General features: G+C 34.5%; 96 protein-coding genes (2 of these 96 cut by a window edge). 40 read left to right on the top strand and 56 right to left on the bottom strand.

All coding sequences use genetic code 11. The features are described 5' to 3' along the window. The 8 genes from IPM51_03645 to IPM51_03680 all read right to left on the bottom strand — a co-directional run. Positions 1 to 1,106, bottom strand: partial view of a protein BatD gene (locus IPM51_03645; protein MBK9283392.1) — the 5' portion only. 691 nt of this gene lie to the left of the window's left edge; 1,106 of the gene's 1,797 nt are visible here — the first part of the coding sequence; it begins with the start codon at positions 1,104 to 1,106; its stop codon lies beyond the left edge, outside the window. Between the two features lie 111 nt (positions 1,107 to 1,217). Continuing rightward, entirely contained in the window at positions 1,218 to 1,931 is a 714-nt protein-coding gene (locus tag IPM51_03650; GenBank protein MBK9283393.1) for a tetratricopeptide repeat protein, read from the bottom strand. Next, positions 1,921 to 2,958 (bottom strand): VWA domain-containing protein, encoded by a 1,038-nt coding sequence (locus tag IPM51_03655; protein MBK9283394.1) that lies wholly within the window; start codon positions 2,956 to 2,958, stop codon positions 1,921 to 1,923. The genes IPM51_03650 and IPM51_03655 overlap by 11 nt, the downstream gene beginning before the upstream one ends. Further along, positions 2,958 to 3,965, bottom strand: coding sequence for a VWA domain-containing protein (locus IPM51_03660; GenBank protein ID MBK9283395.1), 1,008 nt, complete (start codon positions 3,963 to 3,965; stop codon positions 2,958 to 2,960). Before IPM51_03660 ends, IPM51_03655 begins: the two co-directional genes overlap by 1 nt. Next, entirely contained in the window at positions 3,965 to 4,966 is a 1,002-nt protein-coding gene (locus IPM51_03665; GenBank protein ID MBK9283396.1) for a hypothetical protein, read from the bottom strand. The genes IPM51_03660 and IPM51_03665 overlap by 1 nt, the downstream gene beginning before the upstream one ends. Further along, positions 4,967 to 5,833 (bottom strand): DUF58 domain-containing protein, encoded by an 867-nt coding sequence (locus tag IPM51_03670; protein ID MBK9283397.1) that lies wholly within the window; start codon positions 5,831 to 5,833, stop codon positions 4,967 to 4,969. Positions 5,834 to 5,878: 45 nt separating this feature from the next. Beyond that, complete coding sequence (locus IPM51_03675) at positions 5,879 to 6,868, bottom strand: AAA family ATPase (protein MBK9283398.1); 990 nt, start codon at positions 6,866 to 6,868, stop codon at positions 5,879 to 5,881. 131 nt (positions 6,869 to 6,999) lie between these two features. Beyond that, the gene (locus IPM51_03680; protein MBK9283399.1) at positions 7,000 to 8,127 is read right to left on the bottom strand and encodes a cysteine desulfurase; all 1,128 of its coding nucleotides are present in this window, start codon (positions 8,125 to 8,127) and stop codon (positions 7,000 to 7,002) included. A gap of 23 nt (positions 8,128 to 8,150) precedes the next feature. Here IPM51_03680 and IPM51_03685 point away from each other — a divergent pair, with 23 nt between their 5' ends. The 5 genes from IPM51_03685 to IPM51_03705 all read left to right on the top strand — a co-directional run bounded on the left by IPM51_03685 (position 8,151) and on the right by IPM51_03705 (position 13,401). Next, the gene (locus IPM51_03685; protein MBK9283400.1) at positions 8,151 to 9,056 is read left to right on the top strand and encodes a DMT family transporter; all 906 of its coding nucleotides are present in this window, start codon (positions 8,151 to 8,153) and stop codon (positions 9,054 to 9,056) included. Next, positions 9,043 to 10,011, top strand: coding sequence for a glycosyltransferase family 9 protein (locus IPM51_03690; protein ID MBK9283401.1), 969 nt, complete (start codon positions 9,043 to 9,045; stop codon positions 10,009 to 10,011). Before IPM51_03685 ends, IPM51_03690 begins: the two co-directional genes overlap by 14 nt. 9 nt (positions 10,012 to 10,020) lie before the next feature. After that, positions 10,021 to 11,802, top strand: coding sequence for an arginine--tRNA ligase (locus IPM51_03695; protein MBK9283402.1), 1,782 nt, complete (start codon positions 10,021 to 10,023; stop codon positions 11,800 to 11,802). Position 11,803: 1 nt separating this feature from the next. Continuing rightward, positions 11,804 to 12,613 (top strand): EI24 domain-containing protein, encoded by an 810-nt coding sequence (locus IPM51_03700; GenBank protein ID MBK9283403.1) that lies wholly within the window; start codon positions 11,804 to 11,806, stop codon positions 12,611 to 12,613. A 356-nt stretch (positions 12,614 to 12,969) separates the two neighbouring features. After that, positions 12,970 to 13,401 carry a hypothetical protein gene (locus IPM51_03705; protein MBK9283404.1) on the top strand — a complete coding sequence of 144 codons (432 nt, stop codon included), beginning with the start codon at positions 12,970 to 12,972 and terminating at the stop codon, positions 13,399 to 13,401. A gap of 9 nt (positions 13,402 to 13,410) precedes the next feature. Here the strand turns inward: IPM51_03705 and IPM51_03710 are convergent, their stop codons facing one another. Both IPM51_03710 and IPM51_03715 read right to left on the bottom strand, forming a co-directional pair. Further along, entirely contained in the window at positions 13,411 to 14,805 is a 1,395-nt protein-coding gene (locus IPM51_03710; GenBank protein MBK9283405.1) for a hypothetical protein, read from the bottom strand. Between the two features lie 6 nt (positions 14,806 to 14,811). Continuing rightward, positions 14,812 to 15,801 carry an amidohydrolase gene (locus IPM51_03715; protein MBK9283406.1) on the bottom strand — a complete coding sequence of 330 codons (990 nt, stop codon included), beginning with the start codon at positions 15,799 to 15,801 and terminating at the stop codon, positions 14,812 to 14,814. Between the two features lie 228 nt (positions 15,802 to 16,029). Here IPM51_03715 and IPM51_03720 point away from each other — a divergent pair, with 228 nt between their 5' ends. After that, a complete protein-coding gene (locus IPM51_03720; protein ID MBK9283407.1) occupies positions 16,030 to 16,884 on the top strand; it encodes an SPFH/Band 7/PHB domain protein in 855 nt (284 codons plus the stop codon). Positions 16,885 to 17,147: 263 nt separating this feature from the next. On the opposite strand, the gene IPM51_03725 is transcribed toward IPM51_03720, so the two are convergent. The 8 genes from IPM51_03725 to IPM51_03760 all read right to left on the bottom strand — a co-directional run bounded on the left by IPM51_03725 (position 17,148) and on the right by IPM51_03760 (position 25,061). Then, on the bottom strand, positions 17,148 to 19,082 hold the full coding sequence (locus IPM51_03725; protein MBK9283408.1) for a T9SS type A sorting domain-containing protein: 1,935 nt from the start codon (positions 19,080 to 19,082) through the stop codon (positions 17,148 to 17,150). 309 nt (positions 19,083 to 19,391) lie between these two features. After that, positions 19,392 to 20,639, bottom strand: coding sequence for a hypothetical protein (locus tag IPM51_03730; protein ID MBK9283409.1), 1,248 nt, complete (start codon positions 20,637 to 20,639; stop codon positions 19,392 to 19,394). 65 nt (positions 20,640 to 20,704) lie between these two features. Continuing rightward, the gene (locus IPM51_03735) at positions 20,705 to 21,049 is read right to left on the bottom strand and encodes a MerR family transcriptional regulator (protein MBK9283410.1); all 345 of its coding nucleotides are present in this window, start codon (positions 21,047 to 21,049) and stop codon (positions 20,705 to 20,707) included. Positions 21,050 to 21,161: 112 nt separating this feature from the next. Then, a complete protein-coding gene (locus IPM51_03740; protein ID MBK9283411.1) occupies positions 21,162 to 22,070 on the bottom strand; it encodes a DUF2279 domain-containing protein in 909 nt (302 codons plus the stop codon). A gap of 131 nt (positions 22,071 to 22,201) precedes the next feature. Next, positions 22,202 to 23,392, bottom strand: a complete 1,191-nt coding sequence (locus tag IPM51_03745; protein ID MBK9283412.1) for a hypothetical protein — start codon at positions 23,390 to 23,392, stop codon at positions 22,202 to 22,204. Further along, a complete protein-coding gene (locus tag IPM51_03750; GenBank protein ID MBK9283413.1) occupies positions 23,389 to 23,814 on the bottom strand; it encodes a hypothetical protein in 426 nt (141 codons plus the stop codon). The genes IPM51_03745 and IPM51_03750 overlap by 4 nt, the downstream gene beginning before the upstream one ends. Next, positions 23,814 to 24,557 (bottom strand): hypothetical protein, encoded by a 744-nt coding sequence (locus IPM51_03755; protein MBK9283414.1) that lies wholly within the window; start codon positions 24,555 to 24,557, stop codon positions 23,814 to 23,816. The genes IPM51_03750 and IPM51_03755 overlap by 1 nt, the downstream gene beginning before the upstream one ends. A gap of 33 nt (positions 24,558 to 24,590) precedes the next feature. Next, entirely contained in the window at positions 24,591 to 25,061 is a 471-nt protein-coding gene (locus IPM51_03760) for an RNA polymerase sigma factor (protein MBK9283415.1), read from the bottom strand. A 135-nt stretch (positions 25,062 to 25,196) separates the two neighbouring features. On the opposite strand from IPM51_03760, the gene IPM51_03765 reads away from it, so the two are divergent. From IPM51_03765 to IPM51_03780, 4 genes are all read left to right on the top strand, one after another. Continuing rightward, positions 25,197 to 25,547 carry a hypothetical protein gene (locus IPM51_03765; GenBank protein ID MBK9283416.1) on the top strand — a complete coding sequence of 117 codons (351 nt, stop codon included), beginning with the start codon at positions 25,197 to 25,199 and terminating at the stop codon, positions 25,545 to 25,547. 89 nt (positions 25,548 to 25,636) lie between these two features. Further along, on the top strand, positions 25,637 to 29,020 hold the full coding sequence (locus tag IPM51_03770; protein MBK9283417.1) for a methylmalonyl-CoA mutase family protein: 3,384 nt from the start codon (positions 25,637 to 25,639) through the stop codon (positions 29,018 to 29,020). Between the two features lie 45 nt (positions 29,021 to 29,065). Next, on the top strand, positions 29,066 to 31,000 hold the full coding sequence (locus IPM51_03775; protein MBK9283418.1) for a tetratricopeptide repeat protein: 1,935 nt from the start codon (positions 29,066 to 29,068) through the stop codon (positions 30,998 to 31,000). Between the two features lie 51 nt (positions 31,001 to 31,051). Next, the gene (locus tag IPM51_03780; protein MBK9283419.1) at positions 31,052 to 33,313 is read left to right on the top strand and encodes a tetratricopeptide repeat protein; all 2,262 of its coding nucleotides are present in this window, start codon (positions 31,052 to 31,054) and stop codon (positions 33,311 to 33,313) included. 93 nt (positions 33,314 to 33,406) lie between these two features. Here the strand turns inward: IPM51_03780 and IPM51_03785 are convergent, their stop codons facing one another. Then, positions 33,407 to 34,423, bottom strand: coding sequence for a hypothetical protein (locus IPM51_03785; GenBank protein MBK9283420.1), 1,017 nt, complete (start codon positions 34,421 to 34,423; stop codon positions 33,407 to 33,409). A gap of 46 nt (positions 34,424 to 34,469) precedes the next feature. On the opposite strand from IPM51_03785, the gene IPM51_03790 reads away from it, so the two are divergent. The 4 genes from IPM51_03790 (at position 34,470) to IPM51_03805 (ending at position 37,921) form a co-directional block, all read left to right on the top strand. Then, positions 34,470 to 35,366: an outer membrane beta-barrel protein gene (locus IPM51_03790; GenBank protein MBK9283421.1), complete on the top strand. Its 897-nt coding sequence runs from the start codon at positions 34,470 to 34,472 to the stop codon at positions 35,364 to 35,366. Positions 35,367 to 35,549: 183 nt separating this feature from the next. Continuing rightward, entirely contained in the window at positions 35,550 to 36,050 is a 501-nt protein-coding gene (gene accB, locus IPM51_03795) for an acetyl-CoA carboxylase biotin carboxyl carrier protein (GenBank protein MBK9283422.1), read from the top strand. Positions 36,051 to 36,127: 77 nt separating this feature from the next. Then, complete coding sequence (gene accC / locus IPM51_03800) at positions 36,128 to 37,468, top strand: acetyl-CoA carboxylase biotin carboxylase subunit (GenBank protein MBK9283423.1); 1,341 nt, start codon at positions 36,128 to 36,130, stop codon at positions 37,466 to 37,468. 15 nt (positions 37,469 to 37,483) lie between these two features. Continuing rightward, positions 37,484 to 37,921, top strand: a complete 438-nt coding sequence (locus IPM51_03805; GenBank protein ID MBK9283424.1) for a nuclear transport factor 2 family protein — start codon at positions 37,484 to 37,486, stop codon at positions 37,919 to 37,921. Positions 37,922 to 38,003: 82 nt separating this feature from the next. Here the strand turns inward: IPM51_03805 and IPM51_03810 are convergent, their stop codons facing one another. From IPM51_03810 to IPM51_03835, 6 genes are all read right to left on the bottom strand, one after another. Continuing rightward, the gene (locus tag IPM51_03810) at positions 38,004 to 38,939 is read right to left on the bottom strand and encodes a GSCFA domain-containing protein (protein MBK9283425.1); all 936 of its coding nucleotides are present in this window, start codon (positions 38,937 to 38,939) and stop codon (positions 38,004 to 38,006) included. Continuing rightward, on the bottom strand, positions 38,936 to 40,333 hold the full coding sequence (locus IPM51_03815) for an HD domain-containing protein (GenBank protein ID MBK9283426.1): 1,398 nt from the start codon (positions 40,331 to 40,333) through the stop codon (positions 38,936 to 38,938). Before IPM51_03815 ends, IPM51_03810 begins: the two co-directional genes overlap by 4 nt. Positions 40,334 to 40,384: 51 nt before the next feature. Then, positions 40,385 to 41,545, bottom strand: a complete 1,161-nt coding sequence (locus IPM51_03820) for a proline dehydrogenase family protein (GenBank protein ID MBK9283427.1) — start codon at positions 41,543 to 41,545, stop codon at positions 40,385 to 40,387. A gap of 11 nt (positions 41,546 to 41,556) precedes the next feature. Further along, positions 41,557 to 44,505, bottom strand: coding sequence for an insulinase family protein (locus IPM51_03825; protein MBK9283428.1), 2,949 nt, complete (start codon positions 44,503 to 44,505; stop codon positions 41,557 to 41,559). Next, positions 44,506 to 44,799, bottom strand: coding sequence for a hypothetical protein (locus IPM51_03830; GenBank protein ID MBK9283429.1), 294 nt, complete (start codon positions 44,797 to 44,799; stop codon positions 44,506 to 44,508). A 290-nt stretch (positions 44,800 to 45,089) separates the two neighbouring features. Then, a complete protein-coding gene (locus IPM51_03835; GenBank protein ID MBK9283430.1) occupies positions 45,090 to 46,214 on the bottom strand; it encodes a DNA polymerase III subunit gamma/tau in 1,125 nt (374 codons plus the stop codon). Between the two features lie 117 nt (positions 46,215 to 46,331). On the opposite strand from IPM51_03835, the gene IPM51_03840 reads away from it, so the two are divergent. Next, entirely contained in the window at positions 46,332 to 47,027 is a 696-nt protein-coding gene (locus tag IPM51_03840; GenBank protein ID MBK9283431.1) for a carboxypeptidase-like regulatory domain-containing protein, read from the top strand. 1 nt (position 47,028) lies between these two features. Here IPM51_03840 and IPM51_03845 read toward each other — a convergent pair whose 3' ends face one another. Genes IPM51_03845 through IPM51_03870 form a run of 6 tightly spaced genes read right to left on the bottom strand, consistent with a single transcriptional unit; the run spans position 47,029 to position 51,919 of the window. Continuing rightward, positions 47,029 to 47,724: a lycopene cyclase domain-containing protein gene (locus IPM51_03845; protein MBK9283432.1), complete on the bottom strand. Its 696-nt coding sequence runs from the start codon at positions 47,722 to 47,724 to the stop codon at positions 47,029 to 47,031. Between the two features lies 1 nt (position 47,725). After that, positions 47,726 to 48,151 (bottom strand): sterol desaturase family protein, encoded by a 426-nt coding sequence (locus IPM51_03850; protein ID MBK9283433.1) that lies wholly within the window; start codon positions 48,149 to 48,151, stop codon positions 47,726 to 47,728. 29 nt (positions 48,152 to 48,180) lie between these two features. Then, positions 48,181 to 48,690: a hypothetical protein gene (locus tag IPM51_03855; protein ID MBK9283434.1), complete on the bottom strand. Its 510-nt coding sequence runs from the start codon at positions 48,688 to 48,690 to the stop codon at positions 48,181 to 48,183. Further along, on the bottom strand, positions 48,687 to 49,523 hold the full coding sequence (locus IPM51_03860) for a phytoene/squalene synthase family protein (protein ID MBK9283435.1): 837 nt from the start codon (positions 49,521 to 49,523) through the stop codon (positions 48,687 to 48,689). The genes IPM51_03855 and IPM51_03860 overlap by 4 nt, the downstream gene beginning before the upstream one ends. A gap of 13 nt (positions 49,524 to 49,536) precedes the next feature. Next, positions 49,537 to 51,003 (bottom strand): phytoene desaturase, encoded by a 1,467-nt coding sequence (crtI, locus tag IPM51_03865; protein MBK9283436.1) that lies wholly within the window; start codon positions 51,001 to 51,003, stop codon positions 49,537 to 49,539. A gap of 34 nt (positions 51,004 to 51,037) precedes the next feature. Then, positions 51,038 to 51,919 carry a MerR family transcriptional regulator gene (locus IPM51_03870; GenBank protein ID MBK9283437.1) on the bottom strand — a complete coding sequence of 294 codons (882 nt, stop codon included), beginning with the start codon at positions 51,917 to 51,919 and terminating at the stop codon, positions 51,038 to 51,040. A gap of 88 nt (positions 51,920 to 52,007) precedes the next feature. Between IPM51_03870 and IPM51_03875 the strand changes: the two genes are divergently transcribed. After that, positions 52,008 to 52,571 carry a DUF1572 family protein gene (locus IPM51_03875; protein ID MBK9283438.1) on the top strand — a complete coding sequence of 188 codons (564 nt, stop codon included), beginning with the start codon at positions 52,008 to 52,010 and terminating at the stop codon, positions 52,569 to 52,571. Between the two features lie 4 nt (positions 52,572 to 52,575). Here IPM51_03875 and IPM51_03880 read toward each other — a convergent pair whose 3' ends face one another. From IPM51_03880 to IPM51_03890, 3 genes are all read right to left on the bottom strand, one after another. Then, the gene (locus IPM51_03880; GenBank protein ID MBK9283439.1) at positions 52,576 to 53,571 is read right to left on the bottom strand and encodes an NAD-dependent epimerase/dehydratase family protein; all 996 of its coding nucleotides are present in this window, start codon (positions 53,569 to 53,571) and stop codon (positions 52,576 to 52,578) included. Positions 53,572 to 53,705: 134 nt separating this feature from the next. Beyond that, positions 53,706 to 55,733: a T9SS type A sorting domain-containing protein gene (locus IPM51_03885; GenBank protein MBK9283440.1), complete on the bottom strand. Its 2,028-nt coding sequence runs from the start codon at positions 55,731 to 55,733 to the stop codon at positions 53,706 to 53,708. A gap of 23 nt (positions 55,734 to 55,756) precedes the next feature. Beyond that, on the bottom strand, positions 55,757 to 56,392 hold the full coding sequence (locus tag IPM51_03890; GenBank protein MBK9283441.1) for a hypothetical protein: 636 nt from the start codon (positions 56,390 to 56,392) through the stop codon (positions 55,757 to 55,759). Between the two features lie 50 nt (positions 56,393 to 56,442). On the opposite strand from IPM51_03890, the gene IPM51_03895 reads away from it, so the two are divergent. Continuing rightward, positions 56,443 to 58,557 carry a S8 family peptidase gene (locus IPM51_03895; protein ID MBK9283442.1) on the top strand — a complete coding sequence of 705 codons (2,115 nt, stop codon included), beginning with the start codon at positions 56,443 to 56,445 and terminating at the stop codon, positions 58,555 to 58,557. A gap of 4 nt (positions 58,558 to 58,561) precedes the next feature. After that, positions 58,562 to 59,434: a peptide chain release factor N(5)-glutamine methyltransferase gene (gene prmC / locus IPM51_03900; GenBank protein ID MBK9283443.1), complete on the top strand. Its 873-nt coding sequence runs from the start codon at positions 58,562 to 58,564 to the stop codon at positions 59,432 to 59,434. Positions 59,435 to 59,436: 2 nt separating this feature from the next. Here the strand turns inward: prmC and nusB are convergent, their stop codons facing one another. Beyond that, positions 59,437 to 60,375 carry a transcription antitermination factor NusB gene (gene nusB / locus IPM51_03905; protein ID MBK9283444.1) on the bottom strand — a complete coding sequence of 313 codons (939 nt, stop codon included), beginning with the start codon at positions 60,373 to 60,375 and terminating at the stop codon, positions 59,437 to 59,439. A 17-nt stretch (positions 60,376 to 60,392) separates the two neighbouring features. After that, entirely contained in the window at positions 60,393 to 61,496 is a 1,104-nt protein-coding gene (locus IPM51_03910; protein MBK9283445.1) for a Glu/Leu/Phe/Val dehydrogenase, read from the bottom strand. Positions 61,497 to 61,657: 161 nt separating this feature from the next. Here IPM51_03910 and IPM51_03915 point away from each other — a divergent pair, with 161 nt between their 5' ends. Both IPM51_03915 and IPM51_03920 read left to right on the top strand, forming a co-directional pair. Then, positions 61,658 to 62,209, top strand: coding sequence for an acyl-CoA thioesterase (locus tag IPM51_03915; protein MBK9283446.1), 552 nt, complete (start codon positions 61,658 to 61,660; stop codon positions 62,207 to 62,209). Between the two features lie 105 nt (positions 62,210 to 62,314). Beyond that, positions 62,315 to 62,962 carry a ribulose-phosphate 3-epimerase gene (locus tag IPM51_03920; protein ID MBK9283447.1) on the top strand — a complete coding sequence of 216 codons (648 nt, stop codon included), beginning with the start codon at positions 62,315 to 62,317 and terminating at the stop codon, positions 62,960 to 62,962. Between the two features lie 131 nt (positions 62,963 to 63,093). Here IPM51_03920 and IPM51_03925 read toward each other — a convergent pair whose 3' ends face one another. The 8 genes from IPM51_03925 to gyrA all read right to left on the bottom strand — a co-directional run bounded on the left by IPM51_03925 (position 63,094) and on the right by gyrA (position 78,183). Next, entirely contained in the window at positions 63,094 to 64,404 is a 1,311-nt protein-coding gene (locus tag IPM51_03925; GenBank protein ID MBK9283448.1) for a tetratricopeptide repeat protein, read from the bottom strand. Between the two features lie 271 nt (positions 64,405 to 64,675). Further along, positions 64,676 to 66,121 carry a SpoIIE family protein phosphatase gene (locus tag IPM51_03930; GenBank protein MBK9283449.1) on the bottom strand — a complete coding sequence of 482 codons (1,446 nt, stop codon included), beginning with the start codon at positions 66,119 to 66,121 and terminating at the stop codon, positions 64,676 to 64,678. Positions 66,122 to 66,278: 157 nt separating this feature from the next. Further along, the gene (gene htpG / locus IPM51_03935; GenBank protein ID MBK9283450.1) at positions 66,279 to 68,174 is read right to left on the bottom strand and encodes a molecular chaperone HtpG; all 1,896 of its coding nucleotides are present in this window, start codon (positions 68,172 to 68,174) and stop codon (positions 66,279 to 66,281) included. Positions 68,175 to 68,667: 493 nt separating this feature from the next. Continuing rightward, on the bottom strand, positions 68,668 to 70,155 hold the full coding sequence (locus tag IPM51_03940) for a tetratricopeptide repeat protein (protein ID MBK9283451.1): 1,488 nt from the start codon (positions 70,153 to 70,155) through the stop codon (positions 68,668 to 68,670). A 29-nt stretch (positions 70,156 to 70,184) separates the two neighbouring features. Continuing rightward, a complete protein-coding gene (locus IPM51_03945; protein MBK9283452.1) occupies positions 70,185 to 71,543 on the bottom strand; it encodes a hypothetical protein in 1,359 nt (452 codons plus the stop codon). Between the two features lie 5 nt (positions 71,544 to 71,548). Continuing rightward, on the bottom strand, positions 71,549 to 72,697 hold the full coding sequence (locus IPM51_03950) for a tetratricopeptide repeat protein (GenBank protein MBK9283453.1): 1,149 nt from the start codon (positions 72,695 to 72,697) through the stop codon (positions 71,549 to 71,551). Between the two features lie 72 nt (positions 72,698 to 72,769). Next, entirely contained in the window at positions 72,770 to 75,628 is a 2,859-nt protein-coding gene (locus IPM51_03955; protein ID MBK9283454.1) for an insulinase family protein, read from the bottom strand. A gap of 8 nt (positions 75,629 to 75,636) precedes the next feature. Further along, positions 75,637 to 78,183 (bottom strand): DNA gyrase subunit A, encoded by a 2,547-nt coding sequence (gyrA, locus tag IPM51_03960; GenBank protein MBK9283455.1) that lies wholly within the window; start codon positions 78,181 to 78,183, stop codon positions 75,637 to 75,639. Positions 78,184 to 78,453: 270 nt separating this feature from the next. On the opposite strand from gyrA, the gene IPM51_03965 reads away from it, so the two are divergent. Together IPM51_03965 and IPM51_03970 are read left to right on the top strand one after the other, a co-directional pair. Next, the gene (locus IPM51_03965) at positions 78,454 to 81,006 is read left to right on the top strand and encodes an ATP-dependent Clp protease ATP-binding subunit (GenBank protein MBK9283456.1); all 2,553 of its coding nucleotides are present in this window, start codon (positions 78,454 to 78,456) and stop codon (positions 81,004 to 81,006) included. An 86-nt stretch (positions 81,007 to 81,092) separates the two neighbouring features. After that, on the top strand, positions 81,093 to 82,250 hold the full coding sequence (locus tag IPM51_03970; GenBank protein MBK9283457.1) for an acyltransferase: 1,158 nt from the start codon (positions 81,093 to 81,095) through the stop codon (positions 82,248 to 82,250). Positions 82,251 to 82,409: 159 nt separating this feature from the next. On the opposite strand, the gene IPM51_03975 is transcribed toward IPM51_03970, so the two are convergent. Beyond that, complete coding sequence (locus IPM51_03975; GenBank protein MBK9283458.1) at positions 82,410 to 85,607, bottom strand: M1 family metallopeptidase; 3,198 nt, start codon at positions 85,605 to 85,607, stop codon at positions 82,410 to 82,412. Positions 85,608 to 85,762: 155 nt separating this feature from the next. Between IPM51_03975 and IPM51_03980 the strand changes: the two genes are divergently transcribed. The 5 genes from IPM51_03980 to apaG all read left to right on the top strand — a co-directional run bounded on the left by IPM51_03980 (position 85,763) and on the right by apaG (position 88,387). Then, complete coding sequence (locus IPM51_03980) at positions 85,763 to 86,650, top strand: carboxypeptidase regulatory-like domain-containing protein (protein ID MBK9283459.1); 888 nt, start codon at positions 85,763 to 85,765, stop codon at positions 86,648 to 86,650. A 79-nt stretch (positions 86,651 to 86,729) separates the two neighbouring features. Continuing rightward, positions 86,730 to 87,098, top strand: a complete 369-nt coding sequence (locus tag IPM51_03985) for a 30S ribosomal protein S6 (protein MBK9283460.1) — start codon at positions 86,730 to 86,732, stop codon at positions 87,096 to 87,098. A 21-nt stretch (positions 87,099 to 87,119) separates the two neighbouring features. Further along, positions 87,120 to 87,383, top strand: a complete 264-nt coding sequence (locus IPM51_03990) for a 30S ribosomal protein S18 (GenBank protein MBK9283461.1) — start codon at positions 87,120 to 87,122, stop codon at positions 87,381 to 87,383. A 15-nt stretch (positions 87,384 to 87,398) separates the two neighbouring features. Next, the gene (locus IPM51_03995; protein ID MBK9283462.1) at positions 87,399 to 87,845 is read left to right on the top strand and encodes a 50S ribosomal protein L9; all 447 of its coding nucleotides are present in this window, start codon (positions 87,399 to 87,401) and stop codon (positions 87,843 to 87,845) included. A gap of 155 nt (positions 87,846 to 88,000) precedes the next feature. After that, the gene (gene apaG / locus IPM51_04000; GenBank protein MBK9283463.1) at positions 88,001 to 88,387 is read left to right on the top strand and encodes a Co2+/Mg2+ efflux protein ApaG; all 387 of its coding nucleotides are present in this window, start codon (positions 88,001 to 88,003) and stop codon (positions 88,385 to 88,387) included. Here the strand turns inward: apaG and IPM51_04005 are convergent. Next, complete coding sequence (locus IPM51_04005; protein ID MBK9283464.1) at positions 88,384 to 89,541, bottom strand: tetratricopeptide repeat protein; 1,158 nt, start codon at positions 89,539 to 89,541, stop codon at positions 88,384 to 88,386. The genes apaG and IPM51_04005 overlap by 4 nt on opposite strands. A 60-nt stretch (positions 89,542 to 89,601) precedes the next feature. Here IPM51_04005 and IPM51_04010 point away from each other — a divergent pair, with 60 nt between their 5' ends. The 7 genes from IPM51_04010 to IPM51_04040 all read left to right on the top strand — a co-directional run bounded on the left by IPM51_04010 (position 89,602) and on the right by IPM51_04040 (position 97,691). Continuing rightward, on the top strand, positions 89,602 to 90,534 hold the full coding sequence (locus IPM51_04010) for an SPFH domain-containing protein (GenBank protein ID MBK9283465.1): 933 nt from the start codon (positions 89,602 to 89,604) through the stop codon (positions 90,532 to 90,534). Between the two features lie 19 nt (positions 90,535 to 90,553). Continuing rightward, entirely contained in the window at positions 90,554 to 91,405 is an 852-nt protein-coding gene (locus IPM51_04015) for a hypothetical protein (GenBank protein ID MBK9283466.1), read from the top strand. Next, complete coding sequence (locus IPM51_04020; protein MBK9283467.1) at positions 91,335 to 92,696, top strand: T9SS type A sorting domain-containing protein; 1,362 nt, start codon at positions 91,335 to 91,337, stop codon at positions 92,694 to 92,696. The genes IPM51_04015 and IPM51_04020 overlap by 71 nt, the downstream gene beginning before the upstream one ends. Positions 92,697 to 92,754: 58 nt before the next feature. Beyond that, positions 92,755 to 94,788, top strand: a complete 2,034-nt coding sequence (locus tag IPM51_04025) for a ComEC family competence protein (GenBank protein MBK9283468.1) — start codon at positions 92,755 to 92,757, stop codon at positions 94,786 to 94,788. Beyond that, a complete protein-coding gene (locus IPM51_04030; protein ID MBK9283469.1) occupies positions 94,789 to 95,781 on the top strand; it encodes a Smr/MutS family protein in 993 nt (330 codons plus the stop codon). Positions 95,782 to 95,870: 89 nt separating this feature from the next. Beyond that, positions 95,871 to 97,085, top strand: a complete 1,215-nt coding sequence (locus IPM51_04035; GenBank protein ID MBK9283470.1) for a DegT/DnrJ/EryC1/StrS aminotransferase family protein — start codon at positions 95,871 to 95,873, stop codon at positions 97,083 to 97,085. Positions 97,086 to 97,103: 18 nt separating this feature from the next. Next, positions 97,104 to 97,691 carry a sugar transferase gene (locus IPM51_04040; GenBank protein MBK9283471.1) on the top strand — a complete coding sequence of 196 codons (588 nt, stop codon included), beginning with the start codon at positions 97,104 to 97,106 and terminating at the stop codon, positions 97,689 to 97,691. A 2-nt stretch (positions 97,692 to 97,693) separates the two neighbouring features. On the opposite strand, the gene IPM51_04045 is transcribed toward IPM51_04040, so the two are convergent. Then, positions 97,694 to 98,113: a hypothetical protein gene (locus tag IPM51_04045; protein ID MBK9283472.1), complete on the bottom strand. Its 420-nt coding sequence runs from the start codon at positions 98,111 to 98,113 to the stop codon at positions 97,694 to 97,696. 34 nt (positions 98,114 to 98,147) lie between these two features. Then, positions 98,148 to 100,244, bottom strand: coding sequence for an ATP-dependent DNA helicase RecG (gene recG, locus IPM51_04050; protein ID MBK9283473.1), 2,097 nt, complete (start codon positions 100,242 to 100,244; stop codon positions 98,148 to 98,150). Between the two features lie 128 nt (positions 100,245 to 100,372). On the opposite strand from recG, the gene IPM51_04055 reads away from it, so the two are divergent. Next, entirely contained in the window at positions 100,373 to 100,993 is a 621-nt protein-coding gene (locus IPM51_04055) for a hypothetical protein (GenBank protein ID MBK9283474.1), read from the top strand. Here IPM51_04055 and IPM51_04060 read toward each other — a convergent pair whose 3' ends face one another. The 4 genes from IPM51_04060 to IPM51_04075 form a co-directional block, all read right to left on the bottom strand. Next, positions 100,994 to 101,341 carry a hypothetical protein gene (locus IPM51_04060; GenBank protein MBK9283475.1) on the bottom strand — a complete coding sequence of 116 codons (348 nt, stop codon included), beginning with the start codon at positions 101,339 to 101,341 and terminating at the stop codon, positions 100,994 to 100,996. A 114-nt stretch (positions 101,342 to 101,455) separates the two neighbouring features. Beyond that, positions 101,456 to 102,511, bottom strand: coding sequence for a sensor histidine kinase (locus IPM51_04065; GenBank protein ID MBK9283476.1), 1,056 nt, complete (start codon positions 102,509 to 102,511; stop codon positions 101,456 to 101,458). 91 nt (positions 102,512 to 102,602) lie between these two features. After that, complete coding sequence (atpC, locus tag IPM51_04070) at positions 102,603 to 102,839, bottom strand: ATP synthase F1 subunit epsilon (GenBank protein ID MBK9283477.1); 237 nt, start codon at positions 102,837 to 102,839, stop codon at positions 102,603 to 102,605. A gap of 18 nt (positions 102,840 to 102,857) precedes the next feature. Next, positions 102,858 to 104,363 (bottom strand): F0F1 ATP synthase subunit beta, encoded by a 1,506-nt coding sequence (locus IPM51_04075; GenBank protein MBK9283478.1) that lies wholly within the window; start codon positions 104,361 to 104,363, stop codon positions 102,858 to 102,860. A gap of 238 nt (positions 104,364 to 104,601) precedes the next feature. On the opposite strand from IPM51_04075, the gene IPM51_04080 reads away from it, so the two are divergent. The 3 genes from IPM51_04080 (at position 104,602) to IPM51_04090 (ending at position 108,468) form a co-directional block, all read left to right on the top strand. Continuing rightward, complete coding sequence (locus tag IPM51_04080; protein MBK9283479.1) at positions 104,602 to 105,567, top strand: bifunctional riboflavin kinase/FAD synthetase; 966 nt, start codon at positions 104,602 to 104,604, stop codon at positions 105,565 to 105,567. Position 105,568: 1 nt separating this feature from the next. Continuing rightward, a complete protein-coding gene (locus IPM51_04085; protein ID MBK9283480.1) occupies positions 105,569 to 106,171 on the top strand; it encodes a leucine-rich repeat domain-containing protein in 603 nt (200 codons plus the stop codon). A gap of 119 nt (positions 106,172 to 106,290) precedes the next feature. Further along, complete coding sequence (locus IPM51_04090) at positions 106,291 to 108,468, top strand: PD40 domain-containing protein (GenBank protein ID MBK9283481.1); 2,178 nt, start codon at positions 106,291 to 106,293, stop codon at positions 108,466 to 108,468. Between the two features lie 64 nt (positions 108,469 to 108,532). On the opposite strand, the gene frr is transcribed toward IPM51_04090, so the two are convergent. Genes frr through glmM form a run of 3 tightly spaced genes read right to left on the bottom strand, consistent with a single transcriptional unit; the run spans position 108,533 to position 111,675 of the window. Then, positions 108,533 to 109,093, bottom strand: a complete 561-nt coding sequence (gene frr / locus IPM51_04095) for a ribosome recycling factor (protein ID MBK9283482.1) — start codon at positions 109,091 to 109,093, stop codon at positions 108,533 to 108,535. A gap of 44 nt (positions 109,094 to 109,137) precedes the next feature. Next, entirely contained in the window at positions 109,138 to 110,277 is a 1,140-nt protein-coding gene (locus IPM51_04100) for a cysteine desulfurase (GenBank protein MBK9283483.1), read from the bottom strand. Between the two features lie 3 nt (positions 110,278 to 110,280). Next, complete coding sequence (gene glmM, locus IPM51_04105) at positions 110,281 to 111,675, bottom strand: phosphoglucosamine mutase (GenBank protein MBK9283484.1); 1,395 nt, start codon at positions 111,673 to 111,675, stop codon at positions 110,281 to 110,283. 112 nt (positions 111,676 to 111,787) lie between these two features. On the opposite strand from glmM, the gene IPM51_04110 reads away from it, so the two are divergent. Together IPM51_04110 and asnB are read left to right on the top strand one after the other, a co-directional pair. Continuing rightward, positions 111,788 to 112,243 (top strand): NINE protein, encoded by a 456-nt coding sequence (locus IPM51_04110; protein MBK9283485.1) that lies wholly within the window; start codon positions 111,788 to 111,790, stop codon positions 112,241 to 112,243. 6 nt (positions 112,244 to 112,249) lie between these two features. Next, entirely contained in the window at positions 112,250 to 114,160 is a 1,911-nt protein-coding gene (asnB, locus tag IPM51_04115; GenBank protein ID MBK9283486.1) for an asparagine synthase (glutamine-hydrolyzing), read from the top strand. Here the strand turns inward: asnB and IPM51_04120 are convergent. Further along, on the bottom strand, positions 114,157 to 115,343 hold the 3' portion of the coding sequence (locus tag IPM51_04120; protein ID MBK9283487.1) for a PD40 domain-containing protein. The gene runs 793 nt beyond the window's last position; 1,187 of the gene's 1,980 nt are visible here — the last part of the coding sequence; its start codon lies off the right edge, out of view — the gene reads right to left on this strand; its stop codon occupies positions 114,157 to 114,159. The genes asnB and IPM51_04120 overlap by 4 nt on opposite strands.

The following is a 115,343-nucleotide window of genomic DNA, read 5'->3' on the forward strand; positions in this document are numbered from 1 at the left end:
TCATTTCTAGGTATAATCAAATAATCAAATGTTTTTGAATTTCCATTTTCAATCACTTTAGGATCGTAGGTTTCGAATCCTTCGGGTAAGTTTAATTCCGGAGCATCCAACAATTTAATATTACCCTTGCCTGAAACAGTCATTTTTAAATTGAAAGCATCATTGGCTTTCAGCTCTTTTTTACTAGCTTCTACCTTATAGGAGAAGTTACCAACTGCACCATGAAAACTTTCGGGTTTTCCGTTCTGTGGTAAATCCAGAACTTCCACTGTCATTGATCTGCTTTTTACATTTACCGGCACATCTTCATAACCTCCTCCACCAAAAAATTGTTCAAATATATTGCGAGGTTTACTTTGCGATTGTTTTCGAATAACTACATCTCCTTCTATCGCATTTAAATTTATTTTACCTGCCTTATTCGCAATACATACACTTCTGAATAATTCATAAGTATAATAATTAACGCCTTCAATTATTTCCATGGCCTGTTGTCCTTTACTGGAAGATTCTTGTGCCATAGCGTAAAATCCATCATAAGTAGGCTGACTAAATTTTTGAAAGCCTACGAGTTGATGACGCGAATACACTTTTTGAGTGATGGTAATTTGCTCACCTAAATAACATTTATTTTTACTGACTCCGGTTTTTATGTAGAGATCACCGCCGGCTACTTTACTGCTGTATTTCGGATCGTCAGAAGTTTGTCCGGAATTTTGCGCCACAGCACCTTTTACAGCTTCTATAGCAATGGCGTTGGTTTCGTATTTTTGATTGGCTCCGTTTACAATCGCCGGACCTATTGTAAATTTCCCTTCTTTTTTAGCCACCAAGCCCCATGATAATGTCATCTGCTGACTAACCACCCCGTTTATCCATTGTGTACTGCTGCTTTGGCCGGGTCCACTTACAATACTAAAATCTCCAAAATTAGGAGGCTGATAATTATTGGCTTGAACTGTAATTACAATGGCATATTCAAACGGAACGCCAACTTGCACTTTTTTAGAACTCACTTGCGCGTAAACCGGACTTTGAGCGGAAGAAGATATGCTTATAAACAACATCAGTAACATCAGTACTGCTGTATTTATTTTTATGCTCATTTTCATCGTTGACTAATCTACTTACTTCTATTTTTTTCTATTTTATTTTTTAATCTAACCACTAAATATTAACTCAAACAACAAAAAACTTAAATCCACTAACACAAGTAACTACCAATCCTTTTCCACTGTGGTATTGCCTGCATCTTCTTGTTTTTGTTTTCTTTTATCCTGTAATTTCTTTTCTTCCCTCATTAGGGCTTTTAATAATTGTTCTGCCTGATCTTTGCTCATTTCATTTTTGGGAGATGAATTTTTATTCTTGTCGTTTTTATCTTCTTTTTGATTTTGCTTACTTTGTCCACCACCGCCACCCTGATCCTTAGGCATATGTTTTAAGGCATACGCTAAATTATATCGGGTTTCTTCGTCCTTCGAATTAAACTTAAGTGATTTTTTGTAAGCATCTACCGCACTTTTAAAATCCTTTTGTTGTAAGTAGCAGTTACCAATATTATGCCAGGTACGGTGTAAAGTATCCTTATCGCTTACAGAATTGGCTACTTGCGCAAAACTTTGAGCAGCTTCGCCAAAAACTAAATTAGCCAGTGAATCCGGTGTAACTTTTTTCCCGCCCTGAATAAAATTTTCTTTACTTCCCTTTATCATAAAGGCGTTTTTATATAAAGAATTTCCAAGATTAAAATGAGCCTTAGCATTATGTGGATTTTCTTTAAGTGCATTTCGATAAATTTCAGTAGACTCTAACGTTTTACCGCTTACATAATAATCATTTCCCTCATAAATTAATTTAGCATCTTTTTGCGCAAATAAAAAATCGCCTGCTAGGAATAAAAGTATTATGTAAATAAAACTAGTTCGCATTTTGAAATATTTTAAGTTGACGGAACCATTCATTTAAACGATCACTAATCATAAATTCAATAAATAGCAGTATCAAAGTAAGGGCTATGAACCACTGAAACTGATCTTCGTAATCGGTGTACATTTTGCTTTCTAACTGCGCCTTATCTAATTCACCTATTTTATTCAATACTACATTCAAACCTAAGTCGGCTTGACTTGCCTGAACAAAAACACCATTGCTTTTTCCGGCAATGATTTTAAGTAAATCGCTGTTCAATTTGGTAACAATGGTTTGGCCTTGTTTGTCTTTTCTGTAACCCTTTACAACTCCATTTTCGATTAAGGGAATAGGAACACCTTTGTCAGAGCCAATACCAATGGTATTAATCATAATTCCTTTTTTCGCACAATTTTCTGCCGCTTCAATAGCTTCCGACTCATGATTTTCACCGTCGGTGATTAAAATGATAGCTTTGTTTTTTTCTAAATCATTACTAAAGGATTCAGCGGCCTTTTCAATAGCTGCAGCAAGATTCGTTCCTTGAACCGGAACCATGCTGGTGCTGATAGATTCTAGAAATAATTTGGCAGCGCTGTAATCTGTAGTAATGGGTAATTGAACATAGGCTTCACCAGCAAAAATGACCAAACCTAATCGATCACCTTCCAAAGAATTAATCATTTTTTCAAGTGCGTATTTGGCTCGGGTTAATCTGTTCGGACTTAAATCCTGTGCAAGCATACTGTTACTTACGTCGATACAAACGATAATATCCGCACCTTCCCTTTTAACTTCGGTAAGTTTACTTCCGGTTTGCAAATTACATAAAGCAAATATTAAACTTACGAAAGCCAGTAAGAACAACGTTAGTTTCAGAATTTTTTTTCGTTTGGCTGTATGTGGAGTTAATTTTGAAATTAAATGTATTTCACTGAAGCGGCTTAATTTTTTACGACGAAAAATAAAAAATATTATAGCCATCAAAATCATAATCGGAATTAGGATTAAGCCATAAAAAAATATTTCGTTTTCGAATTTAAACATTAAGGTATAGCTCTAAAAACTGTAAAACGTAAAACAAATTCAATAATTAAAATAATAGCGGCAATTAACGCAAATGGCAAAAAGTGTTCGGCTTTATTGGTAAAACTTTTTTCACTGATGATAGTTTTTTCCATTTTATCAATTTCATTGCAAATATTTTTCAAACTTTCTGAATTGGTAGCGCGGAAATATTTGCCGCCGGTCATTTCAGAAATTTCGGTCATTACCTTTTCATCAATCTCCACATCAACATAATCATATTCATATTCGCCCTGCGCATAAATGGCAACAGGTTGAAGTGCTTTTCCTCTTGAGCCTGTTCCTATGCAATAAACCCTTACATCATAAGTTTTAGCTAATTCACCTGCAGTTATTGGAGCAATTTCACCAACATTATTAACTCCGTCGCTAATTAAAATAATGACTTTACTTTTCGCTTTACTTTCTCGGATACGTGCAACTGCATTTGCTAAGCCCAAACCAATGGCTGTTCCCTGATCCAAACTGCCGGCTTTAATTTGAGGGAACATATTTTTTAATACCTTGTGATCGCTGGTTAAAGGACATTGCGTAAAAGCAACGCCTCCGAATGTTACTAATCCGATACGGTCATTTGGACGTGCATCAATAAAATCAAGAATTACATCTTTGGCAACCTCCATTCGGTTGGGTTTAAAATCCTTGGCCAGCATGGATAAAGAAAGGTCCATGCTTATAACAATATCTATCCCTTCTGTTTTGCTATCCTTCCAACTGCTTCTGGATTGAGGACGAGCAAGTGCTGCAATTAAAACAGCAAAAGCCATAACTCTTAATGCAAATAAACTATGTCTGAATTTTGCCCGGGTAGAGGTAGGGATACCTTTGAATAAATTAAACGAAGAATATTGAATTTCACTTTCTTGTTTTTTTAAACGGAAAATATACCAAACTAACATGCATGGAATAACCAGCAATAGCCAAAACCAATGCTTCTCTGCAAATTGTATGTCGTTAAAATCAGGAATCACGTATCTATGTTTGTTTGATTTTTGTTTGAAGTTGTTTGAGTTTCTTCAAGGGTAACAATTTCTTCTCGTTTTGTTCCATTTACAAAGTCAAATGCATTTTGCAAGGTAAATTCATTTTCCGCTTCAATGGGCTTCATTTTGGCGAATTTCACTAAATCGGCTAATTGCAACATTTGCTGTAACTTCAATTTACTTTCTGGATCTACAACCTGGGACCGGAAGGCCAACATAATTTCATCGGTAGTACTTTCAAGAGCAAAAACACCAAAGCGCTCTTCAATGTATAATCGAATGGTATCTGAAATGGAGGAGTAATATTCTTTATCCTTTCCTTCTTTCCATATTTTAGCAGTAGCAATTTTTTCCAATGAGGCCAAGGCGGTGATGTGCGCCGGTATTTTGGGTTTTTCAGGTTCCAATAATTTTTTCTGATTTTTCTTCGTGTAATAAATGGTTATTAATACAATCGCCAATATAGCCAACAAGATTCCTAATGTCCAGTAAATATGCGGTAAATACCATTTCCAATTAAAAGGCTCATTTAAAATTGTTTTAATGTCTTTTGTTTTGGTAATACTAGTATCCGTTGGCACCGTATGAACTTCTAAAAAAAGTGGAGAGGTGTATTTTACCTGATTGGTATCGTTGTTCAATGTGAATTTAAAACCGGGAATAGCAAAATATCCACTGTCATAAACGCTAATTAATATTTGCTGATGCTGATGTACCAGATTTGGATTATTTTTATCAGGAAGCGTAGTGTCAATAGCGGATACGGAAAGAACTTCTATTTTCCCTGTAATCGTATCTCCGATTTTAGGCCATTCAATATGGGCAGCCGGATTTTTGGAATCATAGGTTAAATATAAATCCAGTTTAACTTGTTCTCCAATTCTGATTTTGGAAGTATCAATGGTAGCATTTACGTTTACATCCTGAGCCAAAAACGCAAAGGGAATTAAAAGAAATAAAGTAAATATGTTTCTGATGTAAGTCAATTATCTTTTCTTAAATAAATTCATCAAGGGTTTTACGTAATTTTCGTGAGTCATGATTTTTGTGGAATCAATTCCTGCTCTACTGAAAATGTTTTTTAACTCTTCTTCGAATTTCAACTGATTTATGGCAAATTGTTTTTTAAACGCCTTGTTTCCTGTATTAATCCAGGCAATCTTACCGGTTTCATTATCTTTTAATTTAACCAATCCCACATCCGGCAATTCAATTTCATTTTTATCTGCAATGCGCAACGCAACTACATCGTGTTTTTTACCCGCAATTTTTAAGGCGTCTTTGTAATTCGTGTCGGCATAAAAATCACTTAATAAAAAAACAATACTTCTTTTTTTAATTACATTGGTCATATACTTAAGTGCAACCTGTAAGTCTGTTTTTTTATTTTGCGGTTTAAATTCAATTAATTCACGAATTATCCGAAGTACATGCGACTTGCCTTTTTTTGGCGGGATAAACTTTTCAATTTTATCGGTAAAAAATATTACGCCTATTTTATCGTTGTTTTGCGAGGCAGAAAAAGCAACCACGGCACAGAGTTCAGTAATTAAATCTTGTTTAATTTGTGTACGAGTTCCAAAAGCTCCACTGGCACTTACGTCTACCATAAGTACAACACTTAATTCGCGTTCTTCCTCAAATACTTTTACAAAGGGAGTATTAAAACGTGCGGTTACATTCCAGTCTATAGTTCTAACATCATCACCGGGGGTATATTCACGCACTTCAGAAAACGCCATACCTCTTCCTTTGAATGCACTATGGTATTCACCGGAAAACACCTGACTACTTAATCCTCGTGTTTTGATTTCGATTTTGCGTACTTTTTTTAAAAGTTCAGCGGTCTCCATGATTTTTAAAAATCAAAAATTGTTTGGCACGTTTAGCGTTCTTGTTTATGGAACTTCAACGGTATTCAAAATTTCGGCAATGATTTGTTCGGAAGTAATATTTTCGGCTTCAGCTTCGTAAGTTAATCCCACACGATGCCTCATTACATCTGTACAAATAGCACGAACATCTTCCGGAATTACATAACCTCTTCTTTTGATGAATGCATAAGCTTTTGCAGCCAATGCTAAATTGATACTGGCACGTGGAGAACCGCCATAAGAAATTAATCCTTCAAATTTTTGTAATTTATATTCTTTAGGAAATCTACTGGCAAAAACAATGTCTACAATATATCTTTCAATTTTTTCATCCATGTATACATCTTTCACAACAGCTCTGGCTTTAACTACATCTTCGGGTTTAATTACACTGTTGGGTTGAGGCATACCACCCGGATTTAAATTGTAAGCTATAATTTTTCTTTCATCTTCTTTAGTTGGATAACCAATTACCACCTTGAGCATAAAACGATCCATTTGTGCTTCAGGTAATGGATAAGTTCCTTCTTGTTCTACCGGATTTTGGGTAGCTAATACTAAAAACGGATTGGGTAATTTAAATGTTTGTTCGCCTATGGTTACTTGTTTTTCCTGCATGGCTTCCAGCAAGGCTGACTGAACTTTGGCCGGAGCACGGTTAATCTCATCCGCCAAAACAAAGTTGGCAAAAATTGGACCTTTACGTATCGAAAACTGTTCTTGTTTCTGATTATAAATCTGCGTTCCGATAACGTCGGCCGGTAATAAATCAGGAGTAAACTGAATTCGACTGAACTGTCCGTCTACACATTTGGCCAAGGTATTTATGGCTAAGGTTTTCGCTAATCCGGGTACACCTTCTAAAAGAATGTGTCCGTTGCTTAATAATCCAATCAATAATCGTTCAACCATGTTTTTTTGTCCGACAATTACCTTGTCCATTTCAACAGTTAACATGTCAACAAAAGCACTTTCGCGCTGTATACGTTCGTTAATTTCTTTGATATCTACCATAAAATTGGGTTTCTGAGAATAGGATGTAAAGATAACACGCCCATAAGGCAGCCTATTTTATAGCTAGTTAAAATTTGTTAAGTCACTCCCCTAAAAAAACTTAAAATGCTCAATGAAAAATTCGATTATTTTTAGCCGGCAGATTGAATAGCGGCAATTAAAAGTTCTACTTCCTCCAAAGTGTTGTATTTACTGAAACTAAAGCGATATGAATTTTTTATTTCTTCCTTATCAAATCCCATTGCGTTTAACACATGCGAGGGTTCGGTTGAATGGGTAGTACAAGATGAGCCTGAGGAAAAGGCAAACTTTTTCATAAGTTCCTTCACTTTGTAATTTGGCGGAAAACAAAGGTTGCTGGTGTTGTGTAAGCGATTACGGGTTGAGCCGTTGATTCTCAGTCCCGGAATTTCAAGTAATTGGTGTTCAAAATGATTTTTGAGTTTAGAAATATGGGCACTGTTTTCCCAATATTGTTTTTCTGCTATTTCAGCCGTTTTGCCTAATGCAGCTATTAATGCAACATTTAAAGTGCCGGCTCTTTTACCGTTTTGTTGCGCCCCTCCGTGTACTTGAGGTATTAAATTAACTCGGGGATTTTTTCGGCTGACATAGAGTGCGCCAATTCCTTTCGGACCATGAAATTTATGGGCGCTAAAGGCTACTAAATGTGCACCCGACTCCTGTACATCAAAACGTTCCTTACCAATAAATTGAGTGGCATCACTAAAAAATAGTATCTGCATTTCATTGCAAATGGCGCTGATTTTTTCAATGGGGTGAATAACGCCGGTTTCATTATTGGCAGTCATTAAACAAAGCAAAATTGTTTTGTCGGTAATACATGATTTTAATTCGTCCAAATCTATCATTCCCTCCGGGTCAACACCCAGGTAAGTGATTTTTGCCCCTTTTTTTTCAAGATAATGACAACAATCTAATACGGCTTTGTGTTCTGTTTTACAAGTAATAATATGGTTTCCTTTGTCTGCATAGGCCTCATACACTCCTTTCAGTGCTAGGTTTACTGATTCTGTCGCACCAGAAGTAAAAATAAGTTCAGCATCTTCGCAATTAATCAATTTTGCAACTTGTTTTGTGGCCGTTTCAATAGCAACGGAGGCATAAAGTCCGTAATGATGATTTGTAGATCCGGCATTGCCGTAGTTTTGATTGAAAAAGGGAAGCATATATTGCAGCACTTCTTCATCAACACAGGTAGTTGAATTATTATCAAAGTAGGGCAGTTTGGGTATCACAGATTGGTTAAATTTGTTGGTTATTGGACAAAGGTATAAATAAACATTATTTACTCTTACACACTATTGTATTTATATGGGGATTTTCACCCGTATTGGGCCGTTTTATTACAGCCGATGCCTGGCAATTGGTTTGGTATAGAATTTTAATTACGGTAATTGCCATGTTTCTATGGTTGAAGTACAGAAAAATTTCCTTGCAAACGAGTCCAAAAAACATCATGAAGTTAGGTGGTATTGGTCTTATTATTTTAGTACACTGGATTGCATTTTACATGGCTATTAAAGTATCCAACATCAGCGTAACCATGGTGGCTTTCAGTACGGGAACTTTGTTCAGCTCAATCATTGAACCTATACTTTATAAAAGAAAAATAAGGCTGTATGAAATCATCATCGGCTTTATCATAATAGCAGCCATCCTGATGATATTTTCTATTGAAACAGAATATTGGTTTGGTATAGTATTGGGTATTTTTGCAGCACTCACGTCCTCCATATTTGGCGTGTTAAACGGATTAATGATAAAGGATATTCGTTCGGGTGTAATTAGTTTTTATGAATTACTCACGGCATTTTTAGGCTTAAGTATTTTTCTTTTAATAGGCGGAAATCTGGATTATTCTTTTTTGGTACTCGATTCTCAATCGGTAATCGGTATACTTTTATTGAGTTTAGTTTGTACCGTATTTCCGTTTTTGGCTGCGGTTGATTTGGCAAAACACATTAGTCCTTATACCATTGTTTTAACGGTAAATTTGGAGACCGTTTACGGAATTATTTGGGCCATTTTGTTTTTCAGTGAAAATAAAGAAGTAAAACCCTCGTTTTATATAGGTGTGTTTATAATATTAATTGCTATATTTTTAAATTCGTATCTCAAAAAGAAATCTGAAAAAAGGATTCTGAAGTCCATTGAAGAAAAATAAAAAAATATTAATCATTAGATTTAGTTCAATCGGCGACCTGGTTTTAACTACACCGGTTATACGCTGTTTAAAGGAACAAAGCGGAGCTGAAGTACATTTTATTACCAAAAATATTTTTGCCGATGTTTTGCAAAATAATCCCTACTTAGATAAATTAATCACCTTTACCCATGATATTGATGAAGTAGAAGAAGAATTAAAACTGGAAGAATATGATATACTGATTGATTTGCATAATAATTTGCGCAGTTTACGCCTTCGAAAAAAATTAGGAGTTAAAACACAAGTATTTAATAAAATTAATTTCAGAAAACTCCTGGCCGTAAATCTAAAAATGTTGCAGGTACTTCCGCCAACGCATATAGTTGAAAGATATCTGTACACGTTAAAGAACTTGGGTGTGAAAAATGACGGAAAAGGTTTGGATTTTTTCTTAAGCGAAAAAGATACGGTGTCTTTTCCGCAAGGAACTTTTACCTCGCTTGTGGTTGGGGGTTCGTATTTTACCAAAAAAATTCCTTTACCTAAGTTAAATGAGATTTGTGAAATGATTCCGCATCCCATTGTGTTAATTGGTTCGGCTGAAGATGGAGCTGACTTAATGCGATTAACCGAAAAACATCATCATTTAATAAATGCTTGCGGAAAATACAGTATAGGGCAAAGTGCCTTTGTCATAAAACAGGCAGCGCAGGTTATTACTTCTGATACGGGCATGATGCATATCGCTTCTGCTTTTAAGAAAAAAATATTTTCGTTGTGGGGAAATACCATTCCCGAATTCGGTATGTCTCCTTATTTACCGCATCCCGAAAGTAAAATATTGGAGGTTAAAAATTTAAATTGCAGGCCTTGCTCCAAATTAGGATATCAAAAATGTCCAAAATCGCATTTTAAGTGTATGTTGGATATAGATCTGAAAAGTGCAGGCTTCGATTTAACAAACAATTTGTAATTTTAGCAAATGAATATTGCACATCAACTGTTAGGTACTCAAATTCAAAAAGCGCTTCAGGAACTTTATAATATTGCTACTGATCAAATTGTGCTTCAAAAAACCCGTAAAGAATTTAAGGGCGATTTAACATTGGTGGTTTTTCCCTATGTGAAGGATGCGAAACGAACACCCGAATTGTTGGGCAACGAAATCGGACAATTTGTTCAGAAAAACGAGCCGCAATTAAAAAGTTTTAATGTGGTAAAAGGTTTTTTGAATCTGGAACTTAGTGATGCTTTTTGGTTAAAATATTTTTCTACAATAAAAACGAATACTGAAGTTGGTAAGAAGAAAGCAAAAAGCAGCGGTAAACAAATTATGTTGGAATATTCTTCTCCCAATACCAATAAACCATTGCACTTAGGCCATATCCGAAATCATTTATTGGGTTTTTCTGTAGGTGAAATATTAAGAGCCAATGGGGATGAAGTGATTAAAGTAAGCATAGTAAACGACCGCGGTATTCATATTTGTAAAAGTATGCTGGCCTGGCAAAAATTCGGGAATGGAGAAACGCCTCAGAGTAGTGGAATGAAAGGCGATCATTTGGTGGGAAAATATTATGTGGCTTTTGATAAAGCGTATAAAGAAGAAATAAAAAATTTAATTGCTGAAGGACAAAGTAAAGAAGAAGCAGAAAAAAATGCACCATTGATGAAGGAGTGCCAGGAAATGCTCAAGCAATGGGAAGCGGGAAATGCAGAAGTGCTTGAACTTTGGAAAAAGATGAATGGTTGGGTGTATGATGGTTTTCAGGTTACTTACGATACTTTGGGTATCGATTTTGATAAAACTTATTATGAAAGCAATACTTATGTTTTGGGTAAGGAGCATGTGCAGGACGGATTAAACAAAGGTGTTTTTTATAAAAAAGAAAACGGAAATGTAGCCATTGATTTAACACCGGATGGATTAGATGAAAAAGTGGTATTACGCGGAGATGGAACCAGCATTTATATTACACAGGATATCGGGACAGCCATTGAACGATTCAGAGAATTCCCGAAATTAAATCAATTAATTTATACGGTGGGGAATGAACAAGATTATCATTTTAAAGCCTTGTTTAAAATATTAGAAAAATTAGGATATGATTGGGCAAAAGAATTGTATCACTTAAGTTACGGTATGGTGGAATTACCCGAAGGAAAAATGAAGAGTAGGGAAGGAACCGTAGTGGATGCCGATGATATTTTAAAGGAAATGTTTCAAACCGCTGAAGCTACCACTAAAGAATTGGGTAAAGTGGATGATTTTTCAGAAGATGAATTAAAAGAATTATACAAAACTATTGGATTAGGCGCACTTAAATATTTTATGTTGAAGGTTGATCCTAAAAAGAAAATGTTGTTCGATCCTAAAGAGAGCATTGATTTTAACGGGCATACCGGTCCGTTTATTCAATATACCCACGCGCGCATTAAATCTGTGTTGCGCAAAGCAGATATAGCTTACGAAAACAATATTGAAAATATTGCATTAAACGATTTAGAAAGAGAATTAATTCAGTGGATTTACGGTTTTGAAGAAGCGGTTGAAGAAGCCGGTAAACTGCATAACCCATCTGTTGTGGCGAATTATATTTATGAATTGGTAAAATGTTTCAATCGTTTTTTTCATGATCATTCTATTTTAAAAGAAGAAAATAAGGAAGTGAAAATATTCCGATTGCAGCTAGCGAAATCTTGCGGACAAACCATTGCTAATGGCATGAACATGTTAGGTATTCAAGTACCGGAGCGAATGTAAAATGAAATTTTTTAAAGACATATTTAATGGAATAGGTAATTGCTTCAAAGGGTTTCCAATGCTATTTGAAAAAGGTTTATGGCCTTATATGTTTTATCCTTTACTTATTTGGATTTTATTATGGGTTGGAAGTATTTTTGGTTTGTTTTTACTGGCCGAAAATTTAACGGACTCCATTAAAGAATATTTTGCTTTTGATGCTATTCCGGAAGAGGGACATTGGCTTTCCTTTGCCCGGCCGTTTTTGGTGAGTAAGGTGGGAATAATTGTAGGCTGGGTTTTAAAGTTTTTATTTTGGATGATGAGCGGAACGTTTATCAAATATATTTTGTTGATGGTGCTCTCTCCAATATTTTCTTTATTGTCGGAAAAAACGGAAGAAAAGTTAACAGGAAAAAATTTTCCATTCTCCTTTGTTCAGTTATTGAAAGATATTGGCAGAGGAATTGTAATTAGTTTACGAAATATGATTTTAGAATACTTTTTTATTTTCATCGGATTTATACTTTGCCTGTTTGTCCCTCCTTTAATTTTTGTTACCACACCCATTTTATTACTTATGGGATGGTATTTTGTGGGCTTTGCATTATTGGATTACAGTTGTGAAAGACATCGCTTAGGAGTTGGAAAAGGAATACAGTTGATCAAAAAAAATAAAGGTTACGCCATTGGCATTGGTATGGTATATAGTTTTTTTATGGCACTTCCTTTTGTACCCGGACAAATTTTAGGTATGATGTTTGGTCCGGCTGTTGCAGTGATTGGCGCAACATTGAGTTTTTTACAGATTCAGAAAGAAAGGGGACAATAAATTAAACAAGTTTGCTAAACTTTTAAAAAATAGTTGATGCCAAGTTTGCTAAAACATTCTTCTTGGTAAAAAATTTCAAAATATATTTTATGAAAAACAATTACAAGGGGCGATTAAAATTATCTGTTTTAATTTTTGTGACACTTTTTATATTAACAAGTTGTTTAACTCGTAATAAAGTTGACAAAAGAATCGCGAGACATTATACTAATATTTTTAGTAAGATCGAGGAAAATGGTTCAAATATTCTGTATGTATCAACGGCCCTAGCTTATTCAAATGACACTATTTCACGCACAAAGTCAAAATTACATTTTTTCATACCTCTTGTTTTTTATTGGCAGTTGAAAAGAACTATGACTACTACTTTGAATTATCGAATACCAATAAAAATTTTTAAAAATTCAATTGACGGTTATTCAGATAGCGTACTGAAGGCCAAATTAAGCGGTAGAATTATAAAGTTGACAATTGAGAAAATTCCAAATAAAATCAAGTTTACACATAATGCAAGATTTATACACTTAATTTTTATAAACAGTGGGTATAAGTGGAATCACGATTATTCAAAAATACTAGACATGGATATCAAAGCGTCATATAAGGTATTAGATGGTGATATTATAACTAATGAGGGGGTTATATTTATCCCAGATAACAACGATAAGCCTAATAGAGGCTTCAACAACACTTGGAAGCACGGACTAGATGGATGTATTTCGCAATATGATTTATACATAGAAAGAACAAGCAGACTTATTATTGATAAAATAATTAGTGATTTATAAAGTTTTATTCTAATCCCTTTCCCCACGCTTCATCGCTTCTCTGTCCGGATTTTTTAAACTTCTTTCAATTTCTTCTACTTCTTCTTTCGAAAATTCTTCTTTGCCAAATGTGAGCAAATAAGCCTCTTTGGTCATTCCATCACTGGCAATGATTCCGTATTTATACAACCAGCTTTGATCTAAATTTAAATCAATCATAAATACCAATGATACAATTATTATTATTCTGGCAATGTATTTTAATATCTTTTCTTTAAAAATCTCGTTCATAAATTGAAAAAATGCAGCTAATGGAAAAACTAAAAAGGAATAATATTGTATCATAGCCCGGCTACCAAATGAACCTCCATAAGCCCAGTCCCACCACGAACTTAAAATGTAAATGGTAATCAGCAAATAAAAAATTAAAAAATATTTTAAGCCGGTACTTTTTTGTTTGAGCATAAAAATTCCGATTATCGCAAGGAACATTAACGGAGTGTAAATAAACCAGCCTTTTCTAAAGCTGAATAAAAAGTCAAAAATTTTAGGGTTGGAAAAGAAAAAACTTTCGTCCTCCCCATATGAAAAGTAAAACCATTGTCCGGTATAAGTTTTCCAGTAAAGCATTTGTACAAAAAAGGGAAGTAAAAAAAGGATTACTGCAATTAGTAATTTAGCGCGATAAGCAGAAAACAACTGAAATCTTTCTTTTACTTGTTTTAAATTATTTACATGAAGTAATAAGGGAAAAAACAAAAGCAAACACTCATTGGGTCTTATTAAAGTGGCAAAACCTCCGGTAAAGGCTAAGGCCAAAAGGTATTTCAGTTTTTTGTTATCCCACCATTTAAAAGTGAAGTATATGAAAAGTGAAAAAAGAAAAAATAAATAGGCATGTGGCATTTCTCCAAATCCATAGGTATAATAAAAAAGATTCGTACCAAAATACACCGCTATTAATACAATTAGGGTAATGTATTCATTAAAAAACCGCAATAAATTTTTTCGGCAAAACCATAAGCCGAATATGGAAAATAAAATAGAACCTATGTGTAAACTTATTTTATAGGGTAGGGAATAACCGTCGGCCTTGTATTTCGAATTTTTAGCCATTAAATGTCCGCTTATAAAAAACGGACTATACATCAAGGCCATTCCTAAGGTAACTTTTGGAATGTGATTGCCGTTACTTAATTTTTTGGTCCAGTACTGGTGTTCAAAAGAAAAGCTTAAATCATCATGAATAAAAAAAGCGGGCAAATAAGAATAATATTGATCTACATCATCCACTAATGGAAAATTACCTTTATCAAAATTAGCCCAGCGGTTAAATCGGTCAGCCGAAAAAAAGGCAATAAAAATAAACAGGTAAAGCGTTGGTTTTAAAAAAAAACTTTGTATGAATTTCCGTAGTAAATCCATGTTGTATTAAATACCCAACCAGGTTTTTGCATTGCTAGCCATTATTTTTTCCTGAGTCGCTTTATTTAATGGCGAGCTGCGAACTAATTCTCCGGGCACCGCTTCTCCTAAGGGAAAAGGATAATCCGAGCCTTGCACCACTTTATCTTCTCCAATTAAGTCAATAATGTATTGCAGCATTTTATGATCACAAACGTGAGAGTCTACCCAAAATTTACCCAAATAATTTTTAGGATTATGTTCGTTATCAATAGCCACTAAATCCGGTCGGCATTCCCAGCCGTGTTCAATTCGGCTAATGGTTGGTAAAAAAGATCCGCCACCGTGGGCAAAACAAACTTTTAATTTTTTATATTTTTCAAAAATACCGCCAAATATCATACTGCAAATTGCGCGACTAATTTCTGCAGGCATGCCCACTAACCAAGGCAACCAATATTTATTCATATGTTCTTGTCCCATCATTTGCCAAGGGTGAACTAAAACTGCAGCATTTAAACTTTCACAAGCGGCCCAAAATTCATCAAACTGCGTTTCGTTTAAATTTAAATTATTTACGTTGCTGCCAATTTGTATTCCTTTGTAACCGTTTTTCATGCAGCGCTCTAATTCCTGTATAGCCAATTTCGTATCCTGCATGGGCACAGTGCATAATCCCACAAATTTATCCGGATAATTATTTACAGTAGTTGCAATATCATCGTTTAAAAATTTACTCACTTCTAAACCATCTTTGGCCTTAGCCCAGTAAGAAAATAAAACCGGTATGGTACAAATTACCTGCACATCGGCTTTATGTTCCTGCATTTGTTTAATTCTAACTTCCGCATCCCAACAATTCTCTTCAATTTCTCTAAATTGTTTCTCGCCTTGCATCATCCATGCTTTTCCGGGTTTATGATGTTTTAAATGAATAAAGTCGCCATAGCCAAATTTTTTGCTGTAATCCGGCATTTCCTTGGGCATTATATGGGTGTGGGTATCAATTGTGTACATGTAGTAAAGTTAAAAGGAAAATATTAAAAGGCAATAGCCAATTGCAATTTCAATTTTGAAAATAAGCGAAGCTGTGCATGTAATTGAAACTATAAAGTTCGTTAAATAAAGGTAAAGAAGTGCTATTACGACTTAAAACAAGGCTTTGTGAAAATAAATTAATTTCTAATTGAGTATATTTGAGATAATAGTGAAATTTTAATTATAAAATTATAATATATGGGAAATATGGTTTATTTAATAGGTGGTTTTGTTTTGGTTTTGATTTTTTTTAGCGGGGTTAGAATTGTGAGACCAACACACAGAGGTTTAATTGAGCGATTAGGAAAATACAGCAAATTGGCAAATCCCGGATTTCATTGGATAATCCCTGGCGTAGAAAAAATGTTTTTAGTAAATGTTACCGAACAAATGATAGATGCGGAGCCGCAAGAAATTATTACCAATGATAATTTGAATGCGAGTGTTGATGCACAGGTGTATTTTCGGGTGAAAGCCGATGAGGATAGTGTAAAGGCTGCCATGTACACGGTAAATATGTATCAATGGCAAATTGTCAATTTAGCGCGTACCACACTTAGAAATATTATTGGAACGCTTACCTTAAAATCTGCAAACAGTGAGCGTGGAAAAATTAATACTGAATTGCACAACACCTTGCACAAAGAAACAAATACCTGGGGTGTGGAAATTATTCGTACCGAATTAAAGCAAATTGATCCGCCAAAGGATGTGCAGGAAACCATGAACAAGGTTGTAAAAGCGGAAAACGAAAAAATTGCTGCCATAGATTCTGCCACTGCGGCTGAAACTGTTGCCGATGGTGTAAAGCGAGGAAAAATTAAAGAAGCCGAAGGAATTAAGCAAGCCAAAATATTACATGCCGAAGGTGAGGCGGAAGCGATTAAATTAGTAAATGAAGCGGCTGAACAATATTTTGTGGGCAACGCACAAGTTTTAAGAAAGTTGGAAGCCATGGAAAATTCATTGAGTAATAACTCAAAAATCATTGTTCCTTCTGGTTCTGATTTGGTGAATGTAGTAAGCGAAATGGCTGGGATAATTCCATTACCGAAGAAATAAATTTAATTGTGAACTTATTTTCGTAAAGCGAAAATCAAAATATCTTTTTTGCTTTGCCAATGATACCCAAAGTGAAAAGGAATTTTTTCAATGTTGGTATTCTCTTTTTAAAAAGTTTCTTCTCTATTACAATAGTTCGAGTTAATGGACATGCAGGAGTAAACTAACGAATTGATGTTTCTAATGTTGATTTATTATTTCGAACTAATAAAACAGTAAAAGCGCATATTTAACCTACACCAAATCAATAATGTTTTTAGAATTTACTCCTTAACTATTTTCTTTGATGATATCACCTTACCAGAATTAATAATTTGCACAAAATAAATTCCGGCAGAAAATTCAGTTAATTGAATTTGATTGTTTTCATTAATTTCACGAAGCTCCTTTACTGTTTGTCCTAAAGTGTTGCTTATACGTATGAATAGTTTATTTAAATTTTGAGCAGCAATATTTATTTGAATATTGTCTTTAAAAGGGTTGGGGAAAATATTTACATTGGCAGAATTTTCATTTACTTCTTCCATTCCGGCACAGGGATCTACCAGTTGATTTATGGTAACCATATCATGGCAGCCAAATGTGTTTTTACCGGTTACAATATATACTGTATTTGAAATAGGACTAACATAAATTTCAGGACCTGAATCTAAGGAATTCCAAGTGTAGGTATCAGCACCACTTGCTGTTAATGTAACGGTTTCTCCAATGCACATTAATGTATTACTTGTGCTTGCGCTAACTGTTGGTAAAGGTAAAGCTAATACCGTTACATTCGAAATTGCAGGCGTTGCTGAAACACAACCCAATGAATTTGTACCAATTACGGAAAAGCTTGTGCTTATAGTTGGAGTAACAATGGGCGTACCACTTGAAAAACTGTAAGTTTGAGCGCCAAATGGAACCAAAGTGAATGAATTGCCCAAACAAAGTGTACCGCTGTTTACAATTACGTTTGGAAAAATTTGAGAATAACATCCAGTACTGTCCGCCTTTAATAAACGGTTTTTTTGTTGTGATTGATTCGGTGTATGATAAATGGCAGTAACAAACCCTCCATCCTTTGTGTTCAGTAAAGAATAGGGTACAGAATTATCCCCTGAATTAAATTCAGTTAACACAACCCGTTGCAAACTATCTAAATTCGAATTGAACATTGTAAAATCTCCTGTACTCTGATATTGGTTTCCTGGATTACCGGTTACACCACCAGCCCAAATTTTTCCTGATTGTGTTTGACTCAAGGTAAGAAAACTATTTGCGCTTATAGTTGGATTATTATAAATTTGAGATTTTATTTTTAATCCGTTTGATCCGTTAAATTTATATAAGAATCTTCTGGATTTATTGTTGTTACAATCGTTAAATGAAATATGACTACCGCCAATTAAAAAACTATTATCACTTAATTGAATCATATCATGAACATATGTGAAATTTATCCCAGATAAACCTAATTCATATTGTTTGTTACCATTTGTGTCTATACGCATAATGAAACCTTGCGGATTACACACATCAAATAGTTTAGTGCCTGCAACTACAAAATCACTTTCGTTTAATTTTATTATTTTTTGAAACCAGTAATAATGATTTACCCAATTGCTTATATATTTATGCCATTTATAATTACCATCCTTATCAATTTTCATTATAAATGCTTTAGTAAATCCATTCATTCCAACTTGATAATATCTTTCCCCAAAAACAATTATACTACTATCAGCTAAAAATGTACTAGTTAAAAACTTTGTAGTATCACCAGGTTCTGTATAGGTTTTTACCCATGCTGTATCTTTTGTTGATAAATTAAATTTTACCAAGGCACCTCTTCTATGTTCAAATGCTACTTGAATATGACCTGAAAATATCACATAATTTTTCTGCAATTGAACAAAATTATGTACACTGTTACTAAAAAACAAATTGTTATCCGGATGGTAAAATTGTTGTTGTGAAACTTCAATACCGAAAGTATCGGTTACCAATAGACTTAAGCCGTTTTGTTGCCCTGTTAAACTGTTGCTGCATAAACCGAAAACACAATATCGATCTCCATATTTAAATACTGTATTCGAAAATGAATTTGCATTGTTAATGTCGTACTGATAATCGAATTTTAATCCTTGAGAAAAGCACATAGAATTTCCCAATAATAAAAGCAGTACAATATAAATATGTGCTTTTAGTGAATTCACTATTTTATTATTACAATTGTTTTAGTTTCTAAATGTTGGCCTTGGGATATTAAACTGTAATTATTGTATCTAAGATACTTAAATTTTTATAGTTTTTGTTTTGGTTTTAAAAAGCCAAACATTTATCTAATTACATGTATTTCAATTACATAGGAAGATATTAAAGGTTTAATCACTATTTAAAACTGATTTAGCTAATTCGGAGACAGCAAGCGTTTCATTTTTCTTAAAATTCTTGCCGAATTAAAATTTAAAATAAGACGTTTAGTAATTTTGAACTCTTGAAATGATTTGCGGAAATCTTAGTAACTATTTCTTAAGGGCATAAATCAAAATATCCTTTTTACTTTGCCAGTGATATCCCAAGTGAAAAGGAATTTTTTCAATTTTCGCACTGTCTTTATGAAAAGCTTCTTGCAATGGTTTTTGTAAACTCAGCCAAGGGAAATCGGTTACGGGTTTTATATAAACACCATATAATTTAATATCAAATTTATTTTCATCCTGTATGTATTTATAAGGCATACCGGTATCATCTTGAATAATGGCCGTTGAATTTTTTAAAATCAAATCTTTCATGTTGCTCATGAAATGATTGTGCAGTAGGTAAGAAGCGGATTTAATATAAGTTATGCAATTTTGCGTATTGGTATGCAAATATTTTTTAAAAACGCAAGTGTCGTTAAATAATTTATTACTTACATCGTATTTAAAATAATAAAGCGACTTCACTTTTCCGTTTTGTAAAAAATCAATGCGCACGCCAAAGGGTTTTCTTTCTTTTTCGGTATGTCCGTAATCCACTTCAACAATACTATCCTGGTAATAACGCATTAAATATTTCACATCCAAAATTTCATGGCCCGAACGTTTAATAAAAAAGGCAAGTACCGGCAACAAGCCGTTTACTTTTTTGCTTTGAAAATCTTGCAACATTTTGCGGGTAATAAAATAACTCTTGCTAAAAATATCGCCCAATGATTTTCGTAAATCCTGTGAATAACTGCTGTGATCGCCGGGTTTAAATTTTTTTAAATCGGGTAATTTACCAACGGGTTCTAAACCCAACATAATATATTTATCTGCATCGGGAAAAAAAGCATGAGCGGTTAAATAATCCGGGCCACTAAACGGATAAAAAACCAATTTACTTTTATTGTTTGCGTTTTCAAATTCTTTTCTTCCCCAGGTTTGCATGGCTATTAAACGTTTTCTTTCCAGTTTTTTCCAGCTGCTGTCAATAAACTTGGCGTGATTTTTCCAGGCTGAACTATCAAATAAATAATTGAGGTTATTTGCTTTTCCCTTATAACCCGAAATAACCGCGGTAATATTATTGTAAATGTTATTGGTGCTTGTAATAGGGGCGTCGGCAACCTTAGGCTGAATAAGATTTGAATCGGGTGGTGATTTTAAAGAGGCTGTTGAATCTGCAAGAGGCACTTCATTTATCGGTGTTTGAACTTTATTTTCAGTATTGGATTTATCCCCCGTGGTATTGCTACACGAAAGGAGAAATACCAAAATATAGATAAAAAAAGGAGGGGTTTTAAACATGGGGCCAAAAGTAGTTATTTTGCCCGAATACAAATAAAAAAGCGGGCTTAACCCGCTTAATTTTTTTAGAGACTATCTTTAATATCTAAGAGTTTTTCTTTAATGAGTTTTAACTTGGCAATAACCTCGGCGGTATGGGATGGGGAAGCTGTTGCCAGTTCGCCGGCCTTTAATTGCTCACGGGCACCTTGTATGGTAAAGCCCTTTTGTTTAACCAATTCAACAATTTTTGCAATGCTGTCAATGTCTTTTTGGGTAAAAAGTCGATTCCCTTTTTTATTTTTTTGGGGACGAAGAAATTCAAATTCCTTTTCCCAAAAGCGAAGGGTACTTGCATTAAGCTCAAACATATCAGATACCTCGCTGATACTATAAAAGAGCTTTTCGGTAGTTTCTTTATTCTCTGCCATTAAAATTAAAATTAACTTAAAATGACTGGATGTCAATATTTAGTTTTCAACAGGTTAGGCGAGAAATTAACTGTTATGGTGAATATAAAGCAGAGCCTTCAATAATTTTCCTTCACAAATACAATCCATATCCCTTAGCCCCTCTTTTGGTAAACTCTAAAGCCGGAGCCGGAATTTTTAAAATATTGATGGCTGAGAAAACGCCTTTTAAAAACTTGGATTTGGTTTTAATTTTAGTAAAGTCAATATCAAAACTCAGGTAAAATCTACGCTCCCGGTTAAATTGGTAATACACACCATTAGCATCGCGCACGGTAAATCCATTCTCATGTCCGCTCAACATGCCGTAAGCACTATAACCAAATGATAGGCATAACCATTTAGGCAATTTTTTTTGGGAAGGAATAAAACTAAAAGGTGATACGCTCAGCCAATACGTTTGTCCGTTATAATCTTTTAATACCTGCGTATAAATATTTTCACCTAATAAGGATGGATTGTATTCAGCTAACTGACTTTGAGCGAAAGAGAATTTAATCATTAAACGTTGTTCGTTCCATAAAGCTTCCTGTCCAATGGCCATTCCTGTTCCTGCCACATTTGCGCCCATATCGCCCCAAGAAAATCCCCAGCCTTTACTTTTTCCATCTAAACATTCGATAGCTGTCATGTACATTAAACCCATAGTTCCCCCAATAAATAATTTTTTCTTTTTGTTCACCCCTGCCCAGTCAAATGCATTCATCATTAATCGACCTAATTGATAGGTGGTGAAAGCATGTCCGGCTTTATCCATTTGCAGCCACTCGGTATTGTCATTAAAAAAATGAAAATCATCACTGCTGTAATTGGCATACCAGGCGTAATTTAGGTATAAGAGTGAACCCGCACTTATGGCGGAAGTGCTAATGCCTAAAGCCATTTTGCGGTGCTCGTAATTGGGAAGGCTGTCCTTTTGTGAATGCATTAAAATTGGCAACAAGCCAATTAAAATAAACCCGGTTATGCATTTAATTCGCATTTAAACAAAGATAAGTTATTTATCATTATGGGTTATTTAACCACCAAGTGCACTAAGGGGGCACTTTGGTCACTAAGTAATATTCAGGATACTTTTTGATATTACTTTGTGCGCTTTGTGGTTAAATCATATCACAGGTCATTGTAATCAATTAAGTCTTGCAGCGACTTAAATTTCAAATCTTCCGCTTTGCGTTTAGATTCAATAGGAATTTGAAAATTGTTATTACTTACATTATCATCTCCTCCGCCAACGGTATTATTTAAATCAATGGCATCGTAAATATTCCGGTTTTTGTAATACGATTTTGTTTTACCAAATTTAAATATTAATCCAAAATTGAAAAATAAGGTAGCAGCCGGAGCCTTTTCATAAAAATATTTACTGTACGGTAGCTTTGAATTTTTGTTATTGGCGTTATTTGAATAAAAGGTGATTTTATTTTTAGTACTAAAGCCCATAGCAAAATAAAAATCGAGCCAATGCTGAATTCTGCCGTCAACTCTCAGTCCGGTATTTACTTCGTACCGCGTAAAATGTACAGTTGATTCTGCTTTTAAGGTATACAAGGAATCAAAATTACTGAAGTTCCACATGCCGCCTTGTGGTTTGGTGTACAAGCTGAGTTGAACATATTCGTTTATTGGCATATTCAAACTCATGCTTCTAGGAAACTGAATGCTAAAGTGCGTTTTATCCAACTTACCAAATCTGAATCCAACAAAAGGTAAATAAAAACGATTTCCCCACAGAAATGATTTGGTTAATCCTAATCGCCAATTAAATCGTTCGCTTTTGTTATGACTGTAAATAAAAGTATTGGCCATTCTGAAATAAGATTTGGATTTAGGATCGCTGGCATCTCTCGTAACAAAAGGAGAAATATCAAAAAACCAAACGCCTTTTTTACCGGGATTTACAATTATTCTCGCACCTAAACTGGTTTTTAAAAGTTCATGATCATTTATGCCTTCAAATTGAGGTCTTAATGACATGCGATTGAACGTTAACAGTAAATGCGTGTTTTTACTCACCATGCTGTCGCTGGTTCTGTGCTCAAAAGTGGCAAGCGGTGTATTTATATAAAGTATGCCTTGTTTTATGCCATAGGTTTTTAATCTTTCGCCAATGAGTTGGGTGGTATCATTTAAATCTTTGGTGGGCTTAGTGTATCCATCCAATAAAATTACCGTTTGAAAATAGTGTTTGGCTTTTTTAATTTTTAAGCTGTCGTATTTAGTTTGGGCATTCAGGTTTAACCCAAATAAAAAAAGAGTGCATACGGTTGTAAGCACTTGCCGTGTATGTAAGTTCCTGCTCACTCTTTTCCTTTTATGCTATCTAATACTTTTTGTTTAAATTCTTCTTCGGCAGCCCTCAGAATAATTATTTTTTTAGCTCCAATAATCGTTTTTATTTTTTCGCTGTAAACGCTATGTAATTCGGCTTCGGCTTGTTTGGTTTTAATATCCAATTGGTATAATTCTTCAGCTTCCGTTTCACTTAAATTTTCAGGGGCTTTGCGAATATTTTTACGCAAGTTTCTGCGTAACGCCTTAACCTTATCGTTATACTCATTATATACCGGCCAAAATTTTTGCGATTCATTTGCGCTAAGACTTAGTTTTTTATTGATAAAAGAAACGCGCATTTCTTCCACCTTATCTTTATTCCCCTGGGCGTTTAAATTACCCGAGTTAAAATAAATTAGAAATATAAAAAGTATGTGTAAAATTTTACGCATTAAATTTCTTCGGGTAAATCGTCCATGTCAAATTCATCAATACTATCACCGGTACTTTTTGGAGCTGAATTATTTTCACCATTCAAACTTTCTTCCAGTTTTTTGGTGTCCACCACTTCGTATAAGCGCTCAGTTTCAATATTTTCTAAATTTTTATTTTTCATCAATTCACTTTTTTCAATGCAAGCTAATGAGGTGCATTCTTTGTCGCTAAAATTAAAGTATGAGGAAAAGAGCCAAACTCCTAAGCAAATAATGAAAAGTGCGGCAATAGCGGTGTAACGCACCGTGCTGCTGAATAAGGTAATGACTTTAGCTGATAGTAGCTTATCTTGAATTTGTTTTTGATTGGATTCAAAATAATTTTCAGGAGTAACAAAGGGATTTATTTTTTCAATGGCATTTAAGTGTTCAAACGGCTGATCTTGCCCAACGCTTTCGAAGCTAACAGATAATTCATCAAAATAATTTTCAGGCGTGGCAAAAATAACTTCTTTTTTTACGGCATGTAAATTCGGGTAAGCCAATAATTCATTCTTGATCTCCAGCTTTTCAAAATAATTTTCGGGCACCGTAAATCCGTGATTGCCTTTTAAAGATGTTAAGTACGGATAAATTTTATGTTCATCTAACCATTCAATTTTATTCATTACCGAATTTGAAAACGTAGTAAAGTAATCGTCGGGCACATCAAATCCCTTCGAATTTTCTAAATTTTCATTATTTTCAGTATTCTTGCTCATAGCATGGGTTTGACTATGTAAATCGTTTAAGGTTTAACCGTTTATTAAATATTCTTCTATTTTTTTAGCCGCAATGTGATAACTGGCTTTGAGCGCACCTACCGAAGTTTCAAGTATTTCCGACATTTTCTCATAAGGAGTTTCATCGTAATAACGCATATTAAAAACAATACGCTGTTTTTCGGGTAGTGTTAAAATGGCTTGTTGCAGTTTTAATTGTATAGCATCACCCTTAAAATACTGATCACTCTCCAAATTTTTACTCAATTGATATTCAATTGGATGCAATGATGTGGTATTGCTTTTTTGTTTCTGTCTAAGATGGGTTAATGATTCATTGGTGGCTATTCTGTACATCCAGGTATACAATTGACTTTCTTCTCTGAAATTCTCCAAGCCTTTCCAAACTTTAATGAAAGTATTTTGCAATACATCATCGGCATCGTCATGGTCAATCACTATTTTACGGATATGCCAATACAAAGGCTTTTGATATTTGGCCATTAATTGTCCTAATGCAGCATTTCGGGTTTTTTCATCCCGAAAAAGGGTTAATATTGATTTATCATCGGGTTGGGCCACAAATTCTTTCTAATAAGACGTAAAAATAGCGTAAAAGTTTAATTTTGTCCGGGTATAATGAGTCTTTTCGAGAAAATACGACGATTTGAAAGTATGCACATTGTTTTTTGGTTGATAAAAGACAGTTGCTGGATGATGGAATGGAAATTAATGGGCGTGATTATGATTATACCCACACTTTTTTTGGCACTTTATTTAATATTTAAAACTCGTGCTTATAGGGATATTTACCTCAATACAGCAATATTTTTCTGGATAAGCGCAAACTCCTATTGGATGACTATGGAATTTTATTTTAATAGTTTAAATAAAGATTTAGCGGCTATTCCATTTTTACTGGGCTTTGTTTTCATTTTCATTTTTTATCTATCTAAGGGAAAAAAGAAGATGGTTGGTGAACAGGATTAAATACCAAAAGTCGGTTATATTTTTATTAGCTAACATTAGTTGTTTTAAGAGCTACAATTAATTAAATTTAGAGCTCAAATTTCACGTACATGATTGAAACTAAACCATACCAAACAAAAAATAAAGTGCGTATTGTTACTGCAGCAGCTTTATTTGACGGACACGATGCTGCTATTAATATTATGCGCAGAGTTTTACAAAGCACAGGCGCCGAAATTATTCATTTAGGACACGACCGAAGCGTGAAGGAGATTGTGGATTGCGCCATTCAGGAGGATGCAAATGCCATAGCCATTACCAGCTATCAAGGCGGACATAATGAGTATTTTAAATACATGCATGATTTGCTGAAAGAGGCGGGCTGCGGACATATCAAAATTTTTGGTGGCGGAGGCGGAACTATTTTGCCAGAAGAGATAGAAGAGCTGCACAAATACGGAATTACCCGCATTTATCATCCGGATGACGGAAGAGCTATGGGATTGCAAGGCATGATAAATGATGTGTTGATGAAAAGCGATTTTCCAACTGGTGCTAATTTGAATGGGGAAGTAAATCATTTAAAAGAAAAAGATTATAAATCAATTGCCCGTTTAATTTCTGCAGCAGAAAATTTTAATGAAGAAAGCAAAGCGGTATTAGATAAAGTAAGAGAAGATGCTAAAAAATCAAAAACTCCGGTAATCGGTATTACAGGTACAGGCGGTTCAGGAAAATCATCTTTGGTAGATGAATTGGTTCGTCGATTTTTGATGGATTTTCCCGATAAAAAAATTGGCATCATATCGGTTGATCCCAGTAAAAGAAAAACCGGAGGAGCTTTGTTAGGCGATAGAATCCGCATGAACTCCATCAAAAATGAAAGAGTATATATGCGTTCATTAGCCACGCGTCAAAGTAATTTGGCTTTATCCAAACACGTGCAGGATGCGGTTGATATTTTAAAGGTTTCTGAATTCGATTTGATTTTATTGGAAACAGCGGGAATAGGACAAAGCGATACTGAAATTATTGAGCATAGTAATTTAAGTTTGTATGTGATGACTCCGGAGTTTGGTGCTGCCACGCAATTGGAAAAAATCGATATGCTTGAATTTGCAGATCTGGTTGCCATAAATAAATTTGATAAGCGAGGAGCCTTAGATGCTATTCGCGATGTGAAAAAACAATATAAGAGAAATCAGAATTTGTGGGAAGCGAAAGACGAAGATTTACCAATATACGGAACTATTGCTTCGCAGTTTAATGATCCGGGAACAAATCGTTTGTATAAAGCGGTAATGGATAAATTGGTGGCTAAAACCAATTGTGATTTAAAATCTAATTTTGTGATTACGGATGAAATGAGTGAGAAAATTTACATCATTCCTCCTGGCCGCACTCGTTATTTATCTGAAATTTCAGAAAGTTCAAGAAATTACGATAAGTGGGTGGCTGAACAAAGTAAAGCTGCTGAAAATTTGCAAGGCATGCAAATTGCTATGCATTGTTTGAAGAATTCTAAAGTTGCAGATAAAGACCGCTTACTAAAAGCTTTGGAGGAGGAAAAACAAAAAATTATTTTAGAATTAGATCCGAAAAACTTAAAAACGTTAGAAGGTTGGGAGGAGAAAAAGAAATTGTACAGCAATGAGTATTATGTATTCAAAGTTCGTGACAAGGAGTTGAAAATAAAAACGCATTACGAAAGTTTGTCTCACACTCAAGTTCCTAAAGTGGCATCGCCCAAGTATTCGGGTTGGTCAGATATTTTAACTTGGACATTGCGTGAAAACTTTCCGGGCGAATTTCCATACACATCCGGAATTTATCCATTTAAACGAGAAGGTGAAGATCCTACACGTATGTTTGCCGGAGAGGGCGGGCCTGAAAGAACCAATAAACGTTTTCACTATGTGAGTTTGGGTATGCCTGCTCATCGTTTAAGTACCGCTTTTGATTCGGTTACTCTTTATGGGAATGATCCCGATCATCGCCCTGATATTTACGGGAAGATTGGAAATTCAGGAGTGAGTGTTTGTTGTTTAGATGATGCGAAGAAATTGTATAGCGGATTTAATTTGGCCGACCCTAAAACATCCGTTTCAATGACCATTAACGGTCCGGCTGCAACCATTGCTGCATTTTTTATGAATGCTGCTATCGATCAACAATGCGAATTGTATATCAAAGAGAATAAGCTGGAAAAAGAAGTTGAGAAAAAGATCGAAGAAATTTATAAAAAGAAAGGCACTAAACGTCCAACATATAACGCACCTCAGTTACCCGAAGGAAATAATGGTTTGGGATTAATGTTATTGGGTGTTACCGGTGATATGGTACTGCCGGCAGATGTATATCAGAAAATAAAAACCAATACATTAGCACAGGTGCGTGGAACCGTGCAAGCTGATATTTTGAAAGAAGATCAGGCGCAAAACACCTGCATATTCAGTACTGAATTTAGTTTACGGGTAATGGGTGATGTGCAACAGTATTTCATCAATAATAATGTCCGTAATTTTTATTCCGTTTCCATCAGTGGATATCACATTGCCGAGGCCGGTGCTAATCCAATTTCTCAATTGGCATTTACTCTGTCTAATGGCTTTACATTTGTGGAATATTATTTAAGCAGAGGCATGAACATCAATGATTTTGCGCCAAACTTATCTTTCTTTTTCTCCAATGGTATTGATCCCGAATATAGTGTTATTGGAAGAGTAGCGCGTAGAATCTGGGCAAAGGCCATGAAAAATAAATACGGGGCAAACGAAAGAAGTCAAATGTTAAAGTATCACATTCAAACTTCCGGACGTTCATTACATGCGCAAGAAATTGACTTTAATGATATTCGTACCACCTTACAAGCTTTATATGCCATTTATGATAATTGCAATTCATTACACACCAATGCCTACGACGAAGCAATTACTACACCAACAGAAGAGAGTGTTCGAAGAGCTATGGCTATTCAGTTAATTATTAATCGTGAATTAGGATTAGCTAAAAATGAAAACCCATTGCAAGGCGCGTTCATTATTGAAGAACTTACCGATTTAGTAGAAGAAGCCGTATTAACGGAGTTTGATAAGATAACGGAGCGTGGAGGTGTGTTAGGTGCTATGGAAACCATGTATCAGCGAAGCAAAATTCAAGAAGAAAGTTTGTATTATGAAACCTTAAAACACAATGGTGAATATCCTTTAATTGGAGTGAATACTTTTTTAAGTTCAAAAGGTAGTCCTACTGTATTGCCTCGCGAGGTAATTCGTTCTACAACGGAAGAAAAAGAAGCGCAAATTGCTACTCGAAATAATTTATGGGCAGGAAATAAAGATAAGGGGGCTGAGGCATTAAAAAATTTACAGCAATTGGCTATTCACAATAAAAATTTATTTGATGGGTTAATGGAAGCCGTAAAATACTGTTCGCTTGGACAAATTACCAATGCCTTGTTTGAAGTGGGCGGTCAGTACAGAAGGAACATGTAATCATTTGGAAATTAGTATTAATCCCAATTGAAATAAATAAACCACATGAAAAATTATTATTACCTAATTTTGGTAGGTTTATTGTTTAGTCAATTCTCACTAAAATCGCAATTGGATTTAATTCCGGATTCTATAGCCGGCAAATTGGATACTATGTCCAATAAAAGAGCCGACGCTTTAATGATATCCAAAGCCTGGGGTTTTATGAGTATGAACCAGGGTGAAGCTATGAAATATGCCAAGGCGCATTATGAATTAGGACTAAAAAGAAAAGATTCATTATTACTAGCCAATGCTAATGTTACCAAAGGAACGATATATCAAATAGTTGGTGATTATCCAAAATCAATTAATGAGTTAATTTCAGCTGTTAAAATTTACGGTAAATTAAATGATAGTTTGCGTTTAGCTGTTGCTTTAAATAATTTAGGCAATACCTACAGATTTGTAGATGATTTTGAAAAGGCTATCGAATGTCAGAACAAAGCCATGATTATCCGTATAGCTAAAAAAGATTCTGCAAGAATAAGAGGCAGCTATATGAATATTGCTGCCATTGAATTTAATAAGCATAATTTTAGTGCCGCCATTGCACTTATGCAAAAATCATTTCTTTATCCTTCCAAAGATAAATCAGAGAGATTTAGAGCCTACATAAATTATGCCGGCATATTAGGTGAAGCTCATCAGTTTGATACAGCTTTTTATTACTTGACGCTTTCCGAAAAATTAATTGATGATTCCGTTAAATGGGTAACTCATCAAAATACACTAGGTGGTTTACTTTTATTGCGAGGTGATTTCATCAAGGCTGAAAAACACTTGTTGAATGCTTTAAATTATTATGAGCGTTCAGAGGATCTTAATTCTTTAAGTGAATTATATGGTCAACTTTCCAAACTGTATAAGGATTCACGGAATTTCGACAAGGCCTTACGATTTAATGAACTGTATCATGCCACCACAGATTCTCTAAACAATAATCAAAAAAACTTGCAAGTTGCGTTTTTAAATGCAGAGTTTGATTTAGGTCAGAAAGAAGCCGAAATCCATACGCTTCAACAAAAGTCAGTGTTAGATGAAAAGGAAAAATCGAATATTCGCATAGTTCGGAATTCAGTTATTGTTGGTATTATCTTAACCCTTTTGCTTGTGGTTATCAGTTACAGGAAATCCATCGAGAGAAAAAAATTACTAGAAGAGATTGCGCAAAAAAATTCAGAGATTACTGATTCTATCAATTATGCCAAACATATTCAGAAATCCTTTTTGCCTTCGGAAGAAAAAGTGAAAAGTTCCTTTCTTTCTTCATTTATCTTATATCAACCTAAGGATATAGTTGCCGGCGATTTTTATTGGCTGGAGGAGAATGAAAATAATATTTGGTTTGCCTTGGCTGATTGTACCGGACACGGAGTTCCGGGAGCTTTGGTTTCTGTGGTATGTTGCAATGCCTTAAACAGAGCAATTGGGGAATTTGGTTTGGAAAAACCCGGAGAAATATTAGATCAGGCCAGGAAAATTGTAGTGAAAAGATTTTCTTCAAACAATAATGCGGTAAAAGATGGAATGGATATTACTTTAATACGTATAGAAAAAAAATATCGGAATGCTGAGGTTAAAAAAATTCAATATGCGGGCGCCAATAATTCATTATATCTATACACCAACGGAGAAATTCAGAAAATACCCGCCAATAAACAGCCCATTGGTTATGTAGAAAATCCCATTCCGTTTGGTACTAAAGAAATTAAAATAACTAAAAATGACACTTTGTATTTATTTACCGATGGTTACGCAGATCAGTTTGGTGGCCAAAATGGAAAAAAATTTAAATACAAACAATTGCTCAAATTGATTCAGGAAATTGCGGAGAAACCTTTAAACGAACAAAATGATATTTTATTAAAAACATTTAAAAATTGGCAGGGCTCTTTAGAACAAGTTGATGATATTTGTTTAGCCGGTGTAAAAATTTAATTTCATTTTTTTAATTTTCCATTTACCTTTTTTATAATTAAATTCGTAAGGATGAGATTTCCGGAAAATTCCGCACGTTTAGTTCTACTCTATCTTTTCTTTATAGTTAGAGTTTTATTTACACTTAACACTTTGCAGGCTCAAAATTCTAAAATTGATTCGCTATACACTTTGTTGAAGAGCGCCAAGTCAGATTCTTCAAAAGTGGATCTTCATTTTAATATTGCTCGGCAATTTTTACCTCACGATACTGTTGCAGCTACTCGTGAATTAAAAAAAGGAAATTATTTATTAAAGCGAATAAATAATATCGATTTTGTTTTGAATAGATTGGAGTGGTTGGGAAGGATTTATTTTTCGGCCAAAATGAATCATCTCGCCTTTGCAAATTATCAGGAGGCAATTACCTTGGCAAAAAAAAACAATCAACAATCTTGGCAATCCAAATATTATTACAGAATTGCTTATGGATTGCAGGAAGAAGGATTTACCAAACAAGCTTTACCCTGGTTTGATACAGCAATTGTTTTAGCCGGAAACGATAATGATAATAACTTGGCTAAATTATTGATGGATAGAGGAAGAACGCATTATGAAAATGGCGATTATAAAAGTGCGATTGAAGATTATATGAAATCGCAAAAACTATTTGAGAAAAGAAAACAAGAAGGACGAAATTACGGTTACCTTATGCATTATATTGGCTCTGTTTTTAAGCGTCAGAATCAATTCGATAAAGCTCAGGAGTATTATGAAAAAGAATTGGAATATGCGCGCGAAATTAAAGACCGGAGTCTGGAAGCTGATGCTTTGTACCTGTGTGCACAGGCTTATGGCTTAAAAGGTGATGTGCATAAAGACATGGAGTTTGTACAAAAAGCTCTGGTGATTTTTGAAGAGGAAAAGAATCCGTATATGGTGAGTTTAATGTATGCCAATCTAGCCGATGGATATTCTACTTTAAAAAATTATAAAAAAGCAATTGAATGTTTAGAAACCTCTGTTCGAATGGATAAGGAATTGGGACAAAAATTTGGATTTGGCGACACCTATGCTTCATTGGGTGATATGTATTCTCAATTGGGTCAGCATAATAAAGCCATATGGTATTTGAATATGGCCATGGATGAAACCATGAAAATGGAAAGAAAACAATTATTAAATAAAGCGAGTATACTTCATTCTATGGCCTATGCCTATTCAAACAAAGGAGATTATAAAACTGCTTTTTATAAGTTTATCGATTATAAAGAAGCAGAAGATAGTTTAAATAAAGAAAGTAATATTCAGTTTATGCACGAACTGGAAACGAAGTACGGTACAGAGAAAAAAGAAAAGGAAATTGCTTTATTAAGCATGGAAAAAAAGTTGCAGGAAGAAGAAATTGCTTCTAAAAATAAACAACAAAAAACCATTATACTCATTGCTGTTTTAGGCATTGCTGTTGCTCTGGTTTCAGCCTTTGCATTTATACAAAAACAAAAAACAGCAAAAATTTTAAGTAAACAGGTGAATGAAATTAATTACCAAAATGAAGTTATAAAGGAGAAAAATAAAGATATAACAGATAGTATACAATACGCCAAACGTTTACAAGAAGCTGTTTTTCCTCAATCTAATATGCTCAATAATTTTTTCGCTGAATCTTTTGTTCTATTTCAGCCGAAAGATATCGTAAGCGGAGATTTTTATTGGTTTGAACAGGCAGGTGATAAAACTATAGTTGCAGTTGGAGATTGTACCGGTCATGGAGTGCCCGGCGCTTTTATGTCTATACTCGGACATAATCTACTCAATCAAATTGTGATGGAGTATGATGTGAATAATCCTGCTGATATTTTACGTTTATTGGATAAACAAGTAAGTAATGCCTTAAATAAAAAAGGAAACCAACACGAATACAATGATGGCATGGACATAGCCATTTGTGCCATAGATAAAAAAAATAAGAAATTAGAATTTGCAGGTGCCAACAGACCATTAATTATTAAACGGGGAGAAGAGTTAATCGAATTAAAAGCAAATAAGTTTGCCATTGGCGGAATTCAGGATGATACCTGTAAATTATTTACACAGCATACCTTGGATCTTGAGTTAAATGATGTTTTATATTTATTTTCTGATGGGTATTATGATCAGTTTGGAGGTCCTAATGGTAAAAAATTCAAGTACCGTAAATTACTCGATCAATTAAAAACTATGAAATCAGTTTCATTAGTAGAACAAAAAATTACTCTGGAAAATGTTCTTGAAAGCTGGAAGGGAAGCTTGGAGCAGTTAGATGATATATGTGTGATAGGCGTGAAGGTGTAAAAGTTCAGTTTCTATCTTCCAACAATCCTCCAAAATCTGAATTCTAAAATCTACATTCTAAAATCTACATTCTACCTTCTGCCTTCTACATTCCTAAGGTCTATACTTACTTCTGCTTAAAATTTTCTGGGCGTCTTTTTCATTCATCAATTGCTCCAGAGTGGCTTCCTTATTATTTTTCATATAACTTCTTACAATTTGCAATCCCACCCACATGGCAATGCGCGGCGGACATTCTTTGCTGATTGCGCCGGTAAAAGGCCCATCGCCGGTGAGTTCCTGAATAGTTTTTATGTTAGTTTCGTACAATCTGTTTTTTTCGGCAAAGTAACTCCATAAATTTTTCTCGTATTTTTTACAATATTGCATTTGTGCATCGGTATAATTTAGCATAACTGAATCTTGAATGTTAGGCATTAATGCATTTAATGCGTAATATATTCTTCCATAAAAAATAGTATGATAGGCCAGGGTATTGGTGGGCTCTGCATTGTCAAATTCAGTAATGAGCCAACCTCTCAATAAATCCGGCAACAAATAATTTTTATTCATAAATCGGGTTCGGTAAGCGGGTAATTGCAACATTTGGTAATAAACACAAGTGTCGCCCAAATACATATCTAAAGCAGTTACTAAAGTGCTGTCGGTATAAGCAAATGCGTAATTCCAGCCACTGATGCAGGTAACACATTTGTTAGGTACATTTCTTTTCGGAAAATGATATTTAAAGCGTTTCACGCAGTCGTTTAATTCCGGTTCAAACGCTCTAAAAAAATCATCGGTAAAAACTTGTTGTGTTTGTTTATACGAACCGCTTATATCTTTATCTTTTAAAAAGGATTGAAGTGCCTCGGCATACAAACTGTCTTTGGTTCCATTCACCTTCAGTAAATTCATAATGTAATGTTCAAAAAACAATCCGTATTCATTTAATAGTTTATCTGATTCACCTTTAAGATTATCGGTTTGAATATTATTTAAGTTTCTTTCAAGACGATGTACACTTACGGGGTTAATTTTAACATTTGAAATATCTATATCTAATGGATTGGGGGTACATGAAGTTAATATCATGAGTACAATTAAACTCCCTAAAAATCTTGCGGACATACGGTTAATTTTTATATTTGTAAAAGTAACTTTAAATAAAGTGATGATGAAAAAGTATTTATACACTGTATTAACAGTCTTGTTTGTTTCAACCCTTGTTAACGCTCAAGAGGAAGGAAAAGAAAAGAAAGATTTTGATAAAAAATTTCGATTCGGACTACGTGTAGCTGCTCAACCTTGTTGGTTTACCAGTAATGAAAACAATAACAAGCCTTATGGCGCTATGTTCGGAACCGGATTTGGTTTAAATATGGAATTTCGTTTTTCTGATATAGTTGCTCTTTCAACGGGTATCGGTGCAGATTTTGAAGGAGGGAAATTAACCTATCGTCAAGAATCTTCTGATAATTACGCGGTAAGTTATTGGATGGATAATACCAAAAACATGGTTGCTGTTGAAGGAAAAGTAAATCCGCAGGATATAAGCAATACAACCAATACTCGTTTTTATGTAAAGGAAAGATTAGTAAAAACCACACACATTACACTACCTGCACTTTTAAAAATGTCAACCAATGAATATTCCGGCTTCAAGTATTTTGGTATGTTCGGAGCTGAAATAGGGATAAGAATAAAATCTGTGGCAGATGATAAATATACAACCTCTTACACTTTCGATAATTTAGGCTTGGTTACGAATGGAGCGGCCGGTGACAAAAACACGCCCGATAGTAAGAATTTAAACATAAGTAAAGATGCTTCTTTGGTTCCCATGCGCATTGGATTTAATGCAGGCATGGGATTTGAATATCGCCTTGGCGGTTCAACATCCTTCTTTATGAGTGTAAATTATTTCAGAAGTTTTACCAATTTAATGCGTAGCGATTCCAAGTTCTTAGTTTCAGATGTGATTACTGAGCCAAACGGAAATCAATCCTATAAAATGATTGAACAAAACCTGATTCAGAATGCCATTCGCATTAATTTGGGTATTTTGTTTTAAATTCATATTCATTCTTTATAAAACTAGCCGTTTCTAAGAAATGGCTTTTTTTTGCCTATTTTTTCACGATTTTGGCAAAAAACGCTTAAAAATGATTGATTTTTGTTCAAAAACAAGCATTTTTAGAGAATCAAGTAATTAAAATACTCTTATTTTTGCCCCACTAACTAAAACACACACGTAATGAAACTTAACGAGATTCAGGACTTAATAAAGTTCGTTTCAAAAAGTGGCGTAAGCGAGGTTGAACTTGAAACCAAGGAAATCAAAATCGTAATTCGCACACCAAAAGGTAACCAGCCTGTTATTATGCAGGCACCGCAAGTGTTAACCCAAGCTGTACAAACACCGGTAGCTCAAATTCAACAACCGGTTCAACAAAATCCGGTTCAAAATGCAACACCAGAAGTTAAACAGCCGGTTGCTAGCAACGACGATTCAAAATATGTTACCATTAAATCACCAATGATCGGTACTTTCTATCGCTCTGCGGGTCCAGATAAACCGCCGTTTATAAATGTTGGTGACGAAGTAAATACCGGCGCTACCGTTTGTATTATAGAAGCGATGAAACTTTTCAATGAAATTGAAAGTGAAATCAAAGGTAAAATTGTGAAGGTATTGGTTAATGATGCAACTCCTGTGGAGTATGATCAGCCTCTCTTCTTAGTTGATCCATCTTAATTAGAGAATGTGTTAATTAACCAACTTGAAATAACGTTGGTTAAACATTTTACATTCACCATATAAAATTAGAAAACGTGTTTAAAAAAATATTAATAGCCAACAGAGGTGAGATTGCGCTTAGAGTTATTCGTACTTGCCGGGAAATGGGTATAAAAACAGTTGCCGTTTATTCAACTGCCGATAGAGAAAGTTTACATGTGAAATTTGCTGATGAAGCGGTTTGCATTGGTCCGCCTCCGAGTAAAGAAAGTTATTTAAATATGGCTAATATTATAGCCGCAGCTGAAATAACAAATGCTGATGCCATTCATCCGGGATATGGATTTTTAAGTGAAAATGCCAAGTTTTCGGAAATCTGTCGTCAAAACAAAATAAAATTTATTGGTGCCAGTCCCGAAATGATTAACCAAATGGGAGATAAGAGTAATGCCAAAGCTACCATGTTAAAAAACGGCGTGCCTTGTGTTCCGGGATCTGATGGTTTATTGGAAAGTGCAGAGGAGGGGATGAAGTTGGCCAAAAAAATTAAATATCCGGTAATTATTAAAGCTACAGCCGGTGGTGGTGGAAAAGGAATGCGCATTATTTGGAAAGAAGAAGAATTTCAGGCCGCGTGGGATAGCGCTACACATGAAGCAAGCGCCGCTTTTGGAAACGGAGCCATGTATTTGGAAAAATATATTGAAGAACCCCGCCATATAGAAATACAGATTGTTGGAGACTCGCATGGTAAGGCTTGCCATTTAAGTGAGCGTGATTGCAGTATACAACGCCGTCATCAAAAATTAGTAGAAGAAACTCCATCTCCGTTTATGACTCCTGAATTGAGAGAAGCCATGGGCGATGCCGCAGTAAAAGCTGCATTAGCTATTAATTATGAAGGAGTAGGTACCGTGGAGTTTTTGGTGGACAAACACCGGAATTTTTATTTCATGGAAATGAATACCCGTATTCAGGTAGAGCATCCCATAACAGAAGAAGTAATTAACTACGATTTAATTCGCGAGCAAATATTAGTGGCAGCCGGTGTTCCTATTTCCGGTAAAAATTATTATCCGCAATTACATGCCATTGAATGTCGTATTAATGCAGAAGATCCTTTTAAAAACTTTGTTCCTTCGCCGGGAAAGATTACCACCCTGCACACACCGGGTGGACATGGAATACGTGTAGATTCACACGTGTATAGTGGTTATACCATTCCTCCAAACTACGATAGTATGATAGGTAAATTAATTACAGTTGCTCAATCCAGAGAAGAAGCCATAGCCAAAATGCACCGGGCTTTGAGTGAATATGTAATTGAAGGTGTAAAAACTACAATCCCTTTTCATTTAAAATTAATGAAGAATGAAGATTTCATTAAAGGAGTTTACACCACCAAGTTTTTGGAAACTTGGGATTTTAAAAGCTAAATAAAAAGAAAGATTATGAAGAGCAGTAATAAAATATTATTTTTTGTTGCTGCTTTTTTATTTTTATCAAGCGGTTATTTTTTTTCGCAGAACAACGGTTTGCAAATTGTTACGCAGCACATGATGGCCCAGGAAAGAGCCTGGAATGAGGGAAACATTGATGGTTTTATGAAACATTACTGGAAAAGCGACAGTTTAAAATTTATTGGCAAATCGGGCATCACTTATGGTTGGCAAAAAACACTCGATAATTATAAAAAAAATTACCCCAATAAAGCAAAAATGGGAAAGCTTGTTTTTCAAATTTTAAGTTTAGAGCAATTGTCCGATAATTCGGTGTACATCATCGGCTCCTGGAATTTAGAACGAGAAGAACCTGCAGGCGGACATTTTACCTTACTTTGGAAAAAGATTCAGGGCGAATGGGTGATTGTTTGTGATCATACCAGTTGAGGTATTGAATTGGACGGATTAATATAAGGTAGGAGCGAAGTTTTATTCTATTTGAAAGATAATCGTAATTTCTTAATACAGCTTATCCCCCCAGCTCTTTCATTATTTCTTGGTCCAAGTCATTCACAAATTCCTTTAACTTTTCTTCCTCTTCCGGATTATTATGTAATGGACGATGCGCTTTGGCTTTATTTAATTGTTCAATTTTATGATTCAACTTGATGGATTTTTCTGAGAAAAAGGTTTCTGCAAATTTCTCCCAAACATAATTTACAGCCATTTGATTAGGGTGTGCTAAGTCTTCTTTGAAAAAACGATAATCGCGTAAATCATCACTCACCAATTCATAGGCGGGAAAATAATGACAGTCCTTATTCAACTTACAAATATTTTGAGCAGCGAGCAAGAGCGTGGATTTGCTTAAGGCATTATTTTCTAATCCGTCTTTAAGATATTTTACGGGAGAAACCGTAAAAATAAACTGAATAAGCGGATTTATTTTTTTGATTTCAGTTAAAAGGCCCGTGTATTGTTTTACTATGTTTTCAACTGAGCAAAGTTCTTTCGTAAAAAGGGCTCCGCTTTGTTTATGGCAGTTGGCCACTACTCCGTTCAATTCTTTATGTTTATAATAGAAGGCACTGCCAAAGGTGATAATTAAAACTTTAGCTGTTTTTAAAAATTGCAAAGCCGTAGTCTGCGTATTTTTTATCTTTTGCATGAGTTCTTCTTTAGAAGAAGCTTTTACTGAAGAGTGATGTGCAAAACTGTAAAATTCATCACCACGTTTCAATAAATATTTTTCTTCAAAAGCAGGACTTAAAATTTCGGATAAACTATTTTCAATGCTCCGTGGATTAAAAAGTATACCATTTGGATTTTGCAAAACCGGAAAGCGATGTTCGTTTAATATATTTCCTATTTCTACTGCAAAGCAAGAGCCAATTAAAAAAATACCGGATTGGTGATCCAATTGATATGGGGCTTTAATGGGGGTATGATTGAGGTGTAATTTCAAGATTGCAGTTCTTTGAATTTGTTATCGAGAAAAGCTTTGGCCTCATCATAAGTGTTTTGAATTAAGCCGTCTAATACCGCATCTTTTAAAGCGTTTTTTAAAACACCCACGATTCTTCCGGCTTCTAAATTATATAGTTTCATAATTTCTTCTCCTTTTATAATGGGTTGCCAGTTTCTGATTCTATCTTTTTCCTCCAATTCAACCAATTTATTTTTTACGATTTCAAAGTTCTGCATGTAACGTTTTACCTTATTCGGGTTTTTGGTTGTGATATCGCTTTCGCAAAGTATCATTAAATCATCTACATCATCTCCGGCTTCAAATAATAAACGGCGAACCGCGCTGTCGGTAACTTCAGTCTTGGCTAAAACAATTGGACGTAAATGCAATTGCACCAATTTTTGTACGTACTTCATTTTTTCATTGAGCGGAAGTTTTAAGGAAGTAAAAATTTTAGGCACCATCCTTGCGCCTTTATCTTCATGACCGTGAAAAGTAAATCCGTGTCCGGGTTCAAAGCGTTTGGTAGCCGGCTTAGCAATATCGTGCAATACTGCGGCCCATCTCAGCCATAAGGAATCTGTTTTTTTAGATATATTATCTACAACCTCCAGGGTATGATAAAAATTATCTTTGTGTGCCAGGCCATTTACCGATTCCACGCCGTGCAGCTTAACGAATTCCGGAAATATTATTTGCAACAATCCGCTTTCAAAAAGTAAATTAAAACCTATGGATGGTTTGGAAGAAAGAATTATTTTATTGAGTTCATCGCTTATTCTTTCTTTAGATACAATTTTTATCCTTTCTTTATTCTTAGCAATAGAAGAAAACGAATTCTCTTCAATTTTAAAATTTAACTGTGAAGCAAATCGAATGGCACGCATCATGCGGAGTGGATCATCGCTGTAGGTTATTTCGGGATTCAGCGGAGTTCTTAAAATTCCATTCTTTAAATCTTCAATTCCGCCAAATGGATCGAGTAGCTGGCCGAAGTTTTTTTCTGAAACGCCAATGGCTAAAGCATTGATGGTAAAATCTCTTCTGTTTTGATCTTCTTCCAGTGTGCCATTTTCAACTATAGGTTTTCTGGAATTTCTATTATAGCTTTCTTTACGTGCGCCTACAAATTCAATTTCAAGTTCTTGAAATTTAATTTGTGCCGTGCCAAAGTTTTTAAAAGTGCTTAATTGTGCGTCACTGCCTAATTTCTCACATACCTTTTCAGCCAATTCAATGCCTTTTCCAATGGTAACTATATCAATATCTTTGCTATTGCGTTGTAGAATATAATCGCGCACAAAACCTCCAATAGCGTAGGAGTCTTGCTTCAATTCATCGCTGCAAGATTTTATTATTTTAAATATGTCTTGATTTAAAAAATCGTACATAGGGTAAATTTACGATTTTACGGGGTATAATTATCGTATTGGCTACTTAGATTATTTACCGGATCTTCTTTTCTTTTCTTTAATGATCAAGCTTAATTCCCTTCCGGTTTGTCCTTTAACACTGGTATTTTCCTGAGCGCGACGAATGAGGTAGGGCAAAACTTCTTTTACAGGACCATAAGGAACATATTTAGAAACATTGTATCCGCTTAAGGAAAGATTAAAGCTAATGTGATCACTCATGCCTAAAAGTTGAGAAAAATATATTCTTTTATTATTAGGGCTGATTTTATATTGTTTCATTAATTCTACTAAATATAAACTGCTTTTTTCATTGTGCGTTCCGGCACAAAGACCCATCATATTTATATTTTCTACACAAACTTTTAAGGCTTCATCATAATCTTTATCACTGTTTTCTTTGCTTTTCTGAATGGGAGATGGATAATTCATTTCAATGGCACGGGCACGTTCTTTTTCCATATAAGCTCCACGTACCAGTTTGGCCCCAACTTGGTATCCTTTATTTTTTGCAGTTTCAATTGTTTTTTTGAGATAATTCAGTCGATCGTGTCTGTATAATTGAAATGTATTATACACAATAGGTTCATGCGTATTGAATTTTTCCATGTTTTCATTGGCCAATTCATCAATGGCCGGTTGAATCCAACTTTCTTCTGCATCAATAAACAAGGCTTGTTTATTTTTAAATGCAGCTTCACATATTTTTTGTACTCTTTCTTTTACTTTCTGCCACTCTTTATTTTCAGCTTCATTGAGTTGTTTGTTTGCGCTCACTTGTACCAATAAATCAAATCGCGCTAAACCGGTAACTTTAAAAACGCAAAAGGGAATATTTTGATCGCCCTTGGCTTTTTGAATAGTGGCTAATGTTTCCTCCAAACATTGATCAAAATCTTGTTCACTTTCTTTGCCTTCTACGCTGTAATCTAGAATAGTACCAATGTTGTATTTAGCTAAATGCGCAATCGTATTAGCGCAATCGTGAATATTTTCTCCACCAACAAATTGTTTAAAGATTGTATTTTTAATTAATCCTTTAAATCCAAGATTAAGTGCGGAAGGAGCAAAGGTTGCGCCAAATTTCACCATAAATGGGTTGCCAATGAGTTTGAATAAAAAGTAAGAGCGATTTAATTCACTGTTTGACTTTGATTTGAAAGCGTTTTCTGTATTATCGAATGAAATCATGGTGTTTAGTATTAGTATCCGAATATTTCTGTTAAAGATAAAAATTTGACCGGGCCATATTGTTCAAGAATTTTAATGTCCATTTTTTCTTTTTTACCCAAAATCAATAATGAATTGGGTTTATTTTTAATATTTTCACCGTGAAATTTATCAACGTCGGTCAAAGAGTAATTTTTTACTTTCTCAAATATTTCTTTTCGGATGTCGGTTGTGTGGCCTAAATCTACTGCTGTTAAGTAATTAAATATTTTTTCACTTTTAGTTATTCTTCTTGTTCTAATGTCCTGAAGTAACATTTCTTTTGATGCTAAAAAGCTGTTATTGGATTTTGGCATTTCATTTAATAGACTTTGCATTCCTTGTATTGCTTCATTTAATTTATCGGCTTGCGAGCCAATATAGGACATGTTAAATGTTTTTTTATATTTTTTATTTGGTAAATTAAAATTTGAATAACAGGAATAAGCTAATGCTTTAGATTCTCTTAAGTCCTGAAAAACTACTCCGTTCATCCCGCCGCCAAAATAAGCGTTATATAAAAAAGTAATCGGAACATTATCTGTTATGTAATTTCCGCCATTGGATATCATAAGAATTTCTACCTGTTTCATGTCGAAATCTACAGCGTAAACCTGTTTGAGCTGATGTAAAATTTCAAATTGTTTAGGAAGAGGAGGCTCCATTAATTTTTCGGGAGTTCTGTGATTTTCTTTCAAGTATTGGGTAATGCTTTTTAAATCGATAGGTCCATAATAAAGCACCTGATGTGGATAAGAAAGGAGCTTTCTTATCTTATTCTGGATCTGTTCAACATTTAGTTTATTCAATTCATCATTAGAGATTACATGTGTGAAGGGATTGAGCGGGCCATACAATGCATATTTGAGTAAAGCTTCGTTTAGTATAAGTCCTTTATTTTGTTTTGCATCGTTTCTGGTTTTTAGAATATTTCCTTTGAGATCAGTAAGCGCTTCCTGTTCTACAACTCCTTCTGATAATATATTTTCTAATAGATTAACAGATTTCTCGAAACTTTCGTTAAGGCCGGTAAGCCTTATCCAAGTATTCTCATTGTCACAGTACACATCCAAATTGCAACCTAATTTGTAAAATTCCTGTTGAATTTTTTCAGCATTCATGTCCTTAAGAGCGCACAGCGGAATGTACTCCACGGCAATAGGCAATTCAACGTCGTTGTTATTACCCATATTGAATTTAAAATACAATTGAAATAATTTATTCTCATCGTTTTTGGTATAAATAAGTGGAATATTAGCTTTCAGTGTATCTTGCAAAATGTCTTTTTTGTAATCGATAAAAACCGGATTTATTTCCGGTGGAGTTGAGTTCATGATTTTTTGTACAAAGGGAGAAGCGTCATCACGATTAACTTCTACGGGAGTAATTTCGGGTTTATCTACTTTTTGAACGGTGGTATCTTCTCCAACGTGTTTATAAACGATTACATAATTATTTTTCGAAAAATTTTTGTTTGTGAATTCAACAATATCTTTTTTTGTTATTTTCGAAAGTCTTTCAATTCTGTTAACGTTATCACTCCATTTAATATCGGAAACAAAGGCATTAAGCATTTCTTCGGCTCGTGGGCCATTGTTTTCTAGTGATTTTGTTTTTTGAAGTTTGATATCGGTGAGTACAGCATCCATCATCCAATCCGGAAATTCACCTTTTTTAATTAACTCCAATTGCTCAAGTATTAACTGTTCTAATTCTTTCAGACTTTGACCCTCTATGGGTTGTCCCCCTATGCTGAAAAGTGAATAGTCTTTCAAGGGCCAAAGGATTGCATTACATCCTAAAGCTTTTTGGCTTTGGTTTAGATTTAAGTCTATTAATCCGGCAGTACCATTGTAAAGTATACCTGTGAGGAGGGTCAGTATTTCTTCTTCTTGACTTCCTTTACCGTTAAATCTCCAGGCCAGATTTACATTGCTGGGATCGGGTCCGTAAATATTTATTTCTCTTTTTTCGTTAATCGGATCTTCGGGGGTGAAAGTAAAAGAATCTACCGGTTTAGGTTTTAAGCCACCAAAATGTTTATTTATTTGTTTAATTACCTGATCGGGATCAAAATCTCCGCTCATTACAATAGCCATATTGTTAGGCACATAATATTTATTAAAGAAATTATGAATTTCAACCATGGAAGGATTTTTCAAATGATCAATTGTTCCTATTGTTGTTTGAGTGCCGTAAGTATGTTTTTTCCACAGTGCCGCCATGGCCGCTTCATAAACTTTATTCTGATCATCGTCCATTCCTCTGTTTTTTTCTTCGTATACGGCTTCTAATTCGGTATGAAATAATCTTAGAACTAGTTTTCTAAATCTTTCCGATTCAATTTTGAGAAAATTTTCGACTTGATTTGAAGGTATTTCATTGATGTAAACGGTTTCATCAAATGAGGTAGAGGCATTTGTTCCGTCGGCACCAATAGCGGCCAACATTTTGTCGTATTCATTTGCTATCGCATACTTTGCAGCAATACCACTTACGCTGTCGATTTGCCTGTACAGTTGTTTACGCTTTAACTGATCTTTTTCCTGGCCGTATATTTGATATAATTTCTCAATTTTTTGCAGTTCAATACTTTCTTTTGCCCAATCTTTTGTTCCGTATTTATCGGTGCCTTTAAAAACCATGTGCTCGAGGTAATGTGCAAGTCCGGTAGCTTGTGCCGGATCGTTTTTACTTCCGGCTTTTATACCAATTAAGGTTTGAATACGCGGTGCATTTTTATAAACTGAGAGGTAAACTTTTAATCCGTTAGGTAAAGTATAGATTCGGGCCTTTAAAGGATCGTTAGGAACGTATTCATAATCTAACTGTGAAGCTTTTACATCTTTAACCGGAATTTTATTTCCCGCAGGTTTATTTTGTGCGTTGCCGTTAAGTCCAACCAAAAGGATGAGCAACAGCTGTAATTTATACCAATTCATTTAATAATCGATTTCTAAGTCTAAACGTTTTTTTAATTCCTGTAAGTTTGGATTTTTTTCACACATGTGTTTAAATACATCAGAAGGTTTGTAGGCTTTGATTTGTGTTTCGTTTTTTGAAAGTAAAATGTCTAAACTGATGGAATTGTCTTTTATTAATTTTCTTATTTCATCCAAAAAATCCTGTCTGATATTCTGTAATTTTTCTTTTTGAGTAGCATTTGTTAGGGTAAGTGTAATGGTGTTGTCATTAAAGGTAATAACGGAGGTTGTTAAAGTAACAAACAGTTGCATGGCGCCTTCTTGCTGTTTTTTGTTTGCATATTGAATTATGGCATCTTTAACTTGCTCTTCGGTTGTTTGTCCGTTTTTTTCAAAAATTATCGTCTCTTCTTTTTCGTCTGATTTTTGAAGTACAGTTTGTGTGCCGTTTTTTATTTCAGCTAGATTGAATCCGGTTTTTAATCTTAATTCCTGAAAGTTGGCGGAAGGTTTCTCGGCTACTTTAATATCGGGGACTGCATTTTTAATTGCTTTAGGCTGAATTGTTTTTTCTTTAACGGAGTTGGTTTGAAAAACAGGTTCTAATTCATCTTTTTTTTTTCCGCATCAGCTGATGCGGTAAGATAAGTGAGCTGTAATAATGCCATTTCTATGAGCAATCGTTGATTTCGGGCATTTTTAAAGTTTACATCAGCTTTGCTTATTATGGCTAATGATTTTAAGAGAAATGATGTATCTGCTAAAGCGGCTTGTTCGGCATAACGTTTTTTAAGACTATCACTCACTTCTAATAGGGTGAGTGTTTGTGGATCTTTACTCACTAATAAATTCCGAATATGTTCACCTAAGCCAATGATGAAATTATGAGCATCAAATCCTTTTTTTAGAATCTCATCAAATAACAGCATGATTTGGGACATGTTATTTTTCAAAAAGTTTTCGGTGATTTTAAAATAATAATCATAATCCAACACATGTAAATTCTCAACAACTTGTTTATAGGTTAAGTTGTTGCCGGTAAAGGCCACCATTTGATCGAAGATAGAGCAAGCGTCACGTAAACCACCGTCTGCTTTTTGTGCAATGATGTTTAAGGCATCAGCTTCATACTGTACTTCTTCGCTTTTAGCAAGAAATTCCAAATGCTTGGCTATATCGTCGGTTTTAATTCGGTTGAAATTAAAAATCTGACAACGAGAGAGTATGGTTGGAATTATTTTATGTTTTTCTGTTGTAGCTAAAATAAATTTTGCGTGAGGAGGAGGTTCTTCTAAAGTTTTGAGAAAAGCATTAAATGCAGTATTACTTAACATATGAACCTCATCAATGATATACACTTTATATTGACCCAATTGCGGTGCAAATCTAACCTGATCCACTAAGTGTCTGATGTCTTCCACTGAATTATTGCTAGCCGCATCTAATTCATAAATATTTAAAGATGCCCCGGTATTAAAACTTGAGCAGGATTCACAGGCGTCACAAGCCTCTCCATCAGGCCTAACTTGAAAACAATTAATTGTTTTTGCGAAAATTCGGGCGCAGGTTGTTTTTCCGACCCCTCTTGGCCCGCAGAAAAGATAAGCTTGTGCGAGTTGATTGTTGGTAATGGCATTCTTCAAGGTATTGGTTATGTGAGATTGCCCAACAACGGTGTTGAAATGTTGGGGTCTGTACTTACGGGCCGATACAATGAAGTTTTCCATTTATAAACTTAAAAGTACGGGAAAATGAGGGGTAAATGCGAATTTGAATGAACAAAAAAAGGTTAAATTTATTAACCTATGTTTATAAATAATAGCAATAAAACATACTTTTAAGCATTGAAATTAGGTTGGGTTATATTTATTTTTTTACTGCTGGCTGGTTTTTCTTATAGTCAAAATGCAATCAGGGGAATTATAGTAGAATCTGATAGCGGAAATGTGATGCCGTTTGTTTATTTAATCAATAAAAGTAACGGAAATGGTACGATGAGTGATAACGACGGGAAGTTTACCTTATTCACTAATATAAACGATACGATAATTTGCACCTTTGTGGGATTTGCAAAGAAAATAATTGCCGTAAAAGATTTAAAAACTAATGAAAATGGTGAAGTAAAGATTGTGATGTTACAATTACCCATTCAATTAGGACCGGTTATAGTGAATACTTTTAAGATAAGGTCGTATGAGCGTGATTATATGAGTAAGATAATTGATGAGAGCAGAATGCGCAGGCTTGATTATTTTCAAAGCCCGATTTCTGCCTTATATATGAGTTTTAGCAAGGAAGGAAAACAAATCAGGAAGCTGGCTAAAATTTTCGAAGGAGTATTAATTGAAGAGCAGGTACAAAAGAAATTAAGTCCTGAAATTTTAGCCAAGTTAACAGGAGATAATGAAATTGATTATGTAGCTTTTCGAAAGTATTGTGTAGCCGTAAGTGATGAATTTATTATTAATAATGATGGCGTTGAATTATATAGTAGAGTAATGGGTTGTTACAAAAGATATAAAGCGGAAGGAAGGAAATAAACTATTGCATCTTGAATTTACTTTTGTAAAATTCATAAAAACTTACGTTTAATAGTATTAGCAACAAACCATAAATGGTATCTTCTATAGGAATATTGAGTAATCTAACCGTTAGATTTTCTGAATCATTGTAAATTACCACCGGTTCATTTGAAAAGCTGCCGGTTAATATACCGTTACTGATAGTAAATGGAACTAAAATCAGTAAGTAGGTTATCCCAAAGAGTTTCAGGAATTTTACTTTTAAGAAGAGTAAAATAAATATAAGTAAGGCTGTGGCGATAAATGTTACCGAAGTATAAGCGCGGTTCAGATTAAAAACACCAATGGTAAATAACAAAACAGCGAGCAGGATAAATATATATTTAATATTAAGGTTATCTGCTTTATTTTTTAGTAATATTCCCAAACAATGATAAGTAAACAAACAGGCAAAGGGAATGCAAATAAAAAACAGATATTCTTCCAAGGGTAATCCAAATAGAAAATATCCGATTACAAATTTTGGATTAAATTCCCACACTTGAGCTTCTGTAAAAAGAACATCCCAAATTGAAAATAAAAGCGCCACAATTAGTAACGGGATAAGGATAAATTTAAATTGTTTGTTGAATTTTAGTTTTGGATGAAAGCTGAATAAAAAAGGAATTAAAATACAACCCATATTTACCAATAAGTAAGTGTATTTGGTTATCATTTTAAGATTTAGTTTTTAAAGCTTCTTTAAAATATTTCAGAGGTACTAATAGCATGCCAAAACATTCGCCATGTTCTTTGCCCAGCTTTTTGTGATGAATTTTATGTGCTTTACGAATTGCCCGGAAATAAAAGTTGTTTATTCGTGTGAAATAAGAAATACGTTGATGAATAATAATTTCATGCACGATAAAATAAGCCATTCCATAAAGTGTAATACCCCCTCCGATAAATATTAAAAATCTTAGTTCTGAAAAATAGGTGCCGATGGCAAAGAGGGTTATGGCGGGAATGGAGAAAATAAGAAAAAACAAATCGTTTTTTTCCAGTATTGCATCATGATCTTTATAGTGATGATCTTGGTGTAATGTCCATAAAAAACCGTGCATAACAAATTTATGGGTTAACCAGGTAACCCCTTCCATCATTAAAAAAACCGATATGAGTATAAGTAAATTCAACTTTTTAAATTTAATAAAATTTCTCTTTCTTCCGGTTTCAGTGGTATTTTGTTATCAATAAAGAATTTTGAAATTGTAGCTAGCGTATCTGTCACTTTTTTTTGATTTTTGATCAAAAAATCGGTTAAATAGCTTTGATCCACTTGCAGATTTGAATGATAATTCAAAAAATTAGGTGATTTAAATTGTACAGAATATCTGAAAAAACGAATCATTGCATTTGATGAATCTTTTGTAGTTGCAATTTTCATCCACTTTTTACCTTCATTAAAGTATTTAATTTTATCAACCGGATTAAACACATGATTGCACATTAAAAAACTGGAAGTGCTTCTATATGCAATTAATACAGGGGCCGAATTTTCATTGTAATTTTTACAGATATTAAACAATGTTAGGGCAGATTTTTCATTGGTGTATGATTCTTTATATAACTTCCACAATAAGCCGGTGTCGGCTTGAAGTAAGGTTGGAATCAAAAATAAAAGGGTTAAAATTATTTTCATAAAGTATTTAAACTAAATCTGCAATAGGAAGAGATTAGTAATTTTATTTTTTCCAAATTGGAAACACGAATTCTCTGTTTTAAAACATCAGCAGAGGCCAAATTTTTGATTTTTTTAAACAAGGCTAAATAATAAACATAGGCAACATATACCCCAAACCTCGATGATGCAGGTAATTTTTTTATTCCGGCAATTGCTTCTTTGAAATCTTCCTCAATTTCATGTTCAATTCTTTGTTTTACTAATTCATTGAATTCGTTCATTTTTAAGGAAGGAAAATAAACTCTTCCTAATTGTAAATAATCTGCTCTCATATCTCTCAAAAAGTTCACTTTTTGAAAAGCAGCTCCTAATCGCATAGCTGAAGGTTTCAACTGCTTATACATTTCCAAATTTCCTCCAGTAAAAACGTGTAAACACATTAATCCTACTACTTCAGCCGAGCCTAAAATATATTCATCATAACTTTGCGCACTATGACTATTTACCGATAAATCCGTTTCCATACTTCTTAAGAAACAATGGATAAGTTCATGGTCGATTTGGTAATCATTCACCACTTGTTGAAAGCTGTTTAAAATAGGATTTAAACTAATTTTTCTTTCTATGGTCAAAAATGTATCACGTTTAAATTCGTCAAATAATACTTTTTGATCATAACCATGGAATGAATCCACTATTTCATCGGCAAATCTTACAAATCCGTAAATATTATAAATGGCACTGTGTATATTTCGGTTTAGGCAGTAGATTCCCAATGAGAAACTGGTGCTATAGGTTTGCGTTGTTGTTTTGCTGGCTTTGTTTGAAACTTTATCAAATAAACTTTTCATATTTTTAGTTGGATTAATTATTAATTAGTTGTGCTGCGATTTTACCGGAAATTATGGCCGGCGGAATACCGGGGCCGGGTACAGTTAATTGTCCGGTATAAACCAAATTAGAAACATTTTTGTTTAGCATGCTCGGTTTTAAAACAGCCGTTTGTCGTAAAGTGTTGGCTAAACCATATGCATTTCCCTTGTAGGAATTATAATCATTTTTAAAATCTGTTATGCAATAAGATTTTTTGTATGCGATGTGCTCTTTAATTGGCGTGTTACAATACGATTCAATCCTTTTTATTATTAATTGATAGTACTTTTCTCTGATTTCGTGACTGTCATTGATGCCCGGTGCTAATGGCATTAAAATAAAAAGATTTTCACACCCTTCAGGCGCCACACTGTCATCAGTTTTGCTCGGACAACAAACATAAAACAAGGGGTCGCTTGGCCAGGAAGGTTTATCGTAAATTTCAAAAGCATGTGTTTCAAAATTTTTATCAAAAAATAAATTATGATGAATTAATTTTGGAAGTTTTTTAGAAACACCTAAATAAAATATGAGTGAAGAAGGGGCGAGCACTCGGCTATCCCAGTATTTTTCATTGTAGTTTCTGTATTTTTCCTCCATCAAAGATTCTGTGTGATGATAATCTGAACTGGCAATCAATTTGTTTACTGCTATAGTTTTGTCAGTTGTATGTAATTGAGCAACTTTATTGTTGACAATTTCAATTTTATTGATGTTGGTATTGGTTTCGAATTGAACGCCTAGCTCTTCGGCTAACTTTTGCATCCCTGCTATTATTTTATGCATCCCTCCCATGGGATAATATGTGCCTTGTGTTAATTCTGCATGATTCATTAAACTATAAAGGGCAGGAGTTTGTTGCGGTTTGGCTCCAAGAAACAGAACCGGAAATTCCATAAGACTAATTAATCGAGGATCTTTGAAATAACTTCGAACATACTTATCAAAGGATTTGAAAATATTCGATTTGATAACTCCACTAATAACATCCAATTTTAAAAATTCAGTCCAGGATAGGCAGGGATTAAATACTAATTTGTTCATGCCAATTTCATACTTGTACTTGGCTTCCTTTAAAAATTTATCTAATTGGTCCGCACTGCCTTTTTCAATACTTTCAAAAATTGCTTTGAGGTCGTTTAAATTAGAGGGAATTTTAAGGGTATCACTATCTGAGTAAATGATTTGAAATCCCGGGTCTAATTTTACGAGTGTATAATAATCAGATACGTTCTTTCCAAAATCATTAAAGAAATTCTCAAATATATCAGGCATCCAATACCAACTTGGACCCATATCAAAAGTGTAACCTTTCTCGGTGAATACTCTTGCACGTCCGCCGGTTTGCTCATTTTTTTCAAGCACGGTTACCTTATTTTTTTGGAGCGAAGAATAACAAGCAGCCGATAAGCCTGAAAAGCCCGAACCAAGAATATGGATATCTATTTTGTTTAACATTTAAGCAAATATATTAAACAAAATTAGATATTACTTAATCCGATAAAAAATTTAACAATTCTTTAGGGTCGTTCATTAATACTGTCCGTTGATTAGTAGTAAGTTGAGCTAGTTCAGGTAAAGCAGTGGCAAAAAACAAGGTAATATTCGGTTGTGTTTTCAAGAGATTTTCAATTTCGCCATAAACTTCTTGCTTATTATTCACCACAAAAAAGGTAAAGATGTATTTCGCATCAGTAGCGGAAATTATTTTGCTTAAATTTTCAACAGGCACATTTTGTCCAAGGTTTATAACTTCTGCGCCGTTTATTCTTAGTAGGTATTCCGTGAAGAGTAATCCTATTTCATGCCATTCATTAGGTGGTAAGAATAGAATGAATTTCATTTTAGAACGTGTAGGGATTTCAATACCATCTATTGCAGAAAATAATTTTCTACGCAAAAGTGTAGTTGCAAAATGCTCTTGTGCAGGAGTAAGATCGTCTATACTCCACATGATGCCAATTCGCTTTAAAAAAGGATAAATAATTTGTAGCATGGTATCCTTCATGCCTAGTCTGTTTAAAGCGGAGGAATAGGTTTTTTCAAAGGCCACTTCATCATATTGTAATGTGGAATTAACTAGTGCATTAACAGCTAAAGTTTCATAGGCATTTAAATTATCGGATTCTGATAACAAAGTGATAATTGAGTCCTGCTCTTTCAGATTCATATCGGCGATTTTAGAAATTTTATAGCCATACTGTATAAGTGTTGAGATGTTTAATAGTTTTCGGGCCTGATCATTATTATAATATCGGATATTGGTTTTTGTTCGGAAAGGTTCTATAATCTTATATCTTTTTTCCCAAATACGAATGGTGTGGGCCTTAATACCGGTTAATTGTTCAAGATCGGTGATTTGATAGGTTTGCATTTGTTTATTTATATGGATTATTTATTAAACAAAATTATTAAATAAAATGAATGTATTACCTTTATTTTGAGAAATTAGCAACAAGGTTATGAATAGCAATTGCATACATTTATTTAAGTACTATAAACTTTTAGGTGAAAAAACCTTTTCGCAATTAAATGATGAACAGTTATTTGCAGCTCCTAATTCAACTTGTAATAGTATTTCCATTCTTGTTCAACACCTGTGGGGGAATATGATGAGCAGGTGGACAGATTTTTTGAATAGCGACGGCGAAAAAGAATGGCGAAATCGAGACGAAGAATTTGAAAGCATATTGCAATCAAGAGATGAAATGCTTGTTAAATGGAATGAAGGGTGGGCTTGTTTATTTAAAGCATTGGGATCGCTTCAGGAAGCAGATTATCAAAAAATAATTTACATAAGAAAGCAGGGACATACTGTTACAGACGCTATTCATAGACAACTGGCTCATTATGCATATCACGTAGGTCAAATAGTTTATGCAGGTAAGTTAATAAAAGAAGGTCATTGGGAATCTTTATCAATTCCAAAAAATGAATCAGATGCGTATAATCGTCAAAAATTTTCTCAACAAAAGGAAACAATTCATTTTACCAATGAGTATTTAAATAAAGGGATGAAAGAATAAATGATTAATTACAATAATTATTTTCTTGAAACCAATTTAAACATTGACGAATCCCATTTTCAATAGGAGTTTGCGTCATCTTTAATTCGTTTCTTGCTTTCGAAACATTATAATACTGAGAAACATTGGAGAGTCTGGCTATTCCATAACTTAATTTTGGCGGACGTCGAATTAATCTGGCTGTTGCTGAATTAAGAAATCCAACGGATAGTATTAAACCATATGGAATTTTTTTAAGCTTAAATGGTTTATTCATTAAAAGGCAAGCTTTCTGGAAAAATTCTTTGTATGTTAAATTTTCATTACCTGCAATATAACATTCACCAAGTCTCCCAAATTTTAAAGCATTTACTGCTGCTGAGGCCACGTCAACTGTACAAACAAAGTTTTTTCCTCCATTCGTATATCCGGGTAATTGATTTTTATAAAGCGTAAGTAACATTTTACCGGATGAGGGTCCGGAGTCAAATGCCCCAATCATAAACGTTGGATTGATTACGATAACCGGAAAATTATTTTCTTTATATTCTTCTATTAAGTATTGCTGCGCTAAATATTTGCTATCCAGATAATCCATTCCGTATTTCCATCCACTAAATGGTTCTAATTCATCTCCAGGTTTGTCTATTAGACCGGAATTGAATGAACTTGCTGAGCCTATATGTGCTAGTCTTTTAATGTTATGTTTTTTGCAGGCCTTTACTATATTTTTAGTACCGTCAATATTAACCTTATTAATAATTTCTTTTCTTCTAGGCCACAAATCAGTAATTGCTGCAATATGTATAACGTAATCACAACCTTCCATTTCCCTACTTAATTCTTCAAAATTTAATACATTACCGTACACAAATTCCAAATCCAAGTCTTTCAATAAATTTTGTCGATTGTCTTTTAAGCAAAAAGCCTTCACTAAATATTTCTGATTCAATAATTCTCGGCAAATATGATTACCTAACATGCCGTTGGCTCCAGTCACAAATACTTTTTCCGGATTCATTTACAAATCAAGTGGAGTGAATTAATTTTCTTCTTTGAATATATTTAATCTATTCAATAGAAATTATAGACAATGTTAAGAATTTATTTCATAATAGCAAGTGTGCTAGGTCAGGTTATGAATAACGGAAAAGATTAATTTTTAAAAAAATTGCCCTTGTGATACCATTCGCCTTGTTCAGGTTTGAATATATAGATATAATTTCCGGAAGGTAACCGTGAAACATCAAAAGGAGTAATTTCATTTATTACTTTTTGTTCAAGCAAAACTTTCCCATTAAGGTCAAGAATACGTAACTCTCCTGTTGTGTTTTCGGGTATTTTAAAGTATAAATTTTCCGAAACCGGATTTGGATAAACCATAACAGTTCCTATGCTGTTGTTTAATTCAGACAGGTTAACGGCACTCATAAAAACCGTAGTAGTAATTTGTGAAGTACAGCCAAAAGCATTTGATCCGGTTACTGTATACACGGTGGTGACCGTTGGATTCACAATAATATTTATATTATTGGCACCTCCAGGTTGCCAGGTATAACTTGAAGCTCCACTTGTTGAAAGGGAAATTACAGAACCCGGAAGAATACCAATTGGTTGGCTTACAGTTAAACTCGGATTCGGAAAAACGGAAAGATTATAAACATAGGTACTGGTTTGCGAACATGAAGGAATTGTACCTTGCAAAGTATAGGAGGTGGCCACACTAGGTGAAACACTGATTATAGTAGAATTGGGTGAAGGCGATAAATTTATTGTTGGTGACCAAGTGTAATCAACGGCACCAACAGCAGTAAATGAAACACTAGAGCCCACACAAAGCGCGCTATTTGATGCAATGGCACCAACAGTAAAGCCTGGAACAATAGAAAATGTAGCAGGTATTCTCGGACTTTGACAACCGGGTTTGCTGTATTTTAAAATTCCGTTAAACACTCGGGGCGTCGAAGTTACATTAAAATAATTTCCTCCTCGTCCTTCAAATAATTGTATGTCGTTGTTGGAAGCAAATAAATTACCTAATCCAACTCCATTGCTATAATTTACTCCTGCGCCTCCATTGCTGGTTACATATATACCGGCTGTTTGACCAGATCCAACCGGAATTGCAAATGTTCCGGGAATTGTAGTTAAAGTGCCACTTCCATTGGGAATGACAGTAGTAGATAAAGCTAAGGTCCAACCTGCAGGAGATAATTCATAACTCACAAAACTTCCATATCTGTACCAAATTTCCACAGTGGTAGTTACATTGCTATTAAAATGCATATCAATTCCATCTAAAGTCATTGTGTTTTGAGCGGTAACATCAAACATATTTCCCTGAGCACTGTTTCCTCCGGCAACCGTGGCGAATAAAGAACCCGGAATAGTAGAAGTAGCTTCTGCATAATAAGTAGTTGTGCTGTTTTCAGTTACTGCTAAATTACTACCGGTTCCGAGAACTAACGTAGAAACCGGAGAGGCATACCATTTGATAACCGAAGGACTATAAGCACTCGCCGTGAGTGTACCAAAAGAAGGAACGTTACAAGCCATTGCACCATTAGTACTGATGGTAGGATTCTGAATAGAAAGTGTAACTGAATAAGAGGAAGAACAGCCTGCCGTATTGGTTCCCACAACGGTATAACTAGTATTTACGGTTGGAGAAACGCTAATAGAGCTGCTGTTTGATCCGGTGTTCCAGGTGTAGGTGGTAGCTCCATTCGCTTGTAAAGTAGCATTGCTTCCAATACAAGCAACTGGCGATCCGGTTATATAAACATTAGGAGTTACTGTACGCGTGGTGGAAAAACTATCGTTATTTGGATTTCCATCGCCAATCAAATTAGTGAAACAGGAAAAAGTATAAATGCCGCCCCAACTTAAATTTGCAGCACCTACATTCAAATTTGTAGTAGATCCGGGTGCTAGGTTACCAATAAAATTTGCATTTAGTGTTTGATTTATTGGGCCGCTTATAATAACAACAACAGGAATATTAGAAAGTGAATTATTCCCGAAATTTTGAATTGTCACCACCACAGGAACCGAATTGGAATAACAACCGGTTAAACTGGGTGAAACCAATGTAACTACTCCAGGGTCGTTAGGAACAACAATATTAAAAGCATCAGCCGTATGAATACTTATTAAAAATATAGCTAAAAAAAGTAACCGCATTGCAATACGCAATTTAATTAAAATTATTTATAAAAATAAACCGGATTACGCTCATTAAACTTTCGGATAAATCGCGATACCTGTTCCTTCTGCTTTTTTCTTTTTAACAATTTAAATTCTTTATATAATTCAACGTCTCTGGAGATTAAATCCTCGGCAGTTGATTGACTGTATGGAACAATAACACCGTCGTTTATATTCATTAGAAAACTACGAATTTCGTTGGTTCTGGTTGAACCATACATGCCATATCCGGGAGTGTAATAGGCAGGACTAATCACTTCCACCGTAGCCGGCAAATAAGAAATTGATCCAAATAACGGAACTCTGTAAAACTCTCCCCGGTAATTGAGGTATAAGGCATTATTTTGACAGAAGCCCCAAATTTTTTCCGTTAAAACCTCTAATGGAATAGATTCTCCGTTAAATTGTATTTTTTCCATTCGCATCATTTTGGAGTAAAAATCAATGGCACTTTTGTCAAGTTTGGAAACCACTTTTTCCTTAGAAATCTCTTTTTGCCATCGAAAATCCTGATATGTTAAATAAATGCCTTCTTTTATGGCACAGTTCTCCGTACAAGCAACGCTGTCCGTTTGCCCGATAAGCAGATTTGAAACTGTGACAAATAGAAATAAGAATAAAAGTATTGTCCTCACTAATGCAAATTTCGCTTTTTTTTTTATACTTTAGGTTAAAATATAATGTTATGATTCGATTATTATTGGTGTTATTATTTCTTTCTTTGGTTTTATTTAATCCGGCTCAAAAGGAATTCAACAATAGTTTAAAAGCGAGAATTGCGAATCGGAGTTTAAATGGAGATTTTCCGGTAGTAGTAAAAGGTAATGTTGTCAAAATAAAAACACAGAGTAGGGAACTGGGATTTCAATTTCATTATAGCGTTGAGGATATAGCATCCATCACAATTAATCTGGATAACCTCAGCAAATTAATAGAGCAGAAAATTGTTAGCTATGCCGAATTTATAGAGCCCAATAAAAAAGTAATGAGCGATACGGCTAATGTACGCAATCGAGTAGGAGGTATAAAAACCGGACAAGCACCATTACCACAAGCCTATGACGGAACAGGAGTTATTTTTGGGATTATTGATACAGGAACAGATTGGCGACATGATGATTTTAGAAATACGCCCGGCGGAACAACTAGGATTAAATGGATTTGGGATCAGAAAGTTGTGGGTTCAGCTCCTCAGCCTTACAATTACGGAACAGAATGGACAGAAGCGCAAATAAATTTCAGCATTTGTACGCATGATGATTTGGCAGGTAACAGTCATGGTACTCACGTTTCCGGAGTTGCCGTTGGTAATGGATCAGCAACCGGAAATTTTCAAGGTTGTGCGCCTAAAGCAAATATTGTAGTAGTTTCTTTAGATTTTAATAAACCAGGTCCAACAATAGCCGATGGAGTAAATTATATTTTCAGTAAAGCGACTTTATTAGGGAAACCTTGTGTTATTAATGCTAGCGTAGGTGATTATTATGGAAGTCACGATGGTACCGACATGGAAGCTAAATTAATTGAAGGCATGGTGAAAGATAAACCTGGAAGAGTAATGGTGGCCGCCGGTGGAAATGCAGGTGAGGCCCGATATCATACCTTAACGCAGCCTCCGGTAGGTGATACTACTTTTACTTGGTTTACAAATAACACGGCCAACTTAACTTATCGAACCTATGGTGATACTAATCAGGTAAAGAATTTATTTTTTAATATTGGAGTAAATCGCCCTTCGGATTACACAAATTTGGGAAGTACAGGATTTAAGCCTTACAATTATGGCATTCCATTATCACAAACAGATACCGTTAAGCACAATGGAAATCGGATAGGTATTGTACAATCTTGGGCTACCATAAATACTTATGGCGTATACGAGTTATTAATCTCTATCCAAGCCGATTCAACCGGATATTTATGGAGAACTGAAACTAGAGGATCCGGTTTGCATCATGCCTGGAATTTTGAATTTAAAGGCTGGAATTTACCAACAGTTGGGCAATACCCTCGGATGAGCAAATATGTAATGCCTGATACTTTATTTTCTATTGTTAGCGGATTTCAATGTTTGGATGATATTACAACAGTTGCAAATTACTGTAACGTAACTAAATATTATGATTACAATAATGTGCTTCAAAATGCGATTGACTCACCGGGAGGTTCTAAGGTTGGAAATAGTTCAATCGGTCCTACGCGTAATATGAAGTTGAAACCGGATATTGCTGCAACGGGAAGTGGTGTGTTTGCTGCAGCCGCAGTAAATATTCAAGCACCTTGGATATTGGCAAACCCAAGCGCAATGGCTCCGGGCGGACAGCATGTGTATGGAAGTGGCACAAGTGCGTCTTCTCCTGTCGTTGCCGGCTTTGCTGCTTTGTTTTTGCAATCCAATCCAAATTTAACGAGTAAACAAGTGCGTAATGCAATTGTGAACTGTGCATATAACGATGGGCATACCGGTGTTGTGCCAAATTTTGCATGGGGATACGGAAAATTAGATGCTAAAGCTTCCATGATGTGCATCATAACCGGAAAGCAAGAAATAGAACTTATTAATAAGGGCAAAATATTTCCAAATCCTTTTTCTGATCAAGTTCAACTTAAGTTCAGTAAAGAAATTTACGGCGATGCTTTTGTATATTCTATTGATGGGAAATTATTAATGACAACAAAGGTTTCAGGCGATGAATTGAATTTAAATAATTCAGGACCATTACAAAATTATAAGGGATTATTAATCGTTAGAGTGTTAAGCGAAGGAACTACTTCAGTATTTAAAGTAGTAAAAGAATAAAAACATGCGTGTTGCCGGAAATAAAGTTTCCCAAGTTTTAGAATATTATCACAATGAACTCGATCATTTGTATGGCGCAAATGAAGTAGATGCATTATTTAAAGAAGCAGCAGAGCACTTTTTGAAAATTAATCGTTCAGTCCTTAATTCGAAGCTTGCAGATTATTTAAATCAAAGTGATTTATTAAAAATCTACGATTGTGCGAAAGAGTTGGCCAAAGGTAAACCTATACAATACATTACCGGTTTGTCTTTTTTTTACGGAAATTCATTTATTGTAAATTCTTCCGTTTTAATTCCTCGACCGGAAACGGAAGAACTCGTGCATAAAATAATTCAAGATAATAAATCAGCTCAATCTGTTTTAGATATAGGAACAGGTAGCGGTTGTATTCCTGTTACACTTAAAAAGAATATAGCTGAAGCAAAAATATTTGCCTGCGATGTAAGCGTTGATGCATTAGCAACAGCCAAAAAAAATGCAGTATTGAATAGTGTTGAGGTAAATTATTTTCAGGCTAACATTTTAAATTCGATAGAGTTTAAAGCAATGTTTAAGGATAAAGTGGATATAATCGTCAGTAATCCACCATACATCAATCAAAGAGAGATTTCAACCATGCACAAAAATGTTTTGGAATTTGAACCTCATGTGGCTTTGTTTGTTGATGGAGATGATGATATCATTTTTTATAAATCAATAATTGATTTATGTTTAAACAATTTAAATAATGAAGGCAAATTGTATTTTGAATTAAATGATTTAACAGCTAAACGAGTAGAGGAGTATGCTAAAAAATCAGATATTTTTAATTCCGTAGAACTCTTTAAAGATATGAGCGGAAAATGGAGGTTTCTGAAAGCCGTAAAAAAATAGAATTAATTCTCTTTTAATCCTCTGCCTGATTTTTCAATTTTATTATCCCTTTTTAATTCGGCAATAATTTTATCGAGCACTCCATTTACAAATGTTTTACTATTGGGTGTGCTGTATTCTTTTGAAATGTCGATGTACTCATTCAATGAAGCTTTAATAGGTACATTTGGAATATACATAATTTCGGCAAGTGCCATTTTCATTAATAGCATATCCATGTTGGCAATTCTTTCAATCTCCCAATTCTTCGTATGTCTATCAATTAGCTCTTCAAAACTTTCTTTGTATAATATTGTTTTGTTAAACAATAAACTCATAAATTCTTTATCATCCTTTTCATCTTTTAACAAGGGAAGAATTTTAAATGTACCATCACATGTTTCAATATTTCTGATTACGGAGTTAAACGCAACAAAGCTGTCATCTACCCAATGGATATTTTTTTCTTCAAACAAAGAGGCAAGTAAATCATTTTGGCTTAAATAATTGGTAATGACATTAACTAAAAACTCTTTATCCTCATTCAGGCTATTCTCACCTGAACTCATATAATTGGTGTATAGTTCGTGATTTCGTAATTCATAAAATAATTTACGAACCACATCAAAATCACCTTGCCAGGATATTTTTTTACTACTACATAATGCATTAAATTCTTTGCTTTCTTCGAGTGAAATTAAAACTTTATTCTGTGTAAATTTTAAATTCGGGTCCAAATCCTGTTGCGTGGGTAATCTTTTGTTTTTGTGCTCATCGATAATAACTAAAGCAACATGCCTGAGGTCGTTGAATAGCATTAAAATGGATAAATATAAATCCTGTATTTTATCTAAGCTCTTAAAAAGTTCTTTTTCGAAAGCAGCAGGCGTGGCATTTTCATGTTGAAAAAATGAATAAAGCGCTTGCATTACTTTGATTCTTAGAAATCTTCTGTTGAGCATTTTTTTAATATCAATTTTTAAAGTACTGCATTTATTCTGGCTATGGCTTCAATTCGTTGTTCTGCAATTCGATTAGCAGCCATATAATTTGGAATGCCTTCCTTTTTAGCGATTTGAAAAAGATTATAAGTAGTGTCGTATATTTTTTCAGCATGCGCTAAAGCTCTCTCTTGGTTATATCCTTCGAGTTCATAAAAAACGTTTATGATTCCTCCGGCATTCACCACATAATCCGGAGCGTATAATATTCCCTGTTTGCCAATAACCTCACCATGTACCGTTTCATTGAGTAATTGATTATTGGCGGCACCACAAACTATTTTACATTTTAATTTAGCTAAGGTATCATCATTTAAGGTTCCACCTAAAGCACATGGTGCATAAACATCAATATCTAAATCAAACATTTTATCTGCAGCTACTACTTCTGCTTTATATTTTGCAGATACTTCTTTTAATCTTTCTTCACTTATATCATTTATATAAACCTTAGCTCCGTCTTTAGTTAAGTGACTAACTAATACTTCCCCTACGTGACCAATGCCCTGTACCAATACTTTTTTTCCGGATAAAGAATCGCTTCCCCAAACTTCGCGGGCCGATGCTTTCATACTTACATAAACACCGTATGCAGTAACCGGACTAGGATCACCACTTCCGCCCATGGTTTCGGGCAAACCGCTCACATAATCTGTTTCCATATGTATAACTTCCATATCTCTACTACTCATGGCCACATCTTCAGCGGTAATGTATTTTCCACCTAGGCTATCCACAAACTTTCCAAAACGGCGTAATAGGGCTTCGTTTTTTATTTTTTTAGCGTCGCCAATAATAACCGCTTTTCCACCGCCTAAATTTAATCCGGCTACAGAAGATTTATAGGTCATACCCCTTGATAAACGTAAAACATCGGTTAATGCTTCCATTTCATTATTGTAATTCCACATACGAGTTCCACCCAATGAAGGGCCCAAAACGGTATTGTGAATTGCAATTATGGCTTTTAAACCGGTTGCGTTATCGTTACAATACACAATTTGTTCGTGGTTATTCAGCATCATTTGTGCTATAACCGGATTTTTTGAAAGATCTATATCTTTTAAGTTTTTTACTTCCATCTTTTAATTTTTTTGAAGCGAGGCAAATATATCTGTTTTTTTGGTACCAACATTAAATATAGGAACTAAATTACATTCAAAAAAACTGGTGTTAAAGAATGTGATACTAATCAGGAATTTCTTAATTTCAATACTAATTCAAATTTACCATGAAAGATCAAATGGATTACAGGCAAGTGAGTTATTCGAGAACCACCTTAACCGAGTTAATGATACCGGCTTATGCTAATTTTGGCGGAAAAATACATGGTGGTATATTATTGTCATTAATGGATAAGGTAGCGTATGCTTGTGCCTCCAAACATGCGGGCACGTATTGTGTAACCGTTTCTGTGGAGAATGTTGATTTTTTGCAACCGGTAGAGGTAGGTGAGATGGTAAGTATGAGTGCTTCTTTGAATTATGTGGGAAACACATCTATGGTTGTTGGTATTAAAGTAATTGCCGAAAATTTTAAAGTTGGTTCAGTAAAACACACCAACACCAGCTATTTTACGATGGTGGCAAAGAATGATGAGGGCAAACCAACCCAAGTGCCGGGATTAATACTGGATAGTAAAGAGGAAGCGCGTCGATTTGTAGAGGCCATGAAAAGAAAAGAATTACACCAACCTTATAAGGAAGAATTAAGAAAAGTGAGATTAATGTTGGAAGAAGATGTGAATCACGGTATTTTGGAAAATGAAAGATGTCGATTAACTTTTTCTATTTAACCTAAGAAATTCATGGAGAATGGATTTGAGAAATATTTTGAAATTAAAATTTATTATTTATTAGTCAATAATTAAAATTGCCATAAAAAACTTTACCTTTAGGCCATGCATTTGATAGCACCTTCCATTCTTTCGGCCGATTTTGCAAATCTGCAATCGGATATTGAAATGATTAATACCAGCGAGGCCGATTGGTTTCATGTAGATATAATGGATGGTTTGTTTGTCCCTAATATTTCTTTTGGTTTTCCGGTAATTAAGGCCATTAAAAAACATGCCCAAAAACCATTGGATGTTCATTTAATGATCGTAGACCCGGATCGTTATGTGAAGGATTTTAAAGATGCAGGCGCCGATATTTTGAGCGTACATATAGAAGCCTGCACGCATTTACATAGATGTGTTCAACACATTAAAGCAAGCGGCATGAAAGCCGGAGTGGCTATTAATCCGCATACCAATATTAATCAATTAGACGATATAATTGCTGATGTTGATTTGGTTTGTTTAATGAGTGTTAATCCGGGATATGGCGGACAAAAATTCATTGAGAACACCTATGAGCGAGTAATTCGTTTAAAGCATTTAATTGATCAGAAAAATTCCAAAGCCTTGATTGAAATAGATGGAGGGGTAGATTTAAAAAATAAACAGAAATTAATTGAATGCGGCGCTAATGTATTAGTGGCCGGTAATACGGTTTTCAGTTCTGAAAATCCTTCGGAAACGATTAGTAAGCTAAAATCTAAATAAAAACCCTGTTCTTACGGGAACAGGGTAATAAACCAATAAACCCGGAATTTATTTCATTTCTATTACTTACCGCTCTAAATCGCCATAAGAAATGGAATTCGTTTCCTATTTAATTGTACGGTATTTATACACTAAGGTTTCTTTTTACTGAAAATTCTTTCGATAAACTTATCTGTTGGTAACAGTGATCGCTGTATTCTTTGTGCATATTGAATACTAGAAACAATTTCGTTGTTTTTTTCTTCTACTATTTTCTTCTGAAAAGTGATGAGTTTATTTTGTTCTTTAATTAGCTTAAATCGTTGATAAAGTAAAAAAGAAAAAACGCTGATGGTAGCTAAAATGGCAAGAAGTGAGAATTTGATGATATTGCTTTGTTTGATTTCATTATTTTGTTTCTGGATAAAGGAAGTTTGAATTAAACTATCTTTTAAATGATTTTGGCGATAGATAGCGATCATGTCATTTTTTTGCGTCAACCGATTTGTTTCAGCTTCGGAAATTTCTTCATTGATTTTATTTAATAGCCAAACATAATGATTTGCTTGTTCGAATTTTTTTTGGATTTGATATAAATTTGCTAACGAAGAATAGATGGTGCGTAACTCTGTATTATGCACATTGGTATCTAAGAATTGAAGTGATTTTAAATTATATTCAATGGCTTTCGCATAGTTCTCATCAATTTCAAAAATACTTGCTCTTAAATGTAATGCCTCTGATTTGTCAATGTTAAAACCATATTTCATCTTTAACTCGATAGATTTTTCAAGATATTCTTTGGCTTCTTTATCCCGGTTGTTATTTGAATAAACTATATACAAATTATTATATGTTTTACCTAAACTCAAATAATCTTTTGCTTTTTCATTAAGGCTAATTACTTTTAAAAAATATTCTTCAGCTTCCTTATATTTCTTCACCATGCCTGAAATGATTCCTAAATTATTATAGATATTAGCGAGGGAATTATTATCAGGGGGACATTTAAGTTGAATTTCAAGCGCATCTAAGTATGCTTTTTTTGCCTTTTCAAGCTCACCTAAGTAATAATATGAATTGCCTTTGTCCATTATTGCGGAGGCTAAACCGGGTAAATAATTGGCCTTTTTGTATTCTACTGCTGATTTGTCAAAATTTTCAAGCGCTTTATTATAATCACTTAAATAATTATATGTATTGCCCATATTTACAAAAACATACCCAAGGTATCTGGGCCTTCCGGCATTTACGGCTCTTATTTTGGCGGAATCTAAATACTTAAATGCCGTATGAATATCTTTTAATTCGCAAAGTTCATCTACAAGTAAACATGCTGTATAAACATAGGTTGAATCATTACAATTTTTCATTATTGCCAGCAGGCTGTCGGCTTTTCTATTCGGTTGCGTAAAAAAGACCACAGGTAATACCAATAAAAAAAAGGTGAATTTATAAGGCATGTAATTTTTCAATTCATTAAAGATAGAATGCGCTTTAAATATATAAAATTAATACGGTAAATTGAGCTCAGTATAAATTAATAATAATAACTCACTCCGCAGGATTTAAAGTCCTGCGGAACAAGTATAAAAAAATGAATCTCTGATTCTTTGTTTGACGGTCACTTAAAAATTTCAATTTTTAAATTTACAAACGGCAGCGCAGGATTTTAAATCCTGCGGAGCAGTACAAGTTTCAAAAGTAATCACGCGTAATCCCCTCTTTTTGCAATTATATTTTTAAACCAATGATGCAAACATCGTCAATCTGTTCTTGGTCGCCTTTCCAGGTATCAAATACCGATTCCAATTTTTCTCTTTGTTCCCTCATACTTAAATGTCGGATAGAAAATATTAACTCAGCCAATTGTTTGTACATAAATTTCTTTCCTTTTGGCCCGCCAAACTGATCGGCAAATCCATCGGTAAACAAATACAAAATACTTCCCTTGGCGAGTTTTAAAAAATGCGTTGTAAATCTGGTTTTTTTATCCGTTTTACCAACAGGTTGTTTGTTAGCTACAATTTCTTTAACGCCCGAATGCGCAAGGGGTTTAGAAATCTTAAATTCATTGGATATAGGGTATTCGCTAAAGTCGGAAAGTTCGATGATGCTTTCTGTTGGAATATACCATAAAGGATTATTAGCGCCGGCCCAAGCCAGATCTCCGGTTTTGGTGTTAATGGTTGCCATAGAAATATCCATGCCATCCTTCACATCAAATTCATTTTTATTAAAAGAGTCAATTACTAAATCTCTAACCTTATCTAAAATCATACCCGGTTCAGTTAAATTCATATCTTCAATAGCACGATGCAACGCGTTACTGCAAACCATGCTAACTAAAGCACCCGGAACTCCATGTCCGGTACAATCGGCAACGGCAATAATAAACTGATCATTTTTTTGAACGGCGAAATAAAAATCTCCGGCAACAATATCTTTAGGTTTGTATAAAATAAAATTATCCGGAATTTTAGCAGTGATTTCTTTTTTTCTCGGCATTATAGCTTTTTGCAATCTTTTCGCGTAAGTAATGCTATCAATAATTTCATGGTTTTTTTCATGTATCAGTTTGTTTTTCAATTCTAACTCCTGCTCATATTCCTCATTGTTGTTTTTAAAATGTTGTATTACAGAAAAAATGATTGCAAAAACGGTAAATTGTCCATAAATAAAATATTGTTTTCGGGCAAATTCCGGCATTTCATGAAGGGGACTGAAATTAGCCTGATACAATTCAATTAAAAAGAAGAACAAAATATTCAATATAAATAAGGCTATAACCTCTTTTCGCTTTTTGAAAAGGAGTAGTGGAATGGTGGCAGTGGTTAGAATGAGATATTTATCGCCCAATTCTTCTGAATTATGAAAACTTAAGCAGGCAATAAAGATGAGTGGAAGAATTGAAAAATAGTAACGACAAAAATGTAATAAGCCTAAAGCATTAATAAAGGGAGGCAATGCAAATAAAAAGATAAATGGAACAGCAATATAAAATAAAGTTGAAAGTTTAAAGGCCAGCACGGTGACGCTAAAAGCAAGCATAAGTAAAGTATTTACCATACTCATTTTATTAATAAACAAAAGATGTTTTTTGTCGTACGAATCAGCCAAGCGCTTTAAACCCATTCTGGCAATATTCCGGTATAAATTATAGAAGTAGATTTTTTTCATAAGGCCTACTCTAATTATGGGGTTTGTATAATATTATACTTAGGGTTTTGAAAGAAGTTGCATGGCTTATCTTAAAATATTTTTAAATACATAAACGGAAAAAAAAAGCCCACAAGCGTTATGGCTCATGGGCTTTGGAGATGAGTATGGACAATGCTTAGATTAACTCAACACTTCTTTTGATGAAGTTGGTTAAGCCTTCTCCTTTTAACAAACCTTGCGATAATAAAGCCAAATCAGTGGCTTGTTTTGTTAAATTTTTCTGTTTGGTTTCGTCTTTTTCTTCCAGTATACGGGTTATGAGAGGGTGATTAGAGTTCACCACCAAATTATACATATCCGGCATATTGCCATAAAAGCCCATTGCACCACCGCCTAATTGATTCATGTCTTTCATTCTGCGCATAAACTCAGGTTTGGTAATCAGCATGGGCGCATCTTTTTCGCTTAAGTTTTCAAACTGCACCATAAACTGATCTTTGCTTACGGTTTCTTCTATAATGGGCTTTAAGGCTTTCTGTTGATCTTCGCTTAGTTTACTAATTACATTTTCTTCCTTATTGATTAATTTATCAATGGTATCAGCATCTACCCTTACAAACTGTGTGTCTTTTAATTTGCTTTCTAAATGATTGATGTAATGCGGATCAAGCATGGTATCCATCAACAACACTTCGTAACCTCTGTTTTTTGCTGCATCAATGTAAGCATGCTGTTCCTGAATATTGCTGGCGTATAAATACACCACTTTTTTATTTTTATCGGTTTGATTGGTTTTTACGTGATTTTCAAATTCTTCAAACGTAAAGTATTTATCATCGGTAGTTTTTAAGAGTGCGAATTTGGCTGTTTTCTCATAAAATTTTTCATCACTAATCATGCCGTATTGCACAAAAATTTTAATGTCATCCCACTTTTTTTCAAATTCCGCTCTGTCTTTTTTGAACAAATCTTCCAGTTTATCCGCTACTTTTTTAGTAATGTGCGACGAAATCTTTTTTACATTTCCATCCGCTTGCAAATAACTTCGGCTTACGTTTAATGGAATATCCGGACTATCAATTACACCTCTTAGTAAGGTTAAAAAATCAGGTACAATATTTTCTACATTATCGGTAACAAAAACCTGATTACTGTATAATTGAATGCGGTCTTTAGGCATTTCCAGTTTATTGGAAAGTTTAGGAAAGTACAAGATACCGGTTAAGTTGAAGGGATAATCCACATTTAAATGAATATGAAATAAGGGTTCTTCAAACTGCATGGGGTATAATTCCCGATAAAATGATTTATACTCTTCATCTTTTAAATCAACAGGTTTTTTGGTCCAGGCCGGATTGGGATTATTGATGATATTATCTACTTCAATTTCTTTTTGTTTTACTTCGCCTTTTTCATCTTTTTCCTCTGTATCTATCCAATCTTTTTTAGTTCCGAATTTTATTTCAACCGGTAAAAACTTGCAATATTTTTTTAATAATCCTTCAATTTTATTGTTCTCTAAATACTCTTCGCAATCATCGGCAATATGTAAAACTATATCTGTACCTCTTTCTTTTTTCTTTTTAGTTTCTTCAATTTGATATTCCGGACTTCCATCACATTCCCATCGCACGGCCTTGCTGTTTTCTTTAAAAGAAAGTGAAAATATTTCTACCTTTTTGGCTACCATAAAAGCCGAATAAAAACCTAAACCGAAATGTCCGATTACCACGTTTTTGTCTACTTTATCTTTGTATTTATTTACAAATTCCTCGGCACCGCTGAAAGCAATTTGCGTAATATACTTCTCAATTTCTTCCCGGGTCATACCAATACCTTTATCGCTAATGGTTATGGTTTTAGCTTTTTTATCAATTTTAACCTCAATTTTTAAATCGCCTAGTTCACCTTTAGCTTCTCCCAAATTGGTTAAGGCTTTCAGTTTTTGCGTAGCATCCACTGCGTTACTGACCAATTCGCGTAAAAATATTTCGTTATCGCTGTAAAGGAATTTTTTAATAATCGGAAAAATGTTTTCCGTTTGAACATTGATTTTGCCTGTATTACTCATAATTCAATTGATTTTGCATAAGGAGAGCAAAGATAGTACCAAATGAGAATAATGTGCCAAATTGACAAATAACAACGGTTTTTATGCATTTATTGCAGGAAAACGGTCCGTTTTTTGGGAAAGCTATATTAGTTTATCGAGGCGTATTTGTAATTAGACAAAGCGGTCAGTTCGAGTAGCGAAATGAAATGAAGCGTATCGAGAACTGTTACGAAGAATCACTTCTCGATACGCTCGTTCCTCACTACTCGAAGTGACAATAATCCAAAAACTCTTTTATGCGCTTTTATTTCTTTTATGGTTAAATTATTAGAGAGATTTAGGTTTTCACACTTCTCCGCCGCGGCGGATAGCTCAGCCTGCCTACCGGCATGCGGGCTTGCCTACCGGTAGGCAGGTGTAACACACTTCGACTACCATTCCTATGGAAGGCAGGCGCTCAGTGTAACATTTCGCACAAGGAAAATTGGAAATCTAAATTTCAATAAAACGATTATTTACAACCATTTTTAAGCAAGGCTTCGGTGGCACTGGTATAACCTAAGGTTTGGGCTGTTTTAAGGTCGGCGCAACTGCCGTTTTGATCGTTTTTAAATTTTTTAATCTTTCCTCTGAAATAAAAGGCTTTACCTTGATTTGGATTTTGTTCAATAGTTTTATTTAAATCAGCCAGAGCCAAATCATCTTTCTCAATCATGTAATAACTATTCCCTCTTTCTAATAAGGCTAATGCATAATTGGGTTTTAAAGTAAGCGATTCGGTAAAATCAGCTATGGCTCCATTATAATCTTTGAGGGCGTATTTAGCTAAACCACGGGTATAATAGGTGTCGTAATTTTTTTTAAGCGCCAGTGCTTTATCACAATCTTCAATACAACCTTTATCATCGGCATTCGCATAGCGTAAACGTGCCCGGTGAAAATAAGAGTATTCATACTCGCTATTTAATTGAATGGCTTTATTTAAATCAGCAGCTGCCAATTCATCTTTTTTAAGCATATAATAAGTAGCACCTCTAAAGCAATAAGATTTATGATCGGTTAATCCCATGGCAATGGCGGAATTAAAATCAGTTTCGGCATTAGAATAATTGCCTAAATAATATTGCGATAAGCCTCTGTTGTAATGTGCTTTCTTATGGTAAGGATCTATTTCTATACAACTGGTGTTGTCATCTACTGATTTTTTATATTCACCTAAATCTAAATAGGCTAATCCTCTGTTATAATACGCAGCGGCATACTTTTTATCGCGAGAAATTACCAAATCATATTCGGCCAAAGCATCTTTATATCTTTTTAAGCCGATTAAATTTACGCCTCTCCAAAAATGAGTTTCAATATTGTCTTGCAAGGCCAGGGCTTTGTCGGTATCTTCTAATCCACCTTGGTAATCTTTTAAATTGTATTTAGCAATGGCTCTGCTATAATAAGTAGGTTCGTAATCGGGATTAATTTCATAGGCTGCATTTAAATAAGTGAGCGCATCTTCATATTTCTCCAAGTTATTTAAAGTAGCTCCTTTATAAGTTAAGGCTTTATGATGATTGGGTTTAATTTTTAAGCAGACATCAAAATGGGTAAGGGCTTCGCTGTAATTTTTTAAGGCATAATAAGATTCGCCAATCATAAAATACACATTATCTGTATTTTTACCGGCCTCAATACTTTTTTGAAAATCGCGAATAGCAGTTTTGTAATCTTTCAATGCATAACTGCACAATCCTCTGTTATAAAGTCCTGCCTGACTCTCGGGGTATTTTTTTAAATAAGCGGTGTAATCTTCATAGGCTTCGGCGTATAATTTTTTTTCGTATTTATCAAAGGCCGATTTAAATAGCGGATCTGATTCGGTTTGCTTAGTGTTTCCTCCTACAGTTTTAGTTCGGATATCTCGGTTATTTTCTTCACCATCCCTTTGCGAAAAAATGGGTAAAAAGAAAAAATGAAGTACAAACAGCAGTAAAAATTTTTTTTTCATTGGGGGATGTGTTGTTGATCGGCGCTAAATCAATTGCTTGATTTTATTTTTTCATTGATTTGTTTTGATTTGGCGTCGTTTCCGGTTAAGAGATACAACTTTCTTAAGGCCACCATGGTAGATTTATCATCTGGTTTTATTTCCAGGGCTTTTTCAAGGTATGGAATAGCTTTTTTGTAATATTCCTGACTCTTGGCTTCATTTTCTTTTTGAATTTTTACCTGATCGGTGATTTTTTCTGCCTTACGATTTTGAATATATCCTCCATAATTGTTATACATGGCTCCTGTATTGTAAAGCGCGTTATATTCCAAATCCTTATTGGTTCCGGCAAACTCAATGGCCTTTAAGTAATGGGTTTCGGCATTTTTAAAATAGACTTCAAATTGTGCGGGTTTTTCCAATTCTTTACCGCTGATTTTATCCTTAGGATTGGCCAAGTTATCGTAAATATTACCGGTTACAATATTTAAAAGTGGATTATTAGGGTCTTTATCTAAAGAAGCTTTTAAATTCTCTAAAGCTTTTGTGTGTTTGCCTGCTGACAGATAATAATTGGTTTCCAAATTCATTAAGCCTGCGTCATTCGGTAATTGCTGGCGACCTTTTTCCAGCGTTTGAACAGCAACTGCACTATCCCCTTTAGACAGGTAAGCATTAAATAGTGATTCAAAATTATAGCCATTCGCAATATTTAAGTCTACCATTTTTTTGTTGTATTCAATGATACGGGCACTATTTCTAGACTTAGAAGCAGAAACACAGGCGTTATAATAATTAGTGGTATCATGATTTTTTAAGATGATAGAATTTATGCCGGCAGTTTTGTAAAAATAATCGGCAGCATCATCATATTTTTTTGCTTTGTATTTTCCCTGTGCGATATTGCCTGATTCCATTTTAAGTTGTTGAATGAGTAATAAAAACCGAATATCATCTTCATTCATGCTGGCCGTTCCCTTGGTAAGTCCATCTGTTATTCCGGTCATGTATTTGGCATCAATATCGGCAATGGCGGTAACTTCATTGGCTGCAATTTCAAAATTATTTAAAGGTGTGTTTCCGTATGCCGTAACGTCTCTTTCTCCTTTGTCGTGAATGCTTGCTTCCAGTTTTTTCTTTTCTGCATTCAATTCATTCTTGTAATAAGCGTAAGCAATGCGAGCTTTATAGGCGTGCGCTTTTCCTTGAAACTTGGTATCCGGATGGGTTAAGGCAACATCAATAGCATCATTCGCCTTTTTCAAATAACTTAAGTCGGGTTTTCCATCTTTTTCTGTCGCTTCGTAATCACTTAAAGCTCTCCATGCACTTTGTACTTTTGATTTTTGTGCAAAAAGGAATGAAGTGAAGGAAATGCCAATAAAAAGGAAAATAATTTTTTTCATAATTGTTATTTAAATTTTGCCGCTTTTTCGTTATCGCCTAAGCGGGCATAAATCTGCAACAATAACTTTTTTGTTGAAGCATCTTTATTGATGTCATAATAACTTTCAAAATTTGCTCCTGCTTTTTTCCAGGCCTCGGCAAATTTTGTTTCGTATTCTTTTATTTTAGGATCTTTAGGTGCAGCATCGTTTAATTTATCATTCCATTCTTTTCCTTCGTTATAATATAATACAGCTAGGTTATAATAAGCATCTGAATAATCTGCTTTTAGTTCTATTGCTTTTTTATATTCTTCTTCGGCCTTTATCAAATCTTTTGTTTTGAAATATAAATTTCCTAAAGCATTATGTAAAACTTCATTATCCGGTGCAACTTCTAAAGCTTTTTCCAGTTTCACTTTAAGCTCGTCTGTTTTTTTTCTGGCTAAAAATATGTTTAATTCGGTATTAATTAAATCCATGTTGTCATCAAATAATATTTTACCCTTCTCTATATAATCCAATGCGGCAGCAGTATCTTTATCAATCAAGGAAATTTTTACCATATCGGTATAAATTTTAGGATCTCTATACTTGCTTTCAATTAATTTATTGGCGTAATTTTTTGTTTTTTCTTTATCACCGGCATATTTATAGGTATCAAAACGATAAAACACTAATTTTTCTTTAGTAATGTTGGCTCTTTTTATTCCCTGATCAAAATCAAAGGGTAGAGCTTCTTCCAGCATATCGTAACATTTAATGGCCTTATCAAATTCTTTATTAGAACGGTAATAATTGGCTTTATTGTATGTAGCAGCAGCTGATTGAACCAATAATCCTTTCGCTTCATCCTTGTAAATATCTTTCCCTTTATCGAGCGTTAAACATTTGATGTACGCTTCTAAAGCATTTTCTTCAGATAAATTATCTAGAGCGCGAACAGCAGATGAAGTGTCAGAATAAATAGCCTGATAAACTTTACCCCGGTTTAACCACATTTTTGCACTTTCTTTGGTGTCGTTATGAATGGCAGCAGCGTCGGCAGCAGTTTTAGCTTTAGCATAGTCTTTATTACGCGTATAATTAATCATGTTCTGAATATTCATGTTTTGCGCCAAGCTTAAATTATACGCAACAATCAATAAACCGGAAACCAATACTTTTTTAATCATCCTAATTTTGTTTAAAGTGAACTATTTATTTAATTAATAATACAATCGAATCAAACTTCGTGCTGAGATTTATTAGTCGATAGATATTTTCTTTAATTTAACCTTATTTAAGTTTTCTTTAAAGCGCTCATCTTTTGCAGCTTTATCTAACTGGCTTTCTATATAATATTTATCACCCACAACCACCGTTACTAATTTATTAGAATCAAAATGTTTTTTGATTTGCGCATTCACGTCATCTTTTGTCATTGCATTTAATATTTGTTTTTGTTTTACGGTATAGTCTTTTTCTAAATTGTAACGTAAAATATTAGACAAGAAAGATGCTTTTTGATAGGGAGCTTCATACTGCAAGGCCTCTTCATTCATTAAGGAATTTTTTGTAAACTCTAATTCTTTATCCGTAATCCCGTCTTTTTCATATTTTTTAAATTCTTTAAGAATTTCGGCTAATGAATAAGCTGTTGCGCTTCTTTTCACAGAAGTTCCAATTGAAAACTGACCATTGTATTTACCACCTCTGAATCCTGAATAAATCCCATATGTATAACCTTTTTCTTCTCTCAGATTTAAATTCAAACGACTATTAAAATTTCCGCCAAAAATAAAATTCGCAATTCTGCTCTTGTAATAATCTCCGGTTGCATCATACTTCAAGGAAGGATAACCCATAGTGATTACTGAAGAAGGAGCCAATTTTTTATGATACAAGAAAAATTTAGGTTCTGTAGTAGGTAATGGTTCAGGCAAAGGAGCAATAACCACATCTTTAGGTTCCCATTTATTTAAAAAGGCCAATTGATCCATCACTTCTTTTTCTTCAATGTCACCAACTATTACCAGGTTAGCTACTTTTGGAGAATAATATTTAGCATAATAATCTTTTAAATCTTCTAATTCTATAGCTTCAATTGATTTAATAGAAGGTTCTAAGCCCAGAATAGTATTGCCATATAATGCATAATTAAACATTTTACCGGCAACGGCATTTGGACTGGTTTCCTGATTTTTTACACTTTCTTTGGTTTGTTTTTTAGCTAATTTAAAATCATCCTCTCTAAAGCCGGGATTCAATAGTTTTTCTTCTAGAATTTTGAGTGTTGGCGCTAAATTTTTCTTTAAACAACTCACATTAATATTAGAGCTTGTTTTTCCACCAAAAAATATGATAGATGAACCGAGTTTATCTAATTGCGCACTAATTTCCTCTGTAGTGAAATTTTTAGTTCCCTCATTCATAAGAGCAGCAGTTAAATCCGGGATTCCCAGTTTTTTAAGTTTATCTGCAGGTAGTACTAAACTACCGCCTTCAATATTTATGCTTATTGTAATTTCAGGAGTTTCAGCAGATTTGGTTCCAATAATTTTTAAACCGTTTGCTAATGTTTTTTGATAATAATCAGGAACCTTTACCGGCTTTACGGATCCGGCAACAGGGCGCGCTGAGCGATCAAAATTATCTTTCACAGGGGTATAGGTTAGTCCGGCATACTCCGGATTAGCCGGGAAAGTTTGACCTGCGAATGGATTTACACTTTTCACGGAATCTTTATCATCAATGATAGGATAGGTATTTAAAATGGCAGCTCCTGCTCCTTTAAGATATTTATTAAATACTCGAACAATATCGTCTTTTGTTACTTTGTTGTATCTTTCAATTTCATCGGTTACGGTATACGCTTTACCTAATAATCTCTCCCATTCAGAAATGGTAGCATTTTTATTCCAAACCGTTTGCATTCGGTTGTAAGCACTGGATTCAATATCACCTTTTGCTCTTTCCAAGGCTTCATCTGTAATGCCTGTATTCCCGAATTCTTCAATGGTGGCTTTTACTTTGGCATCAATATCCATAAATAATTTTTCAAAGTTGAAATCTTCAGGTGGGTAAGCAAAAATACCAATTCCAAACTCTCCGGCTAATTCTTCGGTTTGATGCCCTACGTTAGCATTAATAGCAATTTTGGATTTTACAAAGTTTTTATAGAAGAGTGAATTATTCCCTCCACCCATCATAGAGGATAATAAATCCAGCGCAGGTTCGTCACGGTGATATTGCGGAACTGTTGGAAATACGCGCATGTTTAATGGGAAATAAGTTTTGTCTTTGTAAGCTGTGTATTTATCTGCAGGCAAAGTAACCAAAGGAGTTCTTAATTTTTTTACTTCAGGTCCGGCTTTTATCGGGCCAAAATATTTTTCAATGAGTTTTAATGCGTCAGCAGGATTAAAATCACCCGAAATACTAAGGATAGCATTATTAGGGCCATACCATCTTAAGAAAAAGTTTTTTACATCATTTAAATCTGCACGATTCAAATCATCCACATAGCCAATTACCGGCCAGCTGTAAGGATGTCCAACCGGATATAAAGCCTTAGGCATTTCTTCCACGTAAGCCATGGCATAAGGTTGATTTTCTATATTTTGAGATTTTTCGTTTTTAACTGCATCTCTTTGATTTTCGAATTTTTTACTCGTTAGCGAATCTAACAAAAAGCCCATTCGATCCGACTCTAACCACAAGGCCATTTCCAAATAATTGCTTGGTAAGGTTTCGTAATACACTGTTTTATCGTGCTGGGTAAAACCGTTCATGTCTCCACCTGCGGTAGAAACCATTTTAAAATGCTCTTCATCGGCCACATTTTTTGAGCCTTGAAACATCATGTGTTCAAAGAAATGGGCGAAACCGGATTTGCCGATACTTTCGCGATTGGATCCAACTTTGTAGGTAACCATTACATTAATTACCGGATCGGAATGATCTTCATGTAATAATATGGTTAGTCCATTCGGTAATTTCCATCGCTCATATGGAATTACAACTTTATCGGCAACGGGCTGAACTTTTTCAATTAAAGTAGGTTGTGCCAAAATAATACTTGCGGAGAAGCAAGTGATTAAGGAAAGGATTGCTCTTTTTTTCATTTTTTTTATTAAATATTATTATCCATTGGACCATTATCCTCCGGATTTGAATCATTTTTATTTTCCGGATTTTCTCCGTTTTCATTAGTGTCATTATTCTCTACTTCTTCTTCACGTTGCACTTTAGTTACTGCCGCAATTTCATCTGTATCGGAAATATTGATCAATTTAACACCTTGCGTTGCTCTGCCCATTACGCGCAAAGTATTAATGTTTAAGCGAATGGTAATTCCGTTTTTAGTAATAATCATTAAATCATCATCATCTGTTACAGATTGTATGCCTACTAAATTTCCGGTTTTGTCGGTGATATTTATCGTTTTTACACCTTTACCTCCACGGTTGGTAATTCTGTATTCATCCACATCACTTCTTTTGCCAAAGCCTTTTTCGGACACAACCAACACATTGGATTGAGGATTATCGATGCAGATCATACCAATCACTTCATTTTTATCACCTTCTTCATCATTTAAATCAATACCAATTACTCCACTGGCATTTCTTCCCATTGGACGAACTTTTTCTTCATTGAAACGACAAACTTTTCCTAATCGGGTGGCCAGCATAATTTCATCACTGCCTGTAGTTAAGGCAGCTTCCAATAAAACATCTCCATCGCGTATAGTTATTGCATTTATACCGCTGGTTCTTGGGCGTGAATAGGCCTCCAATGATGTTTTCTTAATAATTCCTTGTTTGGTACAAAGAATAATGAAATTATTATTGATATAATCCTGATCTTCTAAACTCTTAATTTTTATAAAGGCCTTTACCTTATCATCAGGAGCAATGCTTAACAGATTTTGCAAGGCTCTTCCTTTGCTTTGTTTATTTCCTTCCGGAACTTCATATCCACGCAGCCAATATACCTGTCCTTTTTCTGTAAACAACAATAAGTAATTGTGAGTAGAGGCAATAAACATATGTTGAATAAAATCTTCATCGCGTGTACTTGATCCTTTACTTCCTTTGCCGCCTCTGCCTTGTGCTCTGTATTCGTCCAGATTTGTACGTTTAATATAACCTAAATGAGAAATAGTAATTACCACATTTTCATCGGCAATCATATCTTCCATTTTGAAATCATCTCCTACGTAAACAATTTCACTTCTTCTTTCATCACCATATTTTTGTTTTACTTCTAATAATTCATCTTTGATAATTTGATAGCGCAAAGTTTCGTTATTTAAAATATCATTTAAACCGGCAATAGTTTTCATTAACTCATCATACTCTGCTTTTAATTTATCTCGTTCCAGACCGGTTAATGTTCTTAAACGCATATCTAAAATAGCGCGTGCTTGTATTTCGGATAAGTTGTATTTAGAAATTAATTCGTCTCTGGCTACATCCGGAGATTCACTTTCTCTAATGATTTTAATCACCTCATCTAAATGATCAATGGCAATTAATAATCCTTGCAAAATGTGCGCTCGTTTTTCAGCTTGGGCCAAATCGTACTTGGTACGTCGAACAACAACTTCATGACGATGTTCAACAAAATAGTGTATTTGTTGTTTTACGTTTAATACTTCCGGTCGTCCGTTTACCAAAACTACGTTATTAATTGAAAAAGAAGTTTGTAAAGCAGTGTATTTGTATAAATTATTTAAAACTACATTACTAATGGCATCTCTTCTGAGTTCATAAACAACACGAATTCCTTCGCGGTTACTTTCATCTCTTATTTCGCTGATGCCTTCAATTTTCTTCTCATTACAAAGTTCCCATTGCCTCTTTATCATTTCAGCTTTGTTGATTTGATATGGAACTTCGGTAACCACAATGCGTTCTCGGTCACCATTTTGTTCAATGATGGCTTTAGCGCGCATTACTACGCGTCCTCTTCCGGTTTCTAAAGCTTCTCTAACTCCTTCATAACCGTAAATTATTCCGCCGGTTGGAAAATCGGGCGCTTTAATAAATTTCATTAGAGCGGGAATATCAATTTCGCGATTATCAATGTATGCGATGGTTCCGTCAATTACTTCAGATAAATTGTGAGGAGCCATATTGGTAGCCATGCCCACTGCAATTCCGGAAGAACCATTGATTAATAAACAAGGAATTTTTGTTGGGAGTACAGTTGGTTCAGTTAAACTATCATCAAAGTTTGGTCGGAAATCAACCGTTTCTTTTTCGATATCTGCCATCATTTCTTCGGCAATTTTGCGGAAACGAACTTCTGTGTAACGCATTGCAGCCGGTGGATCTCCATCCATGCTACCGAAATTTCCTTGTCCATCAACTAACATATAGCGTAAGCTCCATTCTTGTGCCATACGAACCATAGTGTCATAAACACTGGCATCACCATGCGGATGGTATTTACCTAATACCTCCCCGACAATACGGGCTGATTTTTTATAAGGCCTGTTGTGCAATACGCCCAAATCCAACATTCCGTATAACACTCTTCGGTGTACCGGTTTTAAACCGTCGCGCACATCCGGTAATGCTCTAGATACAATAACCGACATCGAATAGTCGATGTAGGCCGTTTTCATTTCATCTTCAATATTGATTGGAATTATTTTTTCTCCGTCTGCCATAAAGTACTCGTTTTCTTATTTTGAATTAATGTAAAATATTATACGATTTTTTCCCTCCTTTCGGTGATCAATTTCTCAATGAAAAAATCAAGAAATGCAGGGAAATCATCGAACTGTTGAAAGTACCGAAAAATCAGGAATTGGGGCATAAACTTATCAACAAAAATTTTGTTAAAAAATGCACTCTTAAAAATATTCGAAGCGATTATTATAAACTATTTTTGAAATTGGCATTATTTATGTAACTTAACTAAACAAAGCTTATTAATTATGGAAGCAAAATTTTCACCCAGGGTAAAAGATGTTATTACATACAGTCGCGAAGAAGCTTTGCGCCTTGGACACGATTATATCGGAATTGAGCATTTGATGCTCGGAATGATTAGAGATGGTGATGGAGTTGGAATGCGACTCTTAAAGAATTTGGGTGTTGACTCACAAGAATTACGCAGAAGCATTGAACAAAATCTAACGCCGGGAATGAGAAAGTCAAATAATTTGGCCAACATTCCGCTTGTCAAACAAGCTGAAAAAACCTTAAAACTCACCTATTTAGAAGCAAAAACTTTTAAGTCGGTGCAAATTGGTACAGAGCATTTGTTGCTCTGTATTTTAAAAGACCTGGATAATATTGTCACTAAAACTTTATTAAAAAGTGGTGTAGACTACGATGCAACGCGCGCGGAGTTAGAAGGATTTTTAGATAATCCGGGAAGGATTGAAAATTCAGCTACGGGAAGTGATGATGATGATGCGGAAGAAACCGGATTCGGCGGCGGAAGCGGTGGTGGAACGGGTCAAAAAAAGCAGGGCGATACTAAGTCAAAAACGCCGGTTTTAGACAATTTTGGCAGAGACTTAACCAAAATGGCAGAAGACGGAAAATTAGACCCTGTAGTTGGTCGCGAAAAAGAAATTGAGCGAGTTTCACAAATTTTATCACGCAGAAAAAAGAATAATCCTATTTTAATTGGTGAACCCGGTGTAGGTAAATCTAGCATCGCAGAAGGTTTAGCATTACGCATTGTTCAGCGCAAAGTGAGTCGGGTTTTATTTAATAAGCGCGTAGTTACTTTAGATTTGGCTTCATTAGTTGCCGGAACAAAATATCGCGGACAATTTGAAGAGCGAATGAAAGCCGTGATGAATGAATTGGAAAAAAGTCCGGATGTAATTTTATTTATTGATGAAATTCATACCATTATTGGTGCGGGCGGTGCTAGCGGAAGTTTGGATGCCAGCAATATGTTTAAGCCTGCATTAGCCAGAGGAGAAATACAATGTATAGGAGCGACTACTTTGGATGAATACCGTCAATACATTGAAAAAGACGGAGCGTTGGAAAGAAGGTTTCAAAAAGTAATTGTTGAGCCTGCATCACAGGATGAAACATTACAGATTTTAAATAATATTAAATCAAAATACGAGGATCATCACAATGTAAAATACACGGATGAAGCTTTAAAAGCCTGTGTTACTTTAACCTCAAGATATATTACAGATAGGCATTTGCCGGATAAAGCCATTGATGCATTGGATGAGGCCGGAAGTCGCGTTCACATTACAAATATTAATGTTCCGCAAAATGTATTGGATATTGAGCAGAAAATAGAAGACATTAAAGAATTAAAAAATCAGGTTGTTCGCAGTCAGAAGTATGAAGAAGCTGCTCGTTTACGCGATACGGAAAAACAATTGCAATCACAATTAGAAGCTGCTAAAAAAGCTTGGGAAGAAGAAACCAAACAGAATCGGGTAACTGTGAGTGAAGATAATGTAGCTGAAGTGGTGAGTATGATGTCGGGCGTACCGGTTCAACGTGTGAATCAGAATGAAGGGGAGAAACTGGTGAAAATGAATGAACTTTTACAAGGTAAAGTAATTGGACAAGATGCAGCTTTAGCAAAAGTGGTGAAAGCCATTCAACGGAATAGAGCCGGATTAAAAGATCCGAATAAACCCATTGGCTCATTTATTTTCTTAGGACCTACCGGTGTAGGAAAAACGCAATTAGCCAAAGTGTTAGCCAAACATTTATTTGACAATGATGATGCGCTTATTCGTATTGACATGAGCGAGTATATGGAAAAATTTGCTGTTACACGTTTAATTGGTGCTCCTCCGGGATATGTAGGTTATGAAGAAGGTGGGCAATTAACAGAGAAGGTAAGACGCAGACCGTATGCTGTAGTACTATTGGATGAAATTGAAAAAGCCCATCCGGATGTGTTTAATATGTTGTTACAGGTTTTGGATGATGGACAGTTAACGGATAGTTTGGGTAGAAAAATTGATTTTAAGAACACCATCATTATTATGACTTCTAATATAGGTGCTCGGCAGTTAAAAGATTTCGGAACCGGTGTAGGATTCGGAACTTCCGCAAAGAATGACACTAAAGATGAAGCAGCAAAAGGTGTTATTGAAAATGCGTTAAAGAAAGCTTTTGCACCGGAGTTTTTAAACAGAATTGATGATGTGATTATGTTTAATTCTTTAGAACGAGCAGATATTCATAAAATTATTGATATAGAATTAGGTAATTTATTCGGAAGAGTAACAGGCTTGGGTTATACCATTAAAATCAGTGATGCTGCCAAAGATTATATTGTAGAAAAGGGGTTTGATCCGAATTATGGTGCTCGTCCGTTGAAACGGGCTATACAGAAGTACCTTGAAGATCCAATGGCTGAAGAAATCATCAAAAGCAATTTAACTGAAGGTGATGAAATTGAAGTAGACTACAATAAAGAGAAAGATGAAATTGTAGTTTCTGCACACAAACCTAAAGGTAGGCGAAGTAAAAAAGAAGATAAAGCATAATGTAAAATCCCCCAAATAAACTGGGGGATTTTTTTTAATCCATCCCCTTTAATTTAATGCTTAATTTAATGCTGTTATAATCACTCATGGGTAAATTGAATTTTGTAGAAGGCGCACGTGGATTTGCAGCATTGATTGTTGTATTCCAGCATCTCGCTTTAATTTTTTATCCTACATTATATACAGGTGATTCAGTTACTGCGCACTATTCTCCGGATCTTGAATTCTTTCTCGCAACTACACCTTTTAATATTTTTTACAACGGTAATTTTGCTGTGTGCGTTTTTTTTGTGCTAAGTGGATTTGTGCTCAGTAATAAATATTTTTTAAACCCTTCAATTTCTATTTTAATAGATTATAGCTTAAAAAGATATTTTAGATTATTGATTCCTGCAGCTTTCTCCGCAATTTTTGCTTTTTTGATGTTGTATGTTTTTAAGCCAGATTTTTTTATAACTGAATCTGTTACAAATGCCGGACCCTGGTTAAAAGGACTGTTTGCCGATAAGCCTGGTTGTTTTGATTTTGTTTATACCATGTTTATTGATGTTTTTATAAATGGGAATAATAAATACAATCCGGTGTTATGGACTATGGGCGTTGAGTTTTTAGGGTCATTATTGTTATTTGCTGTTTTGGCTTTAACGCATGTTATAGTCAATAAAAATAAAATGTTTATTCTAATTATTTCTGTCTTATTTATTTTTAAGTTACACTTTTACGCAGCTTTTTTTATTGGATCATTAATCTGTTACAATTATCAAAAATCGGATAAATCACTAAATAAATTTGTGACTTTGAGTCTATTAATAATTGGAGTGTATTTTGCTTCTTATCCTACAAGCTGGCAATACATGAATCAATCTATTTACAAACCTTTTCTTTGGCTTCAAATGGATTTTATGAATTATGCTTTAGTAATTGGTTCTGGAATTTTATTTTATTTGTTAACTAAAAGTATTCTATTTCAGAAATTATTATCGAATGCGTTTTTCAAGTTACTAGGGAAGATTTCTTTTTCTATGTACCTGATTCATCTGGTTATTTTAATTACAGTAACTCGATATTTATTTCATTATTTTTTATTGTCTCATTCTTATAATATCTCCTGTTTAATAGCTTGTTCTATTTCAATACCAATTATTTTCTTGTGTGCTTATATAGTTTATTTATTTATAGATAAACCTTCCATATCCATTTCAAATTATTTAGGCAAACGTTTGAGTGAAATAATAAACACTTGAAAAACAGTGTATTAACAGAAATTCAAGAATAAGTACCAACCAATTTAATTTCACTAACGTATTTAATGAGTAACAAGTTAATTACTCACTGTTTTTGTTGAGTTTCGTACTTCGGTACAATTTAAATCCTCTTCGTGTGTGTGTCGAAGGGGATTTTTTTTAAAATGCTTTATTAATTCCCAACATCCATCTGAACTGAATATAATCGCTTTCCTCATATGGCAGTCGGTTAATGAAAAATGGAACATCAAATCGTATGGTTAATGGTTTTAAACCATGCAAAGAACCCCACCGAACAATGCTAAGTGTGGTACCAACTCCGGCATCCACCATTACATCTGTCATCACATTTGCTGTACCCGGTTTGTTCTTATTGATGATTCCGGCATCACCAAAGAAATAAGGTTGAATTTTGATACTGTTTTTTAAAAACTTAGGATTCATAAATGAAAATAATTCACCAAATTCTATTTCAGTATTGAAAGAAGCGCCTGTTATCCCTTTGTATTGATAACTATAGGTACCATCGGGATTTAATTCGGCAAGCAAATAACCCGAAAAGCCACGTAAGTTTAAACCGCCACCTGCAGTGAAATGATTGGTAACATTACCATATCCGGCCCAATCGGTAGGGAAAAATCCAACAGACCGGGTAAATTTATTTTCCATTAATTCTTCGTTGTTAGCACCTGCAGCAAATAACATCGATTCGGAAGGCAGTTTAGTTCCGAATCCAATTTGACCGAATACCCTGGTGTTAATATTAATTTTGCCCAAATCATTTTTATTCACACTACAAATACTTGCTGCCGAAAAATCATAATCATTGGTGAAAGCCGCAGACCGTAAGTTGATTAATATATTTCCTGTGCCTCGTGGGTAACGGTAATTATGTTCCAGTCCTAAATGAATTGCGCTATTTAGTTTTTGATATCCCCATTCTCTGCCATTCATCAAATAAACCATATCACGCGGCAAATCTCTTAACATCGCTTTCACATGGGCGTAATATCTGGTTTTATCATTGTTGCTGAATTTTTCAATTCCTGCGGTTGCACCATCTAATCCGTCTAAAGATTTCGCTTGAAGATATATATTTGATTTTTTAATGATGCGGTGAATACTTGTTTTATAGTTAAAAATAAAGGAGAATAAATTAAACTTATTTATAGCCACGGTTGAATCAAAAGACATTTGTCCTAAACCTGAAGATAACCAACCGGTAATGTCAAATGTATGTTTGGTTTGTAAATAATCACCGCTCAAGGCAGCTCCAAATTTTAATCCGTCATAGCCATTATACCAAATAGCCGGACGGACGCGCATATCATACTTTCTCCAATTTGGCGGATTATACACTTTTGAATCAAAACGCAACGAAAATTTGCCCTTCTTAATATTGTTGGTCATATCCACATCGGCTAATCGGTAAGAAGGATCAATAATTACATTTTTTATTCCGTTGTTAATTTGTAAACTGGCTGTATAACTGGTTTTTAATTTGGGTCCCCAACCAATCCAACGCGGAAGGGTATTCGCGCGTGTTGGTTTTTCAAACCAGTTATTGGGTATATAATAATGTCGTGCCGAATCACTTTTGTCAATCACTACAAAGTCAAGCGGCATTTGCATTTCTCCTTTTCGTTTAAAAGTGATTTGGTAATTTCCTTTTCCTTTATTTTTTATTCTTCCAATTTTATAATCTATTGTTTTGTTGGTTTCTAACCATTGGTCGAAAAACCAATTCAAATCTATTCCGGTAAATTGTATGATAGAATTCCGGAAATCTTCAGGGTAGGGATGGCAAAATTTCCATTGGTTAAAATAATGTTGCATGGCTTTATCAAAAAGCGCTCTTCCTAAAACGTATTCCAGGTTTTTGAGCATTGTAGCCGTTTTAGTATATACTTGTGAGTAACCGCCACCGTGTCTTATCGCTCCATTAAAATCATCGCTATGTGTATTTAAAGTTGCTTCTTCTTTTCTAATTACCGTATTCCGAAAATAACCACCGTAAATTTCATTATCTAACACGCGTTGTGGTTCCATAAACCTTTGTAAATATTTACTTTTTGGTTTTGGTGTAATTTCAATAGCGCCATCAATGAATTGGTAAGTATCAGCTGTATAAAATTGCGTGAAACCTTCATCGAGAAAAGCTCTGTAATTTTCATTACTCCCAACCATTCCCATAAACCAGTTATGTGTCATTTCATGTATAATTAAAGAACGATAACCCGGATCGAAACCGCCACATAAAGTTAGCATGGGATATTCCATTCCATCCTGCGCATCGGCAACAATCATTTTGGGGTAATGATAAGCTCCAATGTTATAAGAATTCACTTCCATTATTTTAGCAATATATTGCGAAGCATTATACCATCCGGCAGCATGCGGCTCTTGCACCATCGCTATGCATCGTACGCCATTCCAATTGCTTTCGCCTATGCGGTAATTCGGGTCAGCCGTAAAGGCAAAATCGTGTACATTAATGGCACTGAATTTCCAGGTTTTTTTTGTGCCATCGCGAGGAGTGATAATGGAAGGTGGAGAATTGAAAGGTTTTTTGAGAAAATTATGGATATCTAATTTTTGCCTCAATTCCATAGGTAAAACCTCAATCTCATTGGTTAAAACGCCGGTTCCATCAGCCACATAATGCGAAGGCATAGTAATTTCAACATGGAAAGATCCGTAATCGCCATAAAATTCATGATCCATGTGTTGATCAGTGTTCCAGATAAACTTTCGATCGATTACACTTACCCGTGGATACCAATGCACTAAATCATAGTGTTTCTGACCAAATGAATTAAACATTTTCATTCGGTTACGAATCACTTCTTTATCGAAATAAGTTTTGAAATCGATTTGTAAGGTTACCGATTCGCCGGAACGTAAAATTTTTGGTAAGTATACTTTAAGAATAGTATTATCAAGTTCTGTTTTAAGTTCTGTGTCATTGCTGCTTATTTTTTCTATGGTTGTTCCTAAACCTTCTTTTCTGTATTTGCTGTATTTTAATTTATAATCATTGTTTTTATACAAGTCGGATAAATAAGAGCCTTTGGCTTGTGCATTATTAAATAGATGTACATAAATAAAAGAAATATCATAGGGCGAATTATTCCAGTAAATAATTTCCTCTTGTCCAGAACAAATATCTGTACTGTCATTAATTTCCGCTTTAATATTATAATGTATATCCTGCTGCCAATAACCTTCGTATGGTTTTCTGTTTTTCCAATACAAGGGATTTGTGGTGGAGCGATAGTCAATATATTCGTTTTGAGATAGCCATTCAGGAGCCGATAAAACCAATAAAAACAGTACAAAAACACGACCAAAATTCATACTTAATAGTATTAAAAAACTAAAGGTAAGCTTTTATGCCAAAAAAGCATAAAACCACTATTTTTAACGCTTAATGGTTAATATTTATCGATGAAATTGCGGAGTTATGCTAAAGATTAGCTAATTTTGCCACTTTTTAAGCGCAATTAGCAAGCATGACCAGATTACTTTTATCCTTCCTTTTAATTTCTAGTTTTTTAACTCAAGCACAACAAATTTTCATTCATTTTGAAGGACGTGTATTTGATGAAAACAGTCAGGTAATAGGCGGAGCTTCCGTTTTAGTGAAGCAAAATAGTTTGGTGTATAATTCATTTAGTACGGATGGGGAAGGTGACTATAATTTGTATTTGCCGCTTAACGGAGAATATCAAGTAATTATTTCTAAAGAAGGTTATGTTGCGAAAAAATATGTTGTAAACACACAAAATATACCGGCGGATAAATCTAAAACTCCTTTTGCTGATCATGTAGCTAATGTGGTATTATTTACATTTTACGAAGGAGTTGATTACTCTTTATTCGATGAACCCATGAATGTGTACTCATACAATAAAACCAGAGATAATATTTGTTTTGACGCGGACTATTTACATTCGAAAAAAGAAGCCATGAAAGAATTACGAAAAGAACAAGTAAAGGCTTATTTAGCAAAACTCAAAGCAGATTACCAATTAAAATTAGGAGAAGAAGAGCGAATTAAAAGGCAAATAGAGGATCAATTGAGGCAGCAAGAGGAAATTAAGATTTGTGAAATGGAAAACACTTTACAAATAATGCTTAATCAGGTAGAATGTGAATTGGCGGTTTTGAGTGAATCAACTGAAATGTTAAAGAAATCGGATGTAAAAAGCTATAAAAAAAGCGTAGAAGAGCAGGTATTTGAAAGCAAAGAAATTTTTGCTATACAACGTATTGTAGCAGTAAACGGTAAGGTTTGGATTTATGTGAAAAAGAGATTTCATTGGGGTGGTGTAGTATTTTACCGGGATAAGGAAGTGATTACAGAAGGAATATTTGAGCAAGAAACCAAAAAATCTTGAATTTTAGGCAAAAAAGCCCTTTAAATTTGGCTCGGAATTCAAACTTTTAAGTATATTTGCACCCCAATAAAAAATAAAAATGAGCAAACGCTACGAGACGGTCTTCATTTTAACTCCCGTTTTGTCTGATGATCAGGCAAAGGAGGCCGCGAAAAAATTTAAAAAGTCCATTACCGATTTGGGGGGCAAAATCGTTAATGAAGAGCATTGGGGCCTAAAAAAATTGGCCTATCCTATCCAGAAAAAAACTACAGGATTTTATCAATTATTTGAATTCTCAGGTGAGGGTGAAGAAATTGTTTCTAATCTTGAGGTTGCGTATAAACGTGATGAAAGAGTATTACGTTTTTTAACTGTGGCACTTGACAAGCATGCTATTGCATATGCTGATAAGCGTAAAGGCAAAGTGTCTGAAGCGAAGTCGAAGAAAAAGGAAAGTGCAGCTTAATAATTTAAAAAAGTAAAAGAAATGGCACAAAACGATATACGTTATCTGAATCCCCCAACAGTGGAGGCTAAGAAGAAAAAATACTGTCGCTTTAAGAAAAGCGGAATTAAATATATAGATTATAAGGATCCTGATTTTTTATTGAAGTTTGTTAACGAACAAGGTAAATTGTTGCCTCGTCGTTTAACAGGTACTTCTTTAAAATTTCAAAGAAAGGTTGCGCAGGCCGTGAAACGTTCACGTCACTTAGCATTAATGCCTTATGTAGCTGACTTGTTAAAATAAAAGGAGGAAAGAAAAATGGAAGTTATTTTAAAACAAGATATAAAAGGTTTAGGATATAAAAATGACATGGTAACCGTTCGTAACGGTTATGGTAGAAATTTTTTGTTACCTAAGGGAATGGCCGTATTGGCAACCGACAGCGCTAAGAAAATGCATGCTGAAATATTAAAGCAATCAGCTTTTAAAGAAGAAAAGTTACGTGCTGAAGCTGTGGTAAATGCTGAAAAATTGGCAAATGTTACAGTAAAAGTTGGAGCTAAAGCCGGTGAAAATGGTAAAATTTTCGGTTCTGTAACCACTATTCAGGTTGCTGATGCTTTGCTTAAAGCCGGATTTAATGTAGAACGTAAGAACATTGAAATTAACGGAGAAAGCGTAAAGCAACTAGGAACATATAGTGCAAAAGTGCGTTTATTTAAAGAAATTACTGCAAATGTAAATTTTGAAGTAGTTGCTGAATAATTAGTATTTAATATTTAAAAAGCCTTCGTTTTATAAAAGCGAAGGCTTTTTTGTTTTTTTTTACTTTAGTTTCTGCGATATTTATCATGAAAATCGTTAATTATTCAATAAAATGATTGTTTTTAAAAAAAACGGTTTATTATTGTAGTGGAATAATGGTAAAAATCAGCACACATAGCATTGAAATTTCGGTAGAAACAAAATACCTTTCGCAGCAAAGTTTGCCGCGCGAGAATCATTATTTCTTTGTTTATTTTATTAAAATCCAAAACAAAAGCGAATTTACTGTTCAGTTACTTTCACGACACTGGGATATATTTGACAGTAACGGAGAGAAACGAGTTGTAGAAGGTGAGGGAGTGGTAGGTGAAACTCCGGTGCTGGAGCCGGGCGAAAGCTACGAGTACAATAGTGGATGCAATTTACTCACCGATATGGGTTATATGAAAGGATTTTACACCATGCAGCGAATTTTAGACGGGCAAAAATTTAATGCCGAAATTCCAAGATTTGAATTAATCGTGCCGGCCAAAATGAATTAATTTACCCTACAAAATCGGTCAAAATATTTATGCGCATCCGGGTCGCCAAGGCTTTCGGCTTTGGATAAATCGTCACAAGCTCCATGTTTATCTTTACTGTTTAATTTAATACACGCTCTTCTGAAATAAGCTTCGGCATAATTGAATTTTAATTTAATGGCTTGGTCCATATCTTTTAATGCTTCTACATAGCTTTTGTTTTGATTTTTTGCTATTCCTCTGTGACAATAATTTACCGGATTTTTTGGATTCAATTTTATTGCCTTATCTAAGTCATCTATAGCTCCACTGTTATCACCAATATTGATTTTTGCATTGGCCCTGAAGGTAAAAGCTTCTTCATCTTTTTCATCATTATCAATCACCACCGACCAATCTTTAATGGACCCTTGATAATCACGAATATTAAACTTACTTATTGCTCTAAGTTTATAATAGTAATAATCTATTTCTTTTTCAGGCATAGCGTTTATCGCTTCATCCAGTTCGGGTATGGCTCTAGTATAATCTTTCATGGTATATCTTATTTCACCTCTCAGTTTTAATGCATTTAAGTAATCAGGCTTCCAATCAAGGGCAGTAATAAGTGTAAGAATTGCCGGCTTATAACTTTTCCCTTTAAACATGAGCATGGCCTGATAATAATACAATTCCGGATCATCAATTTTTTTTCGTTTAGAAATGGCGACCGCGCTGTCTATAGCTTTTTTTGCCCTCGGGAAATCTAACACGTCATGATAAATCATTCCTTGCACCCGTAAAGCCTCAAAACTTAAAGGTCTTATTTTTTCTGCTCTTAGAATGTTTTTTTCTGCATCATCAAATCGGTCTAATTTGTAATAGATATATGCAATTCTTACATACGCTTGATAAAAATCCGGATGTTCTTTTATAATTTTTTTAAATATGGGCCAAGCATCGTTAAATTTACCGGAATCAACTAAGGCCATGCCATTTCGATAAGCCTTAATATATTCGGCGGTTGTATCAATAACAGGTTCGTCGTCGTCATTGTTATATTCATCTACTTCTTCAGTATAATTTGCGTGTTTTGTAACGCTATCCGTTGGTGATTCCTGAGCAGGAATCACAAAATTTAACAAAATAAATAATATTATTAATGTGCTGTATTTTATTTCAATAAGTCTGCTCATTCCTTTGAAATACATTCATTTTTTATTATCTTTATAACAATTCTAACAAATATAAGTTTTATGCCCGGCTCTTTTACATTGATAATTATAATTTTAATAACGTTAACATTGTTGCTTTCCATTGTCACTGTACAGCAAGGTAAGGTGGCCGTTACTACTATTTTTGGAAAGTTCAGCAGAATATTAAGTCCGGGGTTAAATTTCAGAATTCCAATTATTGAGCGGGTTTTCAAAAAAATATCCGTTCAAAACCGAAGTGCCGAATTAGGTTTTCAAGCTGTAACTATTGATCAGGCCAATGTAAATTTTACCGCCATGTTATTGTACTCTGTAATCAATAGTGATCCTGAAACCATAAAGAGTGTTGCATTTAAATTTGTGGATGAAAGAAATTTTATGCAGGCTTTGGTTCGTTCTATCGAAGGTTCGGTTCGTGCTTTTGTTGCAACTAAAAAACAAGCGGAAGTTTTATCTCTACGTAGAGATATTGTTGATGCGGTGAAAGACCAGTTGGATCAAATTCTAGAAGGTTGGGGTTATCATCTGATAGATTTACAATTGAATGACATAACATTTGATGAAGAGGTGATGCGTTCAATGGCCAAAGTGGTTGCCAGTAATAACTTAAAAGCAGCGGCTGAAAATGAAGGTCAGGCGTTATTGATTACTAAAACTAAAGCGGCAGAAGCAGATGGTAATGCCATAAAAATTTCTGCGCAGGCAGAAAAAGATGCCTCGCAATTAAAAGGTCAAGGTATTGCACTTTTCCGTCAGGAGGTAGCCAAAGGTATGGCCGGCGCTGCTAAAGAAATGAAAGAAGCGGAATTAGATGCTTCTTTGATATTGTTCAGTATGTGGACAGAATCTGTGAAAAACTTTGCACAAGAGGGAAAAGGAAATGTGATATTTTTGGATGGAAGTTTGGATGGAATGCAAAATAGCTTAAAACAAATGATGGCTTTAAATCAGCTACATCAAAACAAAAAAGATTAAATAACAAACACAAATAAACATGAAAAAACATCTATCAATTCTTGGTCTAGCTGTAGCGCTCCTTAGCGGTTTAAACAGTTTTGGTCAATCGAATAAAGTTTATCCTTGCGGTACTTACGAAGCAATGGAAGCGTATTTCGAGTCTAATCCTGAAGCGCGCAAGTTGTATGAACAAAAACAAGAACAATTAAATAAAGATGCTCTTGCGTATAAAAACAATCAAAATAAAACATTAGCACCTCCAATTTATACCATTCCGGTTGTGTTTCATGTTTTACATCAAGGTGGTGCTGAAAATTTACCGGATGCAGATATGATTTCTGCTTTACAATGGGTGAATGATGATTTTGCAAAAGCACATGGAGATGCTTCGTTAACAGCTGCTCCGTTTAGCTCGCTTTATATTAATTCCGAAATCAAATTAATGTTGGCCAAAAAAGATCCTGCAGGCAATTGCACTAACGGAATTATTAGACATGTGGATGCGAAAACAAATTGGAGCCAATCATCAGCATTGAGTGGCGCTTATTGGAACTATACTTGGGATCCTACAAAATATTTAAATATTTACGTAGTTGGAAACATAGTGCCTCAAGGAACGGTAACCGGTGGCGGAATTATTGTGGGTTATACTTACAAGCCGGGCACATGGCCTTCCGGAGATCCGCACGATGCTATCGTTTATCGCTTTAACTTTTTACAGAATGCACAAGCCCGTTCATTAACACATGAAGTGGGACATTGGTTAAATCTATCACATACTTGGGGGAATACTAACGCTCCTGGAGTTGCTTGTGGAGATGACGGATGCGCAGATACCCCCGATACCAAAAGGAAATTTCACGGGGTGCCCATCCAGTTTATCTGGTAATACTTGTCCGGGAAGCGGGGGATTAGATAATATTCAAAACATCATGAATTATTCTGACTGCCCGATTAATTTCACAACAGATCAAACAAACAGAATGCGTACGGCACTTGCTACAGGTGGTGGTTCCGGCAGAAATAATCTATGGTCAGGAACAAATTTAACAGCAACCGATGTAAATGGTTCCGGAATTTGTGCTCCTATTGCCGACATTATATCAAATAATTTAAGTTATACGGTTTGTTCAGGTAGTTCTTTAATCATGAAGAGTGCTTCCTATAACGGTACTATTGCCTCTTATGCTTGGGCCGTTTCTTCAGGTACGGCTGCAACGCCAACGGCTTCTCAAACATCCATTGTATTTCCAACTCCGGGTACTAGTATAGTTACATTAACTGTTACGAACGGAACCGGTTCAAGTTCTGTTTCTAAAACAATTACAGTGTTAGATGGTTCTGTTCAAGTTCCAAATAATTATTTTGAAAGCTTTGAAGCACCGGGATTACCTGCAAATTGGACTGTTGTAAATAACAATGGAGGTTCAGTTACCTGGGCGCAAACTAATCAGGCTGCAATTGATGGAACGAGCTCCTATTATATTCGTGGTGCAACCAACTTTGCTAATCACATTGATTATTTAGTTATGCCGGTTATAAATCCGCAATTAAATGTAAATAATACGGTATTTACATTTAAGTATGCTTACGCTAGAGCGTCAGCAAGTAACAACGATAAATTTGAAGTGCAAGGTTCTATTGATTGTGGCGGAACGTGGAACACAATTATTGGATTAAGCGCTGCTACTATGGCGAGTGGTTCAGGTGGTGTGACTTCAAGTCCTTATACTCCTGCAGCAAGTGAATGGAAATTATATGATGTTTACGCACACCCGAATTGGTTTACTTACACTGGTTATCCTAGTGTTATGGTTCGTTTCATGTTCCAAGAAGATGTAGGTGGTGTTGGATTTGGAAACAACTTCTTTTTGGATGATATTATTTTCTCAGATCCTAATGGTGTAAATGAATTAACCAAGAGTTTAAGTTTCAGAATGGCACCAAATCCTACTAACGGGCAAACTGCTTTGATGTTTAATTTACATGACGCATCTAAAGTATCCGTTGAAGTTTTAGACATCATGGGTAGACAAGTTTTACCTACAGAAAATTATAATTTAAATCCAGGTGAACAATCAATTGATGTAAATAAAAATAAAACATTAAGTCATGGAATTTATTTTGTAAATGTGAGTGTTAATGGAGCTGTAATGAGCAGAAAATTAATCATTGACTAATTTTTTTCATTAATAAAAATCCCGTTACTTGGTAGCGGGATTTTTTTTTGTTGAAATTTTGAATGTTTTTTCACACATACCATTTTTAAGAATTCTGATTCCTTTTTTAGCGGGAATAAGTTGTGCAGTACTACTTTTTGAAAACAATAATTTTACCCCATTTGTATTCATAATTATTTCAATTATTCTTTTTCTGTTTCTATTTGATAAATCTTCGGGCATTTCAAAAATAATTTTTTTAGCAGCTTGTGATTTATTTTTATTCTTTTTTGGCGCAGCAGTAATTCAAAAGAAGAATGTAGAAAACTGCAATACGTATTATGCGAATGCCATAAACATAAAAGAAAGAAATAAATTTCTGATTACTATAGCAGATTTACCGTTAGAGAAAGAAAAAACGTTAAAGTTGAAGGCAAAAGTACAAGGCGTTTTGGCCGGAAATAAATACAAAACTTCAACAGGGGATTTTATTGTTTATTTGAAAAAAACTCCAAATCAAAAAAGAATCAAAGCCGGTGAGCAATTTGTTATTGAGGCTAAATTATTGGAACCGCCATCACCTTTAAATCCTCTTGAATTTAATTACAAGAGTTATTTGCATAGGAATCAAATAAATCATATTTGTTTTATTAACGAAAGTGAAATGTTTGCGGCAGCAACTACTTCAGGTTTAAATGTATTGCAAGAATGGGGGATACGTTTGAAGGAAATGATACTCCAAAATATTAAAACTTCCGATTTGTCTCCGGAAGCTGTTGCCATTTGTTCCGCTTTAATCACCGGATATGATTCCGAAATTTCAAGAGAGATTTTGGATAATTTTGCGCATACAGGGACATTGCATGTACTCTCTGTTTCGGGTTTACATACCGGTTTAGTTTTTTTAACCTTGTCTTTTTTATTTAGCTTTTTTGAAATCAAAAGGAAATGGCCCGTACTAAAATTCATCTTTATTATTTCCGGATTATGGTTGCTGGCTTTAATTACCGGTTTTGCACCTCCGGTAACTAGAGCGGTGCTTATGTTTAGTATTTTAGGTATAGGTCAACTTTTTTTTAAGAATAACGCCAGAAATAGTATTAATATTTTATTTTTTTCTGCCTTTTTACTTTTATTGTTAGATCCCTATTTATTGTTTGACGTTGGTTTTCAACTAAGTTATTCGGCTGTGTTTGGAATTATTTATTTGCATCCAAAATTTACAACTCTAATTACAACACAAAACAAAGCATTATGTTATTTAATGAATGCAAGTTTTACTTCTTTGGCTGCAACCATAACCACGCTGCCATTTACCTTATTGTATTTTAAACAATTTCCACTATGGTTTATACTTTGTAATTTATTAATAGTGCCTCTTACTTTTGTTTTAATGATTTTGGTTTTGCCGGTAATTTTTAAACTTAAGTTCACAATTTATATAATCAATAAATTGGTAGTATTTATGCTTGGATTTATTACTTGGTTCAATAATCCGGCAATTGGTTATATTGATAATATAGATTTTAATTCTGTTGATTTTATTTTCCTGAGTATTTTATTACTTTTAGTATTTCAGATTTTCCGTAGCAGATCCTATCGCAGCGTAGTTTCTTTTTTTGCACTTCTCATAATCTGGCAGTTTAATTCGGTCATTCAGGCGTACTATGCCAAAAGTTCAAGTCAGTTTACTACTTATCATATCAAAAATAAATCTATAGCTTCGATTAAAAATACAATGTTCACATATATAAATCCGCATGAAAAAAGCGATTATAATTTTCATATTCGCAATCACATTATTTCATTTAATCATGCCCAGGTTTATACAAAAGAGTTTAACCGCATTCAAATGCCGGGAAGTGAAATACAAATTTTGGGTAAACACGCATTACCCTTTGGGGTAAATAATCCGTTGAATAAAACAATACTTATTACAAACAATTATCAGTTATCTGAAAAATCATTCTTAAATTTAAAAAATGTGCAGTTGGTCGTTTGTGATGGATCTAATTCATACACAACTTGTTTGCAAACTAAAAAACTATGCCTGAAATATGGAGTTAATTGTTTTAGTACTTTTGAAAAAGGAGCTTATATAAAAGAGATTTAAATGAAATTGAGGATTGGAGATATTGTTCGTTTTTTGAATGAAAAGGGCGAAGGAAAAGTAACGCGAATAAAAAATGCAACTACTGTTTACGTAGAGCTTTCTGATGGTTTTGAAATTCCTTATCCTGTAAAAGATTTGGTTCCAATTCATACTACTTTAATCTTAGATAAGGATACCGATAATATTGAAATGAGCACAGAACCCGGTGATGCAGATGCCATTTATTTTATCATTGAGCCTGATCATGAACTCGAATTATTGGTGAACGAATATCGTTTATTTATTTACAATGCTTCTTCTTTTCAAATGCTATATACGTATTCAATTAAAGAAGGGGAGTATTATCAAACGCTTAAGCATGGAGAATTAGGGGCCTATCAAAAAGTACTTTTGAAGCAAGTTAAACTTAGTTTTTTTAAGGAATTTCAGTATCATAAAATAAATTGTATTTTATTCAAAAATTCGCATTTCAAGGCTCAATTACCAATTGCCGAAATATTAAGTATTAATGAACAGGTACTGAAAACGGAAAAGAAAATACAGCACGATGAATTTAAAAATCCGGTTTACGGGTTTATTTTAAAGGAAGAATTTTATAATACTAAAGAGGTTTTACAAACTTTAAACGAAGAGGATATTAAAAGGATAGCAGCTATAAAAGAGTTTAAATCTTCTGTTTCAGTTTCCAGAAGTAAAAAGCAATACTTTAAGTCTTTGGAGAAGGAAGTCGATCTTCATATAGAAGAGTTAGTAAAGGATACTAAGGGTTTGTCGAGTTATGAAAAGTTAAATATTCAACTGGAACGATTTGAGAAAGAATTAGATCAAGCCATCGAAAATAATTTAAAAAAAATTATTTTTATACATGGAGTGGGAAGCGGAAGATTAAAAGCTGAGATATTGCAAATTCTTAAAACGACTAATGGTATAACTTTTCATGATGCACCCTATAAAGAATTCGGTTTCGGAGCTACGCAGGTCAATATCCTGTAATTCCCTTTGTGGAGTACTATGTGAACAACTCCCTGTCAATTTTTTCAATTTGGGATTATTTTTTACGATATTAGATAAACCTAAATTTTATGATTCCATTTTCACCCCCAAGAATTGACGATAAAATTTGTGAAGCAGTTGTAGATGCTTTAAAAAGCGGATGGATTACAACCGGTCCGCGTACCAAAGAATTTGAAAATAAACTTACCGAGTACTGTGGCAATAAAAAAACACTTTGTTTAAACAGTGCTACGGCCGGCCTGGAATTAATGCTGAGGTGGTTCGGCGTAAAAGAAGGGGATGAAGTTATTATTCCCGCTTATACCTATTCTGCTACTGCCAATGTTGTAATTCATTGTGGCGCCAAACCTGTTTTTGTGGATGTGAATTTCGATGATTTTAATTTAGATGTGAGTTTGTTAAGTGATTATATTACGGATAAAACTAAGGTAATTATTCCTGTTGATTTTGGTGGAATGCCTTGTCATTATAAAGTAATTAATGAATTGGTGGAAGTGTACAAGGATAAGTTTGTACCTGCAAATGAAGTGCAGAAAAAATTGGGACGCATTATGGTGTTAAGTGATGCAGCGCATAGTTTAGGTGCAAGTTTGCGAGGTAATAAAGCCGGATCGCTAACTGATGTTTCTGTTTTCTCCTTTCATGCAGTTAAAAATTTAACTACTGCTGAAGGTGGCGCCATCGCCTTAAATTTTGATGAAAATTTATTTGATAATAATGAAATTTATAATGAATTATGCATCAAAAGTTTGCATGGTCAGAATAAAGATGCTTTAGCTAAAACTCAAAAAGGAAGCTGGCGATACGATGTTACAGAAGCGGGTTATAAATGCAATATGACGGATATTTCGGCTTCCATTGGATTGGTTGAATTGGCCAGATACGAGAATGATACTTTGGTAAAAAGAAAACACATTGCAAATTTATATCACACTTTGCTGAAAGATGTTCCTAAAATTGAACTTCCTATTTTTCAGGATTCTATTCGTGAGAGCTCTTATCACCTGTATCCTCTGCGAATACGTGGAATTTCAGAACAGCAACGCGATGCTATTATACAGGAAATTTTTGATAGAGATGTGAGTGTTAATGTGCATTTTCTTCCGGTGCCCGCCATGTCATTTTACGCGAATTTAGGTTATAAGGTAACAGATTATAAAACAGCTTATGATAATTATTGCAGAGAAATATCACTTCCTTTATACTACAACCTCACGGACGAACAAGTGCAAACCGTAGCTCGCGCAGTAATTGAAAGTATTCAAAAAGTATTAAATTCCTAAAATAAGCTATTCCCTTCCTTGAAACGAGTTTTTGATATTCTATTTTCACTTTGCGGAATTGTTATTCTATTGCCTGTTTTTATTCTTATCCTAGTACTTATTTTATTAAATGATGGATGGCCTGTTTTATATAGACAAGTTAGAGTAGGGCAATGTAATCAGGATTTCACCTTAATCAAGTTTCGTACCATGAGAAAAAATTCTGATCTATTGGGTTTACTTACGGTTGGCGGACGTGATCCTCGTGTTACGGCAATAGGCTACTATTTGAGAAAGTATAAACTAGATGAATTACCTCAATTGTTTAATGTACTAATGGGACAAATGAGTTTAGTAGGTCCTCGTCCGGAAGTTCGAAAGTACGTGCAATTATATACAGATGAACAATTAAAAATTTTGAATGTTAAACCCGGGATAACCGATTATGCTTCTCTGGAATATTATAATGAAAACGAATTATTGGCTAAATCTGCTAATCCCGAAAAAACTTATATTGATGAAGTGATGCCGGCAAAATTAAATTTGAATAAGAAATATGTAGAAGAAGCAGGAGTGCTAATCGATTTAAAAATAATTTTTCTAACTATTAAAAAAATATTAGCTTAAAATCAGGCCATCTGTTGTTCTGAATTTTGATTTAAAATATCTCGTAGCCATTCTTCGGCCTCTTCTTCTGTTTTAAATAATTTGGTGGGTACTTTAGGTTTATTAAAGTTGATATATACATTTCCTAAAATTCTAACCGACATGGATTTAATAATTACCGCTTCAGCTAATCTACCCAACACGGGATTGTTAGCAGCGTATTCTCGGGCTTCTTTGGTGGCTGAAGTACGTGCACCTGCTATCACCAGAATTACATGTCTCTTGCCCAGGGTGATTTTAGCATATAATTCCCGCTGTGCAATGATATCCTCCAACTCCATTTCAGAATCATTATCTAAAATTGTTTTAATGAAACTGCTGTCATTATAAAATACAGTTGCGTAATTTGTTCTTATGGAGTTGGTATATGGTGTTGAACTCAAGATGTATTAAAAATACTAATTTATTTTTAGTTACTCAACCTATTTTACTCCAGTCTTTTTTCGCTTTTGATAAGGTATTTAAACCTTGTAAAACCGCATTGTTTTTTGGTAATTGCAAATTAGGGTCTTCTTCCAATAATATTTCAGCGCATTGCCTAGCCATTTGTAATATTTGACCATCTCTAGCTAAGTCTGCCAGTTTTAAATCCATTACACCACTTTGAACTGTACCTTCAATGTCGCCCGGACCTCTTAATTTTAAATCAACTTCACTAATTTCAAATCCATCATTCGTTCGCACCATGGTTTCCAATCTGGTTTTAGTTTCCCGACTTAACTTATTTCCCGACATAAGTATGCAATAACTTTGTTCTGCGCCTCTTCCAACTCGACCTCTTAATTGATGTAATTGGGCAAGTCCAAATCGTTCTGCGCTTTCAATAATCATCACTGAAGCGTTAGGAACATTTACCCCAACTTCAATAACTGTTGTGGCAACCATAATTTGAGTTTCGCCCTTTACAAACCTTTGCATTTCTTTTTCCTTCACATCATTTTTTAATTTGCCATGCACAATACTGATTTGGAATTCAGGTGGGGGAAATTCATTCAATAAATGATCATATCCTTCTTGCAAATTTCTTAAATCCATTTTTTCACTTTCCTGTATCAATGGATATACAATATATACTTGTCGGCCTAATTTCACTTGTTCTTTTATAAAACCAAAAACTTTTAATCGCTGACTTTCAAAATAATGAACAGTTTTTATGGCTTTTCTGCCAGGTGGTAATTCATCAATAATACTGCTGTCTAAATCTCCGTACAAAGTCATAGCTAACGTTCTTGGAATTGGAGTAGCGGTCATAAGTAATACATGAGGAGGATGAATGTTTTTAGCAGATAGTTTAGCTCGTTGAGCCACACCAAATCGATGTTGTTCATCAATTACTGCTAAACCCAGATTTTTAAACTGCACATTATCTTCAATTAACGCGTGTGTTCCTATTAAAATCTGTAATTCACCGTTTAATAATTTTTCATCAATTATTTTTCTTTTTTTTGCCGGCGTTGAACCGGTTAAAATTTCAAAGCGAATATCCATGTCACCTAACATATTGCTAAAGGTTTCGAAATGCTGTTGCGCTAGTATTTCGGTGGGAGCCATCATGCAACATTGAAAGTTATTATCAATTGCAATGAGCATACTCATTAGTGCTACTAATGTTTTCCCACTGCCTACATCACCCTGAATTAGCCTATGCATTTGTCGACCACTTCCGGTATCCGTTCTGATTTCTTTCAAAACTCTTTTCTGTGCGCCGGTTAATTCATAGGGCAAATGTTTTTCAAAAAAGGAAGTAAAAGCCTCACCAACTTTTTTAAAATGAAAACCAATGCCGGTTGTTTTTCTGTTTTTATTTATTCGCAATAATCTCAGTTGAATGAAAAATAATTCTTCAAATTTTATTCGTTTTCGTGCTGATGTCATTTCACTTTCAGAATTTGGAAAATGAATTAGCGAATAGCTTTGGTATTTACTTATGAATTGATAATCGCTAATCATTTCCTGAGGAAATGTTTCCTGAATATTTTCCGGTTTTAATTGATCAATTAATATTTTCATTAATTTTCGAATCCCTTCGCTTTCCAATCCTTTCACCTTTAATTTTTCAGTACTATGGTATACGGGTTGAAATGGGCTTCTGGTTGATAACGATTCTTCTGTTGCCATTTCAATTTCAGGATGTGCGAAATTTATTTTTCCGTTAAAAAATGTAGGTTTACCATACAAAATATATTCTTTTCCACTCTGGAGTTTACTGGCCATCCAATGTTGTGCTTTAAACCAAACCAATTCAACTAGGCCGGTGTTATCTCTGAATAAAACAGATAAACGTCCGCCTCTTTTCGGACCAACCATTTCCAGATGTTCAATTTTACCTCTTAGTTGCACGGGTCCGCTTTCCAAATTTATTTCAGCAATTTTTTGAAAGCTTGTTTTATCAATATATCGGAATGGATAATGCTCCAATAAATCTTTATAAGTAAAAATTCCTAATTCTTTTTTTAATACTTCGGCACGAACCGGACCAACTCCTTTTAAATATTCAATTGGGGTATCAAGCATTTTACTAATTTAATTACAAGCTTTTGTTGAAACAATTTATATGTATCAAATATTTTGGCGATTTATACACTTAAATTTGATTAATGCCACGCTTATTTCTAATAATGACATGCTTGTGTAGTTTAAGAGTGAGTGCTCAGTTCTTAGATACACTTCATAATGTGTTTAATCAACGATCACATGTAGATGCGCGGCTTGAATCAAGATACGGATTAATAAATAACACAGCTACCATGGTTAGGGGAGTAAGGTTAGGTATTGCATTTAATAGAAAGTTGAGATTAGGTGGAGGGTTAAGTTGGTTAAATACAAATTATTTTGAGCGACGTATTTTAATACAGGAAAATAATGAAGTTATTATTACAGATAGATATTTAAAATTTGCATACTTGTGTTTTTACGCAGATTTTGTTTTTCACAAAACAAAGAGATGGCAATTAAGCGTACCGATTCAGATTGGGGGAGGCGGTGCTTGGTATCAAGACAGGGCCAAATATGATTTAAATGCATACCCTAAGTATGCTATATTTTTGTATGAACCCGGAATTACCGTGCAATTTAAAATTTTCAGATGGCTTGGTTTGGGTTCGGATTTTGGGTGCAGAATGGTGTTGAAGGATAAAAGAATTACTGAACGAATAAGCTCTCCAATAATCAGTTTGAAGTTAATGCTTTGGCCTGATCAACTTTATTATTTGTTGTTTCCGAAATCTAAAATGAGTACAAAAAAAGGTCCGGCTGTTTGGTAACTAATCTGAAATTTTTACTGCTTCATAACACTTGAATTCACCGGCATTGCCCATAAATTCAGCATCAACATCAACAAGTCCAACCTTTTTTAATTGTTCTTTAGTTAAGGGTTTATTTAAAAACCAGCGGTCATCCTGAACTTTTAAATCAACATCTTTATTAATAAGAATTTGATTCAGTTGTTTTTGAGTCAGGAATAGAATTCCTTCTTCTTCATCTTCACTGGCTGCATCCAAAAGTGTGCCAACTAACTTAAGTTTAGGAACCTCAGGCTTGTATTTAAAGTCAAGTCCCTCTTCCGCATTTAATTCTATGTATTGAATTCCGGTGATGTGAATTTCTGCCATTGTAACAATTTTGTGCAAGTTTACTAAATATGGTCAATTCCTGCAATAAAAATGTTAAAAACCAATCAATAATTATTAATAAAATGAGTGAATTTAAGCAGAACCATGGAATTATCAGGTTCCCTGTTCCAATGAAAAAGTAAATGTTGTGCCTTTATCTACAACGCTTTCTACTTTGATAGATTTGGAGTGAACATCAATAATGTGTTTAACAATGGCTAGTCCTAATCCGGTACCACCCTGTTCGCGGCTTCGGCCTTTATCAATGCGGTAAAAGCGTTCAAACACCCTTGCTAAATGTTTTTCTTCAATGCCGGGTCCGTTATCTTTAACCTGAACCACTACGTCATCATTTAAATAATTAAAACTAATTGTAGTTGTACCATCCTCTTTACCGTATTTGATACTATTCGTAATTAGATTAACCAATACCTGTCTTATTCTGAATTTATCGGCGTAAACCAGAATGGGCTTATCGTATTTTTTAGCTAATTCGAGTTTAATTTTCTTTTTAGCAGCACTCATTTCCAATGCTGCGTAAATATCTTTCGTTAGAACGGCAATATCAAAATTATCCTTTTCCAGATTCAAATCACCGGTTTCCAGCTGCGTAATAGTTTCTAAATCGTCGATGATATTGATTAAACGATCAATACTTTTTTCTGTTCTTTTTAAGTATTCCATATTTATGGAATCATCGTGTAAACCTCCATGAATTAAAGTATCCACGTAACCTTGAATGTTAAATACGGGAGTTTTTAGTTCATGAGAAACATTGCCAATATATTCCTTTCTGTAACTATCCAAATTTTTTATTTGTAACAATTCCTTTTCACGGCTTAGTATTAATTCGTCAACTTGTTCATCCAAATCGGCGAGGCTATCAATTTCCTCCAGTTGATTTCTGGCTTTGGGCAATTCTTTGTAAAGAAATTTGCTTTTAATTTTAGCACTTAGTTCATTGATTTTTGAAGCGATATCAATAAAATAAAAATAATAAAGTGTGATAATACTTACTACAAAATATATAAACAGGGATAAAAGGAAATAAGTAAGGTCAACATTAAATCTTCCGATTTTCAAAATAGTTAAGAATGCAACAACACTTAAAATACAACTGATTAAGCTTAAAACGAAAATCCGAACAGATATTTTACTTTTACCAGACAAACTAAGAGTAAAATTAATCAATTACATGGAATACGTAGAATAAAAAAACCCCGGGAGGATAATCCGGGGTGTACATTCTTTAATTTTCAATTTATTCTGCGATAACAATTACGCCATTTTTTCCAACTTCAACTACTCCGCCTTTAACTTCAAATACCAATTCGTTATTGTCTTCTTCAATCAAAGTTACTTTACCATTTTTAAGTGTTGCTATTAATGGCGCATGATTATTCATCACACCAAAGCTTCCTTCAGATCCCGGAAAAACTGCCGATTTAACAGAACCTTCAAATAGTTTTTTTTCAGGGGTAATAATTTCGAGTTTCATGTTAGGCAATTAAAGCTTTTATTTATTTTCTGATAAAATTTTCTTTCCTTTTTCGATAGCTTCTTCAATGGATCCTACCAGGTTGAAGGCTGCTTCAGGATATTCGTCTACTTTACCGTCCATAATCATATTAAAGCCCTTAATAGTATCTTCAATACTTACAAATACACCTTTTAATCCGGTAAATTGTTCAGCAACATGGAAAGGTTGAGAAAGGAAACGTTGAACACGGCGAGCGCGATGAACAATTAGTTTATCCTCTTCACTTAATTCATCCATTCCCAGGATGGCAATAATATCCTGTAATTCTTTATAACGCTGTAAAATTCCTTTAACACGTTGAGCACAATTGTAATGAGCTTCACCTAAAACCGCAGGGGTTAAAATTCGGGAAGTAGAATCCAAAGGGTCTACGGCCGGGTAGATACCTAATTCGGCAATTTTTCTGCTTAATACGGTAGTTGCATCTAAGTGTGAGAAAGTTGTAGCGGGAGCAGGATCGGTAAGATCATCCGCCGGCACATAAACAGCTTGCACAGAGGTAATCGATCCCTTTTTAGTGGACGTAATTCGTTCTTGCATCAATCCCATTTCAGTAGCTAAAGTAGGCTGATAGCCAACCGCAGAAGGCATACGGCCTAATAAGGCGGAAACCTCGGAGCCGGCTTGTGTAAACCTGAAAATATTATCAATAAAGAATAAAATATCTTTTCCTTGACCAGAGCCTTCACCATCTCTGAAATATTCGGCGAGTGTTAATCCGGATAAGGCAACGCGCGCTCTGGCTCCCGGAGGCTCATTCATTTGACCAAAAACGAAGGCTGCCTGCGATTTTTCCAATTCCTTAAGATCTACTTTACTTAAATCCCAACCGCCTTCTTCCATACTATGCTTAAAGGCATCGCCATATTTTACAATGCCCGATTCAATCATTTCTCTTAATAAGTCATTTCCTTCACGCGAACGCTCACCTACACCGGCAAATACCGAAAATCCCGAGTGCCCCTTAGCGATATTATTAATCAATTCCTGAATTAATACGGTTTTACCTACACCTGCGCCTCCAAACAATCCAATTTTACCTCCTTTTGCATAAGGCTCAATTAAATCAATTACTTTAATTCCGGTAAATAAAACTTCAGTTGAAGTAGAAAGATCTTCAAATTTTGGTGGCTGACGGTGAATAGCATATCCGCCCGTATTATCAACAGTGTTAATTCCATCAATGGCTTCACCAACCACATTAAAAAGTCTTCCTTTCACTTTATCACCGGTTGGCATAGTAATCGCTCTTCCGGTAACTACCACTTCCATTCCCCGATAAACACCGTCGGTACTATCCATTGCAATAGTTCTTACGGTGTCTTCACCAATATGTTGTTGAATTTCAAGTACAATTTTCTGACCGCCTTTTACAATTTCTAAGGCATCTAATATATTTGGCAGTGTTCCACCGTTTAAATCGAAGCGAACATCGATAACTGGACCAATAACCTGAGCAATTTTACCAACTAGTTTTGACATATAAATTCTGTGTTTTTAAATTCAGGCGCAAAGGTAATGGTTTTCTTATAATTTTATAAAAAAAGCACCATTTTTATTAGACGTTTCTTAACAAAAAGAAATGATTTTCTGAACTTAAAACTGAGCATTATCATTTGTTTTTACCTGATTCATTTGTTTTATTTTCATTTTTGTTCTATACACGCCTATTTGGCTTATTTTTTGAACGGAATAGCTATTAAAACCTTAATTTTACATCATGTTAGTAGTGCAGAATACCAAGCATTTTCGTATTGAAAAACCAACAATTGTTACCATTGGTACATTTGATGGCGTGCACCTTGGACATCAAAAAATATTAAGCCGACTACAACAATTAAAGAAAAAACATGGATTAACGACCCTTGTTTTAACTTTTGAACCTCATCCTCGAATGATTTTAGAACCGGATAATGACGAACTGAAATTGTTAACCCTTATTGATGAGAAATTAGATATGCTCGAAAATTATGGAGTAGATGTAACGGTAGTATATCCATTTGACAAAGAATTTTCAAATATAGAAGCAGTAGATTATATTGAAAACATTCTCGTGAATAATTTACATGTGAAATACCTGGTAATTGGATACGATCATCATTTTGGAAAGAATAGAGGAGGAAATATTAAACTATTTGAAAAACTGAAGGACAAATACGGATATCATATTGAAGAAATTGATGCCTTAGATATAGATAAAAGTACAATCAGCAGCAGCCGAATCCGAAAGTCAATTGAACAAGGTCATATGAATATGGCCAACAACTTTTTAGGACATAATTATTTTTTAAATGCCACGGTTGTCCACGGTAAAAAGTTAGGTAGAACTTTAGGCTATCCAACAGCAAACCTAAAAATAGTAAGTAAAAATAAACTTATACCAAAGCAAGGTGTTTATTTTGTTACCGTTACTTTCGGAAAAAATAACTATTACGGGATGCTCAATATTGGATTGAATGTTACAACTGATACCGACACAAATATTAAAATTGAAGTCAATATATTCGATTTTGAAGGAGATTTATACGGCAAAACACTTAAAATAAGTTTCAATAATTATTTACGGGAAGAGAAAAAGTTTAATAATTTGGAAGAATTAACTCAAGCATTAAACAGAGATAAAGAAAAATGTATGAAGCTGATTGAAGAAATGAATAAAATACAATGCGCAGTGATAAAAAAGTAAAATGGGTAAACGACTTTTAATATTGCTTTTTTGTTTTGTATCTATTTTGAGTAGTGCACAAGATGAATTGCTTGACTCATTAACCTTGGTCACCTACCAAGAATATACAGATTTGGAGGAAGCGCTTAAAAATCCGAACAACGTTGTAAAACTAACCCTCCGAAAAAAAAAGTATAAAACTTTTCCAACTCAAATTCTGGAATTGAAAAACTTACAGTTTTTAGATCTTAGTAAAAATGCCATCAAAGAATTACCGGATAGTATAGTACAACTTAAAAAACTACAATTTCTGTTATTAAGTAAAAATGGATTAGAACGCTTACCCGTAAACTTTGGTAATATGGGAAATTTGATTTATTTAAATATTAATCAAAATGACATAACTAACCTGCCCTATAGTTTTGGTAATCTGGAAAAATTACAATATTTAGACATGTGGAGTAATAATTTAGATTTTATGCCCGAAAATTTTAATAGTCTAAAAAATCTAAAGTGGCTGGACATGAGAAGTATACTAATTTCAAAATCAGTGCAGGATAATTTTTATAATACCTTTCCCAACGCGCGTATTTATTTCAGTCCGCCCTGTAACTGTGGTAGTTAGCTTCTTTTTTTAAAATCAGACTTATTAAAAGTCCTTTTTTAATAAGTTTATTATCAGGGCTTAACATCACTTCAATTAAATTCCAAATTTTAGGGCATTAAAACATCAGTTTAAATTTTATGAAATTAACCCGTTTTGTTTGTTTGTCCTTACTGTTAACAGTAACGCTTACTCATTTAAAAGCACAGGAAATGAGCAAACGGGAAATGGAGGAGGCGGCATATCATTATTTTGGGATGGGAGATTATGTTGATGCTTATCCTTTATTTGATAAGTTAGCTGCTGAAAATCCGAAAAACATTGATTACCGTTTTCGTTTGGGAATAATATGTTTGCATTATCCCATGAAAAAAAACAGAGCCATTGAGATTTTTACGCAATTGAGAAGCGAGGTGAAGGGGCCGGAAATAGATTATTATTTAGGTAAATCTTATCACTTAAATTACAAATTTGATGAAGCAATACCCTATTTGGAAAAATACGTTGAAGAAGTAACCGGCACCAATAAAAAAGATGAAAGGGATATGATGTTGGATGCCAAACATTCAGCAGAACAATGTAAGCATGGCAAATTTTTAATTGATAACAGAGTAATTGCTGAAATAATAAATATAGGGGAGCCATTAAATACTGAAGAATTGGAAGGTTCTCCAATAATATCAACGGACGAAAGTATGATAATATTTACCTATGCCGGCAAAAATAGTATGGGAGGGAAGTTAAATGAAGATCTTCAACCGGATAAAGATGGACATTATAGAGAAGATGTGATGATGAGTTTTAAAGAAACCGACACTACTTATGGCCCTCCTATACCAATCGAATCAATAAACACTTTAGGTAATGATGCGGCAATTGCTATTTCACCGGATGGTATGACGCTATTTACTTTTGCAAGTAATAATGACGATGGAGATATTTATGTGAGCCACTTAGTTGGTTTCGAATGGTCGAAACCCGTAAAGCTCAATAAAAATATTAATTCTGAAGCGTGGGAAGGATCATGTTCTATTTCCGGAGATGGCCGTCATCTTTATTTTTCGAGTGAAAGGCCCGGAGGATTTGGAAAAAAAGATATTTATGTAAGTGACTTTGAAAATGGAGATTGGGGACCCGCAAAAAATTTAGGATCAAAAATAAATACCGAATATAATGATGACGCTCCATTCATTCACCCCGATGGTATTACTTTATTCTTTAGTTCCGAAGGACACACAAGTATTGGAGGATATGATATTATGTTTAGTGTGAAGAAGGATAATGAATGGACTGAACCTAAAAATATGGGATTGCCTTTAAATACAACGGAAGATGATAGATATTATGTAATTAACTCAAAAGGAGATAAAGGATTTTTTAGCAGCGACAGGGCAGGCGCAGGTGGTAAGGGGAGTTTAGATATTTATATGGTAACACCTGGCGTATTAGGTGATAAACCCATTATTGCCTTATTAAAGGGACATGTTTACGGGAATGATAAACCCATAAAAGCAAACATTGAGGTGGTGAAAATTGTGCAGCAAGAAAGCATTGGTCCTTTCGAATCCAATGAAAAAACCGGTAAATACTTAATGGCTTTAAGTCCGGGTTATATTTATCGCATTAAAGTTAAAGCAGAAGGATATGAATCGGTTGAAGAAGATTTAGATATTGAGAACTTGGATAAGTATATGGAAGCGAATAAAGATTTTTATTTGTACGCTCCCGGTTCACAAACCAATATTGTAGCTACGGAAACTACAACACCAACCGAAACTGTCGTTAGCAACCCTACTGTAACGCCTACTGAAACCGTTGTGGCAGTTGAAACAACCACTACGGAATCCACGCCAACCGAAACTGTTGCCACAGTTGAAACAAAAACAACTGAAAGTACACCAACCGAAACAATAGCTTCCACTGAACCCTGCTCGTCACAAATTCTACCCGACTTGAATTCTATAAAAGGGAAATCATTAAATGATCTAAGTGTATATAAACAATTATTGGGATTAGCAGGCGATTATTGTGCCGACGGTTTGGTATTTAAAGTTCAGATCGGGGCGTATAGATTTCCTAATAATTATAAGTACAATCATTTGATCCAATATGGCAAGCCGGAAATAACAGAATATCCGGATGGCATTACTCGATTCACGCAAAAAGAATTTAAAACTATAAAAGAAGCAGAAAAACACCGACAAAAAGCTATTGCCAAAGGTCAGAAAGACGCATGGATAGTCGCCTTTGTGAATGGCAAGCGCTATACTTTAGAAGAACTAATTATGGTTGATTTTCTTGGTAAATCAATAAACTAAGTTCTACAGGTACCAAAAAAAAACCCGCTCCGTAAAGCGGGTTTTTTTTATGTAAGGTTATTTTCTAAACTGTCATGATTTCTTTTTCTTTTTGCTCAATATGTTTATCTACTTTTCCAACACATCCATCCGTGATACCTTGAATTTTGGTTTCCGCATCCTTAGCTTCGTCTTCCGGTAGACCATTTTTCTTCAAACCTTTTATACTTTCCATAGCGTCTTTTCTGATGTTTCGAATGGCCACTTTAGCATCTTCTCCAAGATTTCTTGCTGTTTTGGTTAACTCTTTTCTTCTTTCTTCAGTTAAAGGCGGAACAACGATTCGAATAATTACTCCATCATTTTGCGGATTAAATCCCAGGTTAGCCATTTGAATAGCTTTTTCAATGGGTGTAAGCATTGTTTTTTCCCAAGGTTGAATAACAAGGGTTCTTGAATCTTGTGTGTTTATACTTGCCGTATTACTCAACGGAACTTTACTTCCATAATAATCAACCTGTACATTTTCTAACATCACCGGATTTGCTTTTCCGGCTCTTACTTTTTGTAATTCTGATTCCAAGTGCACAATAGCCTTATCCATTAATGATTTGGTATGGTCTAAAACTGATTTTACGTCATTCATATTTTCAGTGGTTTAATTCTATGTAAATATAAGCAAAAGCCTATTTATTGGTTTACTAAAAGTTCCTTTAATTTATCTATTACATAATCTACTTCTTCTTTGGTGCTGTATTTGGAAAAGCTAAATCGTACTGAAGCTCGCTCCATATCAATTCCCATGGCTCTGAGCACGTGACTACCTTGATTGCTGCCGCTGCTACACGCACTGCCTCCGCTGGCCGCAATTCCGGCAATATCTAAATTAAAAAGTAACATTTCGCTATCAGGATGTTTAGGGAAACGACAATTTAAAACGGTGTACAATGATTTATCAGGATCTGTTTCCCCATTAAATTCAATACCCGGAATTTCCGCTATAAGTCTATTCATCATATAGGTTTTTAACGCTTGAATTTCTTTATGGTGTTTTTCCATTTCGTCGAAGCATATTTCAAGTGCTTTAGCTAAACCAACTATGCCATATAAATTTTCTGTTCCGCCCCTCATGTTTCTTTCCTGCGCTCCTCCATGAATGAAAGGTTTTAATTTATAATCTTGATTCATGAATAAAAAGCCAACACCTTTAGGTCCATGAAATTTATGTGCCGCACAGGTTAAAAAATGAATTTTTGTTGCTTTCAGATCTATTTTATAATGCCCCATAGTTTGTACGGTATCACTATGGAAAATAGCATTGTATTTCTCGCATAAGTCTGCAACTTTTTGAATAGGCAATAAGGTGCCTACTTCATTATTGGCATGCATCAGTGAAACCAGTGATCGACTTTCATTCTTTAGTGCATTTTCCAACTCTGTTAAATTAATATTTCCTTTTGAGTCGGGTTTTAGCCAGGTTACTTTTACTTTTCCGCTTTTTTCTAATAACTCAATGGTGTGCTCAACGGCATGATGTTCAATTTTTGAGGTAATGATATGATTAATACCAAAAGTTTCAATGCTTTGTACAATAGCCATGTTATCCGCTTCTGTACCCCCTGAGGTAAAAAATATTTCAGCGGGTGAAGCGTTCAAAAGTTTTGCTACCGTTTTTCTGGCCACTTCAATCGCAGCTCGTGTTTTTCTTCCAAAACCATGTATAGAAGAAGGGTTCCCGAAATCCTCTTTCATATACGGTAACATGGCATCAAGCACTTCCGGATCCATAGGTGTAGTGGCCGCATTGTCAAGATATATTTTTTTTGTCATCCCTTAATTTTTAATTAATTCTTTGATATCCGATATGATTTTTTTAGCCAGATTATCGGCAGTGGCCAGTGTTTGACTTTCGCTGTAAATACGTATTATGGGTTCAGTATTGCTTTTTCTTAAATGAACCCACTCTTTATCAAATTCTATTTTTAATCCATCCACCTCATTTAAGGGTTGTTTATGATATTTAGCTTTAACTTTTTCTAAAATTAAATCTACGTTTATCTGTTCAGTAAGTTCAATTTTGTTTTTTGAAATAAAATAACCCGGATAACTGCTTCTTAAAACCGAAACTGATTTACCGAATTTGGCAAGGTGCGTTAAAAAAATAGCAATTCCAACCAAAGCGTCTCGGCCATAATGCAGTTCCGGTAAAATCACGCCTCCATTTCCTTCTCCGCCAATTACAGCTTTTGTTTCTTTCATTTTATGAACCACATTTACTTCTCCAACGGCTGAGGCTGAATAAAGGCCTCCGTTTTTTTCTGTTATATCTCGCAATGCCCTTGTGCTTGACAGATTACTTACCGTATTTCCGTATTTGTGATGTTTTAGCACGTAGTCGGCCACTGCTACTAAGGTGTATTCTTCGCCAAACATCTCACCATCTTCACAAACAAAAGCCAAACGATCAACATCCGGATCAACACTTATTCCCAAATTAGCTTTTTGTTTTAAAACTGATGCACTAAGTTCCGTTAAATGTTCGGGCAACGGTTCCGGATTATGGGCAAAATTACCATGCATATCTCCGTTAATTACCGTAACATTGGAAACACCCAAGGCTTTGAGCAATGCCGGAACAGCAATTGCTCCTGATGAATTAATGGCATCTACTACAATTTTGAAATTTGCTTTAGTTATAACATCTTGATCAACGTAAGGAAGATCTAATATTTTTTGAATATGAATATTTAAGAAATCGTCGTTTTTACTGTATTTACCGAGTTGATTGACTTGCGAATATTCAAAATCTTCTTTTTCGGCAATATTCAATAATTCCTGTCCGGTTTCTGCACTTATAAATTCTCCTTCTGAATTTAAAAGTTTTAAAGCATTCCATTGTTTGGGATTGTGGCTGGCCGTTAGTATAATTCCGCCATCTGCTTTTAATTCTTTTACCGCCATTTCTACGGTTGGCGTAGTGCTTAATCCTAAATCTATCACGTTTACGCCCATGCCGGATAAGGTGGCACACACGAGGTTGGATACCAATTCACCACTCATACGCGCATCTCTGCCTATGATTATAGTTTTAGTTTTATTGGAATTGGAAGCGAGAATAATTTTGGCAAATGCTGAGGTAAACTTAACAATGTCAATAGGTGTTAAAGCATCATTTGTTTTTCCACCAATCGTCCCTCTTATGCCTGATATACTTTTAATTAGAGTCACAGTGTTTTTTTTTAGATGTGCCAAAGATAGAAAACTGCGTGATATCTTCTTGTTTTTAAGTTAACAAATTGCTGATTTTTTATATAAATTGCCTAGTGTCAAATGGATTAAAATGAAGACTTTTTTAGATTCACATTTTATTAAATTTTTTATTTTTTCAATCTTAGCTTTGGGTGTAACTGCTGTAAATGCTAATAACAACAACTTAACATTTGTTGATACGCTCTATTTGTATACAGACACTGTACAAATGGAAGTTTTTATTTCCAATATCGATCAAAATAAAGATGCACAGCGTCCGTTCCCGATACTTCATTTCATCAAAGAAAAGCGCAAAAAAAATAAAAAAGTAATTGCCACAATATTAGCATTTCCATTACCTTTTGGTATTGTTGGTTTGCATCGAATTTATTTAGGTACCGCGCCTTATGTGCCTGTTGTATATGTGGCTAGCTTGGGGGGTGTATTGGGTATTTTACCATTTATAGATTTTTGTGTTTTGTTACTGGATAAGGAAATTGACAGGTATCAGAACAATAAACAGGTGTTTATGTGGGTTAATGAATAATTAAGTATGTGTGGAATAAGCGGATTAATTTTAAAAAAAGAGAATGCGTTAAACGCCAGCGAAATTATTCAGAAAATGAATCTGGCCATTGCGCATCGGGGTCCGGATGGTGATGGATTTTTATTGGTTGATCGGGATGAGGCAATTCCATTTGCAGGAGCAATTACTTCCATTAAAAAAGTAAATCAGCTCAATTATTTCCCCGAAAAAAATATTTTAAACTCCGAACTCAATCCGTTTTTAGCTTTTGGTCACCGACGTTTATCAATTCTCGATTTGAGTAACTATGGACACCAACCCATGTGTAATCAAAATGGAACAAATTGGATTGTGTTTAATGGCGAAATTTACAATTATATTGAACTTCGGGAAGAGTTAAAAGCCAAAGGTTATACTTTTATTTCCGAAAGTGATACCGAAGTGGTATTAGCCGCTTATCAAGAATGGAATGAAAACTGTGTGCTGCATTTTAACGGGATGTGGGCTTTTTGTATTTATGATGCGGAGAAAAACATCTGTTTTGCTTCAAGAGATCGTTTAGGCGTAAAACCTTTTTATTACGTAAATAGTTCAAATTATTTTGGCTTTGCCAGCGAACAAAAAGCTTTTGTTAAATCGGGGTTAGTGAGTGGAGAAACAAACGATATTCAACTACATGATTATTTGATTAATGGAAGAGTAGAGCACGATGAAAATAATTTTTTTAATAACGTTAATGAACTCAAAGGAGGTTATTCATTAATTTACAGTTTAAGAAATCATGCAATTTCCGTTTCTAAGTATTACTCAACACAAATAAGTACGGAAAACAACACTAAGTCTGATGTGGATTTGATTGCGGAAATTAAAAATAAGGTAACAAGAGCCGTTAAAATCCGAATGCGGAGTGATGTAGAAGTGGGTACTTGTTTAAGTGGCGGGTTAGATAGTAGTATTATTGCCGCATTAATGACTCAAGAAAATAAAAAGGGCATTCATTGTTTCACTTCTGTTTTTAAGGGAGAGGTTTTTAATGAGGAAGAATATGCGAATTTGATGGCCAATTCGATTGGTGCGCGCTTACACAAAATAAATCCGGATGAAAATTCTTTCCTGAGTAATTTGAACGAATTAATTTATTCGCAAGATGTGCCTATTTGGGATACCAGTACTTTTTCGCAGTTTATGGTGATGAAATTAGCAGCACAGCATAAAATTAAAGTAGTGTTAGACGGTCAAGGTGCAGATGAATTGTTTGGAGGTTATCATCATTATTTTATTGCCAAATGGAAAAAACTTCTAAGTGAAGGTAATTCAAGAAAAGCTTTTCAGGAAATTAAAGCCAGTCAAAAAACCATTAACAGTCCATTTATCTTTTTTGCCAAGGAAAAATTAAAAGAGCGTATGCATGTATCAGGTGCTGTTTATGAAAAGTTTTTTAAACCTGAATTTCTACAGCTATCCGAAAAAATTAATCCGGTTAAGTATTTTAATTCTGTAAATGAACAACAACTATATGATATTGAAGAAGCCCGGTTAAAACCATTTTTAAAATGTGAGGATCGGTGTGCCATGTGGCATAGTGTAGAGAGTCGTACTCCTTTTAGTGATGATGTTCATTTAATTCAACTGATGTTTTCATTTGATGGTGAACGAAAAATTCAGAATGGCGTGCTAAAACACCTTTTTCGCGAAGCATTTAAAACCGAATTGCCGGAAAAAATTTATAAGCGATACGACAAGCGGGGATTTGAAACTCCCATGAAAAAGTGGATTCTGAATTTATTACCAATCATTCAAGAAGAAATTAAACCTTTAGAGGATACCATTTTAAAAAAGGATTTTATTAAAAAATTTAATTTGGACGACGACAAACAAATTAAAGTGTTATTTAAATTATTTGTTTATTCAAGATGGAAAAAGTTATTTGAGAATTAAATCCCAATCACCTTAAATTCTGTTCTTCTGTTTTTAGCTTTATTTTCAATGCTCGTATTTGGAACCTTAGGTTTTGTGTCACCATATCCTTTAAACTTAAGTCGGTTAGCTTGCACTTTATTGCTCGTTACTAAATAATCAAAAACAGCCTTGGCTCTGTTTGTAGATAGAATTAAATTGGCTTTTTTATCTCCGTCGCTATCTGTATGTCCGCTTAATTCAATTTTCACTTTATTATTTGCGACTAAAAAAGAGATTAATTTATCAAGCTCTGCTTTGCTTTCCGGTTTTAAATCCCACTTATTCACATCAAAAAAAACGTTTTTAAGTTCTACTACATTTCCGGTATCAATAGGTTGTAAGGGTATATCTAATAAATAGGGCTTTGAAAAATCAGTTATTTTTCCTTTAAGCGAAAAATTATCGCTATAAAATAAAAACCCGGCTTTATTCACATTTACGATATAATTTTTATTTGCAGTTAGTGTTACTAAAAATTCACCATTACTGCCGCTATACGATTGGGTAACATTTTTACCGGTTTCTAAATCAATTAATTCAAAGCTGGCTTCTAAGGGTTCTTTGGTTTCGGCATTGTATATTTTTCCCTTAGCAAAAGTTATTTTTTCAGGCTTAAACTCATTCGGCACTTCAAATTGATATAAATCCAATTCTCCAAATCCTCCATCTCTGTCCGATGCAAAATAAGCCAAGGCTCCACTTGGAGATACCAATAAACTGTTTTCGTCTTTGGAAGAATTAATTGGATAACCCAGATTTACAGGATCACCCCATGTACCATCTGTATTTTTTTTCGACATAAATATATCTGCTCCACCCATACCTACATGTCCCTTACTGCAGAAGTATAAGGTTTGATTATCGGGATGAATAAATACAGATTGTTCTTCTTTTTTGGTGTTTACATTATCGGGCATTTTTTGTGCTTCACCAAATTTTCCATCTTCGCCTACCACAGAGAAATAAATATCTATATCTTTTACTACCCCACTTCGTAAGGGAGTGCCGCGTACAAAATATAATGTTTTACCATCACTGCTAAAACTAGGTTGACTTTCCCAATTGCCTGAATTTATTTTAGGTCCGAGGTTTGATGGTTTTGTCCATTTGCCATTTACTTTTTGAGTAAAGAAAATATCACAACTTCCAAATCCTTTGGCTT

It is taken from the genome of Sphingobacteriaceae bacterium, from assembly GCA_016715905.1.
Classification (GTDB): Bacteria; Bacteroidota; Bacteroidia; order B-17B0; family Aurantibacillaceae; genus Aurantibacillus.

Excerpts from the sequence above, each read along its gene's own strand:
- IPM51_04090 (MBK9283481.1), top strand. The coding sequence starts at position 106,291 with ATGAAATTAACCCGTTTTGTTTGTTTGTCCTTACTGTTAACAGTAACG.
- IPM51_03670 (MBK9283397.1), bottom strand. The coding sequence starts at position 5,833 with ATGGAGACCGCTGAACTTTTAAAAAAAGTACGCAAAATCGAAATCAAA.
- IPM51_03870 (MBK9283437.1), bottom strand. The coding sequence starts at position 51,919 with ATGCAAACCTATCAAATCACCGATCTTGAACAATTAACCGGTATTAAG.
- frr (MBK9283482.1), bottom strand. The coding sequence starts at position 109,093 with ATGAATGACGTAAAATCAGTTTTAGACCATACCAAATCATTAATGGAT.
- nusB (MBK9283444.1), bottom strand. The coding sequence starts at position 60,375 with ATGCTCAACAGAAGATTTCTAAGAATCAAAGTAATGCAAGCGCTTTAT.
- IPM51_03885 (MBK9283440.1), bottom strand. The coding sequence starts at position 55,733 with ATGCGGTTACTTTTTTTAGCTATATTTTTAATAAGTATTCATACGGCT.
- IPM51_03770 (MBK9283417.1), top strand. The coding sequence starts at position 25,637 with ATGATTGAAACTAAACCATACCAAACAAAAAATAAAGTGCGTATTGTT.
- IPM51_03755 (MBK9283414.1), bottom strand. The coding sequence starts at position 24,557 with ATGAGCAAGAATACTGAAAATAATGAAAATTTAGAAAATTCGAAGGGA.
- atpC (MBK9283477.1), bottom strand. The coding sequence starts at position 102,839 with ATGAAACTCGAAATTATTACCCCTGAAAAAAAACTATTTGAAGGTTCT.
- accB (MBK9283422.1), top strand. The coding sequence starts at position 35,550 with ATGAAACTTAACGAGATTCAGGACTTAATAAAGTTCGTTTCAAAAAGT.
- IPM51_04035 (MBK9283470.1), top strand. The coding sequence starts at position 95,871 with ATGATTCCATTTTCACCCCCAAGAATTGACGATAAAATTTGTGAAGCA.
- IPM51_03650 (MBK9283393.1), bottom strand. The coding sequence starts at position 1,931 with ATGCGAACTAGTTTTATTTACATAATACTTTTATTCCTAGCAGGCGAT.
- IPM51_03785 (MBK9283420.1), bottom strand. The coding sequence starts at position 34,423 with ATGTCCGCAAGATTTTTAGGGAGTTTAATTGTACTCATGATATTAACT.
- IPM51_03780 (MBK9283419.1), top strand. The coding sequence starts at position 31,052 with ATGAGATTTCCGGAAAATTCCGCACGTTTAGTTCTACTCTATCTTTTC.
- IPM51_03945 (MBK9283452.1), bottom strand. The coding sequence starts at position 71,543 with ATGAAAAAAATTATTTTCCTTTTTATTGGCATTTCCTTCACTTCATTC.
- IPM51_04015 (MBK9283466.1), top strand. The coding sequence starts at position 90,554 with ATGAAAAAACATCTATCAATTCTTGGTCTAGCTGTAGCGCTCCTTAGC.
- IPM51_03835 (MBK9283430.1), bottom strand. The coding sequence starts at position 46,214 with ATGGAAAACTTCATTGTATCGGCCCGTAAGTACAGACCCCAACATTTC.
- IPM51_03970 (MBK9283457.1), top strand. The coding sequence starts at position 81,093 with ATGGGTAAATTGAATTTTGTAGAAGGCGCACGTGGATTTGCAGCATTG.
- IPM51_03765 (MBK9283416.1), top strand. The coding sequence starts at position 25,197 with ATGAGTCTTTTCGAGAAAATACGACGATTTGAAAGTATGCACATTGTT.
- IPM51_04060 (MBK9283475.1), bottom strand. The coding sequence starts at position 101,341 with ATGGCAGAAATTCACATCACCGGAATTCAATACATAGAATTAAATGCG.
- IPM51_03710 (MBK9283405.1), bottom strand. The coding sequence starts at position 14,805 with ATGGATTTACTACGGAAATTCATACAAAGTTTTTTTTTAAAACCAACG.
- IPM51_03655 (MBK9283394.1), bottom strand. The coding sequence starts at position 2,958 with ATGTTTAAATTCGAAAACGAAATATTTTTTTATGGCTTAATCCTAATT.
- IPM51_03775 (MBK9283418.1), top strand. The coding sequence starts at position 29,066 with ATGAAAAATTATTATTACCTAATTTTGGTAGGTTTATTGTTTAGTCAA.
- IPM51_03855 (MBK9283434.1), bottom strand. The coding sequence starts at position 48,690 with ATGAAAATAATTTTAACCCTTTTATTTTTGATTCCAACCTTACTTCAA.
- IPM51_04085 (MBK9283480.1), top strand. The coding sequence starts at position 105,569 with ATGGGTAAACGACTTTTAATATTGCTTTTTTGTTTTGTATCTATTTTG.
- IPM51_03895 (MBK9283442.1), top strand. The coding sequence starts at position 56,443 with ATGATTCGATTATTATTGGTGTTATTATTTCTTTCTTTGGTTTTATTT.
- IPM51_03705 (MBK9283404.1), top strand. The coding sequence starts at position 12,970 with ATGACTACTACTTTGAATTATCGAATACCAATAAAAATTTTTAAAAAT.
- IPM51_03805 (MBK9283424.1), top strand. The coding sequence starts at position 37,484 with ATGAAGAGCAGTAATAAAATATTATTTTTTGTTGCTGCTTTTTTATTT.
- IPM51_03845 (MBK9283432.1), bottom strand. The coding sequence starts at position 47,724 with ATGATAACCAAATACACTTACTTATTGGTAAATATGGGTTGTATTTTA.
- IPM51_03695 (MBK9283402.1), top strand. The coding sequence starts at position 10,021 with ATGAATATTGCACATCAACTGTTAGGTACTCAAATTCAAAAAGCGCTT.
- apaG (MBK9283463.1), top strand. The coding sequence starts at position 88,001 with ATGGTAAAAATCAGCACACATAGCATTGAAATTTCGGTAGAAACAAAA.
- crtI (MBK9283436.1), bottom strand. The coding sequence starts at position 51,003 with ATGTTAAACAAAATAGATATCCATATTCTTGGTTCGGGCTTTTCAGGC.
- IPM51_03790 (MBK9283421.1), top strand. The coding sequence starts at position 34,470 with ATGAAAAAGTATTTATACACTGTATTAACAGTCTTGTTTGTTTCAACC.
- IPM51_03985 (MBK9283460.1), top strand. The coding sequence starts at position 86,730 with ATGAGCAAACGCTACGAGACGGTCTTCATTTTAACTCCCGTTTTGTCT.
- IPM51_03975 (MBK9283458.1), bottom strand. The coding sequence starts at position 85,607 with ATGAATTTTGGTCGTGTTTTTGTACTGTTTTTATTGGTTTTATCGGCT.
- prmC (MBK9283443.1), top strand. The coding sequence starts at position 58,562 with ATGCGTGTTGCCGGAAATAAAGTTTCCCAAGTTTTAGAATATTATCAC.
- asnB (MBK9283486.1), top strand. The coding sequence starts at position 112,250 with ATGTGTGGAATAAGCGGATTAATTTTAAAAAAAGAGAATGCGTTAAAC.
- IPM51_03875 (MBK9283438.1), top strand. The coding sequence starts at position 52,008 with ATGAATAGCAATTGCATACATTTATTTAAGTACTATAAACTTTTAGGT.
- IPM51_03720 (MBK9283407.1), top strand. The coding sequence starts at position 16,030 with ATGGTTTATTTAATAGGTGGTTTTGTTTTGGTTTTGATTTTTTTTAGC.
- IPM51_03825 (MBK9283428.1), bottom strand. The coding sequence starts at position 44,505 with ATGAATTGGTATAAATTACAGCTGTTGCTCATCCTTTTGGTTGGACTT.
- IPM51_03740 (MBK9283411.1), bottom strand. The coding sequence starts at position 22,070 with ATGCGAATTAAATGCATAACCGGGTTTATTTTAATTGGCTTGTTGCCA.
- IPM51_03915 (MBK9283446.1), top strand. The coding sequence starts at position 61,658 with ATGGATTACAGGCAAGTGAGTTATTCGAGAACCACCTTAACCGAGTTA.
- IPM51_03910 (MBK9283445.1), bottom strand. The coding sequence starts at position 61,496 with ATGGAAGTAAAAAACTTAAAAGATATAGATCTTTCAAAAAATCCGGTT.
- IPM51_04110 (MBK9283485.1), top strand. The coding sequence starts at position 111,788 with ATGAAGACTTTTTTAGATTCACATTTTATTAAATTTTTTATTTTTTCA.
- IPM51_03950 (MBK9283453.1), bottom strand. The coding sequence starts at position 72,697 with ATGATTAAAAAAGTATTGGTTTCCGGTTTATTGATTGTTGCGTATAAT.
- IPM51_03990 (MBK9283461.1), top strand. The coding sequence starts at position 87,120 with ATGGCACAAAACGATATACGTTATCTGAATCCCCCAACAGTGGAGGCT.
- IPM51_03925 (MBK9283448.1), bottom strand. The coding sequence starts at position 64,404 with ATGCCTTATAAATTCACCTTTTTTTTATTGGTATTACCTGTGGTCTTT.
- IPM51_03995 (MBK9283462.1), top strand. The coding sequence starts at position 87,399 with ATGGAAGTTATTTTAAAACAAGATATAAAAGGTTTAGGATATAAAAAT.
- IPM51_03675 (MBK9283398.1), bottom strand. The coding sequence starts at position 6,868 with ATGGTAGATATCAAAGAAATTAACGAACGTATACAGCGCGAAAGTGCT.
- IPM51_04080 (MBK9283479.1), top strand. The coding sequence starts at position 104,602 with ATGTTAGTAGTGCAGAATACCAAGCATTTTCGTATTGAAAAACCAACA.
- IPM51_03850 (MBK9283433.1), bottom strand. The coding sequence starts at position 48,151 with ATGATGGAAGGGGTTACCTGGTTAACCCATAAATTTGTTATGCACGGT.
- IPM51_03930 (MBK9283449.1), bottom strand. The coding sequence starts at position 66,121 with ATGAAAAAAATCTACTTCTATAATTTATACCGGAATATTGCCAGAATG.
- IPM51_03760 (MBK9283415.1), bottom strand. The coding sequence starts at position 25,061 with ATGGCCAAATATCAAAAGCCTTTGTATTGGCATATCCGTAAAATAGTG.
- IPM51_04020 (MBK9283467.1), top strand. The coding sequence starts at position 91,335 with ATGACGGATGCGCAGATACCCCCGATACCAAAAGGAAATTTCACGGGG.
- IPM51_03980 (MBK9283459.1), top strand. The coding sequence starts at position 85,763 with ATGACCAGATTACTTTTATCCTTCCTTTTAATTTCTAGTTTTTTAACT.
- IPM51_04005 (MBK9283464.1), bottom strand. The coding sequence starts at position 89,541 with ATGAGCAGACTTATTGAAATAAAATACAGCACATTAATAATATTATTT.
- IPM51_04010 (MBK9283465.1), top strand. The coding sequence starts at position 89,602 with ATGCCCGGCTCTTTTACATTGATAATTATAATTTTAATAACGTTAACA.
- IPM51_04075 (MBK9283478.1), bottom strand. The coding sequence starts at position 104,363 with ATGTCAAAACTAGTTGGTAAAATTGCTCAGGTTATTGGTCCAGTTATC.
- IPM51_03715 (MBK9283406.1), bottom strand. The coding sequence starts at position 15,801 with ATGTACACAATTGATACCCACACCCATATAATGCCCAAGGAAATGCCG.
- recG (MBK9283473.1), bottom strand. The coding sequence starts at position 100,244 with ATGCTTGATACCCCAATTGAATATTTAAAAGGAGTTGGTCCGGTTCGT.
- IPM51_03860 (MBK9283435.1), bottom strand. The coding sequence starts at position 49,523 with ATGAAAAGTTTATTTGATAAAGTTTCAAACAAAGCCAGCAAAACAACA.
- IPM51_04100 (MBK9283483.1), bottom strand. The coding sequence starts at position 110,277 with ATGACAAAAAAAATATATCTTGACAATGCGGCCACTACACCTATGGAT.
- IPM51_03750 (MBK9283413.1), bottom strand. The coding sequence starts at position 23,814 with ATGCGTAAAATTTTACACATACTTTTTATATTTCTAATTTATTTTAAC.
- gyrA (MBK9283455.1), bottom strand. The coding sequence starts at position 78,183 with ATGGCAGACGGAGAAAAAATAATTCCAATCAATATTGAAGATGAAATG.
- IPM51_03955 (MBK9283454.1), bottom strand. The coding sequence starts at position 75,628 with ATGAAAAAAAGAGCAATCCTTTCCTTAATCACTTGCTTCTCCGCAAGT.
- IPM51_03920 (MBK9283447.1), top strand. The coding sequence starts at position 62,315 with ATGCATTTGATAGCACCTTCCATTCTTTCGGCCGATTTTGCAAATCTG.
- IPM51_03700 (MBK9283403.1), top strand. The coding sequence starts at position 11,804 with ATGAAATTTTTTAAAGACATATTTAATGGAATAGGTAATTGCTTCAAA.
- IPM51_03830 (MBK9283429.1), bottom strand. The coding sequence starts at position 44,799 with ATGCAACTGTTTGTTACTTTAACAACCTCCGTTATTACCTTTAATGAC.
- IPM51_03880 (MBK9283439.1), bottom strand. The coding sequence starts at position 53,571 with ATGAATCCGGAAAAAGTATTTGTGACTGGAGCCAACGGCATGTTAGGT.
- IPM51_03940 (MBK9283451.1), bottom strand. The coding sequence starts at position 70,155 with ATGAAAAAAAAATTTTTACTGCTGTTTGTACTTCATTTTTTCTTTTTA.
- IPM51_03965 (MBK9283456.1), top strand. The coding sequence starts at position 78,454 with ATGGAAGCAAAATTTTCACCCAGGGTAAAAGATGTTATTACATACAGT.
- IPM51_03820 (MBK9283427.1), bottom strand. The coding sequence starts at position 41,545 with ATGATTTCATTCGATAATACAGAAAACGCTTTCAAATCAAAGTCAAAC.
- htpG (MBK9283450.1), bottom strand. The coding sequence starts at position 68,174 with ATGAGTAATACAGGCAAAATCAATGTTCAAACGGAAAACATTTTTCCG.
- IPM51_03735 (MBK9283410.1), bottom strand. The coding sequence starts at position 21,049 with ATGGCAGAGAATAAAGAAACTACCGAAAAGCTCTTTTATAGTATCAGC.
- IPM51_03815 (MBK9283426.1), bottom strand. The coding sequence starts at position 40,333 with ATGTACGATTTTTTAAATCAAGACATATTTAAAATAATAAAATCTTGC.
- IPM51_04030 (MBK9283469.1), top strand. The coding sequence starts at position 94,789 with ATGAAATTGAGGATTGGAGATATTGTTCGTTTTTTGAATGAAAAGGGC.
- IPM51_03730 (MBK9283409.1), bottom strand. The coding sequence starts at position 20,639 with ATGTTTAAAACCCCTCCTTTTTTTATCTATATTTTGGTATTTCTCCTT.